Here is a 115343-nt window from a genome sequence, read left to right as displayed (position 1 = left end):
ACGCCACGGTGAACGGCTCGCGCGAACTGGTGGCGAAAGCGCGCGGCGTGCTGGTGTTCCCGTCAGTGCTTCAGGCCGGCTTCATCGTCGGCGCGCAATACGGCAAGGGTGCGCTGCGTGTCGGCGGCAGCAGCGTCGGCTATTACAGCACGACTTCCGGCTCTTTCGGACTGCAGGCGGGCGCGCAATCGAAGGCGCTGATCTTCCTGTTCATGACGCAGGACGCACTCGACAAATTCCGCAATTCCGACGGCTGGTCGGCGGGTGCGGATGCATCGGTGGCGCTGGTGAAGATGGGCGCGAACGGCGCGATCGACACGACCACGGCCACGAAGCCTGTCGAGGTGATCGTCCTGACCAACGCCGGCCTGATGGCCGATGTCTCGCTGCAAGGCACCAAGATTTCGCGCATCAAATACTGAGCGCGCGCCGCCTTCCTCGCGGCGAATGCAAAACCGCCCTCTGGCGCGACCTTCGGGTCGCACCACACGGCGGTTTTTTTTACGTCTTTTCGAACGATCAGGGGCTCGTCGCGCGGTCGATCACCTTGAAGCGCGCACGCTTTTGCGCGCGCACGACGGCCTGATATGCCTCGAGATACTGCCGGGCCATGCGATGCGACGTGAAGCGCTCCTCGAAGCGCGCGCGCACGCGCTCGCGCGACAAGGTGTGCAGGCGATTCACCGCAGCCACCGCGCCGATTTCATCCTCCACGATGAACCCCGACACGCCTTCATCCAGCACTTCCGGCACCGAGCCTCGATTGAACGCGATGACAGGCGTGCCGCACGCCATCGCTTCGATCATCACGAGCCCGAAGGGCTCCGGCCAGTCGATCGGGAACAGGAGCGCATGGGCGCCCGACAGAAATTCGGCCTTCTGACTGTCGTTGATCTCGCCGACGTACTCGACATACGGCAACTTGAGAAGCGGTGCGATTTCGCGCTCGAAATACTCGTGATCGGCGAAATCGACCTTGGCGGCGATCTTGATCGGCAAACCGCAGCGGCCCGCGATGCGAATGGCCGTATCGACACGCTTTTCCGGCGAGATGCGTCCGAGGAACGCCAGGTACTTCTGCTCCACCGGCTGCGGCGTATAGAGCGTCTCCGGCAGGCCGTGATAGACCGTGCTGATCCACTTCGCCTGCGGCAGCGGATGACGCTGCGCATCGGAAATGGAAATCACCGGCGCCGTATTGAACGTATCGAACACCGGCTGCTGCTCGGGAAGATCGAGACGGCCGTGCATGGTCGTCACGAACGGCGTGTCCTGGCGCTTGAAGAGCGAGAACGAGTAATAGTCCATGTGGAAGTGCAGGACGTCGAACTCTTCGGCGCGGCGGCGCACGAGCTCCATCAGCAGCATGTGAGGCGCGATGCGGTCGCGGATCGCCGGATCGAGCCGCAACGCACGCGGCCAGACGGGTTCCAGGTTGGCGCTGGTCTGCGAATCGCCGGTGGCGAAAAGCGTGACGTCATGACCGAGCTCGACGAGCGCCTCGGTGAGGTACGACACGACGCGCTCGGTTCCGCCATACAGTTTCGGCGGCACCGACTCGGTCAGCGGAGCAATCTGGGCAATTCTCATCGTTGTCGTCTCCATGCGGATATCGGCGTGCAGCACGGACGTCGTACCGGCCCGGCGCGCATCGAGTATGACAGCGCGCCGAAAGGTCGGCCAACAAGGTTTGCCCTTACGCGTAATTCCGTCTCGCGTTGTCCGCCCGTGCCTGTCACGCGCCGGCAGTCGCCTGCGCGATGCACACCATATTGAGCGCGATGCCGACCGCCCGTGGCGTCTCTTGCACTTTCATCGCTCTGTTACAGGGGCGAAACATCCGTTTCGCGCGACGGTTACGCTTTGGGGTCGCCGCGCAGATCCGCGAGAAAGTCGTCGCGCCACACGCCCAGATCGTGCTTGCGCAACGCGGTCATGTTGGTTTCGTAGCGCTGCTTGCGCTCGGCGAGCGGCATCGCGAGCGCGCGCCCGATCGCCTCGCTCATGCCGACGATGTCGTGTGGATTGACCATCACCGCGCCGGTCATTTCGTCAGCGGCGCCGGCGAACTGCGAGAGCACGAGCACGCCGGGATCGTCCGGATTTTGCGCGGCGATGTATTCCTTCGCGACGAGATTCATGCCGTCGCGCAGCGGCGTGACGAGCCCGATCTGCGATTCGCGAAAGAGCGACATCAGTTTCCATCGGTCGTAACGCTGGTTGAGATAGCGTATCGGCGTGTAGTCGAGGCCTGAATAGCGCCCGTTGATACGCCCCGCTTCGTACTCCAGGTTCTGCCGGATCTGCTGATACGTTTCGACGTCCGAGCGCGTCGGCGGCGCGATCTGCACGAGCGTGACGTTGCCGCGCCACTCGGGCGACTTCTCCAGAAAATGCTCGAACGCGCGGAAACGCTCGACGAGCCCTTTCGAGTAATCGAGCCGGTCGACGCTCATGATGAGCTTGCGGCCTTCGAGGCTCTGCTTCAGATCCATCACGTCCTGGCGCGCTTCGCCGCGTTCGGCCTGTTCGGCGATTTCGTCCGGAAAAACGCCGATGCGATACACGTTCGTCCTGAGCTTCCTGCCGAACGCTTCGACGTGGCCGTCGGGCGTCGCGGTGCCGTGCGCATGCCGGATGATGTAGTCGTGAAACGCGACGCGGTCCCGCTCGGTCTGAAAGCCGACCACGTCATAGCAGCACAGGGACTTGACCAGTTCCTCGTGCGGCGGAATGTTCAGGAAAATCTGCGGCGACGGAAACGGGATATGCAGGAAGAAGCCGGTGCGATTGGTGATGCCCGCCGAGCGCAGCGCCTCGGCGAACGGGATCAGGTGATAGTCGTGAACCCAGATGATGTCGTCGGGCTCGAGCAGCTTGATGAGCTTGTGCGCGAGCCACGCGTTCACGCGCCGGTAACCGGCGTATTCATCGCGGTCGTAGACGGCGAGATCGTTGCGATAGTGAAAGACCGGCCACAGCATCGCGTTGGAGAAGCCGCGGTAATACTGGTCGTAGTCCTTCTTCGGCAGGCCGACGGTCGCGAAGGTCACCGCGCCGTCCTGTTCGAGTTTCGGCCCCTGATTGGCGACGGTTTCGCTCACCACGTCCCCGCTCCAGCCGAACCAGACGCCGCCACTGTCCTTCAGCGCGCCGAAGACGCCGACGGCGAGGCCGCCTGCGGAGCCCTTGGTTTCGGTCGGCGTGGCGACCCGGTTGGATACGACGACGAGACGGCTCATATGCTTTCCTTGTCCTCTTCGAGATTTTCTTGTTCAGGATAAACCCGAAATTTTCGACTGGAAAATGCGGTGCGGGTTTCCTGTCGATGCCGTCAGTGCTTTCCGGCAGGCGCCGGCGCGGTGGACGCCGACGAATGCGCGCGAGGGTCCGGGCCGGTCGGCTCACCGCGGCTCGCGACCGGATCGGCGGGCGTGTTTGCCGTGCTGCCGACATGCGTCGTGGCCGCGCGATCGAGCGGCGGCGCGAAGTCGACGTGATGTTCCCGGTCTGTCGACAAATCCGCGCGCGCGCGCGGCAGATACTGCGGATACGCGGCCTGCACGAAGTTCACGAGCCCTTCGCGCACGCGGCAGCGCAAGTCCCAGTTGAGTGCCGAATCGAAGGAACTGACGAGCACGCGAAGCTGCATCGCGCGGTCCGTGGCGTCGGTGACTTGCAGCACCTGCACGCGGCCGTCCCATTCCGGCGCGTGTGCGAGGATGCGCTCCAGTTCCTCGCGCAGCGGCGCGATCGGCATCCGGTAATCGACGAACAAAAACACCGTGCCGATGATCTGCGAGCTGTTGCGCGTCCAGTTCGTGAACGGATTCTCGATGAACCACTGTAACGGCACGATGAGGCGTCGCTGGTCCCAGATGCGAATCGACACGTACGTGCCGGTGATCTCCTCGACGCGCCCCCATTCGCCCTGAATCACGACGACATCGTCGAGGCGAATCGGCTGCGACAGCGCGATCTGCAATCCCGCGATCAGGTTGCCGAGCACCGGCCGCGCCGCGATACCGGCGACGAGACCGGCAACGCCCGCCGACGCGAGCAGGCTCGCGCCGATCTGCCTTACGCTCGGAAACGCCATCAGCGCCGCGCCGAAGCCGATGATCACGATCACCACCATCACCGAGCGCGCGAGCACGCGCGCCTGCGTGTGGATGCGGCGGGCGTTGAGATTGTCGTCGGTGTCGAGCGGATGCGCCTGCACGATCGCCTCGCCCACCGCGCCTGCCGAGCGCGCCGCGAGGAACGTGAGCGCGCCGATCAGCGCGACGGTTTCGACATCGCGCAGCACGCCGATGAACGGCAGCGTATCGGGCGCCTCGAAGATCATGAAACCGATTCCGAGGATGATGAGCAGGACGAGCGCGGGCGTGTCGACGTAGCGCAGAACGACGCTCATCAGCGGATACGGCCGCGCGATGCGCGTGAGGATGCGCGCGCCGATCCGATGCACGCCCACCGCGACCGCCACCGCGATGGCGGCCACGACGAGGGCGCCGGGCCACGTGCCGAGCGGCCGTTCTGCGAGGTTCAGGAAGTGATCGAATGAGAGCATGAGCGTCGCGGGATCGGCCTCGTGAAAGTGGAAGCAGCGAGGTGGATACGGCGGTCGCATCGCACGGATGCGGGATGCCGCGAAATGCAGCCGCGGTGGCCGCCCGGGCGCGGCCGTGGCGCATGTCGCGCCGGCAAGCACGACGCCGGGACGCGCGCTGGCGTCCTGGCGTCAAAAGACGTTCAGCGCTCCGCTTTGCAAGGGAACGCCTTGCCGAGGCCGAGCGAGACCATCGTGGTCGCGTTGAAATCGGCCTTGTCGGGATTATTGGCGATGTACTTGCGCACCGCGTCCGTAAGCTGCTGCGGCTTCACGTCCGCCGGCAGGCAGAAGTACTGGCCGATCTGCGGCCCGGAGGTTCCGCCGATCGCCTCGATCGTGTTGTAGATGCCGTCCGCCGCGCCTTCGATATAGGCCGCGCAGGCAGTCCGCGAGTTGGGATCCGTTTTGGTGCAGAGCTTGTTCAGATCGTTGCCGGTAAACGCAAACGCGCAGACGGGCGTCGCGAGAGCACAGGCGAGGACGAATTCCCGCAGCATGGTCTTCCTTTTATGGTGAGCGGCGGCTTGAATGGGGCAACCGGTTCGGGGCGATGCGCGGCCGCGCCTGGCCGCGCCTGCCCCGGAGCTTGACTGTCGCGCTGCGTTATTTTGCACCGTTTGAGCCGCTTTGCGGAGCGCCGCCGCCTTGCGGCATCGAATCCAGACGCGCCTGCAGGCCTTCGGCGACGTCCTTCTCGTTGTACTTGCGGGCGAAGTCGACCGCCGTCAGGCCGAGCTGGTTCTTCACGCGCAGATCCGCGCCTTCGTCGAGCAGCAGCTTGCAGGTCGAAAGATGACCGCCGCGCGCGGCCATCATGAGCGGCGTCGTGCCATTCGGCGAACCGGCGTCAATATAGGCGGAATGGTCGACCAGTATCTTCACGATGTCGTCATGGCCGTTGGTCGCTGCGTAGTGCAAAGGCGTCCAGCCCTTCTTGTTCACTTCGGCATCCTTTGCGATCAGCAGGTTCACGAAGGTCGCGTCGCCGTTGAGCGCGGCGAGCATCATCGCGTTTTCGCCGGCCGGGTCGAGCTTTTCCAGATCCGTCTTCGGGTTGTCGGCGAGCAGCTGGCCGACCTTGTCGGACTTCTCGCGCGCGGCGATCACGATGATCGGCGTGCCCGTGTTGTCGACCGTATTCGGGTCCGCGCCCTGCGCGAGCTGCTTCTTGACGGCGGATACGTCGTCGAACTTGACCGCCTTGATGAGCGAGTCCACGGATGCGGCCCAGACCGGCTGCGCAATTGCGCACGCTGCGAGGAGCGCACCGGCGACGAGGCCGCGCACGGCCGCGCTTTTTCGCGGATTGCGTGCGTGATGTGAATCGGGTGCACGGGAAACGTTTGGCGCGCTCGCCACGGACTGGGTGGAAACCATCGGGGAATTGTTCATAAGTGACCTTCGGATTGCCTTGAAACAGGTTGTTCGCGCGGCCGCCCGGCCGCCCTCAGGCTGGCCGCGCGATCTTGAAGAGCCGGAAGAAGTTGTCGGTGGTTGCCTGCGCGATGGCTTCTTCCGGCTGCTCGCGCAACTGCGCGATGAAACGTCCGACATAACTCACGTACGCAGGTTCGTTCGGCTTGCCGCGATACGGCACCGGCGCGAGATATGGGGAATCGGTCTCGATGAGCAGGCGCTCGAGCGGCACGCGGCGCGCAACGTCCTGCACATCCTTCGCGTTCTTGAACGTGACGATGCCGGACAGCGAAATGTGGAAGTTCTGTGCGAGCGCCCGTTCCGCGATCTCCCACGGTTCCGTGAAGCAATGCATCACGCCGCCCGGCACGCCGGCGCGCTCTTCCTCCATGATCCGCAGCGTGTCATCCGACGACGAGCGCGTGTGGATGATGAGCGCCTTGCCCGTCTTGTGCGCGGCCCGGATATGCGTGCGAAAACGCTCGCGCTGCCATTCCATGTCGGCGATGCTGCGCCCTTCCAGACGATAGTAGTCGAGCCCGGTCTCGCCGATCGCGCAAACCTTCGGGTGCGCGGCCAGTTCGACGAGTTCCGCGACGCTCGGCTCCTTCGCCTCCTCGTGATCCGGATGCACGCCGACGGACGCGTACACGTTGTCGTGCTTTTCGGCGATTTCGAGGACCGAAGGCAGCGTTTCCAGATCGACCGATACGCACAGCGCATGCGTCACCGCGTGCGCGCGCATCTTGTCGAGCACGTCGGGCAGACGGTCGGCGAGTCCTTCGAAGTTGATGTGGCAATGTGAATCGACGAACATCCGGTGCTCCTTAATGCAGGTGCTGCGCTCAGGCCGTATAGATCGCGCGGTAGCCGATGAACAGCTCCTCGAACACGAGGCGCGCATTGAGCGGGTGATTTTCCACCGCGCGCTGCCGCGTGACGGTCTTCATGTAGCGCGCGAGCGCGGCGGGATCGGCGCTTTGCGCGCAACGCGCGAGCGCTTTCGCCGCGCCGGGAAAATAGCGCGGCCGGCGCGCCGTGCGCTCGGCAAGCAGATCGTACAGCCAGCGTTGCAGCCAGCCGAGCACGAGCGGCACCGGCAGCTTCTGGAGGTTTTCTCCGCAGGCGAAGGCGTCGCAATTCGGGCCGGCGGCAAGTTGTGCGAGTGTGAAATCGCGCAACGCGTGGTTTTCGTCGTTGGCCAGCGCGAGCGCGGCAAGCGGCGCGCCGCCTGCCTGCGCGAGCAGTTCCGCCGGGTTGTCCACGCCCTGCGACGCGAGCCACGCGCTCGCCTCGTTTTGCGGCGGCACGCTCATCGGCCATTGACGGCATCGGCTGATGATGGTCGGCAGCAGCCGGTCCACGCGCGCCGACACCATCAGAAACACCACGCCCGATGGCGGCTCTTCGAGCGTCTTCAGCAACGCATTCGCCGCCGCGACGTTGAGCGCTTCGGCCGGATACAGCACCACGACGCGCATGCCGCCCCGATGGGAGCCGACACCGCAAAAGTCCAGCAGCGCGCGCACCTGCTCGATCTTGATTTCCTTGCTCGGCGTGCGGGTCTTCTTGCCTTCGTCGCCATCGGCTTTGTCGGCGGATGCTTCCGCTGCGTCGCCGTTGCCGGCAGCGAGGCCTGCAAGCGCTTCAGGCAGCACCGCCCGGTAGTCGGGATGATTGCCTTGCGAAAACCACAGACATGCCGGGCAAGCGCCACACGGCTCGCCATTTGCCGCGGGCGTCTCGCAAAGCAGTCCCTGCGCGAGATGCTGCGCGAACCGGAGCTTGCCGATACCCGCTTCTCCGTGAAGCAACAGCGCATGCGGCCAGTGCGCGCGCAATTGCTGGAGACGCTGCCAGTCGTCGGTTTGCCAAGGGTAGATCATCAGTATGTTTCTATATCAAATCAGAGGCTTGCAAGCAATTCTTGAAGTTCTTTCCGAATATCGTCGATGGACCGGGTCGAATCGACGATGAAAAATCGCTGCGGCGATTCCTCCGCGCGGCGCAGATACTCGTTGCGCGTGCGCTCGAAAAACGCCTCCGATTCGCTCTCGAACTTGTCCGGCGCCCGGGCCGCCGAGCGGCGCTGGCTCGCGGTGTCGGTCGGCACATCGAAAAGCACGGTCAGGTCGGGCTGAAAACCACCCTGCACCCAGCGCTCCAGCGCTTCCAGCTTGTCCCGCGGCAGGCCGCGTCCGCCGCCCTGATACGCGAAAGTCGCGTCCGTGAAACGGTCCGACAACACCCAGTCGCCGCGCGAAAGTGCCGGCTCGATCACCTGCGCCAGATGTTCGCGGCGCGCGGCGAACATCAGCAGCGCTTCGGTTTCGAGATCCATCGGCTGATTCAGCAGGATGCCGCGCAGCGTTTCGCCGAGCGGCGTGCCGCCCGGTTCCCGCGTCATCGCCACACGATGTCCCCCCGGCTCCAGTTTCGCTTCGAGGCGCTGGCGGAACCAGTCCAGATGCGTGGTCTTGCCCGCGCCGTCGATGCCTTCGAACGTAATGAACTTGCCGCGCGCCATTCATTGACCCCGGATGTATTTGTCGACGGCCTTGTTGTGGTCGCCCAGATTGTCGGAAAAGATGCTGCTGCCGTCGCCGCGCGACACGAAATACAGCGCGTTGCTCGCGGCGGGATTGAGCGTGGCATTCAATGCGGCCACGCCGGGCAGCGCGATCGGCGTCGGCGGCAGGCCCATGCGCGTGTAGGTATTGTACGGAGTGTCCGTCTGCAGGTCTTTTTTCCTGAGTTTGCCGCCGTAGGCGGGGCCGAGGCCGTAGATCACGCTCGGGTCGGTCTGCAGCGGCATGCCGATACGCAACCGGTTCGCGAACACCGCCGCGACGAGCGGCCGGTCCGAGGCGCGTCCCGTCTCCTTTTCGACGATCGACGCCATGATGAGCGCCTCATAAGGCGTCTTGTAAGGCAGATTCTGCGCGCGCGTGTTCCACGCTTCGGTGAGGCGCGCCTGCATCAGCCGATACGCGCGCTTGTAGACGGCGAGATCGCTCGTGCCCTTGTCGAAGAGATAGGTGTCAGGGAAGAACAGACCTTCGGCCGATGCCTTGTCGACTTCGGTCGCGCCGATCGCCCGCAGCAGGTCGGTGTCGGTCATGCCCGCCGTGTCGTGCGTGAGCGCGGGGTTGCTGTCGAGCTCGCCGCGCATCTTTTGCAGCGTCCATCCTTCGATGACGGTGGCGACATATTCGTTCACGTCGCCGCGCGCGATCTTCTCCAGCACCTCGTAAGGCGTGATGCCGCTCTTGAACGCGTAATTGCCTGACTTCAACTGCGCGGACAGCCCGAGCACGCGCGTCATCAGCACGAACAATTCGGGTTCGACGGGCACGCCGCCACGGTTCAACTGGGCGCTCACGCTGCGCAGGCTGCTGTGGGGCTTGATGGTGACGTCGAGTTCGGGCGTCGGCAGGGTCAGGGGCCGGTTGGCCCACCAGTACAGGCCGCCCGCGACGGCCGCCGCGAGCATCGCGACGAACACCGCCGCCACGACGCATTTCTTGAAAAGGGACATGCGAAACACGCTTGAGATAAGACCAATATAATAACTTGCCGCCTGCGTCAGAGCCGCTTTCTGCGGCTTGCGCCCAAACGATAGGATTGACAGCCCGCCCGCTCATGAATTCCCAGACCATCGCCCTCGCCCCCTCAGACTTCGAAGCCGTCAGGACCGCCGGCGCGTACATGCCGCTCACCCAGTTCGGCGTGATCGACGTCAAGGGCGAGGACGCCGCCTCGTTCCTGCATAACCAGATCACGAACGATGTCCAGCATCTCGATGCGTCGACCGCGCGCCTCGCCGGCTACTGCTCGCCGAAGGGTCGCCTGCTCGGCTCGTTCCTGATGTGGCGCACGGCCGATGCGGTGCGCCTCCTGATCGCGCGGGACGTGCAGGCCGCCGTGCAGAAACGCCTGTCGATGTTCGTGCTGCGCTCGAAGGCGAAGCTCACCGACGCGACATCCGAAGTGGGGGCGATCGCCTTCGCGGGCGACGTGCGCGCGGCGCTCTCCGGCATTTTCGATGCGCTGCCCGACGGTGTGCACGTGAAGGTCGAAGGCCCGCACGGCTCGCTGATCCGGGTGCCGGATGCCGCGCATCGGCCGCGCTTTCTGTGGGTCGGAGCGAAGGCCGATGTCGAGGCGCAAGTCGCGAAGCTCGACGAAAAACTGACACGCGTGCCCGAGCAGATGTGGGACTGGCTCGACATCCACGCGGGCGAGCCGCGCATCACGCACGCGACGGTCGAGCAGTTCGTCCCGCAAATGGTGAACTTCGACGTGCTCGGCGCGGTGAACTTCAAGAAAGGCTGCTATCCGGGACAGGAGATCGTCGCGCGCAGCCAGTATCGCGGCACGATCAAGCGTCGCACGGCGCTCGCCCACGTCGACACGCGCACCGATGCCGTCCTGCCCGGCGCCGAACTCTTCCATTCCGACGATCCCGGCCAGCCGTGCGGGCTCGTCGTCAACGTGGCGCCTGGCGAAAAAGGCGGCGTGGATTGTCTCGTCGAGATCAAGCTCGCCGCGCTCGAAAACGGCTCGGTGCACGTCGGCGCGGCCGATGGCCCCACGCTCGGTTTCGTGCCGCTGCCCTACGCTTTTCCCGCCGACGCCTGAGGTTGCGCCCGCATGTGTCTGATCGTCTTCGACTGGCAGCCGGCGGCTTCGCAGGAAAACAGCCGCGCCTTGCTGACGCTCTCGGCCAACCGCGACGAATTCCTGCGCCGCGACGCCGAGCCGATGCACTGGTGGAACGATGCGCCCGGTGTCCTCGCGGGTCGCGATCTGACGGGCGGAGGAACGTGGCTCGGCGTCTCGCGCGACGGCCGTTTTGCGGCGCTGACGAACTATCGCGCGCCGGACGACATGAAGCCGAACGCGCCGACGCGCGGCACGCTCGTGAGCGCGTTTCTCACGGGCGAGCGTGTGGCGCCGCTCGACTATTTGCAGCACGTGGCGCGCGAAGGTCATCGATATAACGGCTTCAACCTGCTGTGCGGTGATTTCACGCGACGCGAGCTCGGCTGGTACGGCAATCGCGCCGATGCACCGCCTTCGTTGCTCGACGCAGGCGTGCACGGCTTGTCCAACAGTCTGTTGAACACGCCGTGGCCCAAGCTCGTCGCGCAGCGCGAGGCGCTGTGCGAGCTGATTCACGCCGATGAACGCCCGTCGCTCGACGTGCTCATCGGCACATTGCGCGATCCGCGCATCGCGAACGACGAGCATTTGCCGTCGACGGGCATTTCGATCGAGCGGGAGCGCGTGCTGTCGGCGGCGTTCATCGAAACGCCCGATTACGCGACGCGCAGCACGACGGCTTTGCGCGTGAACCTGTCGGCGCGCGGGTTATCGCTGGAAATCAAGGAACGGAGCGACGATGACGGCTCGCATCGGATCGTGCGGCCGGGGGCGTTCGAGCGGGCGTTTGCGTTCGAGATCGAAGGCTGAGCGCATCACTCGAACGCCGCCCGCAACGCCCTCACCGCGTGCGCGTGCGCCTCGGCGACTTCCGGCACGAATCCGCCCATCTTGAAGAACTCGTGAATCATGCCTTCATGGCGCGTGAGCGTGACCGGCACGCCAGCCTTTTCGAGCGTGGCGGCAAATGCGATGTCCTCGTCGTACAGCGGATCGTGATCCGCCGCCGCGATCCAGGCGGGCGCGACGCCCGTGAAGTCGGGCACGCCGCCCGCCGCATCGAGCGGCGCGAAGCGCCAGTCGTCGCGGTCGCGGTCGTCGCGCAGATATTGCGCAAAAAACCACTGGATCGTCTCGCCGGAAAGCAGATAGCCATCGGCGAACCGCGCATGCGAGGCGCTCTTTTGCCACGCACTCGTGCCCGGATAAATCAGCAATTGCAGCCGCAAATCAATGCCGGCATCGCGCGCGAGCACCGCGCACACGATTGCGAGCGTGCCGCCCGCGCTGTCGCCGCCGACGGCGAGCCGCGCGGGATCGATGCCGAGCGTCGGCGCTTCGCGGGCGAGCCATTGCAGCGCGTCGAAGGCGTCGTTCACCGCGACGGGAAACTTGTGCTCCGGCGCGAGCCGGTAATCGACCGATACCACCGCGCAGCCCGCGTCGTGCGCGAGCTTGCGGCACAGCGCGTCATGCGTCGACACGCTGCCGACCGTGAACCCGCCGCCATGCAGATACATGAGCCCCGCGACGGGCTCGGCCCAGCCCGGCTCGACCGGATGATAGATGCGCACACCGATCGTTTCGCCATCGCGCACGGGAATGAGCAGATCTTCGACGCTGAACATCGGCAGCGGCGCGATGTCGAGGATCTGCGCGCTCATCGCGTAGGCGGCGCGCGCCTGTTGCGGCGTGAGTGTGTGATAAGGCGGTCGATTCGCGCGCGCGACCATCTCCAGGATTTGCGCGATCTTCGGATTGAGCGGCATCGGCGGTATGAGCGTCAAAGGGGCACGATGATGCCACGAACCGCGCGGCATCAGCGCGGTCGTTTCAGCGACATCGGGTCGGTCGGGTTGCGCAGTTGCGCGATGTCGTCGAGGCGCAGTCGCACCGACGGCATGATGTTCGGATGCGTGATGACATAGAAGCGCCCTTCGCGCACCGCATCGAACGTCAGCCGGGCGACGTCGCGCGCGGACAGCTTGCCGCCTTCCACCGCCCTCGTGAGCTGCCGCGCCGCGAGCTTTTGCGATGCCGTAAGAGGCGTTTCGTTGGCGAGCGCCTCGGGCCGCGAGCGTTCGGCCCGGGCAATGCCGGTCGGCACGAACGCGGGACACAGGAGCGACACACCGATCAGCGACGCGCCCGCGAGCCGCAAGTCGTGATGCAGCGTCTCGGTCAGCGCGACGACCGCGTGCTTCGATGCGTTGTAGACGCCCATCGCGGGCGCGGCGAGCAGGCCCGCCACGGACGCCGTGTTGACGATATGCGCCGGCTCGTTCTGTTCGAGCATGATCGGCACGAACGCGCGCAGCCCGTTCGCGACGCCCATCACGTTCACGCCGAAGACCCACTGCCAGTCGTTCGGGCTGTTCTCCCACACGAAGCCGCCCGCGCCGACGCCCGCGTTGTTGAAGAGCAGATGCACGCCGCCGTACGCATCGAGCGATGCGCGCGCGAGCGCTTCGACCTGAGCGGCGTCCGATACGTCCGTCGTGACGCCGATCGCGTCGCCGCCTTGCGCGCGCACCGCGTCGACGGTCGCGGCGAGCGCGGCGGCGTCGAGATCGGCGAGCACGAGCTTCATGCCGAGCGCCGCGCCCTCCTTCGCGAACTCGCGCCCGAATCCGCTGCCCGCGCCGGTGATGACGGCGACCTTGCCTTCGAAACGATCCACGTGCGTTCCTTCGCGATCAGACGAGCTTCACGAGTTGCTTGCCGAAGTTCTTTCCGCGCAAGAGGCCGAGGAACGCCTCGGGCGCATTCTCCAGCCCTTCGGCGATGCTCTCGCGAAAATGCAGCTTTTTCGTCGCGACGCGCTCGGCGAGCTCCTTCAGCGCTTGCGGCCAGACATCCAGATGTTCGTAGACGATGAAGCCCTGCAGCTTGAGCCGCTGGGTGAGGATGAGTCTGGGCGCGTTCATCGGCATGGGCTTGCCGTCATAACCGGAGATCATTCCGCACACGGCGACGCGCCCGAACGCGTTCATGCGCGCGAGCACGGCGTTGAGCGTTTCGCCGCCGACGTTTTCGAAGTAGCCATCCACGCCATTCGGCGTCGCGGCCTTCAGATCCTCGTAGAGCCTGCCCGCCTTGTAGTCGACGCACGCATCGAAGCCGAGCGTCTCGACGACATAGCGACACTTTTCCGCGCCGCCCGCGATGCCCACCGCCCGGCATCCCGCCGCCTTCGCCAGTTGCCCGACGACGCTGCCCACCGCCCCGCTCGCCGCGGAGACGACGACCGTCTCGCCCGCCTTCGGCTCGATGATGCGATTGAGCCCGTACCACGCCGTGACGCCCGGCATGCCGACCGCGCCGAGATACGCGGACAGCGGCACACGCGACGCATCGACCTTGTTCAGGCCGCGGCCATCGGACGTGCCGTATTCCTGCCAGCCGAGCACGCCGACGACGCTATCGCCCACCGCGAACGCCGGATTGCGCGATTCGCTCACGACGCCTACGGTGCCGCCGATCATCACTTCGTTGAGCGGCTGCGGCGCGGCATACGATTTCGCATCGTCCATGCGGCCGCGCATGTACGGATCGAGCGACAGATAGTGATTGCGCACGCGCACCTCGCCGTCCTGCAGCGGCGCGAGCGGCGTTTCGACCAGCTTGAAGTTCGACACCGACGCCTCGCCTTGCGGACGCGACACGAGCAGGATCTGGCGGTTGATTTGTGCATCTGCCATGCGGATTCTCCTTCGTATTTTTTTGACGACTCAGGCGTCGCTCGGACCGGGCGTCGCCTTCGGATCGGATCGCATCTTCTGCCTGACGATGTCGCGTCCGACCGCGAGCCGCTTCATGTACTTGAACGTGCCGAGCGCCTTCGCGACGAAGTGGCCCTCGCTGTCGCGGATCTCGCCTTCGCAATAGGCCATCGTCGTCGAGCGATGCAGCACGCGGCCATAGCCGCGCAGTTCGCCGCGGCCGGGCTGCATGAAGTTGACTTTCATCTCGACGGTGACGACCCCGATGCCGTCGCCCGCGACGCTGCGCGCGGCTAGCGCAAGCGATGCGTCGAGCAGGGTCATCGTGACGCCGCCGTGCGCGATGCCCCAGGTGTTCATGTGCGCTTCCTGAAGCGGCATGCGCACTTCGCTCTCGCCGTCGGCGGCCTTGACGAGCTGCACGCCGAGGGCGTCGATGAAGGGGCTTTCGATCGAGACGTTGCCGGCGGATGGTTCGGAAGAGGACATCGCGCTCACACTTCGTAGTCGACGCACTGCCGGTCTTCGCGGATCGCCGCGACGAAGTCCTTCAACGCCTGATGCTTCGGATGAACCTGATAGGCTTCGACCGCGGCCTTGTCGTCGAAGTCCGAGACGAGCACGACGTCGTACGTGCAATCGAAACCCGGCTGCGCGGTGCCGACTTCGAAATGTCCTTGCCCCTTGACGATGCTGCGGCAGGTTTCGAGCTTCGCCTTCAGTTTTTCGGCGTTCTCGGCGCGGCTCGCGCCCTCGGCATTTTCCTTCAGCTTCCACATGACGATGTGACGTAGCACGGCGGCTCCTGTTGTCGAACGAGACCTGAAGCGTAGCAAAAATCGCCATGCGGCGAAGGACGCGCAACCGTCACACGATTTCGAACAGCCCCGCCGCGCCCTGTCCGCCGCCAATGCACATCGTGACCACGACGAACCTCGCGCCGCGCCGCTTGCCTTCGATGAGCGCGTGTCCCGTCAGACGCGCGCCCGAGACGCCATACGGATGCCCGAGCGCGATCGCGCCGCCGTTCACGTTCAGACGGTCGTCCGGAATGCCCAGCTTGTCGCGGCAATAGAGCACCTGCACGGCGAACGCTTCGTTCAACTCCCACAGGCCGATATCGTCGACGGACAAGCCCGCGCGTTTCAGCAGCTTCGGCACCGCGAAGACCGGACCGATACCCATCTCGTCCGGCTCGCAGCCCGCGACCGCGAAACCGCGGAAGATGCCGAGCGGGACAAGCCCCTCCTTCTCGGCGAGCGTCGCGTTCATCACGACGCACGCCGATGCGCCGTCCGAAAACTGGCTCGCGTTGCCCGCGGTGATGACGCCGCCCGGCAGCGCGGTCCGGATGTCAGACACGCCTTGGAGCGTCGTGCCGGCGCGGATGCCTTCGTCGGCGGCGAGCGTCACTTCCTTCGTGAACATGCGCCCCGTGGCCTTGTCGGCGATGCCGGCGAGCACGGTGATCGGCACGATTTCATCGTCGAATCTGCCAGCGGCTTGTGCCGCCGCCGCGCGCTGCTGCGAACGCACGCCGTATTCGTCCTGCCGCGCCTTCGATATCTCGTAGCGCTTCGCGACGTTCTCGGCGGTCTGCAGCATCGACCAGTAGATCTCGGGCTTGTTCTGGTTCAGCCAGCCATCGGTCAGCATGTGACGGTTCATTTCGTTTTGCACGCACGAGATCGATTCGACGCCGCCCGCGACGTAGACATCGCCCTCGCCCGCGATCACGCGCTGCGCGGCGAGCGCGATCGTCTGCAAGCCCGACGAGCAGAAACGGTTCACCGTCATGCCGGGCACGAAGACGGGCAGCCCCGCGCGCAGGGCGATCTGCCGCGCGATGTTCATGCCCGTCGCGCCTTCGGGATTCGCGCAGCCCATGATGACGTCTTCGACGCGCGCCGGATCGATGCCCGCCCGTTCGACGACGGCCTTCGTCACATGGCCGCCGAGCGTCGCGCCGTGAGTCATGTTGAGCGCGCCGCGCCATGATTTGGCGAGCGCGGTGCGCGCCGTCGATACGATGACTGCATCGGTCATGTCGTCTCCCTTGCTTTAATTGAGTATGTCTGCCGACTTCACACGTTGTACGCCGGCGTCGCGCATGTCCTGCCATGCCTTGTCGAGCGAGCCCTCGAGATCGATCGCGCGGCACGCGTCCTCGATCACGATCACCTCGAAGCCCGCCGCGCGCGCGTCGAGCGCGGACCACGCGACGCAATAGTCGGTCGCGAGTCCCGCGAGCCAGACGCGCTTCGCGCCGACGTTGCGCAGATAGCCTTCGAGGCCCGTCGGCGTCGCGCGGTCCGCTTCGAGAAACGCCGAGTAGCTGTCGACATGCTCGTGATGTCCCTTGCGAATCACGAGCCGGGCATGCGGCACGTGCAGATCGCGATGCAGCGCCGCGCCTTGCGTGTCCTGCACGCAATGGACCGGCCACAACACCTGTTCGCCGTAAGGCAGCGTCATCATCTCGAACGGTTGACGGCCCGCGTGATTCGCCGCGAACGACACATGCGCGCGCGGATGCCAGTCCTGCGTCAGCACAACGTGCGAGAACGCGGGGGCAAGCCGATTGACGATCGGCACGACTTCATCGCCGCGCGCGACGGCAAGCGCGCCGCCCGGCATGAAGTCGTACTGCACGTCGACGACGAGGAATACATCTTCAACGGGTTTCATCTCAGTCATTGAAGTGGCCATTCGATTGCGCGAGCGCCGTCACGAGCGCGGCGGGTTGCCACGCATCGCCGTTGGTCTGCTTCGCGTACTTGCGCATCGCGCGTTCGACGTTATAGAGGCCGATGGTGTCCGCATAGAGCATCGGCCCGCCGCGCCAGAGCGGAAAGCCGTAGCCCGTCAGATAGACCATATCGATATCCGACGCCTTGCCGGCGATGCCTTCCGCCAGAATCTTCGCGCCTTCGTTCACGAGCGACAGCACGAGCCGCTCGACGATCTCTTCATCGCCGAACTTGCGTCGCTCGACGCCACGTTCCTTCGAATACGCAACGATCATGTCGTCGACGAGCTTCGATGGCGCCGCGTCGCGCTTGCCCGGCTGATAGTCGTACCAGCCCGCGCCGGTCTTCTGCCCGAAGCGGCCCATTTCGCACAGTCGATCCGCGACGCGCGAATAGTGCAGATCCGGCTGCTCCCGATAGCGGCGCTTTCTGATCGCCCAGCCGATGTCGTTGCCCGCCAGATCGCTCATGCGAAACGGGCCCATCGCAAAGCCGAAATTTTCTATCGCACGATCGATCTGCGCGGGCAGCGCGCCTTCTTCCAGCATGAAAAGCGCTTGCCGGATGTACTGCTCGATCATCCGGTTGCCGATGAAGCCGTCGCACACGCCAGACACCACCGCCGTCTTTTTGATCTTCTTCGCGAGCTGCATGACGGTGGCGAGCACGTCCTTGTCCGTCTTCTCGCCGCGCACGACTTCGAGCAGCTTCATCACGTTCGCAGGGCTGAAGAAGTGCATCCCGATGACATCGCCGGGACGTTTGGTGAACGAGGCGATCTTGTTCAGATCGAGCGTCGATGTGTTCGATGCGAGGATCGCGCCGGGCTTGGCGACTTCATCGAGCTGGCGGAACACTTGCTCCTTCACGCTCAACTCCTCGAAGACGGCTTCGATGATCAGGTCTGCCTGCGCCAGATCGGAGAACGACAAAGTTGGCTGAATCAGCGCCATGCGCTCTTCGACTTTCTCCTGCGTGAGCTTGCCCTTTTTCACTTGGGCTTCGTAGTTGCGACGGATCGTGGCGAGCCCGCGATCGATCGCGTCCTGCTTCGTTTCGAGCAGCACGACGGGCAGGCCCGCATTGAGGAAGTTCATCGCGATGCCGCCGCCCATCGTGCCCGCGCCGATCACGCCGATTTGCGCGATTTCCCTGACAGGCGTATTCGACGGCACATCGGCGATCTTGGCGGCTGCGCGCTCGCCGAAGAACGCATGCCGCAGCGCGCGGCTCTCGGGCGTCTGAACGAGCGCGAGAAAGCATTCGCGTTCGAAGGCGAGGCCACGCTCGAAACCTTCCTTCACGCCCCTTTCGACCGCATCGATGCACTTGTGCGGCGCCGGGAAATGCTTCGCGGCCGCCGCAACGCCGTTCCTCGCGAACTGAATGAAACCTTCGGCGTTCGGATGCTCGATCTTGCGGTCGCGCACTTTCGGATGCGGACCGCCCCGGTCCGCCGCCTGACTCGCGAACGACAGCGCGCGCGCCAGCAGCTCGCCTTCGACGAGCTCGTCGAAGAGCGCGGTTCGCGCGAGTTGTTCCGACGGCACCGGTGTGCCCGACACGATCATGTTCAACGCCGTCTCCAGCCCGACCACGCGCGGCAGACGCTGCGTGCCGCCCGCGCCGGGCAGCAGGCCGAGCTTCACTTCCGGCAGCGCGATTTGCGCGCCGGGCGTGGCGATGCGGTAGTGCGCGCCGAGCGCGAGCTCGAGGCCGCCGCCCATCGCCACCGCGTGGATCGCCGCGACCACGGGCTTCGCGCTCGCTTCCAGCGCCTTGATCACGGTCATGAGTGTCGGCTCTTGCGTGGCTTTCGGCGTGTTGAATTCGGTGATGTCCGCGCCGCCTGAAAATGCCTTGCCCGCGCCGATGATGACGATGGCGCGCACGTCGTCGTCATCGTTCGCGCGCTCGATGCCTTCGACGATGCCAAGGCGCGTCGAATGTCCGAGGCCGTTCACCGGCGGATTGTCGAGCGTGATGACGGCGACGCCGCCGCGGATCGTGTAGTCCACTGCCATGAAGGTGACTCCTGTCGACGGATACCGGATGAATTGTGGTTGATGCCTGCAGAATACACAAAAAAGCACGATCGTCCAATTAAGGTGAACGTGTGCTTTGCGAGGCGCTAATGCAGAAAAGCCCCGGTACCGCGAGAGCGGACGGGGCTTTGATGCGCGCGGGCGGCCTAAACGGAGTTTTCTGCGGCGTTCGGCAGCACGTAATCGCGAAACTGCTCGCGCAGACGCACTTTCTGGAGCTTGCCCGTCGCGGTGTGCGGCAGATCCTCGGCGAACACGACATCGTCCGGAATCCACCACTTAGCAACCTTGCCCTCGAAATGCGCGAGCAGCTCCTCGCGCGTGACGGTGGCGCCGGGCTTGAGGACCGCCACGATCAGCGGCCGCTCGGTCCACTTCGGATGCGCGCACGCGATGCACGCGGCCTCCGCCACCTGCGGATGCGACACCGCGATGTTTTCCAGATCGATCGAGCTGATCCATTCGCCGCCGGACTTGATCACGTCCTTGCTGCGATCGGTGATCTGCATGAAGCCGTCCGGATCGATGGTCGCGACATCGCCTGTCGGGAACCAGCCGTCGACGAGCGGCGACTCGTCACGACGGAAATAGCGGTCGATGACCCACGGCCCGCGCACGTACAGATCGCCGAAGGACTTGCCGTCCCACGGCAGTTCGCGGCCGTCGTCGCCGACCACTTTCATGTCGACGCCGAAGAGCGTGTGTCCCTGTTTCTCCAGCGAACGCCGCTGCTCCTCCAGCGGGCGCTGCTTCTGCTTGAAACTCAGGCGTGACAAGGTGCCGAGCGGCGACATCTCCGTCATGCCCCACGCGTGGATCACCTGCACGCCGTACTCTTCCTCGAAGATGCGCAGCATCGCGGGCGGACACGCGGAGCCGCCGATCACCGTGCGCTTCAACGTCGAAAACCGCAGGTTTTGCTGCTTCATGTAGTTGAGCAGGCCCATCCAGACGGTCGGCACGCCCGCCGAATACGTGACGCCTTCGGCTTCCATCAGTTCGTAGAGCGATTTGCCGTCGAGGTCCTTGCCCGGGAACACGAGTTTTGCACCGACGAGCGGCCCCGCATGCGGAATGCCCCACGCGTTGACATGGAACATCGGCACCACGGGCAGAATCGAATCGCTCGATGACGCGCCCATCGCATCGGGCAACGCCGCGCCGTACGCATGCAACACTGTCGAGCGATGCGAGTAAAGCGCGCCCTTCGGATTGCCGGTCGTGCCCGACGTGTAGCAGAGAAACGAGGCCTGACGCTCGTCGAGCACCGGCCATTCGTAGTCGCCGTCATGCTCGCCGATGAGGCTCTCGTAGCTCATCACCGGCACGCTCATGTTCGATAGATGCTGGCCGATGCACGCGGCATCGCCGAGCGCGATCCAGCCTTTCACGTTCGGACATTGCGGCGCGATGAGCTCGACGAGCGGGCCGAAGGTCATGTCGAAGCAGACATATGAATCGTCGGCGTGATCGATGATGAACGCGATCTGATCGGGAAAGAGACGCGGATTGATCGTGTGGCACACGGCGCCCATGCCGCTCACGCCGTAGTAGCACTCCAGATGTCTGTAGCCGTTCCATGCGAGCGTGCCGATGCGCTCTCCCTGTTCGACGCCGAGCGCGGTCAGTGCCTGCGCAAGCTGCTTCGCGCGCTTCTCGCAATCGCGGTACGTGTAGCGGTGGATGTCGCCTTCGATGCGGCGCGACACGATTTCGTTGTCGCCGAAGTGACGCGAGGCATGGGACAGCAGGGACGACGCGAGCAGCGGTACTTCCATCATCTGGCCGTAAAGCGGCGACGTCATAGGCAGGGTCCTCGAATCTGTCGAATGCTGGTCGGATGGCCGGGCCGCGCTCGTGCAGGCCCGTGGGCGCGGAATTACAATATCGTTTAACTCAGAGGCGCTCAATATGTCGTTTTCCCCAAGCAATGCCGTGCGCGCGGCGCGCGACGAGACGCCCGCCGAGGCGCGTTCCATGAGCGAAATCGCCGGCGCGATTCGAGTCGGTGAACCCGGTTCGTTCGCTGCGCTCGGCAACGCGTTTCTCACGCGTCTTCCCGCCGCCCCGGTGCCCGATCCGTATCTCGTCGGGCTTTCGCGCGAGATGGCCGAATCGCTCGGTTTCGATCCGATCGTCGCCACCGGCGCCGAATCAAATGAATTCGCCGCATACTTCGCCGGCAATCCGACGCGCGACTGGCCGGGCGAATCGCTGCCCTATGCCGCCGTGTATTCGGGTCACCAGTTCGGCGTATGGGCGGGTCAACTGGGCGACGGCCGCGCGCTCACGCTAGGCGAAGTCAGCGCCGGCGAGCGCCTCGAAGTGCAGTTGAAGGGCGCGGGACGCACGCCCTACTCGCGCATGGGCGACGGCCGCGCAGTGCTGCGTTCCTCGATCCGCGAGTTTCTGTGCTCGGAAGCGATGCACCATCTCGGCATTCCGACGACGCGCGCGCTCACCGTCATCGGCTCGGATCTGCCGGTGCGCCGCGAGACCATCGAAACGGCGGCGATCGTCACGCGCGTGTCGCCGAGCTTCGTGCGCTTCGGCCATTTCGAGCACTTTTATGCGAACGATCGCATCGACGATCTGAGGACGCTCGCCGATCACGTGATCGACCGTTTCCATCCGCATTGCCGCGACGCCGACGATCCCTACCTCGCGCTGCTCGGCGAAGCCGTGCGCTCCACCGCCGATCTCATGGCGCAATGGCAAGGCGTCGGCTTCTGCCACGGCGTGATGAACACCGACAACATGTCGATTCTCGGCCTCACGATCGACTACGGCCCGTTCGGTTTCATGGACGCCTTCAACGCGCATCACATCTGCAATCACTCGGATACGCAGGGCCGCTATTCCTATGGCCGCCAGCCGCAAGTGGCGTACTGGAACCTCTTCTGTCTCGCGCAGGCGCTCGTCCCGCTCTTCGGCGAGAACCTGCCGGAGGAAGGACGCGCCGAGCGCGTGGTCGAAGAAGCGCAGAAAGTGATGGAGCGATACAAGGATCGTTTCGGGCCCGCGCTCGTCGCTAAGATGCGCGCGAAGCTCGGGCTCGCTATCGAGCGCGACGGCGACGACAAGCTCGCCAACGGCCTCTTCGAAATCATGCATGCGAACCGCACGGACTTCACGCTCACGTTCCGTAACTTGTCGAAGCTTTCGAAATCGGACGCGAGCCACGACGCACCCGTGCGCGATCTGTTCCTCGACCGCGCCGCGTTCGATGCGTGGGCCGCGCAGTATCGCGAGCGCCTGGCGCACGAGCCGCGCGACGACGCCGCACGCGCCGAGGCCATGAATCGCGTGAATCCGAAATACGTGCTGCGCAATCATCTGGCGGAACAGGCGATCCGCCGCGCGGCCGAGAAGGACTTTTCAGAAGTGGAGCGCCTGCTGGACGTACTGCGCCATCCGTACGACGAACAGCCCCACTATGAGGCCTATGCCGGCCTGCCGCCCAACTGGGCGAGCGACCTCGAAGTCAGTTGCTCTTCGTAGGATCGCCCTCATATACACGGCCTTCCCGGCCAGACCAAAGGAAAGACATGAGCCACGACGACACCCCGACGAGCTATCCGCTGCAAAAGGACGACGCCACCTATCGCCGCGAACTCGACGACATGCAGTATCAGGTCACGCGCCACGCCGTCACCGAGCGTCCGTTCACCGGCAAATACTGGGATCACGACGAGCGCGGCGTCTATGATTGCGTCTGCTGCGGTACGCCGCTTTTCGAATCCGCCACAAAGTTCGATGCCGGCTGCGGCTGGCCGAGCTATTTCAAGCCGATCAACGGCGAAGTGATCCAGGAGAAAACCGACCGCTCGCACGGCATGCTTCGCATCGAAGTGCTGTGCAAGAACTGCGGCGCGCACCTCGGCCACGTATTCGAGGACGGCCCCGCGCCGACCGGTCTGCGGTATTGCATCAACTCGGCTGCGCTACAATTCGAACCCAAGTAAGCGCGAGCCCGGCACGCGCGCTCCGGGGAGCGACCGTGCATCAAGCCGTACCGGCGCCCGCTCCCGTTCGAGCGGGCGTTCTTTCCTCATGCGCCTCGCATCCATCCGATGCCCATCACGTCCGGACGCCAATGAAATTTCTGTTCGATCTGTTTCCGATCATTCTTTTTTTCGTCGCATTCAAGGTCTGGGGAATTTACACCGCGACGGCGGTCGCGATCGCGGCGACGCTCGTTCAGATCGCCTGGGTCGCGTTCCGTCATCGCAAGGTCGATCCGATGCTGTGGGTCAGTCTCGGCGTCGTCGTCGTATTCGGCGGCGCGACGCTCGTGCTGCACAACGACACCTTCATCAAATGGAAGCCGACAGCGCTCTACTGGCTGTTCGCGTTCGCGCTGATCGTCGCGCAAATCGGCTTCAAAAAGAATCTGATCGAGGCGATGATGGGCAAGCAGATCGTGCTGCCGCATCGCGTGTGGGGACAACTGAATCTCGCGTGGGCGGTGTTCTTCGCGCTGCTCGGCATCGTGAACCTTTTCGTCGCGTACAACTTCACCACGGATCAGTGGGTGAATTTCAAGCTCTTCGGCGCGACGGGCTGTCTCGTCGTGTTCATCGTCTTGCAGAGCTTCTGGCTCGCGAAGTACATGAAGGAGGACGGACAATGAGCGCATCGTTCGATTTCATGAGCGCGTCGGCGAACGACAAGATCAGGCATCTCGAAGCGCGTCTGACCGAGGCATTGCAACCGCAGTCGGTGCATATCGACGACGACAGCGCCGCGCACGCGGGCCACGCCGGCGCGGCCGCCGGCAGCCACTACACGGTGACGATCGTCGCGGCGTGCTTCGCCGGCAAGGCGCGCGTGGCGCGGCATCGACTGGTGTATGATGCGCTGGCCGAGGAAATGCGGCGCGGCGTGCACGCGCTCGCGATCCGGGCTTACACGCCGCAGGAGTTCGCAGAACAATTCGAATAGACACGCGCGCGCGTCACCGCTTAAGCCTTGCTTCTTGAAACTCGCCTTTAAAGGCGTCTGTTTGTTCAGTTAGGAACCTCCGATGACTTTGAAAAAAACCCGCGTCTGGGTGTTGCTGGCTGCGTTCGCGGCTGCGCCCGCCTTTGCGCAAAACGTCGCCGTCGTCAACGGCACGCCGATTCCCACGTCGCGCGCCGATGCGCTCGTGAAGCAGCTCGTCGCGCAGGGTCAGCAGAATTCGCCGCAGCTTCAGCAAGCTGTGCGCGAGGAACTCATCAACCGCGAAATCCTGATGCAGGAAGCCGCGCGCGAAGGCGTCGCGACGCGCCCCGATGTCAAGGCGCAGGTCGCGGTGGCGCAGCAGACCGTCGTGCTGCGCGCGCTCATCGAAGACTTCGTGAAGAAGAACACGCCGACCGACGCCGAGATCAAGGCGCGCTATGACCAGCTCGTCAAGCAGAACGGCGGCGGCAAGGAACTGCATCTGCATCACATCCTCGTCGAAGACGAAGCGCAGGCGAAGGACCTGATCGCGAAGATCAAGGCGGGCGCGAGCTTCGAGGATCTCGCCAAGCAATATTCGAAAGACCCGGGATCGGGCAAGAATGGCGGCGATCTGGACTGGTCGTCGCCTTCGGCTTATGTGCCGGAATTCGGCGCGGCCGCGGAGAAGCTGAAGAAGGGAGAAGTGACGCCGGCGCCGGTGAAGACGCAGTTCGGCTGGCACGTCATCCGCCTGGACGATTCGCGCGAAGTCGCCCCGCCGCCGCTCGATCAGGTCAAGACGCAGATCGCGCAGCAGATCCAGCAGGAAAAACTGCAGGCGTTCGAAGAAGGTCTGCGCAGCAAAGCGGTGATCAAGTAAGCGCGCTTGCTCGATCCTTCCGTTCGCCATCTGCGAGCCATGACAAAGCCGCCCTCGGGCGGCTTTGTTGCTTCTGGCTAGCGCTAAAAAAACGAAACACCCCTCGGGGTGTTTCGTCCGACGCCTTCGCAATCAGCCGAGGAAGCGTCGCGCGTTCTGGAAGGCCCGCAGCCACGGGCTGCCGTCGGTGGTCCAGTCATCGGGCGTCCAGCTCATCTGCACGTTGCGATGCACGCGCTCCATGTGCGGCATCAGCACGGTGAAGCGGCCATCGGGCGTCGTCACGGACGTGATGCCCTGCGGCGAGCCGTTCGGATTGAACGGATATTGCTCCGTCGCATTGCCGCGATGATCGACGTAGCGCATCGCGACAAGCGCCTGCGCCTGATCGCCCTGCTGCGAGAAGTCGGCGAAACCTTCGCCGTGCGCGACCGCCACCGGAATGCGCGAGCCTTCCATGCCGGCGAAGAAGATCGACGGCGAACGCTCGACCTCGACGAGCGAGAAGCGCGCCTCGAACTGCTCCGACTTGTTGCGCGTGAACTTCGGCCAGTTTTCCGCGCCCGGAATGATCGACGCGAGACTCGACATCATCTGGCAGCCGTTGCAGATGCCGAGCGCGAAGGTGTCGCCGCGGCCGAAGAACGCGGCGAACATGTCGGCGAGGCGTTGATTGAAGCGGATCGTCTTCGCCCAGCCCTCGCCCGCGCCCAGCACATCGCCGTATGAGAAGCCGCCGCACGCGACCGCGCCCGCGAAGTCGGCGAGCGTCGCGCGGCCCTCGAGCAGATCGCTCATGTGGACGTCGTGCGCGTCGAAGCCGGCACGGTCGAATGCGTAAGCTGTTTCGAGGTGCGAGTTCACGCCCTGCTCGCGCAGAATCGCGACACGCGGACGTTTTCCCGTCGCGATGAACGGCGCGGCGACGTCTTCGGCCGGATCGAAGGTTAGCTGAGGCGAAAGGCCCGGATCGGCGGCATCGAGCAGCGCGTCGTATTCGGCATCCGCGCAGGCCGGGTTGTCGCGCAGACGCGCGATGCGCCAGCTCACTTCGCTCCACGCGCGGTGCAGCTCGACGCGCGGTGCATCGAAAATCTTCTTCGCGTCGCGATAGATCTCGATCGCGCCGCTCTCGTTCGGCTTGCCGATCACATGCGAGCACGCCGACAAGCCATGCTCGCGCAGCGCGGCGAGCACCGCGTCGCGGTCCGATGCGCGCACCTGCACCACCGCGCCGAGTTCTTCCGAGAACAGCGCGCGGATCGTGCGGTCGTCGCGTCGGCCGCTCGTCTGCTTCGCCCAGTCCTTCGCGTCGCCGTAATCGGATTCGTGTTCGGCGTCGAGCGTCAGCATGTCGACGTTCAGCGACACGCCAACATGACCCGCAAACGCCATTTCGCAGACCGTCGCCCACAGGCCGCCATCGGAGCGGTCATGGTAGGCGAGCAGCTTGCCTTCGGCGTTGAGCGCCTGGATCGCGGCGAAGAAACGCTTCAGATCCTCGGGGTCGTCGACGTCGGGCACCGCATCGCCGACCTGCTGCGTCACCTGCGCGAGGATGCTGCCACCCATGCGGTTGCGGCCGCGGCCCAGATCGATCGCGATCAGCACCGTGTTGGCGTCATTGACGAGCTGCGGCGTCAGATGACGGCGCACGTCTTCCACGGGCGCGAACGCCGAGATGATCAGCGACACCGGCGACACGACTTCGCGGGCACCGCCGCGCGCGTCCTGCCACTTGGTGCGCATGGACAGTGAATCCTTGCCGACCGGAATGCTGATGCCGAGCGCCGGACACAGCTCCATGCCGATCGCCTTCACCGTTTCATAGAGCGCGGCATCTTCACCCGCGCTGCCGCACGCGGCCATCCAGTTCGCCGACAGCTTCAGCTTGTTCAGCGATTCGATCGGCGCGGAGGCAATGTTCGTCACCGCTTCGCCCACCGCCATGCGTCCCGATGCGGGTGCGTCGATGACGGCGAGCGGCGTGCGCTCGGCCATCGTCATCGCTTCGCCGCGAAAGCCTGCGTAGTCCATCGTCGTGACGGCGCAATCGGCCACGGGCACCTGCCACGGGCCGACGAACTGATCACGCGCGGTCGTACCGCCGACCGAGCGGTCGCCGATGGTTATGAGGAACGACTTGCTCGCGACCGTGGGATGCTTAAGCACATCGACCGCCACCGCCGACAGCGGCAGACCGGTCACGTCGACCGGCGTGAACTGCGCGTGCTCGCGCTTCACGTCGCGATGCATCTTGGGCGGCTTGCCGAGCAGCACGTCCATCGGCATATCGACGGGTTCCTGACCTTCGTTCGCTTCGTCGATCAGCTTCAACTGCCGCTCTTCGGTCGCCACGCCAACGACTGCCACCGGGCAGCGTTCGCGTTCGCAGATCGCCTGAAACGCGGGCAGATCGGCGGGCGAGATCGCGAGGACATAACGTTCCTGCGCTTCGTTCGACCAGATTTCGCGCGGCGAGAGACCGCTTTCTTCGAGCTGGACCTTGCGCAGCTCGAAGCGCGCGCCTCTGCCCGCGCCATCGACGAGCTCCGGGAAGGCGTTCGAAATGCCGCCCGCGCCGACATCGTGAATCGACAGGATCGGATTGCCCTCGCCCATCTGCCAGCAGGTGTTGATGACTTCCTGCGCGCGGCGCTGGATTTCCGGATTGCCGCGCTGGACCGAATCGAAGTCGAGCTCGGCGGTGTTCGCGCCGGTCGCCATCGACGACGCCGCGCCGCCGCCCATGCCGATGCGCATGCCCGGACCGCCGATCTGGATCAGCAGCGTGCCGGCCGGCAGATCGTTCTTGTGCGTGTGCTGGTCCGAAATATTGCCGATGCCGCCCGCGATCATGATCGGCTTGTGATAGCCGCGCACGCGGCCCGCGACGTTCTGCTCGTAGGTGCGGAAATAGCCGCCGAGGTTCGGCCGGCCGAATTCGTTGTTGAAGGCCGCGGCGCCGATCGGCCCGTCGATCATGATCTGCAACGGCGAGGCGATGCGGTCGGGCCGGCCGTATGGCTCGTTCTGGTCGGCCGGATTGCGCGATGCGAGCGGCACCGCGGCATCGCGATCGTTTTCCCACATTTCGCGCGCGCCGGGCAAATCGAGGTTCGACACGGTGAAGCCGGCAAGACCGGCCTTCGGACGCGCGCCGCGGCCCGTCGCGCCTTCGTCGCGGATTTCGCCGCCGGAGCCCGTCGCCGCGCCCGCGAACGGGGAAATCGCGGTCGGGTGATTGTGCGTCTCGACCTTCATCAGCGTGTGGGTCAGTTCCACATGACGCTGATACTGCTCGTCGCGACCGCGCGGGAACCAGCGCTGCGCGATGCCGCCGCGCATGATCGCCGAGTTGTCCGAATACGCGACGATCGTGCCTTCGTGATTCAGCTTTTCGGTATTGCGGATCATCTGGAACAGCGACATGTCCTGCTTCTCGCCGTCGATGGTCCACTCGCCGTTGAAGATCTTGTGGCGGCAGTGTTCGCTGTTGGCCTGCGCGAACATCATCAGTTCGACGTCGGTCGGATTGCGCTTCAGCCCTTCGAATGCGTTCACCAGATAATCGATTTCGTCTTCCGCGAGCGCGAGGCCGAGTTCGGTGTTCGCGGCTTCGAGCGCCTTGCGTCCCGCGCCGATGATATCGACCGTCTGCAAGGGCTTGGCGGGCAGTTCATCGAAGAGATGCAGCGCCTGATCGCGCGATGCCGCGACGCTTTCCGTCATGCGGTCGTGCAACGCATCCGCGACGGCGGCGCGCGCTTCGTCCGACAGCGCCTTCTTGCCGCCGAGAAAGCCGCTTTTCATGATGACCGAGTACTCGACGCCGCGCTCGATGCGCCGCACCTTATCGAGCCCGCAGTGATGCGCGATGTCGGTCGCCTTGCTCGCCCACGGCGAAACCGTGCCGAAGCGCGGCACGACCAGGAAGGTCTCGACCTGGCCGCGCTCCTGCGATGCGTCGAAAGGCGCGCCGTAGTGCATCAGCGCATCGATGCGGCTGTTGTCATCGTCGGTGAGCGGCTCGGACGCGTTGACGAAATGCAGGAACTGACCGCGCACGCCGACGATATTCGCGTCGATGCGGGCGAGCGTTTCGAGAAGGCGGGTTTGACGAAAATCGGAGAGGGCCGAAGCGCCGGGGAAACACGAGAAGTGGGCCATTGTGACGGTGCGTCGATGACGTCTGTGTGCCGCTCGCGCGACGCTCGCTTTTTTGCGAATCGAAAAAATCGCAAATTCGGACTCGAGCGCGCAAAACGGCGTGAGGCGAAAGGAAGACCGCGATTATAACCCGGAAGCGTCTCGAAATCGGGCCGGGCGGTCCGTCCCGGCGCTGTGCGGCGGCGCGCGGCGAGGCGAACCCAATCGGTTCTCATCCCGAAATCACCTGGACGCACAAGGCCGGGGCAAACTTGATGAGTCGCGCACCGCATGACCGCGCGGCTTGCCGTCCCTCGCAAACGATTTTGGCGCTATCATGGCGCGCTCTTCGGGTCCGGCGCGCCGAGCCGCGCTTCAGGATCCGTCGTTTTACCGTCAAGGCGCGCGGCGTCGGGCGCTTCGCTCCCGCGCGTCACACCGCGCAGCACTGCAATCTCGCGCCTTCGGGCACAAAAAGTCATGGATGTCATCGTCATCGGCGGAGGAATCGCCGGCATCGCCACCGCCTGCCAGTTGCACGCGGCAGGTCATCGCGTTTGCGTGATCGAGCGCCACGCGACCGTCGCGCAAGGCGCCACCTACGGCCAGGGCGGCGCACTGCTGCCATCGCCGCTCGATGTCTGGTTCGGGCCGACCTTCATGGCATCGAGCCGCTCGAAGCAAAGCGGCATGGTGGTCAAGACCGGGTTCGACTCGGCCGCCCGCGATTTCATCAAGCAACTCGCGGCGCTTCGCGATCCCGAGGCGTTCGCTGCGCAGTACGCGCATCTGCAGCCGCTCGTCGATCTGTCGCGGCGCGTGCTGGCGGACATCGAAAGCCGCCTGGAACTCGATTTCGAACAACGCCGCGGCATGCTGCACGTGTTCCGGCAGCCGCGCGAGCTCGAAGACGCGCAACCGGCCATCGATCTGCTCAAGGGCTGCGGCGTGCCGTATCGGCTGCTGACGCCCGAGGAATGCGTCGCCGTCGAACCTTCCGTGCCGGACTACCCCGAGTTCGCGGGCGGCGTGCTGCTGCCCGAGGAGCGCACCGCGAACTGCCCGCTTTTCACCAAGCAACTGAAGCAGGTGCTCGAAGACGATGGCGTGCAGTTCCGCATGCACCGGAGCGTCGCGTCGGTGCGGCTCGACGGCGCGCGCGCCGCCGTCGAGCTCGCCGATCCGAGCGAGGGCAAGAAGCGCAGCGCCGAGGTCGAGCTGATCACCGCGGACGCGATCGTCGTCGCGGCGGGCACCGGCACGCCCGGGCTCATCGGCGGCATCCGGTCGGCGTCCTCGCTTTTTCCGCTGCGCGTGCACACGCTGACTGCGCCCGTCGCCTATGAGGAGCGCGTGCCGCATCTCACGGTCGTCGATACGATCAAGCGCATCACGATGACGCGCGTGAACCAGCGGCTGCGCGTGGGCGGCGCGGGCGTGTTTCAGAGCGCCTCCAAAGCCGACAAGCCGCTCGACGCCACGCTGGCCCGGCGCGCGCTCGATTTGCTCGGTCAGGGCACGCACGACTGGATTCCGGGCGCGGCGCGAGTGTCCGCCGCGCGCGCGTGGGATGGTTTGCGACTGATCACCGCCGACGGGCTGCCGGTCGTCGGCGCGACGCGCCATCCGCGGCTTTTCGTCAACGCGGCGCACGGCCCGGCCGGCTGGGGCCTCGCATGCGGGTCTGCTAAAGTGATCGCGGACCTCGTCTCCGGCGTTACGCCCGACATTCCCGCCAGCGCGCTCGCGGCGATGAGCATCGAGCGCTTCTAGCAAGCAGCAGTCACCGCGCGGCGCGCACCGCCGCGACGGGCACGATTGCTGCGGCGACGCCGGATTCCCGACCGACTCGATTCTCGAAGCGCCCTTCCGCCCGCCGCCATGACCGCTGCCCGCTCACCCTACTTCAGCCCCAAAGACGATCCCCTCGCGCTGCTGACGCTTACCGAGCTGCGCGCGCTCGAAGCGCGTGCGGCTGCGGCGCTGCCGCCGCACACGCTGATGGCGCGCGCGGGGGCGGCCGCCGCGCAATGCCTCATCGACGTGCTCGAGAACGATCCCGACTCCCGCGCACGGCCGGTGTGGCTCGTGGCCGGCCCCGGCAACAACGGCGGCGACGCGCTCGTGATGGCGGAGCAACTGCATCGCGCCGGCATTGCGGTACGTGTGTGCATGCCGGTCGAGGTCAAGCCCGACGACGCACGCTGGGCGCTCGAATCGGCGCGCGCTGCGGGCGTGCCGATCGACGGCCAGCCGCCCGCATCGTTCGACGGCTTCGGCTGGCTCGTCGACGGCATGTTCGGCATCGGCCTCACGCGCGCGCTCGACGGCGTATTCGCGGATATCGCCGCGCGCATGGCGCGCCGTTCCAGCGCTTCAGGCCGCGTGCTCGCGCTCGACATCGCAAGCGGCCTGAACAGCGACACCGGCACACCCGTGAACGGCGGCGAAGCCGTGCGCGCGACGGACACCATCACGTTCATCGGCGCGAAGCCGGGGCATTTCACGTCGCAAGGCCGCGATCTGACGGGACGGCTCTTCGTGTCGACGCTGGAGGTCGATTCGAGCACCGCGCCTTCGATCACGCTTAACGCGCCCGCACTCTTCGGCGCATGCATGCCGCCGCGCGACAACGCGACCAACAAGGGCACGTTCGGCTCGCTCGCGGTCATCGGCGGCGACACCGGCATGTGCGGCGCGCCGATTCTCGCCGCGCGCATGGCGCTCTACGGCGGCGCGGGAAAGGTTCACGTCGCGTTTCTGGGCGAAGGCTTTCCGCCCTATGATCCGCCGCATCCCGAGCTGATGCTGCATCGCGCCGCCGGCTTCGCGCCCGACACGATGGACGCGCTGTCCATCGGCTGCGGCATGGGCACGAGCGAGCGCGCGAAAAACGTGCTGGCGGACGCGCTCAAGCTCGACATCCCGAAGCTGCTCGATGCCGACGCGCTCAATCTCGTCGCCAAAGACGACGCGCTCGCCTCCGCCGTCGCGACACGCGGCGCCAAGGGCGATCCGTGCATCCTGACGCCGCATCCGCTCGAAGCGGCGCGTCTCTTGCAGACTGACGCGAAATCCGTTCAGGCCGACCGCATCGCCGCCGCGCGCCAGCTCGCCGCGCGCTATGCGGCGATCGCGGTGCTCAAGGGCTCGGGCACCGTAATCGCGTCGTCCGACGGACGTGTCTGCGTGAATCCAACCGGCAACGCCGGTCTCGCGACAGGCGGCACCGGCGACGTGCTCGGCGGATTGATCGGAGCATTGCTCGCGCAGAAACTGCCGGCCTACGAAGCCGCGCTCGCGGGCGTCTATCTGCATGGCCTTGCCGCGCAGACACTTACCGACGACGGCATGGGCCCGGCGGGATTGACCGCGGGCGAACTCGCGCCGGCCGTGCGCGGTCTCATCAACCGCCGCTTTTACGCGCAGCACGCGCGAAGCTGAAGGCTTGCGGGCGCACGCCCGCGAAGTCCCCGTGACGCTTTGCAAGCATCCGGTCATGCATCGTCGCTATACTCTTTTTTGATTCGGGCAACCGCGGCCGTTTAGTCGCGTTCACCAAACACGACACGCACAGGCAAGCCGAGCCGCAATCGCACGAACGTATTCCTCTGTCACTCTCAGACTATCGGACCGCTCATGACCCAAAACTCGATGCTCAATTCGCTTCCTGCCTGGTCGGCGCTCCAGTCGCATTACGATGCCATCTCCGGCGAGCGCCTGCGCGACTGGTTCGGGCCTCAGAACGACACCGCGCCGACGCGCGCCGAGCGCTTGACCTTCGAAGGCGGCGGCCTCGCAATCGACTTCTCCAAGAACCGCGTCAAGGACGAAACGCTCAAGCTGCTCGTCGAGGTCGCCCAGCAGGCCAAGGTCACCGAACGCCGCGACGCGATGTTCCGTGGCGATATCGTCAACATCACCGAACATCGCGCGGTGCTGCATACCGCGCTGCGCGCGCAGTCGCCCGACGCGCCTTTCTACGAGCAGGTGCAGAAGGAAAAGGCCAAAATGGCCGCCTTCTCCGATCGCGTGCGCGACGGCTCATGGAAAGGCTATAGCGGCAAGCGCATCCGTCACGTCGTAAACATCGGTATCGGCGGCTCGGACCTCGGACCGAAGATGGTCGTGCATGCGCTGCATCATCTCGCTTCGAAGGATCTCGACACGCACTTCGTATCGAACGTCGACGGCGCCGATCTCTGGAACGTCCTTCAGCAAGTCGACGCCGAGGAGACGCTGGCGATCGTCGTCTCCAAGACCTTCACGACGCTCGAGACGATGACCAACGCGCATTCGATGCGCGACTGGTTCCTGAAGTCCGGCTGTCCCGACGATCAGTTGTCGAAGCATTTCGTTGGCGTCTCGGCGAATCCGGCTGAAGTCGTCAAGTTCGGTATCGCGAAAGAAAACGTGTTCGAGATGTGGGACTGGGTCGGCGGCCGTTACTCGCTGTGGTCGGCGGTGGGTCTCTCGATCATGCTGTCGGTCGGCCCGAAAAATTTCGACGCGCTCCTGCAAGGCGCGGCTGCGATGGACGAGCACTTCCGCACCGCCCCGCTCGACAGGAACCTGCCCGTGCTGATGGGCATGATCGGCATCTGGTATCGCAACTTTTTTGGCTCGCAGAGCGATCTGGTGGCGCCGTATTCGCAGGCGCTGCACTATCTGCCTTCATACCTCCAGCAGCTCGAGATGGAGAGCAACGGCAAGTCCGCGCGGCTCGACGGCAAGATGGTCGACTATCCGACGGCGGCCGTCATCTGGGGCGAGCCGGGCACGAACGGCCAGCACGCGTTCTTCCAGATGCTGCATCAGGGCCCCACGCTCATCCCGATCGACTTCATCGCCGTGCTGACGCCGGAGCATCCGCTCGTCGATCATCACGCGAAGCTGCTCGCCAACTGCTTTGCGCAGAGCGAAGCGCTGATGCTCGGCCGCACGCTGGAAGAAGCAAAGAAGGTTGCCGGTCCTGGCAAGGAAGAACTGGCGACGCATCTGAGCTTCCCCGGCAACCGGCCAACCACGACCATCATGCTCGATGCCCTCACGCCGCAGACGCTCGGCGCGCTCATCGCGCTCTACGAGCACAAGGTGCTCGTGCAGGGCACGGTGTGGGACATCAACTCGTTCGATCAGTGGGGCGTTGAGCTCGGCAAGATTCTCGGCAAGGTCGTCGAGGCCGATATCACTGCCGCGAGCGTCGATCCGGCCAGGCACGACTCGTCGACATCGGCGTTGATCGCGCGTGCGCGCAAGGCGCTGAAGCGCTGACGCTCCCGTAGTCGTCGATGGCCCGCGACGCTTGCGCGTTGCGGGCTTTTTTACACGCCGAGACCGTTGACGAGGCGCCCCGCTTCGATCGTCACCGTGGCATCGCAACGCTCGGCGAGTTCCTGATCGTGCGTAACCAGCACGAGCGTCGCGCCGTTGCGCCGATTCATCTCGAACATCAGGTCGATGATTGCGCAGCCGGTTGCGGCGTCGAGGCTGCCGGTGGGTTCGTCGGCGAAGAGCACGACAGGATGCGTGACGAACGCGCGCGCGAGCGCGACGCGCTGCTGTTCGCCGCCGGAAAGCAGCTTCGGATAATGGCCGGTGCGTTGCGACAGCCCGACCTGATCGAGCAGCGAACGGGCGCGCGCGGCGATTTCGCTGTGCGGAGTCTGAGCGCGCAACTCGAGGGGCAGCATGACGTTCTCGAGCGCGGTCAGATGCGGCATCAACTGGAACGACTGGAACACGAAGCCGACCGCGCCGCTTCTGAGCGCGGCGCGTTCGTCTTCGTTCAACGTGGCCAACTCCTTGCCAAGCAGACGAACCGAGCCCTCGCTCGCGCTGTCCAATCCGGCGAGCAAGCCGAGCAATGTCGACTTGCCCGAGCCCGATGCTCCGACGATCGCGACGCTGCTACCCTTCGCAATCGACAGATCGACCTGATCGAGAATCGTGAGTTCGCCCGTTGCGTCCTTCACTCGCTTGCTTAATCCCCGAACTTCGATGACCGGCTCGATATTGTTTTGCATGGACACCTTGAAAAAGAACTTGCGCGGCTTTGCGACCGCCGCGCTGATGGCGGCATGTTGTGCGACCGCGCACGCGGCAGACGCGCGGGCGGCATCGCAACCGAAGCCCGCAATCGTCGTGCTGGGCGATAGTCTGTCGGCCGAATACGGTCTGCCGCGCGACACTGGCTGGGTGAATCTGCTGCGCGAGAAGCTGGCGAAGGAGCGTTTCGATTATAGCGTCGCCAATTCGAGCATCAGCGGCGACACCACGAGCGGCGGGCGCGCGCGTCTGACCGCGGTGCTGTCGCGCATCAAGCCGGCTGTCGTAATCGTCGAACTCGGCGCGAACGACGCGTTGCGTGGCGTGCCGCTCGCGACGACGGAGACGAATCTGCGCAGCATCGTCGAGGCATCGCAGGCCGCGCATGCGAAGGTTTTACTCATCGGCATGTACGTTCCACCCAATTACGGCCCCGACTACACGCAAAAGTTCCACGCGGTCTACGAGCGTATCGCGAAGGACAAGAACGTGCCGCTCGTGCCGTTTCTGCTTGCCGGCATCGCGGACAAGCCTGCCATGTTCCAGGCCGACCAGATTCATCCGACCGTGCAGGCCCAGCCTTTGCTGTTGGATAACGTCTGGCCAACCTTGAAACCCTTGCTGGGCGCCAGTGCGTCGCATTAACGAAGACGCCGGACGCGACAGCTTCAGCAACCGACGCGGAGCATGGCCAAGATTCAGATATCTGAGACTTTCGCGTAACTCTTATAACCCCGCTCGTCGTGAGCGACTCTACAAGGAGGTCACGTGAAATTTATTCCTCTTCTCGCCCTGACCGTTGCGATTTCGGCCTGTGCTGCTCAGCCGCCCGCCGGTGTGCAGCAAGTCGGCACGAGCCAGAAGGCGCCGAAGGTCGTCGCGCAATGCGTCGCCCAGAAATGGGCGGACTCGTCGCAGCAGCAGGTCGTGTCGCAGAACACGCTCGCGAACGATCAGGCCGTCGACGTGTACGTGCCCGGCCAGCAACCGCCGACCGGCGCGGCGGCCATTGTCCGCCCGGCATGGTCGGGTTCGGGCACGTGGGTCGGTTTCCGCGCCTCGGGCGCTGCCGGCAGTCAGGCAACCGGCGATATCCAGGCTTGCCTGTAACCGAAGCTCGGACGGCTGCTTGCTGCCTCATGGCGGCATGCCAAACAAAAAAGCCCCGCATTCTTTCGGAAGCGGGGCTTTTTTTATGAAGCCAGGATCGATCAGTTCGACGACGACGGCGGGGGCGCCTGGCTCAGCTTGACCTTCGAGCGCGCCTTCAACGCGTTGATGTACGCCTCCATGTCGGCCTGCGCGTAGACCTGCGCGACCTGCTGCTGCGCGCCCGCGAGGCGATCGGCTGCGACCGGCGTACCCTTTTCGATCCCGTTCACGCGATAAATCGCGTAGCCGTCCGCGCCGAGATCCACGCCGACATAAGCCGGAAGTTTCGATGCGTCCACCTTGAAGATCGCGCTCAGCGCGGCGGGCGGCAAGCCTTGCGCGTCGTTACGCGAGACCGTGACCGGCGACGTGAAGCCATCGGCCGACTTCGACTTCTGCAGGTCCGCCAGCTTCGCTTCGCCGTCCTTCTTTGCCATCGCAGCGGCCAGTTCCGCGACCACCTTCTTGCGGACGTCGTCCTTTACGACGTCGAACGCCGGGACGGAAGACGCCTTGTAGTCGGTCACGCGCGCGGCAATCAGCGTGTTGTTGCCGACGTCGATGGCCTGCGTGTTGTTGCGATCCTTCACCGCGTCCGGCGCGAAGACGGCCGTGAGGAACTTCGGATTGTTGAGCGGATTGTCCTGTGGCAATTGCGGATTCGGCTTCGGGCCGACCGTCGCCGTCTGGATCGTGAGCTTGTATTTGTCCGCGGCGGGTTGCAGCGACTTCGCCTTCTCGTAGACGAGGTCGGTGAAGCCCTGCGCGTCTTCCGCGAAGCCCTTCGTGCCTTGCTGGGCCGCATAGTCCTTCGCGAGCGAGTCCTTCACTTCGTCGAACGGTCTTGTGACCGATGGCTTAACGTCGGTCGCCTGGATGATGTGATAGCCGAAATCCGATTCGACGATATTGCTCACCTCGCCCTTCTTCAGGCCGAATGCGGCATCGTCGAATGCCTTGCCGCCCGCGATCTGCCCATGCGCGAAGTAGCCGAGATCGCCGCCCTTGCTCGCCGAGCCAGGATCGTCCGAGTTCTTCTGCGCGATCTGCGCGAACTGGTCGGGATGAGCCTTGACTTGCGCGAGCAGTTCTTCGGCTTTCTGCTTCGCCTTCGCCTTGTCGGCCGCGCTCGCGTCCTTCGGCGCGTTCACGAGAATGTGGCTCGCGCGCACTTCCGCTTCCGTCCGATAGCGCTGAATGTTCTCGTCGTAATACTTCTTGAGATCGGCGTCACTCGGCTTCGATGCCGCCGCGACCGTCGACGGCGACAGCAGGAGATACTGGATCGTGGCCGTCTCGGGCGTCGCGAAGTCGTTGCGATGCGCGTCGTAGTATGCCGTGAGCTGCGCGTCGGTCGGCTGGATCTTCGCGGTGTAATCGGCCGTGCGCAGCGACAGGCCTTGCACCGAGCGCTTCTGCTCTGCAAGTTCCGTCAGGCTCTGTGCGAGCGACTTCGACGTGAACGAAGTCGCCTGGATGCTGCCCGGAATCTGCTCGGTCGCGATCGTGTAGCGCATGCGCTCGTCGTACTGCGCGGGCGTCATGCCCTGCATCGCGAGCAGTTGCTTGTAGCGATCGAGGTCGATGCTGCCGTCGGGCTTCTTCAGCGACGAAATCACCGGATCGGAAAGCAGCGCGCGACGCACGGCGTCATCCGACGCGGTCAGATGCAGACGCTGCGTTTCGTCGGCCATCGCGCGTTGCTGCACGAGACTGTCGACCATCGCGGCGCGTGCCTCGGGCGTGTCGAACATCTTGGCGTCGAACTGTGCGCCGAGCATCGAGCGGGCGCGGTCCACTTGCTGACGGAAGGCGCTGTCGAACTCGGCGCGCGTGATCTTGTGGCCATTCACGCTGGCGACGTAGGAACTCTCGTCGAAATAGTTGCTGAAGCCCTGAATCCCGACCATGCCCAGACCGGGCACGACGATCAGGATTAGCAGAGCCATCATCAGGCGCTGGTGATTACGGAAGAAGTCGAGCATGCGTAACGCTGCGTGGTTATAACAAAACGCTCGATATTACAACAGTGGGCGGGGAAAAGGCGAAAGGCGGGTGGGATTTGCGTTGCCCAAGGCGAAATTGTCGTGCTGATCCTTGTAATTAAAGGTGTCGCGCCCCAGGATGCCGCCCTGGGCGGCGCATCCAAGTGCTCGGAACCGTGCTTCTTTGACGCAATCATTAGTATTCTTAACGACAGCGCGAGCGCACGTAAAACAAAAAAGTCCCGCAAGCAATGCAGCTTGCAGGACTTTTTTGTTTGATTCTGGCGGAGCGGACGGGACTCGAACCCGCGACCCCCGGCGTGACAGGCCGGTATTCTAACCAACTGAACTACCGCTCCTGGGTAGCGCGCAATGAACTGAGACCTGGTGGGTGCTGAGAGGCTCGAACTCCCGACCTACGCCTTGTAAGGGCGCCGCTCTACCAACTGAGCTAAGCACCCGGTCCGCAAATTCACTCGGTTTGCGCCTCGTTAAACTTAACGCTTCGTTTTGAGAAGCGCCGCATCCAGCGAGTCCGCTAGTTTAGCGCATCCTTCAGCGCTTTGCCAGGGCGAAATTTCGGAACCTTCGCGGCCTTGATCTTGATCGCGTCGCCCGTGCGCGGATTGCGGCCCGTGCGCGCAGTGCGCTTACCGACGGCGAACGTGCCGAAGCCGACGAGCGTCACGGTGCCGCCCTTCTTCAGCGTTGCGCTTACGCCGCCGATCACCGCTTCGAGCGCTCGGCCGGCGGCGGCCTTGGAGATATCGGCTTGCTGCGCGATATGGTCGATCAGTTCCGTCTTGTTCATTGTGATCCCCGAATCAGTATTGGCACGTTTTAATCGATCTGGTCCAGCATCGATGCGAATGGCATCTCGATATGATTGGATGCGGCGCTCATTTAACTTAGCCGAAAGCAGCGTGTCAACGAGGGTTGAGCCTTATTCGGTGCGGGTTCGAGGCGTTTTAGAAGAGCTCCTCGGTAAAGCCGCGCGCCCAAAGAAAAACCCGCGGGCATACACCCGCGGGTTTTAGCTTCGATCACACGACACGGCGATGAACCGTGTTGCAGGAAGCGCTCAGTGCTTCACGACCTCGCCCGGTGCAGGCGCGTCCTTCTGCTGTTCGGCCGCGACCGGCGTCGCCTTCGCTTCGTCTTCAGGCAACGACTCCGGCGTACGTTCGAGCGCCAGTTCCAGCACGCGATCGATCCAGCGAACCGGCACGATCTCGATGGCGTTCTTCACGTTGTCGGGAATCTCGGCCAGATCCTTCGTGTTCTCCTCGGGGATCAGCACGAGCTTGATGCCGCCGCGATGCGCCGCCAGCAGCTTTTCCTTCAACCCGCCGATCGGCAGCACTTCGCCGCGCAACGTGATTTCGCCCGTCATCGCAACATCGGCGCGAACCGGAATGCCCGTCAACACCGACACCAGGGCCGTGGTCATCGCGATACCGGCGGACGGACCGTCCTTCGGCGTCGCGCCTTCCGGCACGTGGATGTGAATGTCCTTCTTCTCGAACGACTCATCCGTGATGCCGAGACGACGCGAACGCGAGCGAACCACCGAACGCGCCGCTTCGACGGATTCCTTCATAACGTCGCCGAGCGAACCCGTGCGGATCACGCCGCCCTTGCCGGGCATCACCGCTGCTTCGATCGTCAGCAGATCGCCGCCGACTTCCGTCCATGCAAGGCCCGTTACCTGACCGATCTGGTTGTCCTTCGCGGCCAGACCGAAGTCGTACTTGCGCACGCCGAGGAAGGTGTCGAGGTTGGAGCCATCGACCTTCACGGCGCCTTCGGCCTTCTTCAGCAGCAACATCTTCACGACCTTGCGGCAAATCTTCGACACTTCACGCTCGAGCGAACGTACGCCCGCTTCACGCGTGTAGTAACGAATGATGTCGCGGATGGCTTGTTCCGTGACGTCGATTTCACCGTCCTTCAGCCCGTTGTTGCGCTTCTGCTTCGGCAGCAGGTAACGCGTCGCGATGCTGACCTTCTCGTCTTCCGTGTAACCCGACAGGCGGATGACTTCCATCCGGTCGAGCAGCGGCGGCGGAATGTTCAGCGAGTTCGACGTCGCCACGAACATTACGTCCGACAGGTCGAAGTCCACTTCGATGTAGTGGTCCGCGAACGTGTGGTTCTGTTCCGGGTCGAGCACTTCGAGCAACGCAGAGGCAGGATCGCCGCGGAAATCCATGCCCATCTTGTCGACTTCGTCGAGCAGGAAGAGCGGATTGCGTACGCCTACCTTCGCGAGGCTTTGCAGGATCTTGCCGGGCATCGAGCCGATATACGTACGACGGTGACCGCGAATCTCGGACTCGTCATGCACGCCGCCCAACGCCATGCGCACGAACTTGCGGTTCGTCGCACGCGCGATCGACTGGCCGAGCGAGGTCTTGCCGACGCCGGGAGGCCCGACGAGGCACAGGATCGGCGCCTTCACCTTCTCGACGCGTTGTTGAACCGCGAGGTACTCGAGAATGCGTTCCTTCACTTTCTCGAGGCCGAAGTGGTCTTCATCCAGCACGCGCTCGGCGTTCGAAAGGTCGTTGTTGACCTTGCTCTTCTTGCGCCACGGCAGGCCGATCAGCGTGTCGATGTAATTGCGCACGACGGTCGCTTCCGCGGACATCGGCGACATGAGCTTCAGCTTCTTCAGCTCGGCATCGGCCTTCTTCTTGGCTTCCTTCGGCATGCGCGCGGCGGTGATGCGTTTCTCGAGTTCTTCGAGGTCCGCGCCCTCTTCGCCTTCGCCCAGTTCCTTCTGGATGGCCTTGACCTGTTCGTTCAGGTAGTACTCGCGCTGGCTCTTTTCCATCTGGCGCTTCACACGCCCACGAATGCGCTTCTCGACCTGAAGGATGTCGATTTCGGCTTCGAGCTGGGCGAGCAAATGCTCCAGGCGCTCGATCACAGGGAACATCTCGAGGATGTGCTGCTTCTGATCGAGCTTGAGCGGCAGATGCGCGGCGATGGTGTCGGCAAGACGACCCGCTTCGTCGATACCCGACAGCGACGTCAGGATCTCCGGCGGAATCTTCTTGTTGAGCTTCACGTACTGATCGAACTGGGAAACAATCGCGCGGCGCAGCGCTTCGGTTTCAGCGCTGTCAGCGTGATCCGGCTCGAGCGGCATCACATCGCATGAAAACTGCGTTTCCTGCTCTTCGATCGAGAGCGTCTTCGCGCGCTGCAGCCCTTCGACGAGCACTTTTACGGTGCCGTCAGGCAGCTTCAGCATTTGCAGGATGTTGGCGACACACCCTACTTCGTACATGTCCTTTTCGGTCGGCTCATCTTTCGCCGCCGTTTTCTGGGCGACGAGCATGATGTGCTTGCCGCCTTCCATCGCGGCTTCGAGGGCCTTGATCGACTTGGGCCGCCCGACGAAGAGCGGAATCACCATATGCGGGAAAACGACTACGTCGCGCAGCGGGAGCAACGGCAGCGTAATGCGTTCCTGCGGGAGGAGTTGGGTTCCTGACATTTCATTTCCCCATTAATGGAATCAATTCAATCGTAAGTAAGGCCGTTCAGAGCTATTGCAAGCCTTTATCGGAAGGGAAAAGTCGTTAGTCAAAGATCGCGTCAGTAACGTCCACAAGATAAACCGAAAAAAATAAAAGGCCGTTCACGTCGCCATGAACGGCCTTTCGCCGACACACAGCCTGCTTCAGTTCGATCCTGCTACTTTCGGTGCGTCTTCGTAGATGAGGAGCGGCTTGCCGTCGCCGTCGATCGTGTTGTCGTCGACGATCACCTTCGAAACGCCCTTCATGGTCGGCAGTTCGTACATCACGTCGAGCAACGCCTGTTCCAGAATCGAACGCAGGCCGCGCGCGCCGGTCTTGCGGCGAATCGCCTTCTGCGCGATGGCCTGCAGCGCAGCCGGACGGATTTCCAGTTCCACGCGTTCCATCGCGAAGAGCTTGTGATACTGCTTCACGAGCGCGTTCTTGGGCTCGATCAGGATCTTCACGAGCGCGGCTTCGTCGAGCTTGCCGAGCGTCGCCACGACGGGCAGACGGCCGATCAGCTCCGGAATCAGACCGAACTTGATCAAATCCTCAGGCTCGACTTCACGCAGCACTTCGCCCGCATCGCGATCCTGCTTGCTCTTCACGCTTGCGCCGAAACCGATCCCAGTCTTCTCGGTGCGATCCGTGATGACCTTTTCGAGTCCGTCGAACGCGCCGCCGCAGATGAACAGGATGTTGGTTGTATCGACCTGGATGAAATCCTGATTCGGGTGCTTGCGTCCGCCTTGCGGCGGCACCGATGCCATCGTGCCTTCGACGAGCTTGAGCAAAGCCTGCTGCACGCCCTCGCCCGACACGTCGCGCGTGATGGACGGGTTGTCAGACTTGCGGCTGATCTTGTCGATCTCGTCGATGTAAACGATTCCGCGCTGCGCCTTGTCGACTTCGTAGTTGCAGTTTTGCAGCAGCTTCTGAATGATATTCTCGACGTCCTCGCCGACATAGCCGGCTTCGGTCAGCGTCGTTGCATCCGCGATCACGAACGGCACGTTCAGCATGCGCGCGAGCGTCTGCGCGAGCAGCGTCTTGCCCGAGCCGGTCGGCCCGATCAAGAGAATATTGCTCTTCGACAGCTCGATCTCGTCTTTCTTGTCGAGATGCTTGAGCCGCTTGTAATGGTTGTACACGGCCACCGCGAGAATTTTCTTCGCGCGTTCCTGGCCAATGACGTACTGATTGAGGATATCGCTGATTTCCTGCGGGCTCGGCAGGTCGGACCTGGTCAGCCCGGCCTCCTCTGCCGCACCCGCTGCCTCGTCGCGAATGATCTCGTTGCATAGATCGATACATTCATCACAGATGAACACCGACGGCCCAGCAATGAGCTTCTTCACCTCATGCTGGCTTTTTCCGCAGAACGAGCAATACAGCAGCTTTTCGCTGCTGGAACCTTTTTTGTCCGCCATAAATGTGTAAGCCTCCGGACACTCTTGTTACATGATACGCCCTTCGATTCGACGACGCAGATTCGCACCTGGAGGTCGAACGAAGCGCGTTTTGGCGTTGCGCCGCATGCGCGACTTCGCATTGCTGGCCGGTATCCGTCTCCGAGCACCGGCGCGGCGCCGCTCCGGACGCCTTCAGGGACGCTTGTGAAGCACCTGGTCGACGAGGCCGTAAGCTTGCGCGTCGTCGCCCGACATGAAGTTGTCGCGATCCGTGTCGCGCGCAATGCGCTCGACCGGCTGCCCCGTGTGATGCGACAGCAACTGATTCAACCGCTCCTTCAGGTACAGGATCTCCCGCGCCTGAATTTCGATGTCCGATGCCTGACCGCGCGCGCCACCGAGCGGCTGGTGAATCATCACGCGCGCGTTCGGCAGCGCGACGCGCTTGCCCTTCGCGCCCGCTGCCAGCAAGAACGCGCCCATGCTCGCGGCGAGACCCATGCACAGCGTGGAAACATCGGGCTTCACGAACTGCATGGTGTCGTAGATCGCCATGCCGGCCGAAACCGAACCGCCAGGGCTGTTGATGTACAGGCTGATGTCCTTGTCCGGGTTCTCGCTTTCGAGAAACAGCAGCTGCGCGACGACGAGGTTCGCCGACTGGTCATTCACCTCGCCGACGAGAAACACCACGCGCTCCTTGAGGAGACGCGAATAAATGTCATAGGCTCGCTCGCCGCGGCCGCTCGTTTCCACGACCATCGGAACGAGGCCGAGCGCCTGGGCTTCGAAGTCCCGCGGTGCGTGGGACGCCAACGTATCGAGCAATTCAGCGCGAAAGGTCATGCAATTTCCTTGTTCGGAATAGGGATACTGAACGACAAAGGAACATCCACTAGAACGGCATGCAAACGCCCAACTTTAATGCAAAAAAGGCGTGCGGGCCGTCAGTCCGACGACTCCGCACGCCCCTTGCTCAACGCGTCAGGCTTGCGCCGTTGCGCTGGCCAGTTCCTCGAAGCTGACTTCCTTGTCGGTCACCTTGGCCTTGCCCAGGACGAAATCGACGACGTTGCTTTCCACGACGTACGCTTCCATCTCGGCGAGGCGCTGCTGGTTCGAATAATACCAGCGGACGACTTCCTTCGGGTCTTCGTAGCTCTTGGCGAATTCGTCCACTTCAGCGCGGATCTGTTCGGGCTTCGCCTGCAGTTCGTTGGCCTTCACCAGCTCGGCCAGCACGAGGCCCAGCTTCACGCGGCGCTCGGCCTGCTCGGCGAACATTTCAGCCGGGATCGGCGCGTCGGCGGCGTTCGGCACGCCGCGTTGCTGCAGGTCCTGGCGCGCCATTTCGACGAGACGCTGCTGATCATGCTCGATCAGCGCCTTCGGCACGTCCAGTTCGGAGATCTTCAGGAGCGCGTCCATGACCTGGTTTTTCACGATCTGCTGCGTGCGGCGCTTCGCTTCACGCTCCAGGTTGTCCTTGATCTCGGTGCGCATCTTCGTGAGATCGCCGTCTTCGATGCCGAGCGATTTTGCGAAATCCGCGTTGATTTCCGGCAGATGCGGCCACTCGATTTTCTTGACCGTGATCGTGAACTGCGCCGTCTTGCCCGCGACGTCCTTGCCGTGGTAGTCCTCAGGGAACTTGAGATCGAACTCGCGCGTTTCACCGACCTTCAGGCCCGTCGCGGCTTGCTCGAATTCGGGGAGCATGCGGCCTTCGCCCAGCACGAATGCGAAGTCCTGTGCGCTGCCGCCTTCGAACGCGACGCCGTCGATCTTGCCGACGAAGTCGAGCGTCACGCGGTCGCCGTCGGCCGCTGCGGTGCTCGGGCCGCCGTCGCCGTGCTCGCCCGCTTCGCCGCGCGCGTGGAAGTGCACGCGCTGCTTGCGCAGGATGTCCAGCGTGCGATCGACTTCAGCTTCGGAGATGGTGGTGACCGTGCGTTCGATTTCAGCGTTCGCCACATCGCCCAGTTTCACTTCGGGGTAGACCTCGAAGGTCGCGTCAAACGCGTAGGCGTCAGCTGCGACTTCCGACTTCGGCGCGAAGCTCGGCTGGCCCGCAACACGCAGGTTTTCCGCGCGCGTGACGTCGAAGAATTCCTTGCCGACCTTGTCGCTCAGCACTTCTGCCTCGACCTGGCCGCCGTACTGCTGCGTCACCATCTTGAGCGGCACCTTGCCCGGGCGGAAGCCCGGCATGCGCACGTTCTTGGCCAACTGGCGGATGCGCGAATCCACTTCCTTCTGCACCGTGTCTTTCGGCAGGGAAATCGTCACGCGGCGTTCGAGCTTGCCGAGGTTCTCAACTACGTTAGCCATGGCTGAAATCGTCCTAGATTAAATCGTAAAATTCGGTGTTCGGTTCTTCCGCGGTTCTAAAGGCGCGGGTCCGGATGCGGGCTCTGCGTGAGCCGGCCGTAATCGACGCCTGGCGCCGAAAGACGCGCGCTAAAACGCGTCTCGCGGGAGTGCCGGAACGTCGCCCGACACAGTGTCAGTCAACAGAGCCGGGTATTTTAGCAAACTATTCCGGGCGGCCCCGCCGACTAATTTGGCAACACGCCGTTTCGGCGCGATTTGCCTCGAAAAGTGCCCGTTTCGCGGCCAGATTTTGGCGTAAGTCCGCGTTTTTCGGACGCGCTCGTACGCGCACAATTCCGGCTATCCGCGCACGGCTATTTTGCGGCGCACGGCGCGCTGATAAGCTTGCCGACGCATGATTCACGCGACGAACGCCCTCGCCGTGCAATCCATTGCTGCAAGGCATGGAGCGCATGCAACAAGCGAATAAATTGAGGCACGCCGCGGTTTTTCAACGGTCCTTTCACACCAGAACATTTGAGACACCATGCCTAACGCCATGTCTGCCGCTCCCGTAGTTGTCATCGCTCCCGATTCCTTCAAGGGCTCGCTTTCCGCGGAAGGTGTCGCGAACGCCATCGCGGAAGGCATCAGGCGCGCACGGCCCGATGCCGACGTCCGCATCCGCCCGATGGCCGATGGCGGCGAAGGCACGCTCGACGCGATGCTCTCGGCGGGCGGCGGGCGCCGCATGCTCAACGTGCGCGGCGCGGCCGCCGCGCGCCGCGATGCCGCGACCGGCCTGCTCGACGATGGCGGCGCGATCATCGAGACGGCGGAAGTCGTCGGCATCACCGATCCGGATGGCATGGCCGTGCCGGTCACCGAGCGCAGCACGCTCGGCATGGGCGAGGCGATTCGTGCGCTGCTCGATTCCGGCGCGCGCAAGTTCTACATCGCGCTCGGCGGCAGCAGCACGAACGACGGCGGCGCGGGCCTGCTCGTGGGCCTCGGGCTCAAACTCTTCGATGCGGCCGGCCAGGCACTCGATCCGGTGCCGTCGGCGCTCGCGCAGATCGCGCGCATCGATGCGTCGGGACTCGATCCGCGTGTGAAGGATGCGGAGTTCGTCGGCATGTCGGATGTCGATAATCCGCTCACCGGCGACCACGGCGCGACCGCGATTTTCGGTCCGCAGAAAGGCGTGACGCCCGAACAAGTGGCGACGATCGACACCGCCCTCGCCCATTTCGCCGATCTCCTCGAACCCGCGATGGGCGTCGTGAAGCGCAACGAACCCGGCGCGGGCGCGGCGGGCGGACTCGGCTTCGCGCTGCACATGCTCGGCGCGCGCTTCGAGACGGGCGCGGAAGTAGTCGCGCGCGAAATCGGCCTCGATGCCGCGCTCGAAGGCGCGAACTGGCTGATCACGGGCGAGGGCCGCTCGGACGTCCAGACGCTGCACGGCAAGGCGCCCTTCATCGCCTGCAAGCACGCACGCGATCAGGGCGTGCCGGCGTCGCTGCTCTCGGGCGCGGTCGATTCGGCCGCGCTGCCGCGGCTCTCCGAATTCTTCAGCGGCTGCTTCTCGCCCGCGCCGGGCCCGATCACGCTCGATACGGCGATCCGCGACGCCGCACGGCTGCTCGCAAACGAAGCCGAGCAACTCACGCGGCTCAAATTCGGCTCGATCTGAGCGTCGGAAACCGCTAGAAGGCCGCGCGGCTCCTGCCGAAAGCGAGGCGGTCGATGCACCAGACGGCGAGCATCGTCGCGCCCATCAGCGGGAAAATCACGCCCAGCAAGGTCAGGCCGCCGCGCCACGTGCGCATCGGCGGCCGCTTGACCGGCCGTGCCGGTGCGCCGAGCTCACGCGCGGGCCGACGCTTCCACCACATGACGAAGCCCGTCACGGCGAGCGCCGCCAGCCCGAGCGAGATCGTGGAGCAGACGACCTGGTTCGCGAGCCCGAAGTAACGTCCCATATGCAGCGACGTCCCGTACGAGATCCATTGCGCGACTCGTCCGTAGCTCGCGTAATCGATGTCGGACAGCACGCGGCCGCTGTATTGATCGATGTGAAGCGTGCGTTCGGCGCGCGGATCGGCGGGGAAATACGATACCGTGTAGACGCCCGTCGGCTTGTCGGGCAGCGCGATGCCGTAGTCGTCGGCAATACCGTTTTTCGCGGCGAGCGCGATCACGTCGTCGATCGACACCCGCGCGGCCGGCGACCGCGGGTCGCCGCTATCCGGCACGGTCGTCGCACCGACGGCCCACGGCGTCTGACGCAGCGGCAAATCGTCCATCTTCATGTGCATGCCGTGCAGCGCGTCTTCGTCCGTGTTCTTCGATGCGGCGCCCGGCGCGGCCGAATGCACATGCGCTTCGCCCCACGCGCCCTTCGGATAGCCGAGCGACGCGGAGGTCGCGAGCGCCTTGAACTCCTTGCCCCACGATCCCGACCACGGCAGTCCGGAAAGCACGAAGAACAGCGCGCCGATGGCGAGCCAGATGCCGCCCACCGCGTGTAGATCGCGCCACCACGCGCGTCCTTGCAGCGACAGACGCGGCAGCCACACGCCGCCCTGCCGCGCATTCGATCGGCTGGGCCACCACAGCGCGATGCCCGTGCCGATCATCACGAGCGTCCAGCAGCCCGCCAGCTCCATGACGAGCTCGCCGGTCTTTCCGAGCATCAGTCCGCGATGCAGAGTGCGCACCTGCTTCATCAATCGATGCTCGACGGAGAGTGTGCCGAGGACCGTGCCGTCATAGGGGTTCACATACACGCTTTCGCTCTCGCCCGATGGAAGGCGAAAGACGAACTCGGCGCTGCGCGTGCGATCGGCGTCGATCTGCGCAAGCGTCGGCACGGCGCCGCGCGGCTCGCGCGCGGCGGCCTTCGCGAGCAGGACGTCGCGGGAAAGCTGGGGGCCGTGCGTATCCGCGACGATCATCCGGTCGCGATACAGAAGCGGCTCGATCTGCGGCTGAAAGCAGTAGATCGTTCCGGTGATCGCGAGCACGATGAGCAGCGGCATCACGAAGAGTCCTGCGTAGAAATGCCAGCGCCAGAGCGTGCGACGATGCGCGATGACCTCCGCGTTCGACGCTGCTGCCGGAGCGTTCAGGTTGGATGCAAGCATGGCGATTTTGGTTGAATGTGTGCGGTTCAATTGATGAGCATCGGATGCCAATGCGAACTTCGAATGTGATCGAGCGCCTTGGTGGAGCGCATGCGCGTTGCGCGGGCGGCATGCGCCTGCAGCGGTATCGGCAGGCATGCGCACGAATGCGCGTCGGCTGCGCTCGTGCGCGCGGCGAACGCCAGACAATCGACGAAGGACAGCTTCAGGAGATTGCGGGAGGCGCGCGCGGGCTCGCGGCGTTGAAGGATTTCGAAGCGACGGGATCGGCGCTCGCAAACGCCGGAGCGCGCATGACGCGTTCGATCAATGCGACGCCATGCGCGACGCCCGTGCCGATGGGCAGGTTGTGCGCAAGCAGTCCGCAGTATGAGCAGGCGTCGAAGTGATTCGCCGCGTCGTGATGGCCCGTCTGCGCCGTATGGTCTTGCCCGGCCGCGTGATGCCCTTCGTGCGCATCCGTTGCGGATGAATCGACTGCGCACAGGGTCGCTTGCGGGTCGCTCGCGGCGTTGCGTGCGTCGAGCGTCTGGCTGATGACCGGCGCGACGATCGCGAGCCACATGGCGGCAATGCCGAGCCATGCGACGAAGCGATTGCGCGCGTTGCGAGTCATGAGAGGAAGGTCGGGTGTGGAGACGGACGAATGAACGAGATTGTAGGCAGCCGCTCGAGAAGCGGCAATCTCCCGGCGTGTATGTCCGGGATCGGCGCTTGCGCGCTTACAAGCCGATCCGCAAGCCGATCCGCAGCGCGAAAAGCGTTGACGCAATTTCGCAGACATCGCCAGATGAATCGGTTAGAATCTCGGGCTTGGCACAGTGGACCGGTGCCTGACACGGCGGCATCGCCGGGCGCGGGTCATCACCGAACAAGCCCAGAGCGCCTGCCGTGCTGCGAGGATGGCGAAATTGGTAGACGCACCAGGTTTAGGTCCTGACGCCCGCAAGGGTGTGGGGGTTCGAGTCCCCCTCCTCGCACCACAACGAAACCCCTTTCATCGGCAAAGGGGTTTTTCGTTTTGGAGCCGGGCTTTCGTCAATCAGATGCCGCTGTCGCCCAGCTCGATCGCCATCACCTCGCCTTTCGCCTGCGAGCGGCCCGCGAAGTCGATGCCCGCCCTGTGCATCACCCGCCTTATCTCATCCGGTATCTGCTCGCTCGCGCGGACAGCGGCGATCGGCCGATCGACGTGCGACAAGAACCGCCGCACGCACGTCGGCTGCCAGATCACGAAGACGTTGAGCGGACACGTGAGCTTGCGTCGGCACGGCGGTTGGCGGTGATATGCAGGGCTGTCGTCGGCGAGACGTGCATCTGGCTTGCACACACGCGAAAGTCGAAGCCGGAATCCCTCGCCACGCTTCTCATGCGGCCATGGATGCCTCTTGGCTGCGCGCGCAGATGGAGTCGATTGCCGCAGTCTTGCGCACGCGAAGCGCAGCGTCATTGGCTCGGCGCACAATCTTGCGGCGAACACCGGGCGGCAGCGAACCCGCGCCTTGCCGGATAAAATGAGCGTTCGTACGTCGGTCCGCCGCGTGACGAACCGCAAGACGACACCCCACGACGCCTTCCTTTCGAACTCCCACAAGCCCCGTTCGTGAATTTCGACGACTATTGCCAGCAAAAGGCCGCCCCTGAAGGGTCGGGCACGTACTACGCGCTGCGCCGCGCGCCGGCCGCGAGTCAGCCGCTTCTGACCGCGCTCTACGCGCTCTATCGCGAACTCGAAGAGACCGTGAAGGAAACCAGCGATCCGACCATCGGCCGTACGAAGCACGCCTGGTGGCAGAGCGAGCTCGGCCGGCTCAATGGCGGCGAGCCGACGCACCCGGTCACCAAAGCGTTGCAGGCGCATGCGGGCGATGCCGCGCATCCGGTTCTGGACGATGCCGGGCGCGCGTCGCTCGCCGCGGTCGTCGACGGTTTCGGCATGGACCTGGATCAGGCGCGCTATCTAGACTGGCCCGGTTTCAAGCGTTATCTCGATCAGACGGGCGGCGCGTTCGCGACGGCGCTTGCACGTGCGAGCGCGCGCGATCCGGACCAGGCCGACGCGTGGTCCGCCCCGCTCGGTTCGGCGCTGCTGCTCGCCGAGCGCGTTCAGGAGGTCGGCGGCGATGCGCGCAACGGCCGCATCTATATCCCGATCGACGAGTTGCAGCGCTTCAGCGTGACGGCCGCCGACGTCATCAATCGCAAGTACGGCGATGCCTTCACGGATCTCATGCGCTTTCAGACCGGCCGCGCCCGGCAAGCGCTCAACGATGCATTGGACGCCATTCCCGCTTCGGAACGCGCGACGCAGCGCGTGTTGCGCGCGCAGGCCGCGTTGTCGCTCGCGCTTTTCGACGAGATCGAACGCGAAAACTTTCAGGTGCTGCATCAACGCATCGCGCTCACGCCGATCCGCAAGTTGTGGATCACATGGCGCACGCGTTAGACGCGAAGAATCGGTAGCGGCTCGAAGCGGGCTCCAAGGATCGATGCGGAACCGCTTTGCCAACATGCGTCGAGGACCGTCGCATACAGTCTTCTGAAGTCGATGCCGACGGGCAAGCCGCCGTCCGCGTCGAGTCGATCGAGTCGTGGCGGCATGCCGAACAGGCCGCCGCGCACGCCTCCACCCATTAGGAAATGCGCCGCGGCCGCGCCGTGGTCCGTGCCGCCCGCGGCATTCTCACGCGCGGCGCGTCCGAATTCCGAACGCGTCATCACGAGCGTGCGGGCCCACGCGCCGGACGCGATCAACGACGCGCGCAGCGATGCGAGTCCTTCAGCCAGCCGGGCAAGACACGCCGCATGCCGACGCGCCTGATTCTCGTGCGTATCGAAGCCGTGCAGCGCGAGGCGGACGACGTTGACTTCGTGAGACGAGGCGCGCGCGACGGCGTCGCATGCGGCGTTGAACGTCGCTACCTCGGTGATGACGCTCACGCGATCGAGCCAGCCATCGGCACGATATTCATCCGCGTGCGACGCGGTATCCCAGATCTGGCGCGAGCGGTAATGCGACCGGTTGGGCGCGTCATAGCCAACCCCCTGCACGATCGCCAGATCGTTCGCGCGCCACGCGCTCATCAACGGCGACAGCGACGGATGTAAGGCCGTGCGGATATCGAGCGGCAATGCCTGATCTCTGGATATCGCGAGATTGGGCCTCACTGCGCGATACAGAGGATCGGCAAAAGGAATGACGGTGTTCAGCCCGTCGTTGCCGCCGTCGAGATCGACGAGCACGAGCGAGCGAATGAAAGAGGAAGAACCGGAATGTGCGATAGCGAACGCTTCCCCTGCGCTGCCCGCACAACCCGCGAAGGCGCCGGCAATCGAGAGGAATTGACGTCGGTTCATCGCGGGTCGCGCCGCTTACCGCTTGTAGAGATCGCGCACCGCTTCTTCGATGTGCTGCCTTAGGAGACGCCGCTCGTCAGCGGTCATTACCGTGTGACGCGGCGGGCGCGCGGGCGGTGTCTGATCGACCTGCTGGATAGGCTGCATGGCCGGCGCTTTCGGATCGCGATCGTGGCTCGAAGGAGCCGAGCTTTTACTCACGCGTTGCTGGGCGCGAATCATGCGGCCATCGAAACGATTCGTTGAACCGGTGATGCCGCGATCGAAGCCCGTCGACTGTGCATAGACGTGAGGTGTGCTCAGTACTGCGTAGAGCGCACTGGCAAGAAGTGTCTTTCTGAAGATGCGCTCGGTGCGCACGGGTCCGCGCTGCCGCGCTCCCTTCATGTTGTTCCCTTCGTTGCTCGACAACCGGACAGCCTCATTCTTTTCGCGCGCGTCGCGCCATGGCTTGGTCGGGCCGCATGACGCGCTGGTCTGATGGAGTATCTACCGAATGGCGGGCTTAGGTAAAGCAGTGTACGCACCAAACCCTTGGGCCGTGCCACAGGCTCCGTAAATTTTGTAACCAACTGTTACACTCGCTTTTGTTACAAACTCGGCGTTTGATCAAACGCGCTAAGATGCCGCCATGGAAACCAAGAACCCTTCAAAAATTCTCGTCGTCGACGACGATCCGCGCCTGCGCGATCTGCTGCGGCGCTACCTCGGTGAACAGGGCTTCAACGTGTACGTCGCAGAAAACGCACCGTCGATGAACAAGCTCTGGGTGCGCGAGCGTTTCGATCTGCTCGTGCTCGATCTGATGCTGCCCGGCGAAGACGGCCTTTCCATCTGCCGGCGTCTGCGCGGCAGCAACGATCGCACGCCGATCATCATGCTCACCGCGAAGGGTGAAGATGTAGATCGCATCGTCGGACTCGAAATGGGTGCGGACGACTATCTGCCGAAGCCATTCAATCCGCGCGAGCTCGTCGCGCGCATTCATGCGGTGCTGCGTCGCCAGACGCCGTCCGAATTGCCGGGCGCGCCGTCCGAAACCACTGAAGTGTTCGAGTTCGGCGAATTCGCCCTGAATCTCGCGACGCGCACGCTCACGAAAAATGGCCAGGAAATTCCGCTGACCACCGGCGAGTTTTCGGTGCTGAAGGTGTTTGCGCGTCATCCGCGTCAGCCGCTCTCGCGCGAAAAGCTGATGGAGCTTGCGCGCGGACGTGAATATGAAGTGTTCGACCGGAGTCTCGACGTGCAGATCTCGCGTCTGCGCAAACTGATCGAGCCCGACCCCAGCAGCCCGCGTTTCATTCAGACCGTATGGGGCCTGGGCTACGTCTTCATTCCCGACGGCGCAGCCTGATCGACACTGAGCGAGTTTCGCCACGCTTTCTCCCCTCTACCGAGCTGAACCCGACAGACCCATGCGCATCGACAGGCGGCTACTGGCGCTCGCGTTCGGCGGCCTGTTCTGGCGAACCTTCGCGCTGATCGCGCTGCTCATCGCCGTCAGTCTCACGGCGTGGTTTCAGAGCTTTCGCGTGATCGAGCGCGAACCGCGCGCGCAGCGCGTGGCGCTTCAGCTCGTCGCCGTGGTCAAGCTCACGCGCACCGCCCTGCTCTACTCCGACCCCGATCTGCGTCGCGCGCTGCTTCAGGATCTGGAGAGCAACGAGGGCGTGCGTGTGTATCCGCGCGAGACCACCGATAAATACAAGCTGCAACCCGACGAATCGCTCAACCGGCTGATCGAGCGCGACGTGCGCGGCCGGCTCGGCAACGAGACGATCATCGCGCAATCGGTGAACGACATTCCGGGCGTCTGGATCAGCTTCAAGATCGACGACGACGATTACTGGGTCGCGCTCGACCGCGATCAGCTCGACACCGTCACCGGCCTGCAATGGGCCGGCTGGGGCGTGTTCGCGCTGGCGCTGTCGCTGTTCGGCGCGGCGTTCATCACGAGTCTCGTGAACCGGCCATTCGCGCGCCTTGCGCTCGCAGCGCGCAAGGTCGGCTCGGGGCAGTCGCCGGAGCCCTTGCCCGAGCGCGGCATGGGCGTCGCAGCTGAAACGAATCGAAGCTTCAACCAGATGGTGCAGGATCTCGAGCAGCTCGAAGCGGATCGCGCCCTGATGCTCGCGGGCATTTCGCACGACTTGCGCACGCCGCTTGCACGCCTGCGTCTCGAGACGGAAATGAGCCCGTCGGACGAAGCGACCAAGCTCGCGATGATCGACGACATCGAGCAGATGGACATGATCATCGGCCGCTTCCTGGACTACGCGCGGCCGATGCAGCGCATGCCCGAAGCGGTGGATCTTTCGATGATCGCAAGCGAGCTTGCCGCGCGCTTTCAGGCCGACGACGGCGTCGTGATGCGCACCGATCTCGCGCAGGGCGCCGTGATCGAAGGCGATCCGACAGATGCCCGCCGCGTCGTCGGCAATTTGCTCGAGAACGCGCGCAAGTACGGACGTAGCGAGCAGGACGACATAGCACGCATCACGCTGCAGACGCGGGTCGCGCATGGCAAGGTGGAACTTTCCGTGATGGACGAAGGCCGCGGCATTCCCGACGATCAGGTCGCGCTCATCACACGCCCGTTCTATCGCGTCGATACTGCGCGCACGCAGGCGAACGGCACGGGTCTCGGCATGGCCATCGTTCAGCGCCTGGTCACGCGTCAACGCGGCACTTTGCGGCTGCGCAACCGCACCCCGCTTCCCGGCTTCGAAGTGACCATCGATTTCCCGCCGATGAAAGGCGGCGCGCGCTTCGACGGTTAGACTTGGCTCCCGTCGCGACGGCTTCGTCAGAATCTATCCGACTCGTTAGTTAAAAACTATTGAGTTGATTTTTTAAATAAAGTTAAGATGAACCGGGTTAACGCTCGAGGTCTGGCATGAAAGTGTCACGCGAGCGTTATGGCGATCCAGTAATTTGGCTGAGCTTGTCCTTTCAACGATTTCACAGGAGTTACTGCATGAAGACCGTTGGCGATAAAGTCGAAGCATTCACCGTCACCGCTGCGAAGCCGGGTTTCAATCATCACGAAGAAAACGGCCAGTCCGCTTTCGAGGAAATCACCGAACAGTCATTCCCTGGCAAGTGGAAGATCATCTACTTCTATCCGAAGGACTTTACGTTCGTGTGCCCAACGGAAATCGTCGAGTTCGCGAAGCTGGCGAAGGACTTCGAGGACCGCGACGCGGTGCTGCTCGGCGGCAGCGTCGATAACGAGTTCGTCAAGCTGGCATGGCGCCGCGAGCACAAGGATTTGAACAGGCTGAACCACTACGCTTTCGGCGACGTGAAAGGCGAACTGATCGACCAGCTCGGCGTGCGCGACAAGGAAGCCGGCGTTGCGCTGCGCGCGACCTTCATCGTCGATCCGGACAACGTCATCCAGCATGTGTCCGTCAACAACCTGAACGTGGGCCGCAGCCCGGAAGAAGTCCTGCGTATTCTCGACGGCTTGCAAACGGACGAACTGTGCCCGTGCAACCGCGCGGTCGGCGGCTCGACGCTGTAAGCGTTCCTCATGCCGCAAAGCCCGCTCTCGGCCGAGTCCTCGGCTGCGGCGGGCTTTTTTAACGCCATCGAACTGGAGAAAACAATGGAATTCCTGTCTGCGATCAAGGAACTCGTGCCCGACTACGCGAAGGATATTCGCCTGAACGTGGACGGTACGATTGCCCGCTCGTCGCTCGAAGGCAATGATGCGGTCGGCGCCGCGCTTGCCGCCGCCTATGCCGCGAAGGCGACGAAGCTCACCAGCATCATCCGCAACGCGGGCGTACTGTCGCCGGAGGAGACCAACGCCGCGCTGACCGCCGCCGCGCTGATGGGCATGAACAACGTCTGGTATCCGTATCTGGAAATGGCCGACAACGCGGATCTCAGGACGCAGCCCGCCGGCCTGCGCATGAATGCCTATGCATCGCACGGCGGCGTCGACAAGCGGCGCTTCGAGATGTACGCGCTGGCGGCATCGATCATCGGCAAGTGCCACTTCTGCGTGAAGTCGCACTACGAGAATCTCGTGGCAGAGGGCATGTCGACGACGCAACTGCGCGATGTCGGCCGCATCGCGGCGGTGATCAACGCCGTGGCGCTGACGATCGAAGCGGAAAAGAGTTGAATCTTCGAAGACGCCACGGCTCGACAGCGTGGCGTCGTTTTATCCGTCGATCGACGTCCGGCGCAGCAGCACCGCCGCTTGCGCCTCGATGCCCTCCTTGCGGCCGAGATAGCCCAGCTTCTCGTTCGTTTTGGCCTTGACGTTCACGCGGTCGATCGAGAGATCGAGGTCCGCGGCGATGTTCGCGCGCATCGCATCGATATGCGGTGATAGCTTCGGCGCCTGCGCGATGACCGTGCTGTCCACGTTCGCGATGGCGAATCCGGCTTCCGACACGCGCTTGAACGCCTCGCGCAGCAGCACGCGGCTGTCCGCGCCGGCGAATTCGGTTGCCGTATCCGGAAAATGCCGGCCGATATCGCCGAGCGAAGCCGCACCGAACAGCGCATCGGTGATCGCGTGCAGAAGCACGTCGGCGTCGGAATGGCCGAGCAGGCCGCGCTCATAGGGAATCGTCACGCCGCCGATGATGAGCGGGCGGCCCTCGACGAGCTGGTGGACGTCGTACCCTTGTCCGATTCTGAAATCCATCGATTCAAACCTTGGTTGAGTGTGAGTCAGGCGTTCGCGGAAAGGAACGCGCCCGCGAGCGCGAAATCTTCCGGATAAGTCACCTTGAAGTTGCGCAGGCTGCCCTGAACCAGCTTCGGCGAATGCCCGAGCCATTCGACGGCACTCGCTTCGTCCGTCAGGTCGTGCCCGTCGTGGCGCGCACGTTCGATCGCTTCGCGCAACATGCCGAGCCGGAACATCTGCGGCGTCTGCGCCTGCCACAGTCCGTCGCGCGATTCCGTGCGCGCGATGCGCGCTTCGCTTTCGCCGGCAGCGGACGGCACATCGGGCATGTTCGGTGCGACGCGCTTCAACGTATCCGCGAGCGGCAGGGCGAGAATACCGCCGACCGTATCATCGCGCAGTTCCGCGACAAGTTTGCGAATCAGCTCCGGCGTGATGCCGGGGCGCGCAGCGTCGTGCACGAGAACCCAGTCGTCCTCGCGCGCGCCGAATTTGGCGAGCGCGATGAGCCCGTTGTACACCGACGCCTGCCGCGAGGCGCCGCCGCAGCGCTCCACCGCGAAACGCAGTCCGGCGAAGCGGCGGGCGTCGAAATGGTTGTCGTCCGGTGCGAGCACGACGAGTGTCTGCGAGAATTCGGAGCACGCGTCGAACGCTGCGAGCGAATACGCGAGCATCGGGCGGCCCGCGACAGTCTGGTATTGCTTCGGCATCGGCGCGCCGGATCGGCTGCCGGTTCCGGCGCAGGGAATCAGTGAGAACAGGCGCGAAGTCACGGGCGAATAATGTGGGCAAGTCAAAGTTGAAGCCCGGATTTTATAATAGGTCCTTCGCGACCACGTCCCGCACACGTCGGTTCGACTCCCGAACCCGCGTTCGCCGGACGGCTCCACGCACACTCTATGCCTTCCAAAGCCGTCAACGCGCAGTCCAGTTCTCCCATCGCGCTCGTAAAGCCGGGCCAGCGCTTCGTCTTCGACGGCGCCTCCGGCTCCGCCGATGCGCTCGCCATCGCTCGCTATCACGCCGCGTATCGCGAGAAGGTGCCGCTTTTGACGGTCGTGACCGCAGGCGCCGTCGATGCGCAGCGTCTCGCCGCTGAAATTCCCTTCTTCGCGCCGGACGCGCGCGTGCGGCTGCTGCCCGACTGGGAAACGCTGCCGTACGACACCTTCTCGCCGCACCAGGATCTCGTGTCCGAGCGTCTCGCGACGCTGCACGATCTGGGCGAAGGCCGCTGCGACATCCTCATCGTGCCCGCGACGACGGCGCTCTATCGCATGCCGCCCGCGTCGTTTCTCGCGGCCTACACGTTTTCGTTCACACAGGGCGAGCGCCTGAACGAGGCGAAGCTCAAGGCGCAATTGACGCTCGCCGGCTACGAGCACGTGAGCCAGGTCGTGCGGCCGGGCGAATACTGCGTGCGCGGCTCGCTCATCGATCTGTATCCGATGGGCTCGGCGCTGCCCTATCGCATCGACTTGTTCGACGATCAGGTCGACTCCATCCGCGCGTTCGATCCCGACACGCAGCGCAGCCTCTACCCCGTGCGCGACGTGCGCCTGCTGCCGGGCCGCGAGTTTCCGTTCGACGAAGCCGCGCGCACCGCGTTTCGCAGCCGCTGGCGCGAAGTCTTCGAGGGCGATCCGAGCCGCTCGCAGATCTACAAGGACATCGGCAACGGCGTGCCGTCGGCGGGCATCGAATACTATCTGCCGCTCTTCTTCGACGAAACCGCGACGCTCTTCCACTATCTGCCGGAAGGGTCGCAGCTCGCGTTCGTCGGCGACATGGACGCGGCGATCAAACGCTTCACGAACGACACGAAGCAGCGCTACGACTTTCTCCGGCACGACCGCGAACGGCCTTTGCTCGAACCGCGCCGGCTCTTTCTGACCGACGACGATTTCTTCACGTTCGCAAAACCGTTCGCGCAGCTGAAATTCCCGAGCACGCCGGAAGGCGGCTGGGCGGTGCCGCTGCCGGGGCTCGCCATCGATCGTCACGCCGACGAACCCCTGCTCGCGCTGCGCCATTATCTGGAGCAAACCGAGAACCGCGTGATGCTCGTCGCGGAATCGGCGGGACGGCGCGAAACGATGCAGCAATTGCTCGCGGATAACGGCCTGCGCGGCGAGTCGCGCGACACGTTCCAGGAATGGCTCACGAGCGACGGCAAGTTCACGCTCGGCATCGCGCCTCTGTCGAACGGTTTCGCGCTGCCGCTCGAGAAGCTCTCGATCATCACCGAGACGGAGCTGTACGGGCCGCTCGCACGCCGCGCGGGACGACGTCGCCAGGAGCAGGCGAGCAACGTCGATTCGATGGTCCGCGATCTGGCCGAGCTGAAGGTCGGCGATCCCGTCGTCCATGCGCAGCACGGCATCGGCCGCTACATGGGCCTCGTGTCGATGGATCTGGGCGAAGGCGAAACCGAATTCCTGCATCTCGAGTATCAGAACGACTCGAAGCTGTACGTGCCGGTTGCGCAGTTGCACGTGATCTCGCGCTATAGCGGCGCGGACCCGGAAAGCGCGCCGCTGCACACGCTCGGCTCGGGCCAGTGGGAAAAGGCCAAGCGAAAGGCTGCACAGCAGATCCGCGATACTGCCGCGGAACTCCTCAACCTCTACGCGCGCCGCGCCGCGCGCGAGGGCTACGCGTTCAAGCTCGAACCGCGCGATTACACCAAGTTCGCGGAAAGCTTCGGCTTCGAGGAAACGCCGGATCAGGCGGCGGCGATCGCGGCGGTGATCGGCGACATGACGAGCGGCAAACCGATGGACCGCCTCGTATGCGGCGACGTCGGCTTCGGCAAGACGGAAGTCGCGCTGCGCGCCGCGTTCATCGCCGTCATGGCGGGCAAGCAGGTCGCGATTCTTTCGCCCACTACCCTGCTCGCCGAACAGCACACACAGACCTTCACCGACCGCTTCGCCGACTGGCCCGTGCGCATCGCGGAGCTGTCGCGCTTCAAGAGCGGCAAGGAAGTGTCGACGGCTGTGCAGCAGATCAATGAAGGCTCGGTCGATATCGTCATCGGCACGCACAAGCTCTTGTCGGGCGATGTGAAGTTCAAGCGCCTCGGGCTTGTGATCATCGACGAGGAACACCGGTTCGGCGTGCGGCAGAAGGAAGCGTTGAAGGCGCTGCGCGCCGAAGTCGACGTGCTCACACTCACCGCGACGCCGATTCCCCGCACGCTCGGCATGGCGCTCGAAGGCCTGCGCGATTTCTCCGTGATCGCGACCGCGCCGCAGAAGCGCCTTGCGATCAAGACCTTCGTGCGGCGCGAGGAAGACGGCGTGATTCGCGAAGCGATGTTGCGCGAGCTCAAGCGCGGCGGCCAGGTGTACTTCCTGCACAACGAAGTCGAAACGATCGAGAATCGCCGCACGATGCTCGAAGCGCTGGTGCCCGAAGCGCGCATCGCGGTGGCGCACGGCCAGATGCACGAACGCGAGCTCGAACGCGTCATGCGCGATTTCGTCGGCCAGCGCGCGAACGTGCTGTTGTGCACGACGATTATCGAAACGGGCATCGACGTGCCTAGCGCGAACACGATCCTCATGCATCGCGCGGACAAGTTCGGGCTCGCGCAGTTGCATCAGTTGCGCGGCCGCGTCGGGCGCTCGCATCACCAGGCGTATGCGTATCTGCTCGTCCACGATACGCAGTCGCTGACGAAGCAGGCGCAACGCCGGCTCGAAGCGATCCAGCAGATGGAGGAACTGGGCTCAGGCTTCTATCTCGCGATGCACGACCTCGAAATCCGGGGCACCGGCGAGGTGCTCGGCGACAAGCAATCCGGCGAGATTCACGAGATCGGATTCCAGCTTTACACCGACATGCTGAACGACGCCGTGCGCGCGCTGAAGGAAGGCCGCGAGCCGGATCTGAACGCGCCGCTTGCCGCGACGACCGAAATCAATCTGCACGCGCCCGCTATCCTGCCCGCCGACTACTGCGGCGACGTGCAGGAGCGTCTGTCGCTGTACAAGCGGCTCGCGAACTGCGAATCGAGCGATGCCATCGACGGCATTCTCGAAGAGCTCGTCGACCGTTTCGGCAAGCTGCCGCCGCAAGCGCATGCGCTCGTCGAGACGCATCGGCTGCGACTGGCCGCAAAGCCGCTCGGCATCACGAAGATCGATGCGGCCGAGCAGTCCATCTCGCTGCAGTTCGTCCCGAACCCGCCCGTCGATGGCATGAAGATCATCGAGATGGTTCAGAAGCACAAGCACATCAAGCTCGCGGGGCAGGACAAGCTGCGCATCGAGTCGCGCAGCCCCGATCTCGCGGTGCGGATTTCGACGGTGAAAGAGACGTTGCGGGCGTTGGGCGGCCCGGTGAGGCAGCCGGTTGCCGCGCGGTGATGAGTGCTCGAAACCAAGACCCAAAAGCCTTAGGTGCAGGCCAACACCTAAATTTGGGCTATGATCAAACTCTCCTCGCTGGAGTCAAAAAATGTCACAAACCGCCGATGCGGCGCATCCCAAAGTTCAGTCCGAAAACGAAACGCCGATTTCCCTGGCGTGGATCGAACGCCTAGTCTCGATCGATACCGTCAGCCGCAATCCGAATCTCGGCCTGATCGAAACCGTGCGCGACGCGTTGCGCCACGCGGGCATCGAAGCGACCGTCACCAACGATCCGCGCGGTCAGTGGGCGAACCTGTTCGCCACGGTCCCGGCGCACGATGGCGAGACCAACGGCGGGATCGTGCTGTCGGGTCACACCGATGTCGTGCCGGTCGATGGCCAGGACTGGCAGAGCGACCCGTTCAAGCCCGAAGTCCGCGATGGCCTGCTCTACGGCCGTGGCTCGTGCGACATGAAGGGCTTCATCGGCGCGGCGCTCGCTATGCTGCCGAAGATGCAGGCGACGAAGCTCGCGAAACCCATCCACTTCGCGCTGTCGTACGACGAAGAAGTCGGCTGCGCCGGCGCGCCGCTGATGATCGCGGACCTGCAAAAACGCGGCGTGAAGCCGGATGGCTGCATCGTCGGCGAGCCGACATCGATGCGCCCGATCATCGCGCATAAGGGCATCAACACGTATCACTGCTGCGTGCGCGGGTTTGCGGCGCACTCGTCGCTCACGCCGAAGGGGCTGAACGCGATCGAATATGCGGCGCGGCTCATCTGTCACATCCGCGATCTCGTCGACGAGTTCCGCGCGAAAGGTCCGTTCGACGAGCTTTACGACGTGCCCTTCACCACCGGCCAGACGAGTACGATCAAGGGCGGCAACGCGATCAACACCGTGCCCGCCGAATGCAACTTCGAGTTCGAGTTCCGCAATCTGCCGACTATCGATCCGGACGCGATTTTCAGGCGCATCGAGTCGTACGCGCACGAGACGCTGCTGCCGAAGATGCTGAAGGAGCACGGCAACGCGGCCATCGAATTCACGAAGCTCGCGTCCGCACCGGGGCTCGACGCCACCGAACAGGCCGCGATCACGCAGCTCGTGCGCGCGCTCACGCAAAATCAGGAGAAGCACAAGGTTGCCTACGGCACCGAAGCGGGCCTGTTCGCCAACGCGGGCGTGCCTAGCATCGTGTGCGGCCCGGGCAATATCGAGCAGGCGCACAAGGCAAACGAGTATGTGTCGCTCGAACAGCTCGTCCAGTGCGAAGCGTTCCTGGGCAAGTTCATTCACAGCATGTCCGTCGAAGCGCAGGCTCGCTGACCTTTTCATAACAAAAAGCCATGTCCACTGCCACGCAGCATTCCGACAACACGATCGACGGCACGCCGATTCCGACGCTCGACGAAATCGCCGAGCAGCACATGGCGCTCACGCCCTGGGTCGCGCGCACGCCGACTTTCGAGCGTCACGATTTTCCGACGCTCGAAGGCACGCCGATCACGTTCAAGTTCGAACTGCTGCAGGCGAGCGGTACGTTCAAGGCGCGCGGCGCGTTCTCGAACATCCTCGCGCTCTCGGACAGCGAACGCTCGGCGGGCGTCACCTGCGTGTCGGCGGGCAATCACGCGGTGGCGGTGGCTTACGCGGCGCAGCGCATGGACGTGGGCGCGAAGGTCGTCATCATCAAGAGCGCGAGTCCGGCGCGTGTCGCGCTGTGCCGGCGCTTCGGCGCGGAGGTCGTGTTCGCGGAAAACGTCGCCGAAGCATTCGATGTCGTGCGGCGAGTGGAAGCGGAAGAAGGACGTGTCTTCATCCATCCGTTCAACGGCTACCGTACGGTGCTCGGCACGGCGACGCTCGGCTATGAGTGGACCTCGCAAGCACCCGATCTCGACGCGGTGATCCTGCCGATCGGCGGGGGCGGCCTGGCTGCGGGCGTATCCACGGCGATGCGTCTCGCGAATCCGTCGTTACACGTGTACGGCGTGGAGCCGGAAGGATCGGACGCAATGAAGCGCAGTTTCGAAGCCAATCACACGATCAAGATGGGCGCGATGCACGGCATCGCCGACTCTCTGATGGCCCCGCACACCGAGCAGTACAGCTATGAGTTGTGCCGGCGGCATATCGATGACATCGTGACCGTGTCGGACAACGAGTTGCGGCATGGCATGCTGCAGCTTTTCAGCGAGCTCAAGCTCGCGGTCGAACCGGCGTGCGCGGCTGCCACGGCCGCCCTGCTCGGCCCGTTGCGCGAACGTCTGCAAGGCAAGCGCGTCGGTGTGCTGTTGTGTGGCACCAATACCGATCCGGCGACCTTCGCGAAGCATCTGGCGAACGCCTGAAAATGCACGCGGCCCCATGCAGGGGCCGCGATTCCATTCGTGGGCGTCCGGCGCTACAGAACGCCCGCGAGCCTTCTGCGCTCACTGCGCTGCATGAAGGCATTCGCCCCGATCACACCGATCGTCACGAGCGCGATGAACAAGGTCGCGAGCGCGTTCATTTCGGGATTCAGGCCCAGGCGCACACGCGAAAACACGACGAGCGGCAGCGTAGTCGATCCTGGCCCGGAGAGAAACGCCGACAGCACGAGATCGTCGATCGACAGCGTGAACGAGAGGAGCCAGCCTGCGACGAGCGCCTGAGAAATCAGCGGCAGCGTGATCGCGAAGAATACGCGCAGCGGCGTCGCGCCGAGATCGAGCGCGGCCTCCTCCAGCGACGGATTCAACTCCCGCACGCGCGATTCCACGATGATCGCGACATACGAGATGCACAGCATCACGTGCCCGATCCAGATCGTGAAGAAGCCTCGATCGGGCCAGCCAATGAGCTTCGCCATTTCGACGAACAGCAGCAGCAGCGAAATGCCCTGAATGACTTCGGGGATCACGAGCGGCGCGTTGATCATGCCCGCGTAGAGCGTGAAGCCCTTGAAGCGTCCCATGCGCGCCAGCACGAAACCCGCCCACGTTCCGATCACGACCGACGCGCACGCCGTCAGGAACGCGATGCGCAACGACAGCCACGCGGCGTTGATCAGTTCGTCATCCGTGATGAGCGCGCGATACCACTTGAGCGACGGCTCCGTCCACACCGTGACGAGCGGTGAGTCGTTGAACGAATAGACGATGAGACTCAGGATCGGGATATACAGAAACGCAAACCCGAGGCCGAGCGCGGTGATTTGCAACGGACGGCTGGGCTTGATCATCGCTTCTGCTCCAGTTGTTTCGCCTGGAAGTGCTGGAAGAGCGCCATCGGCACGAGCAGCAGCAGGACCATCGCGCAGGTGACGGCGGACGCCATCGGCCAGTCGGCGTTGTTGAAGAACTCGTTCCACATGACGCGGCCGATCATCAGCGTGTCAGCGCCGCCGAGCAATTCAGGAATCACGTACTCGCCCACCGCCGGAATGAACACGAGCAGACAGCCCGCGATGATGCCGTTCTTCGACAACGGCAATGTGATCTGCACGAACGCCTTCCACGGCTTCGCGCCGAGATCGTAGGCCGCTTCGAGCAAGGTCAGGTCCATCTTCACGAGATGCGCGTAGAGCGGCATCACGAGAAACGGCAGATACGAATACACCATGCCGATATACACCGCGATATTCGTGTGATACAGCTCGATCGGCGAATGCAGCAGGCCGATCGACATCAGGAAATTGTTGAGCAGGCCGTTGTTCTTGAGGATGCCGATCCATGCATAGACGCGGATCAGAAACGACGTCCAGAACGGCAGCATGACCGCCATCATCAGAATGTTGCGCGTGGACGGATTCGAACGCGCGATGTAATACGCCATCGGATAGCCGATCAGGAGGCACAGCAGCGTCGACACCGCCGCGACCAGCAGCGAGTTCATGTAGGTCGCGAAGTACAGGCTGTCCTTGATCAGAAATGCGTAGTGCGCGAAGTCGAGCGCGATATGCATCACGCCTTCTTCCATCGACACGAGATCCGTGTACGGCGGAATGCCGAGCTGGCTGTCCGCGAAGCTGATCTTCACGACGAGCAGGAACGGCACGAAGAACAGCAGCAGGAGCCACAGGTACGGCCCGCCGATGACGAGCGTGCGCCCTGACACGCCCAAGCGGTTGAGCAGCTTCATCATGAGGTCAGCACCACGCCCGCGGACGCGCTCCAGCGCACGTAGACTTCGTCGTCGAAGGTCGGCGATTCGATCTCGCCGATCGCGAGACTCGACAGGTTCGCAACCACGACCTTGCCCGAATCGAGCGTCACGTGATACAGCGTGTAGCCGCCCATGTACGCGATGTTCGTCACCCTGCCGCGGCCCCAGTTGTACGCGCCTTCGGGCGGCTTGCGCGTGAGCGCGATGCGCTCCGGGCGCACGGAGATCGTCACCGGCATGCCGAGCGGGCCGGTGATGCCGTGGCTCACATAAAGTCGCACGGGCAAGTCTTGCGATTCGACGAAGACGTGATCCGGCTCGTCTTCCACGACATTGCCATCGAAGAGATTGGTCGAGCCGATGAACTGCGCCGAGAAGCGCGTGTTCGGGTATTCGTAGACCTCGTGCGGCGTGCCGAGCTGAACGATCTGCCCTTCGCTCATCACGGCGAGGCGATTGGCCATCGTCATCGCCTCTTCCTGATCGTGCGTCACCATGATGCAGGTGACGCCGACCTGATCGAGAATGTTGACGAGCTCGATCTGCGTGCGCTGGCGGATCTGCTTGTCGAGCGCGGACATCGGCTCGTCGAGTAACAGAAGCTTCGGGCGCTTCACGAGGCTGCGCGCGAGCGCGACACGCTGCTGCTGACCGCCCGACAACTGATGCGGCTTGCGTTTGGCGAACTTCGCCATCTGCACGAGCTCCAGCGCGTTGTTCACGCGATCCTTCAGCTCGCCGCCCTTGACGCCTTCCTGCTTCAGCCCGAACGCGACATTCGACTCCACGCTCATGTGCGGAAAGAGCGCGTAGGACTGGAACATCATGTTCACCGGCCGGTTGTACGGCGGCATCTTCGCGAGGTCTTCGCCGTCGATCAGGATCTGCCCTTCCGTTACGGATTCGAGCCCGGCGAGCATGCGCAAAAGCGTCGACTTGCCGCAGCCGGAACTGCCGAGCAGCGCGAACAGCTCGCCCTTCCTCACCGACAGGTTGACGCCCCGCACGGCCGTCGTCTCGCCGAATTTCTTCACGACGTTGACGATCTGCACGAAGTTGTCGTCCATGTTCCGGGCCGATGGAGATATGCCCGGCTCGCGCCGGCCGGCATTAGGCGCTGCCTTCAACGCGCTCGACTGCTCACTCATGATTGCCTGTTCGACTCCTTGCTTCCATGCGTCTTTTCGTGACTCGCCCGACGTGCGATGCGATCACGAACAAAGCCCCCGGAGGTCCAGGGGCTTCGTCGTTTCAGAAGAATAACCGGCTTTTGGGATTCATCGGCCGGACTTGAATTCCGTCCAGAGCCGCGTCTGCAGGCGCTGGATTTCAGGCGGCAGCGGCTTCAGCAGGAACAGCGTCTTGATGACGTCCTGCGGCGGATACACGGCGGGATCGTTCGCAACGTCCTTGTCCACATACTTGCGCGCTTCCAGATTCGCGCTCGGGTAGTAGACCGCGTTCGTGATCGCCGCATGAACCTGCGGCGTCTCGATGTAGTTGATCCACTCGTGCGCGGCGTCCTTGTTCTTCGCGTCCTTCGGGATCGCCATCACGTCGAACCACACGGGCGCGCCGCCCTTCGGAATGTAGTACTCGATCTTGAACGGCTTCTTCGCCTCGACCGCGCGATGCTTCGCGATTACGACGTCGCCCGACCAGCCGTAGGTGAAGCAGATGTCGCCGCCGACCATGTCGTTGATGTAGCCCGACGAGTTGAACTGCGTGATGTACGGGCGGATCTTCTTCATCATCGCGAGCGCTTCGCGATAATCAGCCGGATTCGTGCTCATCGGGTCCTTGCCGATGTAATGCAGCGCGGCCGCGAACATCTGATCCGGCGCGTCGAGCACCGAGACGCCGCACGCCTTCAGCTTCGAGATGTTCTCGGGCTTGAAGAGGATGTCCCAATTGTTCAGTTCGACGCTCGGGCCGAGGATCTGTTTGGCCTTGTCGACGTTGTAGCCGAGGCCGGTCGTGCCGTAGGCCCAGGGCACCACGTACTTGTTGCCCGGATCCGCGCCCTCGACGAGCTTCATCAGCTCGGGATCGAGATACTTGAGGTTGGGCAGCTTCGACTTGTCGAGCGGCATGAAGATATTCGCGGCGATCTGCTTGCCCGCGTAATTGCTCGTCGGCACGACGATGTCATAGCCGGAACGGCCGGTGAGAAGCTTTGCCTGCAGCGTGTCGTCGCTGTCGTAGTTGTCGTACTTCACCTTGATGCCGGTCTGCTTGGTGAAGTTGGGAATCGTGTCCTTCGCGATATAGTCCGACCAGTTGTACACATTCAACTGCGTGTCCTTCGCAAGAGCTGCGAGCGGAGTCAGCATCGCGGCGCATGCCAGTGCGCCCGCCAGCTTGGCCGTGCGGCCCGCCAGTTTCTGGTTCATTTCGATTCTCCCTTGTTCCGACTTGTCACGGTGTCGCGCCGCGCCGACCCGGCGCATGGTTGCATCGCCCGAACTGGTCCGCGACTCCCTTAAAACCCCGAAAACTACCATTAAACGCATGTCCGACAAAAAATAAAAAGTCGCGTGTCGCGCAAAATGTACACGCCCTTGCGCGGCGGGGCCACAGTCTTGCCAGGCGGGCTTCTCGACGGCCTCGCGCCACGCGCGGCCGGCAGGAAAGAGCGCGCATTTTAGCCCCTATTCGGCCCCCGGGGGCACCCGATAAGACCACGCTCGTCAAAAGGGGACGCGTGAGCGTAAGCCCGATGCAATGTCATTATTCGTGCTCGGCCTTCGGCGTCCGCCGAATGGGCGCCCGCGCCTGACGAACAGCCAGCGGAACAGTTGTTGCGAGCCAGTTCGACGTGCGCCGCGAAATGCGGCGTCTTCTGAACCGGCAACGCGTGCGCACGACTGAGTTGGCGCCACGTTGCCTCGCAATTCGAGGCAAGTTCCCGCATGAACACGAATCCCCCCGCGCTCGCCGAGCTTTCAGCCGCGCAATCCGACGCGCAGTCGCCCGCGGCAAGCCGCGAGCGCCGGCAGCGTGCCGCGCGCCCGCGCGGCCGCTGGTATTCGTTCGCGGGCGCGGGCGCACTCGTCGCCGTAGGGTATATGGATCCCGGCAACTGGGCGACGGCGCTCGCGAGCGGTGCGCGCTACGGTTACTCGCTGCTCTTCGTCGTGCTGCTCGCGAGCCTGATGGGCATGCTGCTGCAATGGATCGCGTCGCGCGTGGGTGTCGTGACCGGGCGCGATCTCGCGCAACTCTGCCGCGAGCGCTTCGGCCGGCGCACGACGCTCGTGCTGTGGATTGCGTGCGAAATTGCGATCATCGCGTGCGACGTCGCGGAGGTCGTCGGCAGCGCGGTGGCCCTGCAGATGCTCTTCGGCCTCTCGCTCACGGTGGGCGTGCTGATCTCGGCAGTCGCGACTTTTACGATGCTCGCGCTGCAAAGCCGCGGCAGGCGTCCGCTGCAGCGCGCCGTGGCGGTGCTCATCTTCTTCGTGAGCTTCTGCTTCGTGGTGGAACTCGCCCTCGCGCATCCGGTCTGGGGCGACGCAATGCGCGGGCTGGCGCCGTCGCCCGCGTTGCTGCGCGATGCCGGCATGCTCTGGCTCGCGGCGGGCGTGCTCGGCGCGACGGTCATGCCGCACAACCTTTATCTGCACTCGGCGCTCGTCAAGGAACACGCGGGCGCCCGCGACGACGCGACGATCGGGCGCGCGCTTCGCGGCGTGAATATCGACACGTTCGGCTCGCTCGGGCTCGCGTTCGTCGTCAACGCATCGCTGCTGGTAGTCGCGGCCGCGGTGTTCCATGCGACCGGCCATACGAACGTCGACGATCTCGCCGATGCGCACCGGCTCATCGAGCCGCTCGTCGGCAGTCATTGGGCGGGCGTCGTGTTCGCCGCCGCGCTGCTCGCCTGCGGCCTGAACGCGACCGTGACCGGCACGCTCGCCGGCCAGGTGGTGATGGAGGGCTTCCTGCGGCTGAAGATGGCGCCCTGGGCCCGGGCGCTCCTGACGCGCGGCCTTGCGATCGGCCCGGCGCTCGTCGCGGTCGCGAGCTTCGGGCAGCACGGCTCGAACGCGCTGCTCGTCGCGACGCAGGTCGTGCTGAGCCTGCAGTTGCCGCTTGCGGTGATTCCGCTCGTGCGCTTCGCCTCCGACGCCGGCCTGATGGGTCGCTGGCGCGTCGCGCGCGTGCCGCTCGCGCTCGCGTGGGCGTGCGCGGGCGTGATCGTCGCGTTGAACGGCGCGATGCTTTGGCAGGCGGTGTCGGTGGGCTGAGTCGCTGATGTCGTGCCGAATTTTCGGGATCGCGACGCGCCCCGCGTTGTCAGACCGTTCGGACGCCCGCCTCCGCCCCAGACAGGACACGAACCATATGGCTCAAGGCCCTCGATCGATTTCGCTGCAACATTTCCATCGCTTTGCCGGCCACGCGCGCACGCTCGCGCTTGTTTTCGCGACCCTCGGTGCAAACGAGGCGGCTCACGCGACCGTCGCGGTCCTTCAGCCTGCGCGCGAAGCGGCCGCCTCACAGCCGCTCGAATTGACCCTTCTCTACACCGACGATGACGCGAAGCCGCTCACCGTCGACGTGCCCAGGCAATTGACCGTGAGCCTGACGAACGGCGATCTGCCGCCCGCGCCGCTCACGCTCGAGCGCGATTCCGCAGTGCCGGATCGTCTGCGTCTCGCGCCCGGCCAATATCGCCGGGTGCGCTTTTCCGCGCCCTGGCCGGATTCGGCGCGCGGCACGGTGACGATCGATCCGGTAGGCTTCGATGCGTCGCCGATGCTCGTCACGATCAATCGGAGCGAGACGCAGACGCAGGTCGCGGCCGCCGAGCGCCGCGAAACGCAGGCGACGACGCCCGAGCAGCTCGCGAGCGCAAGCGCCGCCGCGAACACCGCAGCCGTGCCGACGAGCACCGGCGACACGATGCTCTCCGGCCGCTTCTCGACCTTCGAACCGGTTTACTTCGCGGACGGCAAGAACGGCGACAACCTCGCGAAATTCCAGTTCAGCTTCAAATATCGCCTGCATCTCCCCGACGATCCGCGCTCACGAGGCTTGCTGGACAACCTCTACTTCGGCTACACGCAGACGGCGATATGGAATCTCTCGGCCGAGTCCGTGCCGTTCCGCGACATCAGTTTTCAGCCGCAATTGTTCTACTACGTGCAGGACACCGGCTGGAAGAGTCCGCTCTTCACGCGTATGGGCATGGAAGCGGGCTTCGGACATGAATCGAATGGAAGGAGCGGCGACGATTCGCGCTCGATCAACATTGCCTTCGTGCGTCCCACCTGGGATTTCGGCGACCTGAACGGCAATCACCTGACGCTTTCGCCGAAGTTCTATTACTACCTGTCGAAGTCGGGCAACGAGGACATCGCGGATTACCGCGGCTATGTGGATTTTCTCGTGAAATACGGCAGCCCCGACGGCTGGCAGCTCGCGACGACACTGCGCAAAGGCACGAAGCACTGGTACGGCAGCATCGACTCCCAGCTCACGTACCCGCTCGCGAAGCTGATCGGCAGCGCATGGGGCGGCTATCTGTTCGTGAGCTACTTCAACGGATACGGCGAGGACATCCTCGATTACAACCAGCGACATCACTGGATCGCGCGGATAGGCTACAGTATCGCGCGCTGAGTTTTTTTACGAATCTGAACGCCGCGTTGCCGCCCTCTTTTCCCGGCGATAGCGCGCTCACGAGTTAGCCCAATGTCTTCGAATCTTCACGACCTGCCCGACAGCCCCTGTATCGGCGTGTGCTCCACGCTTTTCGACGACGTCTGCAAAGGCTGCGGCCGCACCGCGGGCGAGGTGTCCAACTGGGTCTTCCTCACCGACGAGGAGAAACGCGCGATCTGGACGCGCATTACGCGCGAGGGCACGGCGATGCGGTTCCGCAATGACAGGCTCTGAGCGCAACGAAAAACGGCCCGCTCTTTCGAGACGGGCCGCTTCGACGCGTATGTGAACAGGGAGATTACTGAATCCCCTGGCTCGACAGGAAATCCTCGTAATTCCCGCCGAAATCGCGCAGCGTGCCGTCGGTCTTGACTTCAATGATCCGGTCCGCCAGTCCGCTCACGAACTCGCGGTCGTGCGACACGAAGATCAGCGTGCCTTCGAATTTCTCCAGCGCGATCTGCAGCGACTCGATCGACTCCATGTCCATATGGTTGGTCGGTTCGTCCATCAGCAGCACGTTGTGGCGGCCGAGCATCAGCTTGCCCCAGATCATGCGGCCCTTCTCGCCGCCCGACAGCACCTTCACGTTTTTCTTGATGTCGTCCGCATTGAACAGCAGGCGGCCGAGCGTGCCGCGCATCATCTGCTCGTCGTCGCCTTCCTTGCGATACTGGTCGATCCACTCGGTCAGCGTTTCGTCCTTCGGAAACTCTTCGTACGTATCCTGCGGCATGTAGCCGACGTTCGCGTTTTCCGCCCACTTCACGGTGCCGTGATCGAGCTCGATCGCGCCCTTGAGCGACTTGAGCAGCGTGGTCTTGCCCGCGCCGTTCTCGCCGATGATCGCGATACGCTCGCCCGGCTGCACGCTGATGCTGAAGTTCTGGAAGATGGTCCGGTCGTACTTCTTGGTCAGATCCTCGGCCACGACAGCGATGTTATGCAGCTTCTTCTCGAACTCGAAGCGGATGAACGGATTCTGGCGCGACGACGGCTTGAATTCCTCGATCTTGATCTTGTCGATCATCTTCAGGCGGCTGGTCGCCTGGCGCGCCTTCGACTTGTTGGCCGAGAAGCGGCGCACGAAGTCCTGCAGGTCGGCCACGCGCTCCTTCGCCTTCTGGTTCGCTGCCTGCTGGCGCTCGCGCGCCTGCGTCGACGCGAGCATGTAGTCGTCATAGTTGCCCGGCCAGACTTTCAGCGTGCCGTAGTCCATGTCCGCCATGTGGGTGCAGACCTGGTTCAGAAAGTGACGATCGTGCGAGATGATGATCATCGTCGAGTTGTACTGGTTGAGGACGTCTTCCAGCCAACGGATCGAATTGATGTCGAGGTTGTTGGTCGGCTCGTCGAGCAGCAGCACGTCGGGTTTCGAGAACAGCGCCTGGGCGAGTAGCACACGCAGCTTCCAGCCCGGTGCGACGTTGCTCATCGGGCCGTTGTGATCGTTGATGTTAATGCCGATGCCGAGCAGCAATTCGCCCGCGCGCGCTTCGGCCGTGTAGCCGTCGTATTCGGCGAATTTGGCTTCGAGGTCGGCGGCGCGCATGTAGTCGTCGTCGGTGGCGTCCGGGTTCGCGTAGATCGCATCGCGCTCGGTCATTGCGGCCCACATTTCGGTGTGGCCCATCATCACGACATCGAGCACGCGCATGTCTTCATACGCGAACTGATCCTGACGCAGCTTGCCGAGCCGGACGTTCGGTTCGAGGATGACATTGCCGGAGCTCGGCTCGAGGTCGCCGCCGAGGATCTTCATGAAGGTCGACTTTCCGCAGCCGTTGGCGCCGATCAAGCCATAGCGGTTTCCTTCGCCGAACTTGACCGAGATGTTCTCGAAGAGGGGCTTGGGCCCGAATTGCATGGTGATATTGGCGGTAGACAGCACGGCGCGTCCTTTTGAATGGGGTACGACGAAAAACCTAAGATTTTAGCAGCTTTTGACGGTGTTTTGCCGGATAGCGGCGTTTTCGCGGCTAGCGGGCGGCGCGCTCACGCATTGCCGCATCGTGAAAAAGGGGCGCGGCCAATGTAGCCGCGCCCCTTGAACTCCGTGAAGACCGCGCGATGCGCAGACGCGTATCGCGTTATGTGCGCTCGGCGATGAAAGCCTTGACCACGCCTGCATCCGCCGGAACGATATCGAACCTTTGTGGCAGTTTTTCAAGTCCCACGAAAGCCGCCGGCCGCTCCGGCTCGCGATTCAGCGCTTCGCGGATGGTCTCGCCGAACTTGATCGGCTGGGCGGTTTCCAGAACGATCATCGGCACGCCCGGCTTCAGGTTTTCGCGCGCGACCTTCACGCCATCGGCGGTGTGGGTGTCGATCATCGTCTGATAACGCTCGTACACGTCGCGGATGGTCTTCACGCGATCGTCGTGATCGCTCTTGCCCGACACGAAGCCGAATTCCTGCACGCGCGCGAAATCGCCGCTCGCCGCGAGATCGAAACCGCCCTTCTCCTCGACGTCGCGGAACAGTTGCAGCACGCGCGCCGGATCGCGCCCGAGCAGATCGTAGACGAAGCGCTCGAAGTTCGAAGCCTTCGAGATATCCATGCTCGGCGATGTCGTGTGATACGTCTCCGCCGCGCCCCGCACGCGATACACGCCCGTCTTGAAGAACTCGTCGAGCACGTCGTTCTCATTGGTCGCGACGACGAGCTGCTCGATCGGCAAGCCCATCATGCGCGCGATGTGACCCGCGCACACGTTGCCGAAATTGCCCGACGGCACCGTGAACGAGACGCGCTCGTCGTTGCTCGCCGTCGCGGCGAAATAGCCCTTGAAGTAGTAGACGACCTGCGCGACGACGCGTGCCCAGTTGATCGAGTTGACCGTGCCGATCTTGTGCTTCGCCTTGTACGCGTGATCGTTCGATACGGCCTTGACGATGTCCTGACAGTTGTCGAAGTTGCCCTCGACGGCCAGATTGAAGATGTTCGGGTCCTGCAGCGAGAACATCTGCGCGGTCTGGAACGCGCTCATCTTCTTGTGCGGCGACAGCATGAAGACGCGCACGCCGGTCTTGCCGCGCATCGCGTATTCAGCGGCGCTGCCGGTGTCGCCCGAGGTCGCGCCGAGGATGTTCAGCGTCTCGCCGTGCTTTGCCAGCGCGTATTCGAAGAGGTTGCCGAGCAGTTGCATCGCCATGTCCTTGAAGGCGAGCGTCGGGCCGTTCGAGAGTTCCAGCAGCGACAGCGTCGTGCCGTTTTCCACGCCGAGCGTCTTGAGCGGCGTGATCTGCACCGCGCTCTCTTCGTGGCGCACGTTGCTGTACACCTGCCCGGTGTAGGTCTTGCGCGTGAGCGAGCGCAGGTCTTCGGCGGGGATGTCGTCGCTGAACTTCGACAGCACTTCGAATGCGAGATCCGCATACGACAGCGAGCGCCAGCGCGCGAGCTCGTCGGCCGATACGCGCGGATACTCCGCCGGCAAATACAGCCCGCCGTCTTTTGCGAGCCCGCCGAGAAGAATGTCCGAGAACGTGTGGCGCTCGTTGCTGCCGGCGCCGCGCGTCGAAATGTAGTTCATCGTGCGTCCCTGCCCTTAGTTGAGCGCTTCCATGCGCAGCTTCGTCACCTTCGAAACGACCGTGGACAGCGCTTCGATCTGCGCAATCGCCGCGTTCACGTTCTTCTCCAGCGTCTCGTGCGTGATGAGGATGATGTCGGTTTCGCCCTTGTTCGCGCCGTCGACTTCTTCCGATTCCTTCTGCAGCAACGCGTCGATGGAAATGGCCTTGTCAGCGAGGATGCGCGTGATGTTCGCGAGCACGCCCGTCACGTCCGCGACGCGCAGGCGCAGGTAATAGCCGCTCGTCACTTCGTCGATCGGCAGAATCGGCGTGTTCGACAAGCTATCCGGCTGGAACGCCAGGTGCGGTACGCGATGTTCCGGATCGGCCGTGTGCAGGCGCGTCACGTCGACGAGATCGGCGACCACGGCGGAAGCCGTCGGCTCGGCGCCCGCGCCCTTGCCGTAGTAGAGCGTGGTGCCGACCGCATCGCCGTGCACGACGACCGCGTTCATCGCACCTTCGACATTCGCGAGCAAACGCTTGGCCGGAATCAGCGTCGGATGCGTGCGCAACTCGATGCCCTTCTCCGTGCGCCGCGCGATGCCGAGCAGCTTGATGCGATAGCCGAGGTCTTCCGCGTAGCGAATGTCGATGGCGGCCAGCTTGCTGATGCCTTCCACATACGCGCGGTCGAACTGCACCGGCACGCCGAAGGCGATCGCGCTCATGATCGTGACCTTGTGCGCGGCGTCGACGCCTTCGATATCGAAGGTCGGATCGGCTTCGGCGTAACCGAGCTCCTGCGCGGCTTTCAGTGCGGTCGCGAAGTCGAGCCCTCGGTCGCGCATCTCCGAGAGAATGTAGTTAGTCGTGCCGTTGATGATGCCCGCGATGTACTCGATGCGGTTTGCCGTCAGCCCTTCACGCAGCGCCTTGATGATCGGGATGCCGCCCGCCACTGCCGCTTCGAACGCGACCATCACGCCCTTCGCGCGAGCGGCTTCGAAAATCTCCGTGCCATGCACCGCGAGCAGCGCCTTGTTGGCCGTCACGACATGCTTGCCGTTCGCGATCGCGCGCAGCACCAGCTCGCGCGCGAAACCCGTGCCGCCGATCATTTCGCACACGATATCGATGGAAGGATCGTCGACGACCGCGTTGAAGTCGTCCGTCACCGCGATGCCTTCCCGCTTCGCGGCTTCGGCCTTCGCCGGCGTGCGCACCGCGACGCGCGCGATGTCGATGCCGCGCCCCGCGCGTCGTTTGATTTCTTCCTGGTTACGGCGCAGCACCGTGAAGGTGCCGCTGCCGACCGTGCCGAAGCCCAAGAGTCCTACTTTGATCGATTCCATGCAGCGCGAGTCTTTAAAAGAGAGATTAAGCGGAATGTCGTTTGCGATAGCCGTCGAGGAAGCGCGCGATACGGTTGATCGAATCCGCGAGATCGTCGACATTCGGCAGGAAGACCACGCGGAAGTGATCCGGTGTCGGCCAGTTGAAGCCCGTGCCCTGCACCAGCAGCACCCGCTCCTCGAGCAGCAGGTCCGTGATGAACTGCTGGTCGTCCTGGATGGGGTACATCTTCGGATCGAGCTTCGGGAACATGTAGAGCGCCGCCTGCGGCTTCACGCAGGTCACGCCCGGGATGGCCGTGAGCATGTCGTAGGCGAGCTCGCGCTGCTTGTAGAGGCGTCCGCCCGGCAAGATCAGGTCGTTGATGCTCTGATAGCCGCCAAGCGCGGTCTGGATCGCGTACTGGCCGGGCACGTTCGGGCACAGGCGCATCGACGCGAGAATGCCGAGGCCCTCCAGATAGTCCTTCGCGCGGCGGCGGTTCTCTTCGATCAGCCCGGAAATCGCCATCCAGCCCGCGCGATAGCCGCACGAACGGTAGCTCTTCGACAGGCTGTTGAAGGTGACCGTGACCACGTCTTCGGACAGCGCGGCCATCGACGTGTGGGTCTGGCCGTCGTAGACGATCTTGTCGTACACCTCGTCCGCGAAAATGATGAGGCCGTGCTCGCGCGCGATCGCGATCAGCTCGCGCAGCAACTCGTCCGAGTACAGCGCGCCCGTCGGGTTGTTCGGGTTGATGACGACGAGCGCCTTGGTGTTCGGCGTGATCTTCGCGCGGATGTCGTCGAGATCGGGCATCCAGCCGTTGCCTTCGTCGCACATATAGTGGCGCGGCGTACCCGACGACAGGCTCACTGCGGCCGTCCACAACGGATAATCCGGCGCCGGAAGCAGCACTTCGTCGCCGTCGTTCAGTAGCGCCTGCATCGCCATCACGATGAGCTCGGACGCGCCATTGCCGATGTAGATATCGTCCAGTTCGACGCCGGTCACGCCCTTTTGCTGCGTGTAATGCATGATCGCCTTGCGCGCGGCGAACACACCCTTCGAATCCGAATAGCCCGACGATCCCGGCAGATTGCGGATCATGTCCTGAATGATCTCGTCCGGCGCCTCGAAACCGAACGGCGCCAGATTGCCGATATTGAGCTTGATGATGCGATGGCCTTCCTCTTCGAGGCGCTTCGCGTGTTCGAGCACGGGCCCGCGAATGTCGTAGCAGACGTTTTGCAGCTTGTTGGATTTGAGAATCGGTTTCACGGCTGGCGCTCTGGGTCTGGGTGTTGATGCGGACTGGTTTTTCTGAATCGATCAGGTGCGGCTCGGCATTCGGGCGGACAGCCCCGCGCGCCGGCAGCGCACGGGCGTTGCGATGAAAACCGGGTTTGAAGCCTGAAGGCGGCTCGTCCGGACGACTCGCGCGTTCCCGAGCGCCGAACGATGCATTTTAGACGTCGCGCCAGGTAGGGCGTGAGCGATGCGGACCGGTTGCGTGTCGGAGGCGGCTTGTGGCGGCACGCGAGTGCAACGGACGGCGCTCGAGCGAGCCCGGCAGCCGAAAAGTTATAATTTACTGATTATGGCTCAGTTCCGCAATGCACCAAAGGAACGCGCAGGCCGATGCGCCAAAAGGCGCGCGCGGGCAGCTTCCAACGTTGCGGCACACGCTGGGCCGTCAACCTTTCTCTTGCCGGATCATCGTTTTGAAACTGCACCAGGAATCCAACAACGCGCTCAACACCATCACGAGCTACGGAGACGGTTTCGTGGCGATCAATCTCGAAAGGCACGAAGGCAGCGTGATCGTCATGCCCGAGACGCCCGTCGCGGCGTGGCCGGTGTCGTCATTTGAAGCGCTCACGCCCGGCGATTTCGATGCACTCGTCGAAGCGGCGCCCGAAGTCGTCATCTTCGGCAGCGGGTCGCGGCTACGCTTTTTGCATCCGCGGCTTACGGCGCAACTGGCGAAGCACCGCATCGGCGTCGAAACCATGGACTTCGGCGCGGCGTGCCGCACCTACAACATTCTGATGTCCGAAGGCCGGCGCGTGGCCGCGGCGCTCCTGATCGAAGCCTGAGGAAGGCCTAAGGAAACGCTAAGGAAGTAGTGCCAGACTTCCGCCGCCCGTCCGACATCGGGGTGCGCCCGTGGCTGACACGTATCGAATTTGACGAATGCCGGCCGGCCGTGCGCTACACTCCCGCCCGGCGTTTGTCTTTGCCGACGCGCGGGCGGGGCTCGAAATCAATCGGTGGGCATTCGGCGGAGTCGCTTCGGCACGGCTATCGGGGCGCGCACCGGACGGCGCGTGCCGGAACTCGCGAACTCACAGCGAAAATGCGTGCCTGAGCATGCGCGTACTGCATTCTCGCGCAGCTCCATTCATCGCCCATTTTCGTTTCACTAGCGCCGCTCATTGCGGCATCGGACAGGTCGACTTCATGAACGATACGCCTTCCCGGCTACCGCTCACGCGTCTTTCGCTCATCCTTCTCGTACTCGCGCTTGCGTTCATCTGGTTCGCGCCGCTTGGTTATCGTCACCTCGTGCCGAGCGATGAAGGCCGCTACGCCGAAATGGCACGCGAGATGTTCGTGACCGGCGACTGGATCACGCCGCGCTACAACGGCTACAAATACTTCGAGAAGCCGCCGCTGCAGACCTGGGCGAACGCGCTCTCCTTCGCCTGGTTCGGCATCGGTGAATGGCAGGCGCGGCTCTACACGGCCCTCACGGGATTCGCGGGCGTGCTGCTCATCGGTTACACGGGCACGCGCGTGTTCAACGCGATGACGGGCTTCGCCGCCGCGGTCATCCTGGCGACTTGTCCGTACTGGAACCTGATGGGCCACTTCAACACGCTCGACATGGGCCTGTCGTTCTGGATGCAGCTGACGCTCTGCGCGTTGCTGCTCGCCCAGCGCCCCGGCCTGCCGACGCGCGAAGTGCGCCTGTGGATGTGGCTCTGCTGGGCCGCAATGGGCGCGGCCGTGCTGTCGAAAGGACTGGTCGGGCTGATCCTGCCGGGCGCGGTTCTCGTCCTCTACTCCCTCGTCTCGCGGGACTGGGCGCTCTGGAGGAGGCTCTATATCGGCAGCGGGTTGATCGTGTTCTTGATTGTGACCGGACCCTGGTTCGCGCTCGTCCAGATGAACAATCCGGAATTCTTCAATTTCTTTTTCATCGTCCAGCAGTTCAAGCGCTATCTGACGCCCGAGCAGAACCGCCCGGGCGCGTTCTACTATTTCGTGCCCGTACTGCTCGTTGGGTTTCTGCCGTGGCTGTCGATCACCTTTCAGAGTGTGCGCCACGGCGTGAAGACGCCGCGCCAGCCGAACGGCTTCGCGCCGGTCACGATGCTGCTCGTCTGGACGGCGTTCATCTTCCTGTTTTTCAGCGCGTCGCACTCCAAGCTCGTTTCTTACGTGTTGCCGGTCGCGCCCGCCATCGCGCTTGTGATCGGGCTCTATTTGCCGTCGCTGACGAAGGCTCGGTACCGCATGCACCTTATCGGCTACGCGGTGTTTCTCATCGCGGCGGCGTTCGGCGCGATCTTCATCGGCCGCGCGGGCAGCGCCAACACGCCGAACCCGCTCTATCGCGCGTTCCAGATCTGGGTCTACGCGGGAATCGCCGTCGCGTTCGTCGTGACGGTGTTCGCGATCTGGCTGAACCGGCGCAGCGTGCTCGCGGGCGCGGCGGGACTGGGTGCGGCGTGGCTGCTGCTCGGCACGATCGCAGGCTCCGGACACGACGTCTTCGGCACGCAGAGTTCGGGTGTAACACTGGTGCCCGCCGTGAAGGCCGCGATGGCGAAGTTGCCGCCCGACACGCCGTTCTATTCGATCGCGAAGCTCGATCACACGATGCCCTTCTACCTCGGCCACACGATGATCATGGTCGCAGAGGCCGACGAGTTGACCTTCGGCACGCAGACCGAGCCGCAGAAATGGGTGCCGAGCATCGACGAGTGGATCAAAGTGTGGGATTCGAAGCGCTACGCGCTCGCGCTGATGCCGCCGTCCCGTTACGAAGAACTCACGGCGCGCCACGTACCGATGCAGTTGATCGCGAGCGACCAGCGCCGTGTGATCGTCGAAAAGCCGCAGCCGTGAGCCGCGTCTTCCATTTGAGCGGCGATGTTGCGCCGCACGATCGTTCGGCATTGGCCGACGAACCGAGTATCCTTGTTCCGGATTTGAAAAACGCGCGATGAACCCGATTTCCTTTATTTGCATCGTCATCGGCGTATCGTTGAACGCGTGCGCCCAGCTTCTGCTCAAAGCCGGCGTGAATGCGGTGGGCCATTTCGACATGACGCCCGCCAACATTTTGCCGGTCGGCTTAAAGATTGCGACGCAGTGGCCCATCATCGGCGGGCTCGCGTGCTATGTGCTGAGCGTCGTCGTGTGGATCGTCGGCCTGTCGCGCGTGGACGTATCGATCGCCTACCCGATGCTTTCGCTCGGCTATGTCGTCAATGCGTTCGCCGCGTGGTACCTGTTCGGCGAAGTGCTGTCGATGCAGCGGCTCCTCGGCATCGGCATCATTCTGATTGGCGTCGTGGTGCTGGCGCGCGGCTAGTTCGCCGAATCTCGTCGGCTAGTTCGCCGAATCGAAGCGTCGGCCGGATCAATTCATTTTTTAAACGCATAGTCCAATGACTCAAACAACGCGGCCGTTTTTGCCTTTCGTGAAACCGGAGATCGACGAGGAAACCATTCAGGGCGTGATCGACGTGCTGCGCTCGGGCTGGATCACGACCGGACCGCAAAACCAGCAGTTCGAAGCCGAACTGTCGGCGTACGTCGGCGGCCGCCCGGTGCGGGCGTTCAACTCGGGCACCTGCACGATGGAGATCGGCTTGCGCATCGCCGGCGTCGGCCCGGGCGACGAAGTCATCACCACGCCGATGACCTGGGTGTCGACCGCGAACGTGATCCTCGAAGTGGGCGCGACGCCGGTGTTCGTCGATATCGATCCGGTCACGCGCAACATCGACCTGAACCTGCTGGAGCGCGCGATCACGCCGCGCACGAAGGCGATCATGCCGGTCTATCTGGCGGGCCTGCCCGTCGACATGGACAGGCTTTACGACATCGCGCGCGCCCACAAGCTGCGCGTCATCGAGGACGCCGCCCAGGCGTTCGGCTCGAGCTGGCGCGGCAAGCGCATCGGCGCGATCGGCGACATCGTGTCGTTCAGCTTCCACGCGAACAAGAACGTGACGTCGATCGAAGGCGGCGCGCTCGTGCTCAACAATGAGGACGAAGCAGAACTGGCGCGCAAATATCGCCTGCAGGGCATCACGCGCACGGGATTCGACGGCATGGACTGCGACGTGCTCGGCGGCAAGTACAACCTGACGGATGTGGCCGCGCGCGTCGGACTCGGCCAGTTGCGGCAGATCGAGCGGTTCACCGAAAAGCGTCGCGAACTCGCGCGCGCGTACTTCGACGCATTCGAAGGCGGGGCAGCGGTCAGGCTCGGCGCCGGCTTGCCCACGCCGAATTTCACCGACAGCAACTGGCACATGTTTCAGATCGCGCTGCCGCTCGAGAGGCTCAGGCTCACGCGCGCGGAGTTCATGAGTGAAATGAAGGATCGCGGCATCGGCACGGGGCTGCACTACCCGGCGCTGCATCTTTTCACGCTGTATCGCGCGCGCGGCTTCAAGGAAGGCATGTTTCCTCATGCGGAGCGCTACGGCGCGTCGACGGTCACGCTGCCGCTCTTCACGCTGATGAGCACGGACGATGTCGAACACGTCGTGAAATCGGTCGACGAGATTTTCGAGCAGTTCGGCGGCGACCAGAAAGAGAATGGATAACTTACAGCGGGCAACCAAGGACAATCAGCGCAACATGAGTCATCTGGATTTTCCGGCGACGTCCCCCGAACTTTCGGTGATCATCCCGGTGTACAACGAGGAAGACGGCCTCGCCGCCCTCTTTCAGCGCCTGTATCCGGCGCTCGACGCGCTCGGCACGTCGTACGAGGTGATCTTCATCAACGACGGCAGCCGCGACAAATCGGCTGCGTTGCTCGCGCAGCAGTTCCGCGAGCGGCCCGACACCACGCGCGTCATTCTGCTCAACGGCAATTACGGCCAGCACATGGCGATTCTCGCGGGCTTCGAACAGTCGCGTGGCGAGATCGTCGTCACGCTCGATGCCGACCTGCAGAATCCGCCCGAGGAAATCGCCAAGCTCGTCGAGAAAATGCGCGAGGGTTACGACTACGTCGGCACCATTCGTCAGCAGCGGCAAGACAGCCTGTGGCGCAAGAAGGCGTCGCGCGCGATGAACCGCCTGCGGGAGCGCATCACGAAGATTCGCATGACCGACCAGGGCTGCATGCTGCGCGCGTACAGCCGCCATATCATCGATACGATCAACCGCTGCGGCGAGATCAACACGTTCATTCCCGCGCTCGCGTACACGTTCGCGCAGAATCCCATCGAAGTCGATGTCGCGCATGAAGAGCGCTTCGCGGGCGAGTCGAAGTATTCGCTCTACAGTCTCATCCGCCTGAACTTCGATCTCGTCACCGGATTTTCGGTGGTGCCGCTGCAATGGCTGTCGTTCATCGGCGTGATTCTGTCGGTGGGCTCGGCGGGCCTCTTCCTGCTGCTGTTGATTCGCCGCTTCATGTTCGGCGCGGAAGTCCAGGGTGTGTTCACCCTCTTCGCCATCACGTTCTTCATGCTCGGCGTGATCATCTTCGCGCTCGGACTTCTCGGGGAGTACATCGGGCGCATCTATCAGCAGGTGCGCGCGCGGCCTCGCTATCTCGTCCAGACGATCCTCGAAGAGCGCGACGGCCTGCCTTCCGCGATCAAGCCGCTTCAGGAATCCGTACAGCACGTGGCCGTCGTCACGCGTGAGGAAGACGGTCGATGAAGCCGCGCGCAGTCGTCTTCGCCTATCACAACGTCGGCGTGCGCTGTCTGCAGGTGCTGCTCGCGCGCGGCGTCGATGTCGCGCTCGTCGTCACGCACGAGGACAGCGCGAGTGAAAACATCTGGTTCGGCAGCGTCGCGCAAGTTGCGGCCGAACACAGCATCGACACGATCACACCCGCAGATCCGAAGGCGCCCGAACTCTACGACGCGCTGCAAAAGATCGCGCCGGACTTCATCTTCTCGTTCTACTACCGCCATATGCTGCCGGTCTCGCTGCTCTCGCTCGCGCGGCGCGGCGCGTACAACATGCATGGCTCGCTTTTGCCCAAGTATCGCGGCCGGGTGCCGACGAACTGGGCGGTGCTCAACGGCGAGACCGAGACCGGCGCGACGCTGCACGAAATGGCGGAGAAGCCCGACGCGGGCGCGATCCTCGGGCAGACGCCGGTGCCGATTCTCCCCGACGACACCGCGGCGCTCGTCTTCGACAAGACCGTCGTCGCCGCCGAGCAGACGCTCTGGCGCGTGCTGCCCGCGCTCCTGGCGGGCGAAGCTGCGCATCTGCCGAACGATCTCGCGGCGGGCAGCTATTACGGCGGGCGCAAGCCGGAAGATGGCCGCATCGACTGGTCGCTGCCCGCCCAGCGTGTCTACAACCTGATCCGCGCGGTTGCACCGCCCTATCCGGGCGCATTCACGGATATCGGCGCGGACCGTTTCATCGTCGCGCGGGCGCGGCTCGTGCCTGAAACCGGCGCGCCCGGATTTTCCTCCGAAAGACTCGGTGAGTTGCGGGGTTTGCCCCCGGGCCTAAGGGTGGCGGATAATGCGCTGTTCGGCGTCTGCGGCGATGGCCGCGTCATCGCCATCCACGAATTGCGCCATCGGACGCTCGACGCCGATTCGCAACCCGTGGACGAAGAGCGCCCCGTCGATCCCGCCGAATTCGGCCGCATCATTCAATCCTCTCGTCATTCATGAAAAAAGTTCTGATCCTGGGTGTCAATGGCTTCATCGGCCACCACCTGTCCAAGCGCATCCTCGAAACCACCGACTGGGAAGTCTTCGGGATGGACATGCAAACCGATCGCCTGGGCGAGCTCGCGAATCACGAGCGGATGCATTTCTTCGAAGGCGACATCACGATCAACAAGGAGTGGGTCGAGTATCACGTGAAGAAGTGCGACGTGATCCTGCCGCTCGTCGCGATCGCAACGCCCGCGACTTACGTGAAGCAGCCGCTGCGCGTGTTCGAGCTCGACTTCGAAGCGAATCTGCCGATCGTCCGTTCGGCCGTGAAGTACGGCAAGCATCTCGTGTTTCCGTCGACCTCCGAGGTCTACGGCATGTGCGCGGACGAGCAGTTCGATCCGGAAAACTCGATGCTCTCCTACGGCCCCATCAACAAGCCGCGCTGGATCTATGCGTGCTCGAAGCAGTTGATGGACCGCGTGATCTGGGGCTACGGCATGGAAGGGCTGAACTTCACCCTCTTCCGTCCGTTCAACTGGATCGGCCCGGGTCTCGACTCGATCTACACGCCGAAGGAAGGTTCGTCGCGCGTCGTGACGCAGTTCCTCGGCCATATCGTGCGCGGCGAGAACATCAGCCTCGTCGACGGCGGCGCACAGAAGCGCGCGTTCACCGACATCGACGACGGCATCGGCGCGCTGATGAAGATCATCGAGAACAAGGACGGCGTGGCCTCGGGCAAGATCTATAACATCGGCAATCCGACGAACAACTTCTCGGTGCGCGAACTGGCGCACAAGATGCTCACGCTCGCAAACGAGTTCCCCGAATACTCGGAGACCGCGAAGAAGGTGCAGCTCGTCGAGACCTCGTCGGGTGCGTACTACGGCAACGGCTATCAGGACGTGCAGAACCGCGTGCCCAAGATCGACAACACGATGCAGGAGCTCGATTGGGCGCCGCAAGCCACCATGGACGACGCGTTGCGCAAGATCTTCGAAGCGTATCGCGGTCACGTGGGCGAGGCCCGCAAGCTCGTCGAGCAGTCGTAAGGAAGAAGCGTGGCGCGCATCGTTCTCAAGATCGACGTCGATACGCTGCGCGGCACGCGCGAAGGCGTACCCAACCTCGGGCGCCTGCTCGACAAGTACAGCGCTCGCGCGACGTTCCTGTTCAGCCTCGGCCCCGATCATACGGGCTGGGCGCTGCGCCGGGTCTTCCGGCCGGGCTTCCTCAAGAAGGTTTCGCGCACTTCGGTGGTCGAGCATTACGGCGTGAAGACGCTCATGTACGGCGTGCTGTTGCCGGGGCCGGACATCGGCCGCGAAGCGGTATCGGAGATGCGCGCGATTCACGAGGCCGGCTTCGAATGCGGCATCCATACGTGGGATCACGTGTACTGGCAGGACAACGTGCGTGGACGCGACCGCGAATGGACCGTCGCGCAGATGCAGCAGAGCCATGCGCGCTTCATCGAGATCTTCGGCGGCCCGCCCGTCACCCACGGCGCGGCCGGCTGGCAAATGAACGGCTATGCGTTCGAGCAGATCGACGCGTGGGGCATGCGCTATGCGTCCGACGGGCGCGGCCACTCGCCGTACATTCCCGTGCTGGAAGGCCGCACGCTGAATCACATCCAGATGCCCACCACGCTTCCGACGCTCGACGAAGTGCTCGGTGTCGACGGCGTCGACGAAAGCAACGTTGCGTCGCGCGTCTTGCGCCATACGGCCGATAATCCGCACGATCAGGTATTCACCCTGCACGCCGAGCTCGAAGGCCAGAAGCTCGCGCCCGTGTTCGAGCAACTGCTCGCCGGCTGGCGCGCGCAGGGACACAGCTTCGCCACGATGGGTGATTACCATGCGGCGCTGGACCGTGCGTCGCTGCCCACGTACCCTGTGACGTGGGGCGAGATTCCGGGCCGCGCGGGCGAGCTGATCGTTCAGCCGGGCTGACGCGGCGCGTGGCCGATTACGGCCTGCCTCGCGAGCTTCGTCCTATTTCTCACCTTCAAACCAGAACTACCGGAGAAACCTACGTGTCAGTCGCAGTCGACCAGCCCGTTCCCGACTTCACCGCCCCCGCGACGGGTGGCGAGTTCACCCTGTCGTCCCTGCGTGGGAAGAAGGTCGTGCTCTTCTTTTACCCGAAGGACAACACCCCGGGCTGCACGACCGAAAGCCTGCAGTTTCGCGACCACTACGACCAGTTCAAGGCGGCAGGTGCGGAAGTGATCGGCATCTCGCGCGACAGCGTGAAATCGCACGACAACTTCAAGGCCAAGCTGGAGCTGCCTTACACGCTGGTTTCCGACGGCGACGAAGCCATCTGCTCGGCCTTCGATGTCATCAAAATGAAGAAAATGTATGGCAAGGAAGTGCGCGGCGTCGAGCGTTCGACCTTCCTCATCGACGCGAATGGCGTACTCCGCCGCGAGTTCCGCGGCGTCAAGGTGCCAGGCCACGTAGAGGCGATTGTGGAGGCTGTACAAGCGATTTGAGGCACGTTATATTGGTTCGCAATGAGCGCCTGTCCTCCCCATTCCCTCTGCCTTAGCGCGAGCCGCCGTGTGCCTGCCGGTACGGTCGGCATGGACCCGGGCTACGTGGAGTCGGCAAGGCAAAGGCGCTCTGAAGCAGAAGTCAGCCGCTGGTTCCGGTAGTCGGAACGGCGGCTTTTTCATTTGGCGCCGCACAAAAGCCAGGTTCATCGGCTCATGCGCGACGCCTTGCACGCGACCTCCAAGGAGCAGATCGAAACTTAGGCGAACCGGCGATTTCGACAACGAAGCGCGCCACCGGGCGCAAACTGCTGGATGCGTATCGCTTCGAGGGCGTACGAGCAGGATGCGACAGGCGGCGCACGATACACGACCCGATTCCTTTCGAGGGAACACTATGCCTTTGCCTACCGCCCCGGCCAAGCTCGGCCACCTCCTTCCGGCTGAAGAATACAAGGCCAAAGCCCGGCCTTCGAAGCAGTCGAAGAAACAAGCCGCGGCGAGCGATGACGACGCCTACGGCGCGGTCGAAACCGTCGCGGCTGAGCGTCCCGCCGCTACGAACGCCGCGCACACGCTGCGCTCGATCGCAAGCGACGTGCTGACCCAGATTCCGGCCGAACCGCATATGGAAGCGGTCGTGCCGCCGCCCGCGCCGGGCACCGTGCCGACGCGCGGCCGAAAATCGAAACAGACCGCGGCGCTCCTGCAGGCGGCGCCGGGCGCGCGCGCCACGCCGGAACCCGTCGAAGCCCGCACCGGGCGCGCCGAAACCCCTGTGGCGCCCGAGGCATCGGCCCCGGCCGTGGCAAGAGACACGCGCACGCAGAACAAGCGCCGCAAGGGCACGGCAACCGAAGACGAGTTGCGCAAGCTATTCGTGCTCGACACCAACGTGCTGATGCACGATCCGAGCTCGCTCTTCCGCTTCGAGGAACACGACGTCTATCTGCCGATGATGACGTTGGAAGAACTCGACAATCACAAGAAGGGCATGTCGGAAGTCGCGCGCAACGCCCGTCAGGTGAGCCGCACGCTCGATGCGCTCGTCGCGCACGCGGGCGACGCCGGCAAGATGGCGGAAGGTTTGCCGTTGGCCGCGCAAGGCAACCGCGACGCGCTCGGCCGCCTTTACTTCCAGACGACGCTCACTGACATCGAGCCGGTGGAAGGCTTGCCTGTCGGCAAGGCGGACAATCAGATTCTCGGCGTCGTGCGCGCGCTGCAAAAAGAGCGGCCGGATCGTCAGGTCGTGCTGGTGTCGAAAGACATCAACATGCGCATCAAGGCGCACGCGCTCGGGCTGCCCGCCGAGGACTATTTCAACGACCAGGTTCTCGAGGACAAGGACCTGCTCTACTCGGGCGTGCGCGCGCTGCCGCAGGACTTCTGGACCAAACACGCCAAGGGCATGGAAAGCTGGCAGGACACCAAGACCGGCACGACCTATTACCGCGTGACCGGGCCGCTGTGCCCGTCGATGCTCGTCAACGAGTTCGTCTATCTGGAGCCGCAGAACGGCGAGCCGTCGTTTCACGCGGTCGTGCGCGAGTTGAACGGCAAGACCGCGCTCCTGCAGACGCTGCGCGATTACGGTCATCACAAGAACAACGTGTGGGGCATCACGGCGCGCAATCGCGAGCAAAACTTCGCGCTCAACCTGTTGATGAACCCGGAAGTCGATTTCGTCACGCTGCTTGGCCAGGCGGGCACCGGCAAGACGCTGATGGCGCTCGCCGCGGGCCTCGCTCAAGTGCTCGACGACAAGCGCTACAACGAGATCATCGTGACGCGCGCGACGGTTCCGGTCGGCGAGGATATAGGCTTCCTGCCGGGGACCGAGGAAGAGAAGATGCAGCCGTGGATGGGCGCATTCGACGACAACCTCGAAGTCCTGCAGAAGACCGACGACGCCGCTGGCGAATGGGGCCGCGCCGCAACGCAGGAACTCATCCGTTCGCGACTGAAGGTGAAGAGCATGAACTTCATGCGCGGGCGCACGTTCGTCGACAAGTACGTGATCATCGACGAGGCGCAGAACCTGACGCCTAAGCAGATGAAAACACTCGTCACGCGTGCGGGCCCTGGCACGAAGATCATCTGCCTCGGCAACATCGCGCAGATCGACACGCCGTACCTGACCGAAGGCAGTTCAGGGCTTACGTATGTCGTCGATCGCTTCAAGGGCTGGACGCACAGCGGGCACGTGACGCTCGCGCGCGGCGAGCGTTCGCGTCTTGCGGATTACGCCTCCGATATTCTCTAAGCAGCGCGTGCGCGTACCCGGCGGCCCGGTGGAGGAATCCCCCGGGCCGTTTCCTTTTATCAGAACGTTCCCCGGCTGCAACACTTACGGCACGAACTTCATGTAAATCCTGAAGACATCTTGTCGCAGCTCCGTTCGGCGGGCTAGTATCGGCACAGTGCCCTTCCTGGCGAGATTTCGCTCGCCTATAGCAATGCGTCGAATCTGGTTCCTGCTTTCCGTCTCCGTACTGCTTGCCGCGTGTGGAACCGCGCCGCAGCAGACCTCACGCAGGCCCGCCGCCGGCACGACCGCCAACCGCACCTTCCAGACGCCGCCCGGCTTTCCGAACTTCGTCGATCACAGCGTCGGGCGCGAGGAAATTTCCATTCAGGCGATGTCGCTCGTCGGCGTGCCGTACCGTTGGGGCGGCAATACACCCGACGCCGGTTTCGATTGCAGCGGACTCGTGCGTTATGTCGTCGACCGTGCGGCGTCGGTCAATCTGCCGCGTACGACCGCCGACATGAGTTCGCGAGGCGAATCGGTCGAACCGGACGAGATCGCGCCGGGCGATCTGATCTTCTTCAACACGACCGGGCGGCCGCATTCGCACGTGGGCATATACGTCGGCAAGCTGCGCTTCGTGAATGCGCCATCGACGGGCGGCACCGTGCGGCTCGACTATCTGACGAACCCCTATTGGGCGAAGCGCTTTGACGGCATCCGGCGCGTCGCGCCGCCGAAGGCCGCACCCACGCCGTTCGACGCGCCGACTTATCTGGCTTCGCCCGCGCCGGCTCCTGCCTATCCGCGGCAAACGCCACCTCCTCCGACAAACGCCGACGCCTTCGAACCGCCGCCCTCCACGCTCACCGCCGCGCAACGACAATCGCAGGCCGCGGGCGCGATCGCGCCTCAGACCGCCGCCGTCGTCAACGCGCCGCCCGATCCGATCCAGGCAGCCGCCGATGCCTTCGAGCCGCCGCCCCCCAGCTCGCGCGCCGCAGTTCAACAGGCGCGCGCCGCTCAGACCGCCGCCAAGTCCGACGATGCCGCCGAACCGCCCGTACGCGTGATGCGCGCCTCGACTGGTTCGATCGCCGCGCCCCGGCCCGCGCAAAGCGACGATCCCATCGCCCGTTTCGCCACCGGCACGAACTGACGCCCGCCACGCGTCTCTGCTATCGTGTTCCGATCATTCGTCGACGGAGCGCAACACCATGGACCTGGGACTCGCGGGCAAGGTCGTCCTGATCACGGGCGGCAGCAAGGGAATCGGATTTGCATGCGCTAAAGCGTTCGCGAGCGAAGGCGCGAAAGTCGCGATCGTCTCGCGCGATGCCGCGAATCTCGCCCGCGCCCGCGAGCAACTGGCGAGCGCGGGTTATCACGTCCATCTCGCGCGCGCCGATCTGCACGAAGCACACAGCGCCGAGGATGTGGTCGAGGAAGCGAGCGCCGCGCTCGGGCCGATCGATATTCTTATCAACAGCGCCGGCGCCGCCCGGCGCTACGATCCCGACACCCTCGATGCCGCGGCTTACAAAGCGGCCATGGACGCCAAGTACTTCTCCTACGTCTATCCGCAGCAGGTCGTGCTGAAGCGCATGGCCGAACGCCTGCGCAACGATCCCGGCGCCGAGCCTGGCGCGATCGTCAATATCGTCGGGATGGGCGGGAAGATCGCAACGGACATCCACATCGCGGGCGGCGCGGCCAATGCGGCGCTGATGCTCAATACCGTCGGCCTCGCTCATCATTATGCGAAGCTCGGCATTCGCATCAACGCGATCAATCCGGGCGCGACGCTCACCGAGCGCGTCGAGGAAGCCCTGGATCTGGAAGCGAAACGGCAAGGCGTCACGCGCGATCAGGTGCTCGCCGAAAGCCAGGCGAAAGTGCCCCTCGGGCGCTACGCGAAACCGGAGGAAATCGCCGACGTCGCGCTCTTTCTGGCGAGCCGCCGCGCGAGTTACGTGTCGGGCGCGATCATTCCGATGGACGGAGTGTCGTCGCCGATCATTTGATGCGCTCGGGCCGCGCGACGGTTCGGGGACCCGAGACGGGACACGACGCTTACAAGAAGCGGTGGCCGACCCACCAGCCCGCTGCGGCGAGCGCGGCGGAGGCGGGAATCGTCAGAATCCAGGCCCACACGATGTTGCCCGCGACGCCCCAGCGCACCGCGCTGAACTTCTGCGTCGCGCCCACGCCGACGATCGCGCCGGTGATCGTATGCGTCGTCGAAACTGGAATGCCGAGGAACGACGCGACGAAAAGCGTGATCGCCCCGCCCGTCTCCGCGCAGAATCCGCCGACCGGCTTCAACTTCGTGATTTTCTGGCCCATCGTGCGCACGATCCGCCAGCCGCCGAAGAGCGTCCCGAGACCCATCGACAGATAGCACAGGCCGATCACCCAGACCGGCGGCGCATCGGAGGCCGCCGACGCGTAGCCGGTCGCGATCAGCAGCATCCAGATGATGCCGATCGTCTTTTGCGCGTCGTTGCCGCCGTGGCCGAGCGAATACAGGCCTGCCGAGACAAGCTGCATGCGCCGGAAACGCCGGTCGACCTTCGAAGGCGGTGTGCGGAAATACAGCCACGACACGAGCAGCATGAAGAACGAGCCGAGCACGAAGCCGAGCAGCGGCGAGATGAAAATGAACGCGACCGTTTTCAGCAGCCCGTCCCAGTTGAGCGATCCCCAGCCCGACTTCGCGAGCGCGGCGCCGACGAGACCGCCGATGAGCGCGTGCGACGAGCTCGACGGAATGCCGTAGTGCCACGTGACGATATTCCAGCCGATCGCGCCGACGAGCGCGCCAAAGATCACGTAGTGATCGACGATCTCGGGATCGATGGTGCCTTTGCCGACGGTCGCCGCGACCTTCAGGTGAAAGATGAAATATGCAATGACGTTGAACGCAGCGGCGAATGCGACCGCCTGCTGTGGCTTGAGCACGCCGGTCGAAACGACCGTCGCAATGGAATTGGCGGCGTCGTGAAAGCCGTTCATGAAGTCGAACGCGAGCGCGACTATGACGAGCAAGGCGACTGCCCAGATGGCGAGTTGAATCGAATGCATCAGTTGGTGTTGTTTTGACCGGTCTTGAAATGCGCTGCCGGTTTGTCGTCCCGGTTTTTTCGTGTCCCGCCGCGCGCCGGGGGCTTGGACGGCTTGGTCAGGCGTTTTCCAGCACGATGCCTTCGATGATGTTCGCGACGTCTTCGCACTTGTCGGTAATCGTCTCGAGCAGCTCGTAAATCGCCTTCAGCTTGATGAGCGTCTTCACGTCGTCTTCCTCGCGGAAGAGCTTCGACATCGCCGAGCGCAGCACGCGGTCGGCATCGGACTCCAGACGGTCGATTTCCTCGCAGATCTTCAGGATTTCGCTCGCGCGCTTCATGTCGGCCAGCAATTCGACGGCCTGCTGCACGCGTATCACCGTGCCGGTGCAGATATGCGCGAGCTGGCTGGCTTCCGACGTCACGGCGCGCACGTCGTACAGCGAAATGGCCGTCGCGACGTCCTCCATCAGATCGAGGATGTCGTCCATCGTCGTGATGAGCTTGTGGATTTCGTCGCGGTCGAGCGGCGTGATGAACGTCTTGTGCAGCAGGTCGATGGTCTCGTGCGTGAGCTTGTCGGCACGCTTTTCGTTCGCCTGGACGTTCTGCTTGTGGACCTCGGCATCGTCGAGGTTATCGATCAGCAGTTCGAGCTCGCGGCTCGCATCGACCATGCACTTCGCGTGCGCATTGAAGATCTCGAAGAATTTGCCCTCGGTGGGCATGAAACGACCAAACATGAAATTCCCGCTAAATGGGTCAGTGTTGACACAACATCAAACTGTCATATTGTACCTGTGCGTGTTATCCGACGCACCGCGCGTTCATGACGCGCGGCGGTGGTTGTCGGCAGGGATTGACAGTGATGCGATTCGGGGCTTATTCCCCGCCGTAGAAATTCTGCGCACCAGCGAAGTTGTCGAACTTCGTGTATTGGCCGTGGAACGTCAGGCGTACCGGCCCGATCGGACCGTTACGCTGCTTGCCGATGATGATCTCGGCGGTGCCCTTGTCAGGGCTGTCGGGGTTGTAGACTTCGTCGCGATAAATGAAGAGGATCACGTCCGCGTCCTGTTCGATAGCGCCGGATTCGCGCAAATCCGACATGATCGGGCGTTTGTTCGGACGTTGTTCGAGGCCGCGATTCAACTGCGACAGCGCGATCACCGGCACGTCGAGTTCCTTCGCGAGACTCTTGAGCGAGCGCGAGATTTCGGAGATTTCAGTCGCGCGGTTTTCGCCGCCGCCCGAGCCCGACATCAGTTGAAGGTAGTCGACGATGATCAGGCCGAGCTTGCCGCATTGGCGGGACAGACGCCGCGCGCGCGAGCGCAGTTCCATCGGATTGAGGCCGCCGGTTTCGTCGATGAAAAGCTGCGCCTCGCTCATTTTCTGCACCGCGTGCGTGAGCTTCGGCCAATCCTCATCCGTGAGACGGCCCGTGCGCATGCGGTGCTGATCCAGCCGGCCGACCGAACCCAGCATACGCATCGTCAGTTGCGTGCCCGGCATTTCCATCGAGAACACTGCGACGGGCAAGCCGTACTCCACCGCTACGTATTCGCCGATGTTCATGGAGAACGCCGTCTTGCCCATCGACGGGCGTCCCGCCACGATGATCAGCTCGCCGCCATGCATGCCAGAGGTCATGCGGTCGAGATCGACGAAGCCGGTCGGCGTGCCGGTCACATCACTCGGATTGGCCGTGTGGTACAGCGTGTCGATGCGCTCGACGACCTGCGTGAGCAGCGGCCCGATTTCCAGGAAGCCCTGCGTGCCGCGCGCCCCTTCTTCGGCGATCGAGAACACGCGCGCTTCGGCTTCATCGAGAATCTGACGAACTTCCTTGCCTTGCGGATTGAAGGCGTCGGCGGAGATTTCATCCGCGACCGACACGAGACGGCGCAGCACGGCACGGTCGCGCACGATCTCCGCGTAGCGGCGGATATTCGCGGCGCTGGGCGTGTTCTGCGCGAGCGCGTTCAGATACGCGAGCCCGCCTACTTCCTCGGCCTTGCCGGCCATCGTGAGCGCTTCGTAGACGGTGATCACGTCCGCCGGGCGCGTCGACGCGATCAGCTTGCCGATGTGCTCATAAATGATGCGATGGTCGTAGCGATAAAAATCGCCCTGGTGCATGACATCGGCGATGCGGTCCCATGCGGCGTTGTCCAGCAGCAGGCCGCCAATCACGGATTGCTCGGCTTCGATCGAATGCGGCGGGACCTTCAGCGCGTCGAGTTGCGAGTCTTTGGACGGAGCGTTCATGGGGTGGAATTATCGATTAATGTCGCGCGCTAGGCTACGTTCAGACGAAAAAAAGCGGAGCCATGAAAGGCTCCGCTTTTTCGTACCGCACGCGAGACCGGAGTCTCGCGAAAAACTTACGCGTGCTCGCCGAGCACCGACACGGTGACGTCGACCAGCACGTCCGTGTGCAGCGCCACTTGAACCGAATGGTCGCCGACCATCTTGAGCGGGCCTTGCGGCAGACGCACTTGCGCCTTTTCCACTTCGGCGAAGCCTTGCGACTTGAGTGCTTCAGCGATGTCCGCGTTCGTGACCGAACCGAACAGACGGCCGTCCACGCCCGCCTTTTGCGAGATCTGAACCGTGAAACCGTTCAGCTTTTCGCCTTGCTTTTGCGCGGCAGTCAGCTTCTCGGCGGCGACCTTTTCGAGCTCGGCGCGGCGAACTTCGAATTCGGCGATCGCGTCCTTCGTTGCGCGGCGTGCCTTCTTGCCGGGGATCAGGAAGTTACGTGCGTAGCCGTCCTTGACCTTGACGATATCGCCCAGGTTGCCCAGGTTGACGACCTTTTCCAAAAGAATGATTTGCATTTTTGGCTTTCCTTAGTGCGTCGTCTGATTAGGCCTTGTGCAGGTCGGTGTACGGCAGGAGCGCGAGGAAACGCGCGCGCTTGATCGCCGTGTCGAGCTGGCGCTGGTAGTGCGCCTTCGTGCCAGTCAGACGAGCCGGCGTGATCTTGCCGTTTTCGCCGATGAAGTCCTTCAGCGTTTCCGTGTCCTTGTAGTCGATGTACTCGACACCGGCTGCCGTGAAACGGCAAAACTTCTTGCGCTTGAAGAGCGGGTTTTGTTGCTGACGACGCTTGTCGAATTTCTTACCAGTCGGGCGGGGCATGATTAGTCCTTTCCAATGTCCTGCAATTCTGTGATGTGAAACACCAGGGTTCGCGCGTTACGGCTCTTTTTGGCCAGGAATCCGGTGAAGCGTGCTTCGACGCCCATCGGATAGTTTTCCAGCCTGCCGCTCGCCTCTCCAGCCGCAACCGCCTGCAGTGTCAGCTCGATCTTTCGGGCGATGCCCGCTTCGACGACTTCTGCCGCGTGTTGCAACGTGCAGCTTGCGATCGGGATGCCGGCGGGCGTGTACCGCACCGGTTCGCGCTCCACGACGCTTGCTGTCAGTTGCAGCCGGTTCACGAGATAGCTTCCCCTGGTGGCTTGACAGTTCGAAACTGTCCTTAAGCCTGCGCTTCGGACGGCTGGCTGGCCGCCTTCTTGGCTTCTTCGCGCTGCACTTCCTTCATCATCGGCGACGGGCCGGTTTCGGCCTTCTTCATCTTGACGATGAGGTGACGCAGAACGGCGTCGTTGAACTTGAACGCGTGTTCCAGTTCTTCGAGCGTAGCCTGGTCGCATTCGATGTTCATGCAGACGTAGTGAGCCTTCGCGAGTTTCTCGATCATGTAGGCCAGTTGGCGACGGCCCCAGTCCTCGATGCGGTGGATCTGGCCACCGTGCGACGTGATCGTGCTCTTGTAACGCTCGATCATCGCGGGCACTTGCTCGCTCTGATCGGGATGCACGATAAAGACGATTTCGTAATGACGCATGTTCACTCCTTGTAGCTACTTGTGGATTGAAGCCACCCGGGCGTCGGACCAGTGTGGCAAGTGAGAAGCCCGAAACTATAGCGCGAATCGGCTGGGCCGGCAAGTCAAATCGTCGGCTTTTCAAGCAGTTAGCGGCTGTGCTCGTGCGGCGGATGCGATTCGCCGGGAAGCGTCAGCGGACGGCTCCAGTAACCGGGCTGCGCATAGATTTCCTTAAGATAATCAATGAAATACCGCACGCGCGCCGGTACGTAGCGCTGTTGCGGATAGACCGCGAGGATGTCGTAGTCGGGCAGTTCGAATTCGTCGAGGACGGTTTCGAGTTCGCCCGACTCCAGTTGCCGCTGGATCTCCCAAGTCGAGCGCCAGCCGAGCCCCAGCCCTTCCGACGCCCAGCGGTGCAGCAACTCGCCGTCGTTGCAATCGAGGTTTCCGGTGACGCGAACCGTCACGACCTTGCCGCTACGCCGGAAATACCAGCCGCGGTTCTGTCCCCCCTGCAGATTGAACGCAAGGCAATTGTGATTCGGCAGGTCTTCGAGCGCTTTCGGCCGGCCGTGCTTCCTGAAGTAGGCAGGCGTGCCGCACACGACGCGCCGGTTGCTTGCGAGCTTGACGGCGACGAAATTCGGGTCGACCGCCCCGCCGATGCGAATCGACAGGTCATAGCCCTCGCGCACCAGATCGACGACGCGGTCGGTCAGATTGAACGACATCTGCAATTCGGGCTTGTCAGCGACGAACGCGGGCGCGTGCGGCGCGACGTGCATGCGCCCGAACGCCGCCGGCGCCGACACGATCAGATGTCCGCCCACCGCGCGCCGTCCCGCCGCGAGTTCGTTCTCTGCCTGATCCCATTCCGACAGCAGATTTTTGCAGCGGTCCAGAAACGCCGCGCCCTCTTCGCTCACGACGAGCCGCCTCGTCGAGCGATACATCAGCTTCACGCCGAGGCGCTTTTCGAGCGCGTCGATGCGCCTTCCGAGAATCACCGGCGACACGCCCTCCTCCAGCGCCGCCGCGGCCAGGCTGCCGGCTTCGGCCACGCGCACGAAGGTTTCTATCTGCTTGAAGCGGTCCATCTCTCGTCTCCAGCCGCCATATCGAGCGGAACGGACATTCGATACTTTTTGTTTGGGAAAAAGCGACTCCGGCTGATCTTATCAAACCTTTTTCACAGACTTAAAGTGCAACGGAACCCTGCTTGAATGCAGACAGCCATTTCGGATAGAGACCCCAGGAAGGAGACAACCATGCCCAAGATGAGAGCCGTCGACGCAGCCGTCCTCGTGCTGGAAAAAGAAGGAATCGACACCGCGTTCGGCGTGCCGGGCGCCGCCATCAACCCCTTCTACTCGGCGATGAAGAAGTCGGGCAGCATCAGCCACGTGCTCGCGCGCCACGTCGAGGGCGCCTCGCACATGGCCGAAGGTTATACCCGGGCCGCGCCCGGCAACATCGGCGTTTGCATCGGCACGTCGGGTCCGGCGGGCACGGACATGATCACGGGCCTCTACTCGGCCCAGGCGGATTCGATCCCCATTCTCGCCATCACCGGCCAGGCGCCGCGTGCGCGTCTGTACAAGGAAGACTTCCAGGCCGTCGACATCGAATCGATCGCCAAGCCGGTCACGAAGTGGGCCGTCACCGTGCGCGAGCCGGCGCTCGTGCCGCGCGTGTTCCAGCAGGCCTTCCATCTGATGCGCTCGGGCCGTCCGGGTCCGGTGCTGGTCGACCTGCCGATCGACGTGCAGCTCGCCGAGATCGAATTCGACATCGACACGTATGAGCCGCTGCCGGTCTACAAGCCGAAGGCAACGCGCGCGCAGATCGAAAAAGCGCTGACGATGCTCAACGACGCCGAAAAGCCGTTGATCGTCTCCGGCGGCGGCGTGCTGAATGCAGCGGCCGAAGATCTGCTCGTGCAGTTCGCCGAAACGCTCGGCGTGCCCGTCATTCCGACGCTCATGTCCTGGGGCGCGATTCCGGACGATCACCCGCTGATGGCCGGCATGGTCGGCCTGCAGACGTCGCACCGCTACGGTAACGCGACGATGCTCGCCTCCGACTTCGTGCTCGGCATCGGCAACCGCTGGGCGAACCGCCATACCGGCAGCGTCGAGGTTTACACCAAGGGCCGTAAGTTCGTGCACGTGGATATCGAGCCGACGCAGATCGGCCGCGTGTTCGGACCGGACCTCGGCATCGTGTCGGATGCGAAGGCCGCGCTCGAACTGTTCGTCGAAGTGGCGAAGGAATGGAAGGCCGCCGGCAAGCTGAAGGACCGCCGCGCGTGGGTCGCCGACTGCCAGCAGCGCAAGCGCACGATGCTGCGCAAGACGCACTTCGACAACGTCCCGATGAAGCCGCAGCGCGTCTACGAAGAGATGAATCTCGCGTTCGACCGCGACACCTGCTTCGTCACGACGATCGGTCTGTCGCAGATCGCGGGCGCGCAGTTCCTGCACGTCTTCAAGGCGCGTAACTGGATCAACTGCGGCCAGGCCGGCCCGCTCGGCTGGACGATTCCCGCTGCGCTCGGCGTGCGTGCCGCGGACCCGCAACGCAAGATCGTCGCGCTCTCGGGCGACTACGACTTCCAGTTCATGATCGAAGAGCTCGCGGTCGGCGCGCAATTCAAGCTGCCGTACGTGCACGTGGTCGTGAACAACTCGTACCTCGGCCTGATCCGTCAGGCGCAGCGCGGCTTCGACATGGACTATTGCGTGCAGCTCGCGTTCGACAATATCAATGCGCCTGAGCTCGAAGGCTATGGCGTGGATCACGTCGCGGTCGCCGAAGGTCTCGGCTGCAAGGCGCTGCGCGTGCACAAGCCGGAAGACATCGCACCGGCGCTCAAGCAGGCGCAGGCGCTGGCTGCCGAACATCAGGTGCCGGTCGTCGTCGAGATGATTCTCGAGCGCGTGACGAACATCGCGATGGGCACCGAGATCGACGCGATCAACGAATTCGAGGAGCTCGCCGCGAGCAAGGTCGATGCACCGACCGCAATCACGCCGCTCGACTGAGTATCGCCGCCGCGTGTCGAACGACCGGACCGCGCGGCGCACATCCACTGACCGACCATCAGGACAAAATAATGCCGAAATTTGCTGCGAACCTGACCATGCTGTTCAACGAAGTCCCGTTCCTCGACCGCTTTGCCGCGGCGGCGAACGCGGGCTTCAAGGCGGTCGAGTTCCTGTTCCCTTACGCGTTCTCGATCAGCGACATCCAGAGGCGCCTGAAGGACAACGACCTGCAGATCGTGCTGCATAACCTGCCCGCGGGCAACTGGGAAGCGGGCGAGCGCGGTATCGCCTGCCTGCCGGATCGCGTCGCGGAGTTCCGCGAAGGCGTGCCGCGCGCGATCGAATATGCCAAGGCGCTGAACGTGCCGCAACTGAATTGCCTCGTCGGCATTCCGACGGCGGGCGTCTCGGCGGAACAGGCGCGCACGACGATCATCGAGAATCTGCGTTTTGCGGCAGACGCCCTGAAGAAGGAAGGCATCAGGCTGCTAGTCGAGCCGTGCAACGCGTACGACATTCCGGGCTTCGCGCTCAACCGTTCGAAAGAAGGACTGGATGTGATCCGCGCGGTCGGCTCGGACAATCTGTTCCTGCAGTACGACATCTATCACATGCAGCGCATGGAAGGCGAACTCGCGGCGACGATCAGGAAGAACCTGCCGCAGATCGCGCATATCCAGCTCGCCGACAACCCCGGCCGCAACGAGCCGGGCACGGGCGAAATCAACTACGCGTATCTGTTCGGCCTGCTCGACGAGATTGGTTATCAAGGCTGGATCGGCTGCGAGTACAAGCCGCTCAATGGCACCGAAGCGGGCCTCGGCTGGCTGCAAAGCATCGGCGGCGTGAAAGCCACCGCTGCCGCTTAAATCTGACACACAGGAGGAGCTGGAAGCATGGCAACCATCGGTTTCATCGGTCTCGGCATCATGGGCGCGCACATGGCGCGCAATCTCATCAAGGGCGGTCACAAGCTCGTCGTGAACGGCAAGTATCCGGTGCCGGACGATATCCGCGCGCAGACGCAGGTCGTCGCGGATTCCACCGCGGTCGCGCAGGAAAGCGAGATCGTCATCACGATGGTGCCCGACACGCCCGATGTCGCCAATGTGCTGTTCGCCGATGACGGCGTCGCGAAGGGTCTCACGAAGGGCAAGCTCGTGATCGACATGAGCTCGATCGCCCCGCTCGACACGCAGGAGTTCGCGAAGAAGATCAACGCGCTCGGCTGCGACTATCTCGACGCGCCGGTGTCCGGCGGCGAAGTCGGCGCGCGTGAAGCGACGCTCACGATCATGGTCGGCGGTCCCGAGAAGTCGTTCGAGATCGCAAAGCCTTTGTTCGAACTGATGGGCAAGAACATCTCGCTCATCGGCGACAACGGTGCGGGTCAGACGTGCAAGGTCGCGAACCAGATCATCGTCGCGCTGAACATCGAGGCGGTCGCGGAAGCGCTGCTGTTCGCGGCACGTTCGGGCGCCGATCCGGAGCGCGTGCGTAAAGCACTGATGGGCGGTTTCGCATCGTCGCGCATCCTCGAAGTGCATGGCGAGCGCATGACGAAACGCACGTTCAATCCGGGCTTTCGTATCGAGCTGCATCAAAAGGATTTGAACCTCGCGCTCGACGGCGCGCGCAAGATGGGCCTCGCCCTGCCCCACACGGCGAGCGCGCAGCAATTGTTCAGCGTATGCGCCGCGAACGGCGGAAAGGCGTGGGATCACTCGGCGCTCGTGCGTGCGCTCGAAATCATGTCGAACTTCCAGGTGGCCGAAGAGCCGCAGCAGGCCAAGGCTGCTGCGTGATTCGTATCGCCTGAACCGTGGGGCGTCCCGCGTATGGGCACGCGGGACAAATGTCGCTCTGGGCTGAGGGCGGCAAAGTGGGGTCCGAGAGCGGCACCCGGCGGTGCGCCGGGTAAGCCTTGGTCGGTCAGACGGTTTGTCGTCGGGTGTCCGCGTCGGATTGTTGCAGTTTGTGTCTTACTGCTGAAGCATGAGCGGTGTACAAATCCTTTTGTGAAAACTCAGAACTATCTGGTGGTCATCGCGACTAATCTGCCTAGACTTCGCGAGCCGTAACACCACTGCTAATCAAGGAGTTGAACAATGGGAATCCTCAGCTTTATCAAGGAAGCAGGTGAGAAACTCTTCGGCGCAGTCTCGTCGAAGGCTGAAGCGGCGCCGGCCGCGGCGCCTGTCGATGTCGCGGCGCTGAATCAGAAAGCGGGCGAAGCCATCGCGACGTACATCCGTTCGCAGGGTCTCAATGCGGACAATCTGGATGTGAAGTATGACGGCGCGTCGCATACCGTGACCGTGTCGGGCCAGGCGCCGGATCAGGCGACGAAGGAAAAGATTCTCGTCGCGGCGGGCAATGTGCAGCACGTCGACAAGGTCGATGACCAGTTGACCGTGCCCAGTAGCGAGCCCGAGTCGCAGTATTACACCGTCGTGTCGGGCGACAATCTTTGGAAGATCGCCGAGAAATACTATGGCAACGGCTCGAAGAACGATGTGATCTTCGAAGCGAATAAGCCGATGTTGAAGAGTCCGGACAAGATTTATCCAGGGCAGGTGCTGCGTATTCCGGCGGCGAACTGATTTTTCTTGGTTTCGACGATTCGAACGCGGACTTCGGTTCGCGTTTTTTTGTCTTGCAATCAATCAAACAAAACAAAAACTAGTAAGCATCGAAAACGCGCTGCAGGTCTCCGACCCCCGAAGCCAGAGCAAGCATCAACAACACCCGCGCCTTATAGGCATTAAGCGTCCCCGCACTGACGCTCCCGAGCGCGTCATCATTCGCGGCGCCGTTGCGCATCACATGCCCCGACCCCACGCGCGACGCGCGCACCACCGCGACGCCCTGCCTTACCGCATCGGCGAGCGCCTGCGTGAGCGTCGCATGCATCGAGCCGTTGCCCGTGCCCGCGACGACGATCCCGCGCACACCCGCCGCCACGAGGGCATCGACCATCACGCGCGATGCATCCGCGTAACTCGCGACGATCTCGACCATCGGCCATTCATCGGTCACGGAAAACTCGCTGGCAGTGGTATGCGGCCGCACGACCGTACGCTGAAACTCGACGCGCCCGTCCTGCACGAAGCCGAGCACGCCGGTCTCGGGCGAACGGAACGCATCGACCGCGTAGGTGCTCGTCTTGGTGACATCGCGTGCGCAGTGGATCTGATTATTGAATGCGACGAGCACGCCCTTGCCCGCCGCGTCCTTCGAGGCCGCGACCGTCACCGCGTTCAGCAGATTGAGCGGGCCATCGGCGGACAGCGCGGTCGATGGACGCATCGCCGCCGTCAGCACGACAGGCTTCGCGTGCTTCACGGTGAGATGCAGCAGATACGCGGTTTCTTCGAGCGTATCGGTGCCATGCGTGACGACGACGCCATCGATATCGTCCTGCGCGAGCAGTTCATTGACGCGCGAGGCGAGCGCGGTCCACAGCGCAACGCTCATGTCCTTGCTGTCGATGCTCGCGATCTGCTCGGCGTGAATGCGCGCGACTGTACCTAGCGCGGGCACGGCATCGAGCAATTTGTCGACGCCGACGACGCCCGCCTTGTAGCCCGCCGTCTTCGATGCATCACCGGCGGACCCGGCGATGGTGCCGCCCGTTGCCAGCACGGCAATGCGAGGGAGAGAGGAAGTATTCATGCCGGCGATTGTAAATCAGCCGGCATGTGAATCACGCCGTTTCGCGAAGCTGGGCCGCGATCTGCGCTTCTTCGAGTTGCGGCGCGAACATCTCGATCAATCGATACGCGTACGCCCGCAGGAACGCGCCCTTTCTCAGCCCGACGCGCGTCGTGCTGGCCTCGAAAAGATGCTGCGTGTCGAGCGCGACAAGCTCGGTGTCCCGCTTCGCGTCGTAGGCCATCGCCGCGACAATGCCGATGCCCATGCCCAGCTCGACATACGTCTTGATGACGTCGGCATCGATCGCGGTCAGCACGATATCGGGAATCGCGCCCGCGCTCGCGAACGCCTGATCGACGTGCGAGCGGCCGGTGAAGTCCTGGTCGTAGGTGACGATCGGATATTCGGCGATCTGCTCGAGCGTGATGTTCTCGCGGCCGACGAGCGGATGATCCTTCGGCACGACGACCGTGTGATGCCACGAATAGCACGGAAACGTGACGATGTCCGGGTAACGGTCGAGCGCTTCGGTCGAGATGCCGATATCCGCCTCGCCATTGATGATCATCTGCGCGATCTGCTGCGGGCTGCCCTGGCGCAACGCGAGATGCACCTTGGGGAACACTTCCGTGAACTGGCGGATGACCTTCGGCAGCGCGTAACGCGCCTGCGTGTGGGTCGTCGCGACGACCAGGTGGCCGTTGTCCTGATCCGCGAACTGGCGCGCGACGCGCCGCAGGTTCTCGGCGTCGAGCAGCATGCGCTCGATCAGCTGATGCACCTCCTTGCCCGGCTCGGTGAGTCCCGTGAGACGTTTGCCGCGTCGAATGAAGATATCGACGCCGAGCTCGTCCTCGAGATCCTTGATCTGTTTCGACACGCCGGATTGCGACGTGTAGAGCACGTTGGCGACCTCCGTCAGATTCATGTTCTGACGCACGGCCTCGCGCACGAAGCGCAGTTGCTGAAAATTCATGTGAACCTCTCCGCGATCCTTTTATGTCGTTATGTCATTGCGCCGGCGATGGCGCCGGAAAGACCCGCAGCGCGCGTGGCACGGCCGTCACGCCATCGCCGATATCGAGCTTGAGCGCGCGCCATGCCTCCCGATCCAGCTCCGCCTCGATCACGCTGCCCGCGCTGCCTTCGAGCTCGACGCGCACCGAGCCGCCCAGCGTCACGACGCGCCGCACGCCGACCACGATGCCATCGCGATGCGCGCCGTCGGCGGGATACAGTGCGAGATCATGCGGGCGCACATACGCAAGCGCCCGGCCGCTGAAATGCGCCTGTGTGGCGATCGGGCTCGCGGCGCCATCGGCGACGAAGCCGTTCGCATCGACATTGCCCTGCAGCCGGTTCGCCGCGCCGAGAAACTCGTACACGAACGACGTCTGCGGATGATCGTACACGTCCTGCGGGCTACCTACCTGCTCCACCCGCCCATGATTCATCACGACGATGCGGTCCGCCACTTCGAGCGCCTCTTCCTGGTCATGCGTGACGAAGAGTGTCGAGATATGCAGATCGTCGTGCAGGCGGCGCAACCAGCTGCGCAGTTCCTTGCGCACTTTCGCGTCGAGCGCCCCGAACGGCTCGTCGAGCAGGAGCACTTTCGGCTCGACGGCGAGCGCGCGTGCGAGCGCGATGCGCTGCCGCTGTCCGCCCGACAGCTCGGACGGAAAACGTTCGGCGAGCCAGTCGAGCTGCACGAGCTTCAGCAGTTCATGCACTTTCTCGCGGATCGCGGCTTCGCTCGGACGCTCGCGGCGCGGCTTCACACGCAGGCCGAACGCGACGTTCTCGAACACCGTCATGTGCCTGAAGAGCGCGTAATGCTGGAACACGAAGCCGACTTGCCGCTCGCGCGCGCCGACTGCCGCGACGTCCTCTCCATGCAGCACGACTTGTCCCGCATCGGCGAACTCGAGGCCTGCGATGACCCGCAGCAGCGTGGTCTTGCCGCAGCCGGAAGGCCCGAGCAGCGCGACCAGTTCGCCTGCAGGAAAATCCAGCGTGACGTTGTCGAGCGCGGTGAAATCGCCGAAGCGTTTTTGCAGATTGCGAACGATGATGCTCATGATGTTGTCGGCCTCTTCAATGCTGTGCGGGTTTCCGGGCTTCGCTGACGGCTTGCGACATGCGCCGCTCCGCGAGGAGCTTGAGCGCGAGCGTGACGAGCGCGAGCAGCGCGAGCAGCGACGCCACCGCGAACGCGGCCGAGAAGTTGTATTCGTTATAGAGAATTTCGACGTGCAGCGGCATCGTGTCGGTCTGGCCGCGGATGTGGCCCGACACGACCGATACCGCGCCGAACTCGCCCATCGCGCGGGCGTTGCAGAGGATCACGCCGTAGAGCAGGCCCCACTTCACGTTGGGCAGCGTCACGCGCCTGAAGATCTGCCAGCCCGATGCACCGAGCACGTGCGCCGCTTCCTCTTCGTCGTTGCCCTGCGCCTGCATCAGCGGAATCAGCTCGCGGGCGACGAACGGGAACGTCACGAAGATGGTCGCGAGCACGATGCCCGGCACCGCGAAGATGATCTGCACGTCATGCGCGGCGAGCCACGGGCCGAACCAGCCCTGCGCGCCGAAGATCAGTACGTAAATGAGACCCGAGATCACCGGCGAGACCGAGAACGGCAAATCGATGAGCGTGGTCAAGAGCGCCTTGCCGCGGAAGTCGAACTTCGCGATCGCCCACGACGCCGCCAGTCCGAACACGACATTCAGCGGCACGGCGATCGCGGCGGTGACCAGCGTGAGCTTGATCGCGGACCACGCATCCGGATCCTTCAGCGACTCGAAGTAATAGTCGATGCCTTTCGCGAATGCCTGCACGAACACCGCGACGAGCGGGACCACGAGAAAGAGCGCAAGAAACACGAGCGCGATGCCCGTGAGCAGCCAGCGCACGGCACGCGGCTCGGTGACGGGGTTGAGGCTGTGCTTGCGCACGCGCACGGGTGCGTGCACCGGAAGCGCCTTGCTATCGGGCGTGCTCATGCGTGACCTCCGCCCGGATGTCCGACGTGCAGCGAAGGGCCGGCCGCGACGGCAGGCGCCGCGCCCGTCCTGCTCGTGCGCCGCTGCAGGAACCACTGCAGCGTATTGATGAAGAGCAGCATCAGGAACGACACGCACAGCATCACGACGGCGAGCGCGGTCGCGCCGGCATAGTCGTACTGTTCGAGCTTCGTGATGATGAGCAGCGACGTGATCTCGGATTTCATCGGCACATTGCCCGCGATGAAGATCACCGAGCCGTACTCGCCGAGTGCGCGCGCGAACGCGAGCGCGAAACCCGTCAGTAGCGCGGGAAAGACCGAAGGCAGCACGACGCGGCGAAACGTCAGCCAGCGCGTCGCGCCAAGGCACGCGGCGGCCTCTTCCTGCTCCCGTTCGAATTCTTCCAGCACGGGCTGAACCGTGCGCACGACGAAAGGCAAGCCGATGAACGTCAGCGCGACGAGCACGCCCAGCGGCGTGAAGGCGACCTTGATGCCGAGCGGCGCGAGATATTGCCCGATCCAGCCGTTGCCCGCATAGACCGCGGCGAGCGAGATGCCCGCGACGGAAGTCGGCAGCGCAAACGGCAGATCGACGATCGCATCGACGATGCGCTTGAACGGAAACGTGTAGCGCACAAGCACCCACGCGACGAGAAAGCCGAACACCGCGTTGATGAGTGCGCCGCCGAGCGCCGCGCTGAACGTGAGCCGATACGACGCGAGCACGCGCGGCGAGGTCACTGCGCGTACGAACTGCGCCCAGTCGAGCGTCGCCGTCTTCGCGAAGGTGGCGGCGAGCGGAATCAGCACCACGAGGCTCAAGTACGCCACCGTGATGCCGAGCGTCAGGCCGAACCCGGGAAGCGCGCTCGGCTTCTTGAATGTGAGGGTCGTCATCCTTGATTGATCCTTTTTTGCGCCGGGGTGAGGCGCGTTGCTGCTTCGGGCGCGCGGCGTCATGGATGCGCCGCGTCGCCCGCTTCTTCTGTTACTGCGGTTGATAGATCGAATCGAACACGCCGCCGTCCGCGAAATGCGTCTTCTGCGCCTTGGTCCAGCCGCCGAACGTGTCGTCGATGGTGTAGAGCTTCAGCTTCGGAAACTGCTTGGTGAGTTCGGCGGGCACCTTGTCCGAGCGCGGCCGATAAAAGTTGCGTGCGGCGATCTGCTGTCCTTCGTCGCTATACAGGTACTTGAGATAGGCATCGGCGAGCTTGCGCGTGCCGTGCTTGTCGACGACCTTGTCGACCACCGCGACCGGCGGTTCCGCGAGGATGCTCACCGTCGGCACGACGATCTCGAACTTGTCGGTGCCGAACTCTTTCACCGAAAGGAACGCTTCGTTTTCCCACGCGATCAGCACGTCGCCCTGGCCGCGCTGCACGAAGCTCGTCGTGGCGCCGCGCGCGCCGGAATCGAGCACGCCGGCATTCTTATAGAGCTTCGTCACGAAATCTTTCGCGGTCTGCTCGTTGCCGCCCGGCTTGTGCTGCGCATACGCCCACGCCGCGAGGTAATTCCAGCGCGCGCCGCCCGAGGTCTTGGGGTTCGGCGTGACGATCGACACGCCGGGCTTCGTCAGATCGTCCCAGTCCTTGATGTGCTTCGGATTGCCTTTGCGCACGAGGAACACGATCGTCGACGTGTACGGCGACGCGTTGTCCGGCAGGCGCTTTTGCCAATCCGCGCCGACGAGTCCCTTGGAGGCGAGCGCATCGATGTCGTAAGCGAGCGCGAGCGTGACGACGTCGGCCTGCAGACCGTCGAGCACCGCGCGAGCCTGTCCGCCCGAGCCGCCGTGCGATTGCTTGAAGGTCACCGTCTCGCCGGTATCGGCCTTCCACTTTTTCGCGAACGCCTGATTGAAGTCCTGATACAGCTCGCGGGTCGGGTCGTATGAGACGTTCAGAAACGACGTCTGCGCGAAGGCCGACGCGGCCATCCCAACGCCCGCCGCCGTCAGCGCCGCCGCCGCGACCAGGCGCCGCGCGCCTTTGCCCAATCCCAGTCTGATGCTTTGCATTCCCCGTTCTCCGTCTTATCGAATTGACGGAATCAGTCTATCGAGGCGTCTATATGATTAGAAATAATCGTTATTCACTTTTTTATACGTAAAACTGCTAAGAACGATATTCCTGGATGGAAAAAGCGATCGCGGCCGCTAAGCGTGCGCGCGGCAGCCGCAGACGGGCGAACTTAAAGTAAAGCTTGAAAAGCGCGAAATACTGTATAAAAATACAGTCATCTGTCCATCCATACAGTGCACCAAGGGCCCGAGCCAGTGACCAAGACATCAAAACTTACCGCGCGGCAGCAGCAGGTGTTCGAACTGATCCAGCGCGCGATCGACCGCACGGGCTTTCCGCCGACGCGCGCCGAGATTGCGGCGGAACTCGGCTTCAGCTCGGCGAATTCCGCGGAGGAGCACTTGCGGGCGCTGGCGCGCAAGGGCGTGATCGAACTCGCGGCGGGCTCGTCGCGCGGCATCAGGCTGCTCGGCGATGCCTCGCGCTCCGATCGTTCGGAGGACATGCCCCATCAATTCACGCTGCCGCATCAGAGCATCATGCAGCTGTCGCTGCCGCTCGTCGGGCGTGTCGCGGCCGGGAGTCCGATCCTCGCGCAGGAACACATCTCGCAGCATTACGCCTGCGACCCCGCGCTCTTTTCCAGCCGGCCGGACTATCTGCTGAAAGTGCGCGGCCTCTCGATGCGCGACGCCGGCATCCTCGACGGCGACTTGCTGGCCGTGCAGAAGCGCACCGAAGCGAAAGACGGACAGATCGTGGTCGCGCGTCTCGGCGACGACGTGACGGTCAAACGCTGGAAACGCCGTCCGGACGGCGTCGAGCTCATCGCCGAAAACCCGGACTACGAGAATATTTTCGTGCGCTCCGGCAGCAGCGATTTCGCGCTGGAAGGCATCGCGGTCGGGCTGATTCGTTCAGGCGAGTTCTGAGGTCTCCGCGCGACATGGGCGGGAAGCGAAAGTCGGAGGCAAATCATTCGCTCACTTTCGCAACGGGACAAGAAATGTCTCATTGACATCGCAAGATAGCCTCACCAACCGCTTTCGACGTTCAGTCGAGCCGGTTCAAACATAACAAGCATGACGGCCGCCGTGCGCGGTGCGCCGCGGTGCGTCCTATCGTCTGGAGAGTCATCATGGAACGTTTTGCCCGGCTGCTGCCCTTCCGTCAATTCGGCCGCCTGCGCCATCTGCGCGCGCTGATCGCCTGCGGCATGCCGCGCGCCGAAACTACGTCGGATCTCTTCGACGAAATGCCCGCGCTGCCGTCCCAGCAGCCGGCTTTCGCGCGCGTGTCGTTGAACAGCACAGTGCATGCGGAGCCGGAACAGCGCGCGCCGGTGCGTGTCTATCGCGGCCAGTCACGCGTGATTCTGGTAGGCAAGATCGACGAAGTGTCGCGCATGATCGACCGTTGCATCGCGGAGGAAAACGCGGGGCTCACCGGCGGCATCCTCGCCTGAAACGAGGCGCACCGCCCGCAGAATGTGAATTAACGGGATTTATCACGCGCCTGCGAGGTCAATTTCAGATTCACGTTTTGCAGAGAGGCTTCGCCGTCGCATGTCCCGCACTAGCCGCTCCGTCGCCGCCGCAGTCGTCGTCCTGATTCTCGCCGCGGCGCTCGCTTTTATCTATGCGTCGCCTTACATCGCGCTGAACCGCGTAAAACGCGCAGCCGATGCGCGCGATGCGCAGACCGTCAACGAGTACGTCGATTTTCCCGCGCTGCGCGCGAGCCTCAAGGAGCAGGTCGGCGCGCTGCTCACGCGCCGCGTCGATATACAAAAGAGCGGCAATCCGCTCGCGATCATCGGGGCGATGATCGGCGCAGCGCTCGTCGGTCCTCTGGTGGACTCCTATGCGACACCGGACGGCGTCGCGGCGATTCTGAACGGCATTCCGCCGCGCGGCGATCCGGGCGAGCAGCCGCCGCCGGCCGGGAGCGGCTCATCGGCGGCGCACCCGGACGCGCCGGCCCCCGGCGTCACGACCGCGCAGCAGACACCGAAGGTGCCGCCCCAGACCACGGCCGGTTATCGAAGCCTGAACACGTTCGTCGTCACGTATCAGCACGGCGCCGGAGATGCGCGTTACTCGGCGATCTTCCATCGCTACGGCCTCATGACATGGAAGCTCGTCGCGGTCGATCTCAACGGGTGACGCGTCGAACGTCCTCTTCAGGCGCCGGCTTCGGCCTTGACCGGTTTCGCGGCGTAGGCCGCTTCATCTTCGGCCTCCGCCGATTCACCGGCCTGACAGACGGCTACAAGAATGCTGCACTTCACGCGGTCGAGCAACGGAGTGTTGCCCGCGCCCATCCACCAGCGCGCGAGACCGTTGCGGCAGCGATGCCCCACCACGACGAGATCGACCTGAAGGCTTTCCGCAAGCGCCGCGATTTCGTCGATCGGGTGCCCGAACGCGAAGTGTCCCTGCGCCTGAAGACCCCGCTCGCGCAGCCAGTCGACGCCTTCCTGCAAAATATCGCGCGCGGCCTCCTCGAAGCGTCCGCAGGCCATATCGGTTAGCAGTCCGGCGCTCTGCGCAATGCTCGATCGCATGTCCACCACCGCGAGGACGTGCGTCTCGGCATTCAGGTCCAGCGCGAGATTCGCGCCTTGCCGCAATGCCTTGCGACCCTCTCTGGAACCGTCATAGCAGAGCAGGATTTTTCGGTAGCTTTCCATCATGACCTCCCTGGCCAACTTGCCCTTCGCGCCCGCTCGATGCGACCACAGCGCGATTTACCCGCGGCGTTGCTTCATCATCGTGTGTCGCCACATGCGTGGCAACGCTGGAAAACGCTTACCGGCGCGAACATGCTAGCTCGCACCGTGCCAGAACTCTGAACACGCCAACGGACAAGCCTCTGGCACTTTCGGCCGGAACCGGTTCAACGCTCGCCGCACAGGTTTGAAACGCGCCCGCCGCACGCGGTTGCACGCCAGGCATCGCCTTGGTGCAATGGATTACACTAGCCCGCTGGATTTCCCCACGCGGTTTTCCCGGCACGAATGCATGACTGATCAAACATTGCAACAGCGCACTGCACGCGGGTCCGATGAAAGCGGCGCGCCCGCCATCGAGTTCAGCGAAGTAAGGAAGCACTACGGTGAACGCACCGTCGTCGATGGTCTCTCGTTCGATGTGCGGCCCGGCGAATGTTTCGGACTGCTCGGCCCGAACGGCGCGGGCAAGACGACGACGCTCAAGATGCTGCTCGGCATCACCTCGCCCGATAGCGGCGCGATTCGTCTCGTCGGCGAGCCGGTCCCCGCGCGCGCCCGGTTCGCGAGAGAACGCGTGGGCGTCGTGCCGCAGTTCGACAACCTCGATCCCGATTTCACGGTGCGCGAAAACCTGACTGTCTTCGGCCGCTACTTTGGTCTGACCGGCGCGCGCATGGATGCGCTCGTGCCTTCGCTGCTCGAATTCGCGCGTCTGGAGAGCAAGGCGAATGCGCGCGTCGGCGAATTGTCGGGCGGCATGAAGCGGCGTCTCACGCTCGCGCGCGCGCTCGTCAACGATCCCGATGTCCTCGTGATGGATGAACCAACGACCGGACTCGATCCGCAAGCGCGGCATCTCATCTGGGAGCGCCTGCGCTCGCTGCTCACGCGCGGCAAGACCATCCTTCTGACGACGCATTTCATGGAAGAAGCCGAACGTCTGTGCGACCGCGTCTGCGTGATCGAGGAAGGCCGCAAGATTGCCGAAGGACGTCCGCACGATCTCATCGAATCGGTGATCGGCTCGGATGTCATCGAGATTTACGGGCCCGATCCGCAGGCGCTCGCGACGGAACTCGAGCCGTTCGTCGAGCGCATGGAAGTGAGCGGCGAAACGCTCTTTTGCTACGTGGACGATCCGCAGCCCGTGCATGCGCGCGTGAAAGGCCGCGCGGACGTGCGCTATCTGCATCGTCCGGCGAATCTCGAAGATGTTTTCCTGCGTCTCACGGGACGGGAAATGGTGGACTGACTCAATGGATACGCTCGAACCATCCCGCATCGACAAGAACAAGAAACGCGAGCGGGCGCAGCCGAAACACGCGCAAAGCGTGACGCCGCTAGCCAGCGCGCTGCCCGCCAATGCAACGCACTGGATGTCGGTCTGGCGGCGCAACTATCTCGTCTGGAAGAAGCTCGCGATTGCCTCGATGATCGGCAATCTCGCCGACCCCATGATCTATCTCTTCGGCCTGGGACTGGGTCTCGGGCTGATGGTCGGGCATGTCGACGGTGTGTCGTACATCGCGTTTCTCGCGGCGGGCACGGCGGCATCGAGCGTGATGATGTCCGCGAGCTTCGAGGCGATGTACTCGGGCTTCTCGCGCATGCACGTTCAGCGCACGTGGGAAGCCATCATGCATACGCCGCTCACGCTCGGCGACATCGTGCTCGGTGAGATCGTATGGGCCGCGAGCAAGTCGGTGCTCTCTGGCGTGGCGATCATGATCGTCGCGGGCGTGCTCGGCTATGCGAGCTTTCCGTCGATGCTGATCGCGCTGCCCGTCATCGCGCTGACGGGACTCGCGTTCGCCAGCACCGCGATGGTCATCACCGCGCTCGCGCCGAGCTACGACTTCTTCATGTTCTATCAGACGCTCGCGCTCACGCCGATGCTCTTGCTCTCCGGCGTGTTCTTTCCGATCGCGCAACTGCCCGCGCTCGCTCAGCGCGTCACGCAGGTACTGCCGCTCTTTCACGCGGTCGAACTGATCCGCCCCGCGATGCTCGGCCGCCCGTTCGACGGCGCAGCCCTCCATGTGCTCGTGCTGTTCGCGTATGCGCTCGTGCCGTTCTTCCTGTGCGCATGGCTCTTCCGGCGGCGCATGATGAAATGAAAAACGGCGATGGACCGCTCAAGTCCATCGCCGTATTTACACCGTCGACGAAGCAACGCTACTTCGCGGGAAACTCGTGATGTCCGCCGAAGCCGAAGCGCATTGCCGAAAGCATGCGTTCGGGGAACGATTCGGCATCGCGCGAACGGAAGCGCGTGTAAAGCGCCGCCGACAGCACCTGCGCGGGCACCGCTTCCTCGATCGCCGCCTCGATCGTCCAGCGCCCTTCGCCGCTGTCCGCGACTTCCGCCGAGAAGCGCTCGAGCGTGCCGTCGCTGGCGAGCGCGCCCGCGGTCAGATCGAGCAGCCATGACGACACCACGCTGCCGCGCCGCCATACTTCGGCGATATCCGCAAGATCGAGCGTATAGCGTTCGCCTTCCGCGAGGTCCTTCGACTCCTTGTGCCTCAGGATGTGAAAGCCTTCGGCATACGCCTGCATCAGACCGTACTCGATGCCGTTGTGGACCATCTTCACGAAGTGCCCCGAACCGACCGGTCCGCAATGCATGTAGCCATTCTCGACGCGCGGATCGCGCCCTTCGCGGCCGGGGGTCTCGGGAATGTCGCCGCGTCCCGGCGCGAGTGTCGCGAGAATCGGATCCATCCGGCGCACGACCGCCTCATCGCCGCCGATCATCATGCAGTAGCCGCGCTCCAGTCCCCAGATGCCGCCCGACGTGCCGACATCGACGTAATGGATGCCCTGCTCGCGCAACTGCGCGGCGCGGCGGATATCGTCTTTATAGAAGCTGTTGCCGCCGTCGATGATCACGTCGTCCGCGCCGAGAATCTTGTGCAGATCGTTGAGCGTGTCTTCGGTGATCTTCCCCGCGGGCAGCATCAGCCAGACGACGCGCGGCGCGGCCAGCTTCGCGACGAGATCGCCCAGGTCCTTCGCGCCCGTCGCGCCGTCGCTTGCGAGCGCTTCGGTCGCTTGCGGATTGTGATCGTACGCGACGCAGGCATGCCCGCCGCGCATCAGCCGCCGCCCGATGTTGCCGCCCATGCGCCCCAGTCCCACGATGCCGATCTGCATGATGATTCACTCCTTGCCGTTGGATTTCACGCGTTCGATCTGCTTCTTCGCGGCTTCGTAGACCGCTTCCGGCGTGAAGCCGAACTTGCTCTTCAACGCCTTCAACGGCGCCGATGCGCCGAATGTGTGCATCACGATCTGGGTTCCCAGTCGGCCGACATAGCGATCCCAGCCGAGCGTCGCGGCCTGCTCGACGCAGACGCGCGCATTCACGTCCGGCGGCAGCACCGAGTCCTTGTACGCCGTATCCTGCTTCTCGAAGATGTCCCACGACGGCATGGACACGACGCGCGCCGCGATGCCTTCGGCCTTCAGTTTTTCGTAGGCCTCGACGCACAGCGACACTTCACTGCCGGTCGCGAGCAGGAGAACCTCGGGCTTCTTGCCGCCTTCGGCATCGGCGAGCACATACGCGCCATGCTTCACGCCATCAGCCGATGCGTACTTCTTGCGATCGAAAGTCGGCAGCGCCTGGCGCGTGAGCACGATGCAGGACGGCTCCTTCGAATGCGACAGCGCGACGCGCCACACTTCGCTCACCTCGTTCGCATCGGCGGGGCGCAGCGTGCAGAGGCCCGGCACGCCGCGCAGGGAGGCCAACTGCTCGATCGGCTGGTGCGTCGGACCATCTTCGCCGACGCCGATCGAATCGTGCGTGAACACGTAGATCACCGGCACTTCCATGATCGCCGAGAGGCGGATCGGCGGCTTCATGTAGTCGCTGAAGATCAGGAACGTCGATCCATACGGACGCAATCCGGAGAGCGCCAGGCCATTGCAGACCGCGCCCATGCCGTGCTCGCGAATGCCGAAGTGCAGATTGCGTCCGCCGTAGCTGTCGTGCTCGAAGCTGCCCGCGCCCTCGAACTTGAGATTCGTCTTCGTCGATGGCGAGAGATCCGCCGCGCCGCCGATGAGCCAGGGAAGACGCGGCGCGATGGCGTTCAGCACCTTGCCCGACGAATCGCGCGTGGCGATGCCTTTTGCGTCGGGCTCGAAGGTCGGAATATCGGCGTCCCAGTTGTCGGGAAGCTTCGATCCGAGCATCAGCCACGCTTCTTTCGCGAGCTCGGGATTGGCCTTCTCGTAGGCGTCGAAACGCTGCTTCCACTCGGCATGCAGCTTCTTGCCGCGCGCGCCCATGCCGTCGGCGATGTGCTGCATCACACCATCGGGTACATAGAACTGCTTGTCCTCCGGCCAGCCGTAGAACTTCTTCGCGAGCTTCACCTCTTCCTCGCCGAGCGCCTCGCCGTGCGCGCTCGCCGTGTCCTGCTTGTTAGGCGCGCCCCAGCCGATGATGCTCTTCACGACGATCAGCGTCGGCTTGTCCGTGTGCGACTTCGCCTTGTTGATGGCATCTTCGAGCGCCTGCGCGTCGTTGGCGTCGTCGACGTGCAGCGTGTGCCAGTTGTAGCCGTGAAAGCGCGCTTCGACGTCGTCGCTATACGCGAGATCCGTATGGCCTTCGATGGTGATGCGGTTGCTGTCGTAGATCCAGATGAGGTTCGAAAGCCGCAGATGCCCCGCGAGCGACGCGGCTTCGTGCGACACGCCTTCCATCATGTCGCCGTCGCCGCACAGCGCGTAGACGCGGTAGTCGAAGATCGTGTCCTCGCCCTTGTTGAAGTGGGCTTCCTTCCAGCGCGCGGCCATCGCCATGCCGACGCTGTTGCCGAGACCCTGTCCGAGCGGGCCGGTCGTGGTTTCGACGCCGGTCGTCATGCGGTATTCCGGGTGACCCGGCGTCTTGCTGTCGAGCTGGCGGAAATGCTCGATGTCGTCGAGCGACACGGCGGGTTTGCCGGTCGGCTTGCCCTCATCGTCGACTTCCTTCACGCCCGCCAGATGCAGCAGTGAGTAAAGCAGCATCGACGCATGGCCGACCGACAGCACGAAGCGGTCGCGATTCGGCCAGAGCGGCGCGTCGGGGTCGTAACGAAGATGGTTCTGCCAGAGATGGAACGCGACGGGCGCGAGCGCCATCGGCGTGCCGGGGTGGCCGGAATTGGCCTTTTGCACGGCGTCCATCGAGAGGGTACGGATGGTGTCGATCGCGAGGCGATCGAGATCTTTGGCCTGAGGTGTTGCTTGAGACATGAGCGACGACTCCTTTGCGAAGAGCGCGCTGTGGCGAAAGGCGCCGCAGCGGGCAACCAGGACCATCGAGCAAGTGTAGTGCCTTGAAACCGGCACCGCACCGCGAATGTTGCGAGGGGTGCGCCGGGGGGGGGGGGGGGGGGGGGGGGGGGGGGGGGGGGGGGGGGGGGGGGGGGGGGGGGGGGGGGGGGGGGGGGGGGGGGGGGGGGGGGGGGGGGGGGGGGGGGGGGGG

At 63.7% G+C, this 115343-nt stretch carries 104 protein-coding genes and 3 tRNA genes (1 of these 107 running past the window's edge); 47 read left to right on the top strand and 60 right to left on the bottom strand.

Features of this window, described 5'->3' with window-relative positions; all coding sequences use genetic code 11:
- Positions 1-422: the 3' portion of a YSC84-related protein gene (locus tag NCR38_RS06625; RefSeq protein WP_061117611.1), read on the top strand. The gene continues 169 nt to the left of window position 1, outside the view; the window shows 422 of its 591 coding nt (coding positions 170-591); its start codon lies beyond the left edge, outside the window; its stop codon occupies positions 420-422.
- A gap of 97 nt (positions 423-519) precedes the next feature.
- Here NCR38_RS06625 and NCR38_RS06620 read toward each other — a convergent pair whose 3' ends face one another.
- From NCR38_RS06620 to mltG, 9 genes are all read right to left on the bottom strand, one after another.
- Positions 520-1590: a glycosyltransferase family 4 protein gene (locus tag NCR38_RS06620; protein ID WP_061117612.1), complete on the bottom strand. Its 1071-nt coding sequence runs from the start codon at positions 1588-1590 to the stop codon at positions 520-522.
- Between the two features lie 266 nt (positions 1591-1856).
- Complete coding sequence (gene otsA / locus NCR38_RS06615; RefSeq protein WP_250476633.1) at positions 1857-3242, bottom strand: alpha,alpha-trehalose-phosphate synthase (UDP-forming); 1386 nt, start codon at positions 3240-3242, stop codon at positions 1857-1859.
- Between the two features lie 92 nt (positions 3243-3334).
- Complete coding sequence (locus NCR38_RS06610; protein WP_061117344.1) at positions 3335-4573, bottom strand: mechanosensitive ion channel family protein; 1239 nt, start codon at positions 4571-4573, stop codon at positions 3335-3337.
- A gap of 182 nt (positions 4574-4755) precedes the next feature.
- Positions 4756-5112 carry a Rap1a/Tai family immunity protein gene (locus NCR38_RS06605; protein ID WP_061117345.1) on the bottom strand — a complete coding sequence of 119 codons (357 nt, stop codon included), beginning with the start codon at positions 5110-5112 and terminating at the stop codon, positions 4756-4758.
- A gap of 106 nt (positions 5113-5218) precedes the next feature.
- Positions 5219-6007 (bottom strand): ankyrin repeat domain-containing protein, encoded by a 789-nt coding sequence (locus NCR38_RS06600; RefSeq protein ID WP_086960872.1) that lies wholly within the window; start codon positions 6005-6007, stop codon positions 5219-5221.
- A gap of 55 nt (positions 6008-6062) precedes the next feature.
- Positions 6063-6848: a TatD family hydrolase gene (locus tag NCR38_RS06595; RefSeq protein ID WP_250476632.1), complete on the bottom strand. Its 786-nt coding sequence runs from the start codon at positions 6846-6848 to the stop codon at positions 6063-6065.
- 28 nt (positions 6849-6876) lie between these two features.
- The gene (locus NCR38_RS06590) at positions 6877-7917 is read right to left on the bottom strand and encodes a DNA polymerase III subunit delta' (RefSeq protein ID WP_250476631.1); all 1041 of its coding nucleotides are present in this window, start codon (positions 7915-7917) and stop codon (positions 6877-6879) included.
- 20 nt (positions 7918-7937) lie between these two features.
- Entirely contained in the window at positions 7938-8558 is a 621-nt protein-coding gene (gene tmk, locus NCR38_RS06585) for a dTMP kinase (protein WP_250476630.1), read from the bottom strand.
- Entirely contained in the window at positions 8559-9569 is a 1011-nt protein-coding gene (gene mltG / locus NCR38_RS06580; protein WP_061117349.1) for an endolytic transglycosylase MltG, read from the bottom strand.
- Between the two features lie 104 nt (positions 9570-9673).
- Between mltG and NCR38_RS06575 the strand changes: the two genes are divergently transcribed.
- The gene (locus NCR38_RS06575; RefSeq protein WP_250476629.1) at positions 9674-10672 is read left to right on the top strand and encodes a folate-binding protein YgfZ; all 999 of its coding nucleotides are present in this window, start codon (positions 9674-9676) and stop codon (positions 10670-10672) included.
- A 12-nt stretch (positions 10673-10684) separates the two neighbouring features.
- Positions 10685-11506: an NRDE family protein gene (locus tag NCR38_RS06570; protein WP_061117351.1), complete on the top strand. Its 822-nt coding sequence runs from the start codon at positions 10685-10687 to the stop codon at positions 11504-11506.
- Positions 11507-11511: 5 nt separating this feature from the next.
- On the opposite strand, the gene NCR38_RS06565 is transcribed toward NCR38_RS06570, so the two are convergent.
- The 9 genes from NCR38_RS06565 to NCR38_RS06525 all read right to left on the bottom strand — a co-directional run bounded on the left by NCR38_RS06565 (position 11512) and on the right by NCR38_RS06525 (position 21018).
- Positions 11512-12465: an alpha/beta hydrolase gene (locus NCR38_RS06565; RefSeq protein ID WP_250476650.1), complete on the bottom strand. Its 954-nt coding sequence runs from the start codon at positions 12463-12465 to the stop codon at positions 11512-11514.
- A 50-nt stretch (positions 12466-12515) separates the two neighbouring features.
- A complete protein-coding gene (locus NCR38_RS06560) occupies positions 12516-13376 on the bottom strand; it encodes an SDR family oxidoreductase (protein WP_250476628.1) in 861 nt (286 codons plus the stop codon).
- A 16-nt stretch (positions 13377-13392) separates the two neighbouring features.
- Positions 13393-14397, bottom strand: coding sequence for an NADP-dependent oxidoreductase (locus NCR38_RS06555; protein WP_061117354.1), 1005 nt, complete (start codon positions 14395-14397; stop codon positions 13393-13395).
- Positions 14398-14427: 30 nt separating this feature from the next.
- The gene (locus NCR38_RS06550; protein WP_061117355.1) at positions 14428-14907 is read right to left on the bottom strand and encodes a PaaI family thioesterase; all 480 of its coding nucleotides are present in this window, start codon (positions 14905-14907) and stop codon (positions 14428-14430) included.
- 5 nt (positions 14908-14912) lie between these two features.
- Entirely contained in the window at positions 14913-15215 is a 303-nt protein-coding gene (locus tag NCR38_RS06545) for a Dabb family protein (RefSeq protein ID WP_250476627.1), read from the bottom strand.
- Positions 15216-15285: 70 nt separating this feature from the next.
- Positions 15286-16464, bottom strand: a complete 1179-nt coding sequence (locus NCR38_RS06540; RefSeq protein WP_250476626.1) for an acetyl-CoA C-acyltransferase — start codon at positions 16462-16464, stop codon at positions 15286-15288.
- 15 nt (positions 16465-16479) lie between these two features.
- Positions 16480-17115, bottom strand: a complete 636-nt coding sequence (pncA, locus tag NCR38_RS06535) for a bifunctional nicotinamidase/pyrazinamidase (RefSeq protein WP_409219260.1) — start codon at positions 17113-17115, stop codon at positions 16480-16482.
- Positions 17108-19192 (bottom strand): 3-hydroxyacyl-CoA dehydrogenase NAD-binding domain-containing protein, encoded by a 2085-nt coding sequence (locus NCR38_RS06530; protein WP_250476624.1) that lies wholly within the window; start codon positions 19190-19192, stop codon positions 17108-17110. Before NCR38_RS06530 ends, pncA begins: the two co-directional genes overlap by 8 nt.
- 167 nt (positions 19193-19359) lie before the next feature.
- Positions 19360-21018 (bottom strand): 3-(methylthio)propionyl-CoA ligase, encoded by a 1659-nt coding sequence (locus NCR38_RS06525; protein ID WP_061117360.1) that lies wholly within the window; start codon positions 21016-21018, stop codon positions 19360-19362.
- A 172-nt stretch (positions 21019-21190) separates the two neighbouring features.
- Here NCR38_RS06525 and NCR38_RS06520 point away from each other — a divergent pair, with 172 nt between their 5' ends.
- The 5 genes from NCR38_RS06520 (at position 21191) to NCR38_RS06500 (ending at position 25022) form a co-directional block, all read left to right on the top strand.
- On the top strand, positions 21191-22714 hold the full coding sequence (locus NCR38_RS06520) for a YdiU family protein (RefSeq protein WP_250476649.1): 1524 nt from the start codon (positions 21191-21193) through the stop codon (positions 22712-22714).
- Positions 22715-22761: 47 nt separating this feature from the next.
- Complete coding sequence (gene msrB, locus NCR38_RS06515) at positions 22762-23178, top strand: peptide-methionine (R)-S-oxide reductase MsrB (protein ID WP_061117362.1); 417 nt, start codon at positions 22762-22764, stop codon at positions 23176-23178.
- A 131-nt stretch (positions 23179-23309) separates the two neighbouring features.
- Positions 23310-23846 carry a septation protein A gene (locus NCR38_RS06510; protein WP_250476623.1) on the top strand — a complete coding sequence of 179 codons (537 nt, stop codon included), beginning with the start codon at positions 23310-23312 and terminating at the stop codon, positions 23844-23846.
- Positions 23843-24157 (top strand): BolA family transcriptional regulator, encoded by a 315-nt coding sequence (locus NCR38_RS06505; RefSeq protein ID WP_250476622.1) that lies wholly within the window; start codon positions 23843-23845, stop codon positions 24155-24157. The genes NCR38_RS06510 and NCR38_RS06505 overlap by 4 nt, the downstream gene beginning before the upstream one ends.
- 82 nt (positions 24158-24239) lie before the next feature.
- On the top strand, positions 24240-25022 hold the full coding sequence (locus NCR38_RS06500; RefSeq protein ID WP_061117365.1) for a peptidylprolyl isomerase: 783 nt from the start codon (positions 24240-24242) through the stop codon (positions 25020-25022).
- Between the two features lie 132 nt (positions 25023-25154).
- On the opposite strand, the gene purL is transcribed toward NCR38_RS06500, so the two are convergent.
- Positions 25155-29192 (bottom strand): phosphoribosylformylglycinamidine synthase, encoded by a 4038-nt coding sequence (purL, locus tag NCR38_RS06495; protein ID WP_250476621.1) that lies wholly within the window; start codon positions 29190-29192, stop codon positions 25155-25157.
- Between the two features lie 459 nt (positions 29193-29651).
- Here purL and NCR38_RS06490 point away from each other — a divergent pair, with 459 nt between their 5' ends.
- The 3 genes from NCR38_RS06490 (at position 29652) to pgi (ending at position 34445) form a co-directional block, all read left to right on the top strand.
- Positions 29652-30944: an FAD-dependent oxidoreductase gene (locus tag NCR38_RS06490; protein ID WP_250476620.1), complete on the top strand. Its 1293-nt coding sequence runs from the start codon at positions 29652-29654 to the stop codon at positions 30942-30944.
- 108 nt (positions 30945-31052) lie between these two features.
- Complete coding sequence (locus tag NCR38_RS06485) at positions 31053-32615, top strand: NAD(P)H-hydrate dehydratase (protein ID WP_250476619.1); 1563 nt, start codon at positions 31053-31055, stop codon at positions 32613-32615.
- A gap of 195 nt (positions 32616-32810) precedes the next feature.
- Complete coding sequence (pgi, locus tag NCR38_RS06480; RefSeq protein WP_250476618.1) at positions 32811-34445, top strand: glucose-6-phosphate isomerase; 1635 nt, start codon at positions 32811-32813, stop codon at positions 34443-34445.
- A gap of 50 nt (positions 34446-34495) precedes the next feature.
- Here pgi and NCR38_RS06475 read toward each other — a convergent pair whose 3' ends face one another.
- A complete protein-coding gene (locus NCR38_RS06475) occupies positions 34496-35311 on the bottom strand; it encodes an ABC transporter ATP-binding protein (RefSeq protein ID WP_409219263.1) in 816 nt (271 codons plus the stop codon).
- On the opposite strand from NCR38_RS06475, the gene NCR38_RS06470 reads away from it, so the two are divergent.
- Positions 35196-35864 carry an arylesterase gene (locus NCR38_RS06470; RefSeq protein WP_284502160.1) on the top strand — a complete coding sequence of 223 codons (669 nt, stop codon included), beginning with the start codon at positions 35196-35198 and terminating at the stop codon, positions 35862-35864. The two genes, NCR38_RS06475 and NCR38_RS06470, sit on opposite strands and share 116 nt — an antisense overlap.
- A 123-nt stretch (positions 35865-35987) precedes the next feature.
- Positions 35988-36329 carry a hypothetical protein gene (locus tag NCR38_RS06465; RefSeq protein ID WP_061117372.1) on the top strand — a complete coding sequence of 114 codons (342 nt, stop codon included), beginning with the start codon at positions 35988-35990 and terminating at the stop codon, positions 36327-36329.
- Between the two features lie 101 nt (positions 36330-36430).
- On the opposite strand, the gene NCR38_RS06460 is transcribed toward NCR38_RS06465, so the two are convergent.
- From NCR38_RS06460 to tig, 8 genes are all read right to left on the bottom strand, one after another.
- Positions 36431-38356: a SurA N-terminal domain-containing protein gene (locus NCR38_RS06460; protein WP_250476617.1), complete on the bottom strand. Its 1926-nt coding sequence runs from the start codon at positions 38354-38356 to the stop codon at positions 36431-36433.
- 282 nt (positions 38357-38638) lie between these two features.
- Positions 38639-38715: transfer RNA gene (locus tag NCR38_RS06455), tRNA-Asp, on the bottom strand.
- 26 nt (positions 38716-38741) lie between these two features.
- Positions 38742-38817, bottom strand: a tRNA-Val gene (locus NCR38_RS06450).
- Positions 38818-38894: 77 nt separating this feature from the next.
- Positions 38895-39221, bottom strand: a complete 327-nt coding sequence (locus tag NCR38_RS06445) for an HU family DNA-binding protein (protein WP_311394663.1) — start codon at positions 39219-39221, stop codon at positions 38895-38897.
- 216 nt (positions 39222-39437) lie between these two features.
- Complete coding sequence (gene lon, locus NCR38_RS06440; protein ID WP_061117374.1) at positions 39438-41861, bottom strand: endopeptidase La; 2424 nt, start codon at positions 41859-41861, stop codon at positions 39438-39440.
- A 186-nt stretch (positions 41862-42047) separates the two neighbouring features.
- Positions 42048-43319 (bottom strand): ATP-dependent Clp protease ATP-binding subunit ClpX, encoded by a 1272-nt coding sequence (gene clpX / locus NCR38_RS06435; RefSeq protein ID WP_035498697.1) that lies wholly within the window; start codon positions 43317-43319, stop codon positions 42048-42050.
- 174 nt (positions 43320-43493) lie between these two features.
- Positions 43494-44147, bottom strand: coding sequence for an ATP-dependent Clp endopeptidase proteolytic subunit ClpP (gene clpP, locus NCR38_RS06430; RefSeq protein WP_008349755.1), 654 nt, complete (start codon positions 44145-44147; stop codon positions 43494-43496).
- A gap of 138 nt (positions 44148-44285) precedes the next feature.
- On the bottom strand, positions 44286-45632 hold the full coding sequence (gene tig / locus NCR38_RS06425; protein ID WP_250476616.1) for a trigger factor: 1347 nt from the start codon (positions 45630-45632) through the stop codon (positions 44286-44288).
- Positions 45633-46161: 529 nt separating this feature from the next.
- Here tig and NCR38_RS06420 point away from each other — a divergent pair.
- Positions 46162-47310 carry a glycerate kinase gene (locus tag NCR38_RS06420; RefSeq protein WP_250476615.1) on the top strand — a complete coding sequence of 383 codons (1149 nt, stop codon included), beginning with the start codon at positions 46162-46164 and terminating at the stop codon, positions 47308-47310.
- A gap of 13 nt (positions 47311-47323) precedes the next feature.
- Here the strand turns inward: NCR38_RS06420 and NCR38_RS06415 are convergent, their stop codons facing one another.
- Both NCR38_RS06415 and NCR38_RS06410 read right to left on the bottom strand, forming a co-directional pair.
- The gene (locus NCR38_RS06415) at positions 47324-48763 is read right to left on the bottom strand and encodes a PepSY domain-containing protein (RefSeq protein WP_250476614.1); all 1440 of its coding nucleotides are present in this window, start codon (positions 48761-48763) and stop codon (positions 47324-47326) included.
- A gap of 205 nt (positions 48764-48968) precedes the next feature.
- Complete coding sequence (locus NCR38_RS06410; RefSeq protein ID WP_250476613.1) at positions 48969-49379, bottom strand: DUF2946 domain-containing protein; 411 nt, start codon at positions 49377-49379, stop codon at positions 48969-48971.
- Between the two features lie 280 nt (positions 49380-49659).
- Here NCR38_RS06410 and NCR38_RS06405 point away from each other — a divergent pair.
- Positions 49660-49746, top strand: a tRNA-Leu gene (locus tag NCR38_RS06405).
- A 59-nt stretch (positions 49747-49805) separates the two neighbouring features.
- On the opposite strand, the gene NCR38_RS06400 is transcribed toward NCR38_RS06405, so the two are convergent.
- Complete coding sequence (locus NCR38_RS06400) at positions 49806-50357, bottom strand: hypothetical protein (RefSeq protein ID WP_250476612.1); 552 nt, start codon at positions 50355-50357, stop codon at positions 49806-49808.
- Positions 50358-50366: 9 nt separating this feature from the next.
- Here NCR38_RS06400 and NCR38_RS06395 point away from each other — a divergent pair, with 9 nt between their 5' ends.
- Positions 50367-51209 (top strand): squalene/phytoene synthase family protein, encoded by an 843-nt coding sequence (locus tag NCR38_RS06395; protein ID WP_250476611.1) that lies wholly within the window; start codon positions 50367-50369, stop codon positions 51207-51209.
- Here NCR38_RS06395 and NCR38_RS06390 read toward each other — a convergent pair.
- Together NCR38_RS06390 and NCR38_RS06385 are read right to left on the bottom strand one after the other, a co-directional pair.
- On the bottom strand, positions 51206-52120 hold the full coding sequence (locus NCR38_RS06390; protein WP_250476610.1) for a DUF1501 domain-containing protein: 915 nt from the start codon (positions 52118-52120) through the stop codon (positions 51206-51208). The two genes, NCR38_RS06395 and NCR38_RS06390, sit on opposite strands and share 4 nt — an antisense overlap.
- A 15-nt stretch (positions 52121-52135) precedes the next feature.
- Positions 52136-52507, bottom strand: coding sequence for a hypothetical protein (locus NCR38_RS06385; protein ID WP_250476609.1), 372 nt, complete (start codon positions 52505-52507; stop codon positions 52136-52138).
- Between the two features lie 244 nt (positions 52508-52751).
- Here NCR38_RS06385 and ompR point away from each other — a divergent pair, with 244 nt between their 5' ends.
- From ompR to NCR38_RS06365, 4 genes are all read left to right on the top strand, one after another.
- Positions 52752-53477 carry a two-component system response regulator OmpR gene (gene ompR / locus NCR38_RS06380; protein ID WP_008349770.1) on the top strand — a complete coding sequence of 242 codons (726 nt, stop codon included), beginning with the start codon at positions 52752-52754 and terminating at the stop codon, positions 53475-53477.
- 61 nt (positions 53478-53538) lie between these two features.
- Positions 53539-54903 (top strand): ATP-binding protein, encoded by a 1365-nt coding sequence (locus tag NCR38_RS06375; protein ID WP_061117381.1) that lies wholly within the window; start codon positions 53539-53541, stop codon positions 54901-54903.
- A 197-nt stretch (positions 54904-55100) separates the two neighbouring features.
- Entirely contained in the window at positions 55101-55649 is a 549-nt protein-coding gene (locus NCR38_RS06370) for a peroxiredoxin (RefSeq protein ID WP_061117382.1), read from the top strand.
- 84 nt (positions 55650-55733) lie between these two features.
- Positions 55734-56258, top strand: coding sequence for a carboxymuconolactone decarboxylase family protein (locus tag NCR38_RS06365; RefSeq protein WP_250476608.1), 525 nt, complete (start codon positions 55734-55736; stop codon positions 56256-56258).
- Positions 56259-56297: 39 nt separating this feature from the next.
- Here NCR38_RS06365 and ispF read toward each other — a convergent pair whose 3' ends face one another.
- Together ispF and ispD are read right to left on the bottom strand one after the other, a co-directional pair.
- Positions 56298-56789 carry a 2-C-methyl-D-erythritol 2,4-cyclodiphosphate synthase gene (ispF, locus tag NCR38_RS06360; RefSeq protein ID WP_061117384.1) on the bottom strand — a complete coding sequence of 164 codons (492 nt, stop codon included), beginning with the start codon at positions 56787-56789 and terminating at the stop codon, positions 56298-56300.
- A 26-nt stretch (positions 56790-56815) separates the two neighbouring features.
- A complete protein-coding gene (gene ispD / locus NCR38_RS06355) occupies positions 56816-57550 on the bottom strand; it encodes a 2-C-methyl-D-erythritol 4-phosphate cytidylyltransferase (protein WP_061117385.1) in 735 nt (244 codons plus the stop codon).
- Between the two features lie 126 nt (positions 57551-57676).
- On the opposite strand from ispD, the gene mfd reads away from it, so the two are divergent.
- The 3 genes from mfd to NCR38_RS06340 all read left to right on the top strand — a co-directional run bounded on the left by mfd (position 57677) and on the right by NCR38_RS06340 (position 63493).
- Positions 57677-61150 carry a transcription-repair coupling factor gene (mfd, locus tag NCR38_RS06350; RefSeq protein WP_061117386.1) on the top strand — a complete coding sequence of 1158 codons (3474 nt, stop codon included), beginning with the start codon at positions 57677-57679 and terminating at the stop codon, positions 61148-61150.
- A 91-nt stretch (positions 61151-61241) separates the two neighbouring features.
- Positions 61242-62468, top strand: coding sequence for an acetylornithine deacetylase (argE, locus tag NCR38_RS06345; protein ID WP_250476607.1), 1227 nt, complete (start codon positions 61242-61244; stop codon positions 62466-62468).
- A gap of 20 nt (positions 62469-62488) precedes the next feature.
- On the top strand, positions 62489-63493 hold the full coding sequence (locus NCR38_RS06340) for a threonine/serine dehydratase (RefSeq protein WP_061117388.1): 1005 nt from the start codon (positions 62489-62491) through the stop codon (positions 63491-63493).
- A gap of 53 nt (positions 63494-63546) precedes the next feature.
- Here NCR38_RS06340 and NCR38_RS06335 read toward each other — a convergent pair whose 3' ends face one another.
- From NCR38_RS06335 to NCR38_RS06320, 4 genes are all read right to left on the bottom strand, one after another.
- A complete protein-coding gene (locus NCR38_RS06335) occupies positions 63547-64362 on the bottom strand; it encodes an ABC transporter permease subunit (protein ID WP_061117615.1) in 816 nt (271 codons plus the stop codon).
- Positions 64362-65267, bottom strand: a complete 906-nt coding sequence (locus NCR38_RS06330; RefSeq protein ID WP_061117389.1) for an ABC transporter permease subunit — start codon at positions 65265-65267, stop codon at positions 64362-64364. The genes NCR38_RS06335 and NCR38_RS06330 overlap by 1 nt, the downstream gene beginning before the upstream one ends.
- Positions 65264-66436: an ABC transporter ATP-binding protein gene (locus tag NCR38_RS06325; protein WP_061117390.1), complete on the bottom strand. Its 1173-nt coding sequence runs from the start codon at positions 66434-66436 to the stop codon at positions 65264-65266. The genes NCR38_RS06330 and NCR38_RS06325 overlap by 4 nt, the downstream gene beginning before the upstream one ends.
- A gap of 129 nt (positions 66437-66565) precedes the next feature.
- Positions 66566-67681 (bottom strand): polyamine ABC transporter substrate-binding protein, encoded by a 1116-nt coding sequence (locus tag NCR38_RS06320; protein ID WP_061117391.1) that lies wholly within the window; start codon positions 67679-67681, stop codon positions 66566-66568.
- 519 nt (positions 67682-68200) lie between these two features.
- Between NCR38_RS06320 and NCR38_RS06315 the strand changes: the two genes are divergently transcribed.
- The 3 genes from NCR38_RS06315 (at position 68201) to NCR38_RS06305 (ending at position 71192) form a co-directional block, all read left to right on the top strand.
- The gene (locus NCR38_RS06315) at positions 68201-69538 is read left to right on the top strand and encodes an Nramp family divalent metal transporter (RefSeq protein ID WP_250476606.1); all 1338 of its coding nucleotides are present in this window, start codon (positions 68201-68203) and stop codon (positions 69536-69538) included.
- 97 nt (positions 69539-69635) lie between these two features.
- Positions 69636-70916, top strand: a complete 1281-nt coding sequence (locus NCR38_RS06310; RefSeq protein ID WP_250476605.1) for a phospholipase A — start codon at positions 69636-69638, stop codon at positions 70914-70916.
- 72 nt (positions 70917-70988) lie between these two features.
- Positions 70989-71192, top strand: coding sequence for a DUF1289 domain-containing protein (locus tag NCR38_RS06305; protein WP_061117394.1), 204 nt, complete (start codon positions 70989-70991; stop codon positions 71190-71192).
- A 64-nt stretch (positions 71193-71256) separates the two neighbouring features.
- Here the strand turns inward: NCR38_RS06305 and NCR38_RS06300 are convergent, their stop codons facing one another.
- The 4 genes from NCR38_RS06300 to NCR38_RS06285 all read right to left on the bottom strand — a co-directional run bounded on the left by NCR38_RS06300 (position 71257) and on the right by NCR38_RS06285 (position 77096).
- Positions 71257-72849, bottom strand: a complete 1593-nt coding sequence (locus NCR38_RS06300) for an ABC-F family ATPase (RefSeq protein WP_061117395.1) — start codon at positions 72847-72849, stop codon at positions 71257-71259.
- A 199-nt stretch (positions 72850-73048) separates the two neighbouring features.
- The gene (thrC, locus tag NCR38_RS06295; RefSeq protein ID WP_250476604.1) at positions 73049-74494 is read right to left on the bottom strand and encodes a threonine synthase; all 1446 of its coding nucleotides are present in this window, start codon (positions 74492-74494) and stop codon (positions 73049-73051) included.
- A gap of 15 nt (positions 74495-74509) precedes the next feature.
- Positions 74510-75832, bottom strand: coding sequence for a homoserine dehydrogenase (locus tag NCR38_RS06290; protein WP_250476603.1), 1323 nt, complete (start codon positions 75830-75832; stop codon positions 74510-74512).
- 25 nt (positions 75833-75857) lie between these two features.
- Entirely contained in the window at positions 75858-77096 is a 1239-nt protein-coding gene (locus tag NCR38_RS06285; protein ID WP_061117398.1) for a pyridoxal phosphate-dependent aminotransferase, read from the bottom strand.
- A 443-nt stretch (positions 77097-77539) separates the two neighbouring features.
- Here NCR38_RS06285 and NCR38_RS06280 point away from each other — a divergent pair, with 443 nt between their 5' ends.
- From NCR38_RS06280 to NCR38_RS06225, 12 genes are all read left to right on the top strand, one after another.
- Positions 77540-77914 carry an Mth938-like domain-containing protein gene (locus NCR38_RS06280; protein ID WP_061117616.1) on the top strand — a complete coding sequence of 125 codons (375 nt, stop codon included), beginning with the start codon at positions 77540-77542 and terminating at the stop codon, positions 77912-77914.
- A 364-nt stretch (positions 77915-78278) separates the two neighbouring features.
- Positions 78279-79952 carry a glycosyltransferase family 39 protein gene (locus tag NCR38_RS06275; protein ID WP_250476602.1) on the top strand — a complete coding sequence of 558 codons (1674 nt, stop codon included), beginning with the start codon at positions 78279-78281 and terminating at the stop codon, positions 79950-79952.
- 97 nt (positions 79953-80049) lie between these two features.
- Positions 80050-80421 carry an SMR family transporter gene (locus NCR38_RS06270; RefSeq protein WP_061117400.1) on the top strand — a complete coding sequence of 124 codons (372 nt, stop codon included), beginning with the start codon at positions 80050-80052 and terminating at the stop codon, positions 80419-80421.
- Positions 80422-80497: 76 nt separating this feature from the next.
- The gene (locus NCR38_RS06265; protein ID WP_250476601.1) at positions 80498-81667 is read left to right on the top strand and encodes a DegT/DnrJ/EryC1/StrS aminotransferase family protein; all 1170 of its coding nucleotides are present in this window, start codon (positions 80498-80500) and stop codon (positions 81665-81667) included.
- A 34-nt stretch (positions 81668-81701) separates the two neighbouring features.
- Positions 81702-82739 carry a glycosyltransferase gene (locus NCR38_RS06260; RefSeq protein ID WP_061117617.1) on the top strand — a complete coding sequence of 346 codons (1038 nt, stop codon included), beginning with the start codon at positions 81702-81704 and terminating at the stop codon, positions 82737-82739.
- Entirely contained in the window at positions 82736-83722 is a 987-nt protein-coding gene (locus NCR38_RS06255; RefSeq protein WP_250476600.1) for a formyltransferase, read from the top strand. Before NCR38_RS06260 ends, NCR38_RS06255 begins: the two co-directional genes overlap by 4 nt.
- Positions 83719-84765 (top strand): bifunctional UDP-4-keto-pentose/UDP-xylose synthase, encoded by a 1047-nt coding sequence (locus tag NCR38_RS06250; protein ID WP_061117403.1) that lies wholly within the window; start codon positions 83719-83721, stop codon positions 84763-84765. The genes NCR38_RS06255 and NCR38_RS06250 overlap by 4 nt, the downstream gene beginning before the upstream one ends.
- A gap of 9 nt (positions 84766-84774) precedes the next feature.
- Positions 84775-85671, top strand: a complete 897-nt coding sequence (locus NCR38_RS06245) for a polysaccharide deacetylase family protein (RefSeq protein WP_250476599.1) — start codon at positions 84775-84777, stop codon at positions 85669-85671.
- An 83-nt stretch (positions 85672-85754) separates the two neighbouring features.
- Positions 85755-86216 (top strand): peroxiredoxin, encoded by a 462-nt coding sequence (locus NCR38_RS06240; RefSeq protein ID WP_250476598.1) that lies wholly within the window; start codon positions 85755-85757, stop codon positions 86214-86216.
- A gap of 397 nt (positions 86217-86613) precedes the next feature.
- Positions 86614-88482, top strand: a complete 1869-nt coding sequence (locus NCR38_RS06235) for a PhoH family protein (RefSeq protein ID WP_061117406.1) — start codon at positions 86614-86616, stop codon at positions 88480-88482.
- A gap of 193 nt (positions 88483-88675) precedes the next feature.
- Complete coding sequence (locus NCR38_RS06230) at positions 88676-89626, top strand: C40 family peptidase (protein WP_250476597.1); 951 nt, start codon at positions 88676-88678, stop codon at positions 89624-89626.
- A gap of 58 nt (positions 89627-89684) precedes the next feature.
- Positions 89685-90491, top strand: coding sequence for an SDR family oxidoreductase (locus tag NCR38_RS06225; RefSeq protein ID WP_061117408.1), 807 nt, complete (start codon positions 89685-89687; stop codon positions 90489-90491).
- 49 nt (positions 90492-90540) lie between these two features.
- On the opposite strand, the gene NCR38_RS06220 is transcribed toward NCR38_RS06225, so the two are convergent.
- From NCR38_RS06220 to NCR38_RS06185, 8 genes are all read right to left on the bottom strand, one after another.
- Positions 90541-91551 (bottom strand): inorganic phosphate transporter, encoded by a 1011-nt coding sequence (locus NCR38_RS06220; RefSeq protein WP_061117409.1) that lies wholly within the window; start codon positions 91549-91551, stop codon positions 90541-90543.
- 97 nt (positions 91552-91648) lie between these two features.
- Complete coding sequence (locus tag NCR38_RS06215) at positions 91649-92275, bottom strand: DUF47 domain-containing protein (protein ID WP_061117410.1); 627 nt, start codon at positions 92273-92275, stop codon at positions 91649-91651.
- A 139-nt stretch (positions 92276-92414) separates the two neighbouring features.
- Positions 92415-93803 carry a replicative DNA helicase gene (locus NCR38_RS06210; protein WP_250476596.1) on the bottom strand — a complete coding sequence of 463 codons (1389 nt, stop codon included), beginning with the start codon at positions 93801-93803 and terminating at the stop codon, positions 92415-92417.
- A gap of 116 nt (positions 93804-93919) precedes the next feature.
- Positions 93920-94375, bottom strand: a complete 456-nt coding sequence (rplI, locus tag NCR38_RS06205; protein ID WP_061117411.1) for a 50S ribosomal protein L9 — start codon at positions 94373-94375, stop codon at positions 93920-93922.
- Between the two features lie 28 nt (positions 94376-94403).
- Positions 94404-94679 (bottom strand): 30S ribosomal protein S18, encoded by a 276-nt coding sequence (gene rpsR, locus NCR38_RS06200; RefSeq protein ID WP_007000150.1) that lies wholly within the window; start codon positions 94677-94679, stop codon positions 94404-94406.
- 2 nt (positions 94680-94681) lie between these two features.
- A complete protein-coding gene (gene priB, locus NCR38_RS06195) occupies positions 94682-94981 on the bottom strand; it encodes a primosomal replication protein N (protein WP_061117412.1) in 300 nt (99 codons plus the stop codon).
- A 41-nt stretch (positions 94982-95022) separates the two neighbouring features.
- Positions 95023-95394, bottom strand: coding sequence for a 30S ribosomal protein S6 (rpsF, locus tag NCR38_RS06190; protein ID WP_061117413.1), 372 nt, complete (start codon positions 95392-95394; stop codon positions 95023-95025).
- 128 nt (positions 95395-95522) lie between these two features.
- On the bottom strand, positions 95523-96476 hold the full coding sequence (locus NCR38_RS06185; RefSeq protein ID WP_061117414.1) for a LysR family transcriptional regulator: 954 nt from the start codon (positions 96474-96476) through the stop codon (positions 95523-95525).
- 171 nt (positions 96477-96647) lie between these two features.
- Here NCR38_RS06185 and gcl point away from each other — a divergent pair, with 171 nt between their 5' ends.
- The 4 genes from gcl to lysM all read left to right on the top strand — a co-directional run bounded on the left by gcl (position 96648) and on the right by lysM (position 101029).
- Positions 96648-98423: a glyoxylate carboligase gene (gene gcl / locus NCR38_RS06180; RefSeq protein WP_061117415.1), complete on the top strand. Its 1776-nt coding sequence runs from the start codon at positions 96648-96650 to the stop codon at positions 98421-98423.
- Between the two features lie 71 nt (positions 98424-98494).
- Complete coding sequence (hyi, locus tag NCR38_RS06175) at positions 98495-99295, top strand: hydroxypyruvate isomerase (protein ID WP_250476595.1); 801 nt, start codon at positions 98495-98497, stop codon at positions 99293-99295.
- Between the two features lie 27 nt (positions 99296-99322).
- On the top strand, positions 99323-100231 hold the full coding sequence (locus NCR38_RS06170) for a 2-hydroxy-3-oxopropionate reductase (RefSeq protein ID WP_061117417.1): 909 nt from the start codon (positions 99323-99325) through the stop codon (positions 100229-100231).
- A gap of 303 nt (positions 100232-100534) precedes the next feature.
- Complete coding sequence (gene lysM / locus NCR38_RS06165; RefSeq protein WP_061117418.1) at positions 100535-101029, top strand: peptidoglycan-binding protein LysM; 495 nt, start codon at positions 100535-100537, stop codon at positions 101027-101029.
- Between the two features lie 79 nt (positions 101030-101108).
- Here the strand turns inward: lysM and NCR38_RS06160 are convergent, their stop codons facing one another.
- The 6 genes from NCR38_RS06160 to NCR38_RS06135 all read right to left on the bottom strand — a co-directional run bounded on the left by NCR38_RS06160 (position 101109) and on the right by NCR38_RS06135 (position 107117).
- Positions 101109-102101 (bottom strand): asparaginase, encoded by a 993-nt coding sequence (locus NCR38_RS06160; RefSeq protein WP_250476594.1) that lies wholly within the window; start codon positions 102099-102101, stop codon positions 101109-101111.
- 31 nt (positions 102102-102132) lie between these two features.
- The gene (locus tag NCR38_RS06155) at positions 102133-103059 is read right to left on the bottom strand and encodes a CysB family HTH-type transcriptional regulator (protein ID WP_061117420.1); all 927 of its coding nucleotides are present in this window, start codon (positions 103057-103059) and stop codon (positions 102133-102135) included.
- Positions 103060-103093: 34 nt separating this feature from the next.
- A complete protein-coding gene (locus tag NCR38_RS06150) occupies positions 103094-104164 on the bottom strand; it encodes a sulfate/molybdate ABC transporter ATP-binding protein (protein WP_061117421.1) in 1071 nt (356 codons plus the stop codon).
- 16 nt (positions 104165-104180) lie between these two features.
- A complete protein-coding gene (gene cysW / locus NCR38_RS06145) occupies positions 104181-105089 on the bottom strand; it encodes a sulfate ABC transporter permease subunit CysW (RefSeq protein ID WP_061117422.1) in 909 nt (302 codons plus the stop codon).
- Positions 105086-105991, bottom strand: coding sequence for a sulfate ABC transporter permease subunit CysT (gene cysT, locus NCR38_RS06140; protein WP_061117423.1), 906 nt, complete (start codon positions 105989-105991; stop codon positions 105086-105088). Before cysT ends, cysW begins: the two co-directional genes overlap by 4 nt.
- A 91-nt stretch (positions 105992-106082) precedes the next feature.
- Positions 106083-107117, bottom strand: a complete 1035-nt coding sequence (locus tag NCR38_RS06135) for a sulfate ABC transporter substrate-binding protein (RefSeq protein WP_250476593.1) — start codon at positions 107115-107117, stop codon at positions 106083-106085.
- 258 nt (positions 107118-107375) lie between these two features.
- On the opposite strand from NCR38_RS06135, the gene lexA reads away from it, so the two are divergent.
- The 3 genes from lexA (at position 107376) to NCR38_RS06120 (ending at position 109286) form a co-directional block, all read left to right on the top strand.
- A complete protein-coding gene (lexA, locus tag NCR38_RS06130; protein WP_061117425.1) occupies positions 107376-108053 on the top strand; it encodes a transcriptional repressor LexA in 678 nt (225 codons plus the stop codon).
- 206 nt (positions 108054-108259) lie between these two features.
- Positions 108260-108586 (top strand): hypothetical protein, encoded by a 327-nt coding sequence (locus NCR38_RS06125; protein ID WP_061117426.1) that lies wholly within the window; start codon positions 108260-108262, stop codon positions 108584-108586.
- Positions 108587-108686: 100 nt separating this feature from the next.
- Positions 108687-109286, top strand: a complete 600-nt coding sequence (locus NCR38_RS06120; protein WP_250476592.1) for a DUF2939 domain-containing protein — start codon at positions 108687-108689, stop codon at positions 109284-109286.
- Positions 109287-109303: 17 nt separating this feature from the next.
- Here NCR38_RS06120 and NCR38_RS06115 read toward each other — a convergent pair whose 3' ends face one another.
- A complete protein-coding gene (locus NCR38_RS06115; protein WP_061117618.1) occupies positions 109304-109813 on the bottom strand; it encodes a universal stress protein in 510 nt (169 codons plus the stop codon).
- Positions 109814-110144: 331 nt separating this feature from the next.
- On the opposite strand from NCR38_RS06115, the gene nodI reads away from it, so the two are divergent.
- Together nodI and NCR38_RS06105 are read left to right on the top strand one after the other, a co-directional pair.
- Positions 110145-111107, top strand: coding sequence for a nodulation factor ABC transporter ATP-binding protein NodI (gene nodI, locus NCR38_RS06110; RefSeq protein WP_250476591.1), 963 nt, complete (start codon positions 110145-110147; stop codon positions 111105-111107).
- 4 nt (positions 111108-111111) lie between these two features.
- A complete protein-coding gene (locus NCR38_RS06105; RefSeq protein ID WP_284502157.1) occupies positions 111112-111972 on the top strand; it encodes an ABC transporter permease in 861 nt (286 codons plus the stop codon).
- 58 nt (positions 111973-112030) lie between these two features.
- Here NCR38_RS06105 and gnd read toward each other — a convergent pair whose 3' ends face one another.
- Entirely contained in the window at positions 112031-113011 is a 981-nt protein-coding gene (gene gnd / locus NCR38_RS06100; RefSeq protein WP_250476590.1) for a phosphogluconate dehydrogenase (NAD(+)-dependent, decarboxylating), read from the bottom strand.
- A gap of 6 nt (positions 113012-113017) precedes the next feature.
- On the bottom strand, positions 113018-115111 hold the full coding sequence (gene tkt / locus NCR38_RS06095; protein WP_250476645.1) for a transketolase: 2094 nt from the start codon (positions 115109-115111) through the stop codon (positions 113018-113020).
- Positions 115112-115343: the final 232 nt, after the last annotated feature.

Origin of the sequence: Caballeronia sp. INML1, from assembly GCF_023631085.1 — a bacterium.
Taxonomy (GTDB): domain Bacteria; phylum Pseudomonadota; class Gammaproteobacteria; order Burkholderiales; family Burkholderiaceae; genus Caballeronia; species Caballeronia turbans.
This window is presented reverse-complemented; position numbering and strand designations above follow the sequence as displayed.

Coding starts and splice junctions, on each gene's coding strand:
- NCR38_RS06620 (WP_061117612.1), bottom strand. CDS start 1,590: ATGAGAATTGCCCAGATTGCTCCGCTGACCGAGTCGGTGCCGCCGAAA.
- otsA (WP_250476633.1), bottom strand. CDS start 3,242: ATGAGCCGTCTCGTCGTCGTATCCAACCGGGTCGCCACGCCGACCGAA.
- NCR38_RS06610 (WP_061117344.1), bottom strand. CDS start 4,573: ATGCTCTCATTCGATCACTTCCTGAACCTCGCAGAACGGCCGCTCGGC.
- NCR38_RS06605 (WP_061117345.1), bottom strand. CDS start 5,112: ATGCTGCGGGAATTCGTCCTCGCCTGTGCTCTCGCGACGCCCGTCTGC.
- NCR38_RS06600 (WP_086960872.1), bottom strand. CDS start 6,007: ATGAACAATTCCCCGATGGTTTCCACCCAGTCCGTGGCGAGCGCGCCA.
- NCR38_RS06595 (WP_250476632.1), bottom strand. CDS start 6,848: ATGTTCGTCGATTCACATTGCCACATCAACTTCGAAGGACTCGCCGAC.
- NCR38_RS06590 (WP_250476631.1), bottom strand. CDS start 7,917: ATGATCTACCCTTGGCAAACCGACGACTGGCAGCGTCTCCAGCAATTG.
- tmk (WP_250476630.1), bottom strand. CDS start 8,558: ATGGCGCGCGGCAAGTTCATTACGTTCGAAGGCATCGACGGCGCGGGC.
- mltG (WP_061117349.1), bottom strand. CDS start 9,569: ATGTCCCTTTTCAAGAAATGCGTCGTGGCGGCGGTGTTCGTCGCGATG.
- NCR38_RS06575 (WP_250476629.1), top strand. CDS start 9,674: ATGAATTCCCAGACCATCGCCCTCGCCCCCTCAGACTTCGAAGCCGTC.
- NCR38_RS06570 (WP_061117351.1), top strand. CDS start 10,685: ATGTGTCTGATCGTCTTCGACTGGCAGCCGGCGGCTTCGCAGGAAAAC.
- NCR38_RS06565 (WP_250476650.1), bottom strand. CDS start 12,465: ATGCCGCTCAATCCGAAGATCGCGCAAATCCTGGAGATGGTCGCGCGC.
- NCR38_RS06555 (WP_061117354.1), bottom strand. CDS start 14,397: ATGGCAGATGCACAAATCAACCGCCAGATCCTGCTCGTGTCGCGTCCG.
- NCR38_RS06550 (WP_061117355.1), bottom strand. CDS start 14,907: ATGTCCTCTTCCGAACCATCCGCCGGCAACGTCTCGATCGAAAGCCCC.
- NCR38_RS06540 (WP_250476626.1), bottom strand. CDS start 16,464: ATGACCGATGCAGTCATCGTATCGACGGCGCGCACCGCGCTCGCCAAA.
- pncA (WP_409219260.1), bottom strand. CDS start 17,115: ATGACTGAGATGAAACCCGTTGAAGATGTATTCCTCGTCGTCGACGTG.
- NCR38_RS06530 (WP_250476624.1), bottom strand. CDS start 19,192: ATGGCAGTGGACTACACGATCCGCGGCGGCGTCGCCGTCATCACGCTC.
- NCR38_RS06525 (WP_061117360.1), bottom strand. CDS start 21,018: ATGACGTCGCCGCTTTACGGCCAGATGATGGAAGTACCGCTGCTCGCG.
- NCR38_RS06520 (WP_250476649.1), top strand. CDS start 21,191: ATGAGCGAAATCGCCGGCGCGATTCGAGTCGGTGAACCCGGTTCGTTC.
- msrB (WP_061117362.1), top strand. CDS start 22,762: ATGAGCCACGACGACACCCCGACGAGCTATCCGCTGCAAAAGGACGAC.
- NCR38_RS06510 (WP_250476623.1), top strand. CDS start 23,310: ATGAAATTTCTGTTCGATCTGTTTCCGATCATTCTTTTTTTCGTCGCA.
- NCR38_RS06505 (WP_250476622.1), top strand. CDS start 23,843: ATGAGCGCATCGTTCGATTTCATGAGCGCGTCGGCGAACGACAAGATC.
- NCR38_RS06500 (WP_061117365.1), top strand. CDS start 24,240: ATGACTTTGAAAAAAACCCGCGTCTGGGTGTTGCTGGCTGCGTTCGCG.
- purL (WP_250476621.1), bottom strand. CDS start 29,192: ATGGCCCACTTCTCGTGTTTCCCCGGCGCTTCGGCCCTCTCCGATTTT.
- NCR38_RS06490 (WP_250476620.1), top strand. CDS start 29,652: ATGGATGTCATCGTCATCGGCGGAGGAATCGCCGGCATCGCCACCGCC.
- NCR38_RS06485 (WP_250476619.1), top strand. CDS start 31,053: ATGACCGCTGCCCGCTCACCCTACTTCAGCCCCAAAGACGATCCCCTC.
- pgi (WP_250476618.1), top strand. CDS start 32,811: ATGACCCAAAACTCGATGCTCAATTCGCTTCCTGCCTGGTCGGCGCTC.
- NCR38_RS06470 (WP_284502160.1), top strand. CDS start 35,196: ATGGACACCTTGAAAAAGAACTTGCGCGGCTTTGCGACCGCCGCGCTG.
- NCR38_RS06460 (WP_250476617.1), bottom strand. CDS start 38,356: ATGCTCGACTTCTTCCGTAATCACCAGCGCCTGATGATGGCTCTGCTA.
- lon (WP_061117374.1), bottom strand. CDS start 41,861: ATGTCAGGAACCCAACTCCTCCCGCAGGAACGCATTACGCTGCCGTTG.
- clpX (WP_035498697.1), bottom strand. CDS start 43,319: ATGGCGGACAAAAAAGGTTCCAGCAGCGAAAAGCTGCTGTATTGCTCG.
- clpP (WP_008349755.1), bottom strand. CDS start 44,147: ATGACCTTTCGCGCTGAATTGCTCGATACGTTGGCGTCCCACGCACCG.
- tig (WP_250476616.1), bottom strand. CDS start 45,632: ATGGCTAACGTAGTTGAGAACCTCGGCAAGCTCGAACGCCGCGTGACG.
- NCR38_RS06420 (WP_250476615.1), top strand. CDS start 46,162: ATGCCTAACGCCATGTCTGCCGCTCCCGTAGTTGTCATCGCTCCCGAT.
- NCR38_RS06415 (WP_250476614.1), bottom strand. CDS start 48,763: ATGCTTGCATCCAACCTGAACGCTCCGGCAGCAGCGTCGAACGCGGAG.
- NCR38_RS06410 (WP_250476613.1), bottom strand. CDS start 49,379: ATGACTCGCAACGCGCGCAATCGCTTCGTCGCATGGCTCGGCATTGCC.
- NCR38_RS06390 (WP_250476610.1), bottom strand. CDS start 52,120: ATGAACCGACGTCAATTCCTCTCGATTGCCGGCGCCTTCGCGGGTTGT.
- NCR38_RS06385 (WP_250476609.1), bottom strand. CDS start 52,507: ATGAAGGGAGCGCGGCAGCGCGGACCCGTGCGCACCGAGCGCATCTTC.
- ompR (WP_008349770.1), top strand. CDS start 52,752: ATGGAAACCAAGAACCCTTCAAAAATTCTCGTCGTCGACGACGATCCG.
- NCR38_RS06375 (WP_061117381.1), top strand. CDS start 53,539: ATGCGCATCGACAGGCGGCTACTGGCGCTCGCGTTCGGCGGCCTGTTC.
- NCR38_RS06370 (WP_061117382.1), top strand. CDS start 55,101: ATGAAGACCGTTGGCGATAAAGTCGAAGCATTCACCGTCACCGCTGCG.
- NCR38_RS06365 (WP_250476608.1), top strand. CDS start 55,734: ATGGAATTCCTGTCTGCGATCAAGGAACTCGTGCCCGACTACGCGAAG.
- ispF (WP_061117384.1), bottom strand. CDS start 56,789: ATGGATTTCAGAATCGGACAAGGGTACGACGTCCACCAGCTCGTCGAG.
- mfd (WP_061117386.1), top strand. CDS start 57,677: ATGCCTTCCAAAGCCGTCAACGCGCAGTCCAGTTCTCCCATCGCGCTC.
- argE (WP_250476607.1), top strand. CDS start 61,242: ATGTCACAAACCGCCGATGCGGCGCATCCCAAAGTTCAGTCCGAAAAC.
- NCR38_RS06340 (WP_061117388.1), top strand. CDS start 62,489: ATGTCCACTGCCACGCAGCATTCCGACAACACGATCGACGGCACGCCG.
- NCR38_RS06330 (WP_061117389.1), bottom strand. CDS start 65,267: ATGATGAAGCTGCTCAACCGCTTGGGCGTGTCAGGGCGCACGCTCGTC.
- NCR38_RS06325 (WP_061117390.1), bottom strand. CDS start 66,436: ATGAGTGAGCAGTCGAGCGCGTTGAAGGCAGCGCCTAATGCCGGCCGG.
- NCR38_RS06320 (WP_061117391.1), bottom strand. CDS start 67,681: ATGAACCAGAAACTGGCGGGCCGCACGGCCAAGCTGGCGGGCGCACTG.
- NCR38_RS06315 (WP_250476606.1), top strand. CDS start 68,201: ATGAACACGAATCCCCCCGCGCTCGCCGAGCTTTCAGCCGCGCAATCC.
- NCR38_RS06310 (WP_250476605.1), top strand. CDS start 69,636: ATGGCTCAAGGCCCTCGATCGATTTCGCTGCAACATTTCCATCGCTTT.
- NCR38_RS06305 (WP_061117394.1), top strand. CDS start 70,989: ATGTCTTCGAATCTTCACGACCTGCCCGACAGCCCCTGTATCGGCGTG.
- thrC (WP_250476604.1), bottom strand. CDS start 74,494: ATGAACTACATTTCGACGCGCGGCGCCGGCAGCAACGAGCGCCACACG.
- NCR38_RS06290 (WP_250476603.1), bottom strand. CDS start 75,832: ATGGAATCGATCAAAGTAGGACTCTTGGGCTTCGGCACGGTCGGCAGC.
- NCR38_RS06275 (WP_250476602.1), top strand. CDS start 78,279: ATGAACGATACGCCTTCCCGGCTACCGCTCACGCGTCTTTCGCTCATC.
- NCR38_RS06270 (WP_061117400.1), top strand. CDS start 80,050: ATGAACCCGATTTCCTTTATTTGCATCGTCATCGGCGTATCGTTGAAC.
- NCR38_RS06265 (WP_250476601.1), top strand. CDS start 80,498: ATGACTCAAACAACGCGGCCGTTTTTGCCTTTCGTGAAACCGGAGATC.
- NCR38_RS06260 (WP_061117617.1), top strand. CDS start 81,702: ATGAGTCATCTGGATTTTCCGGCGACGTCCCCCGAACTTTCGGTGATC.
- NCR38_RS06255 (WP_250476600.1), top strand. CDS start 82,736: ATGAAGCCGCGCGCAGTCGTCTTCGCCTATCACAACGTCGGCGTGCGC.
- NCR38_RS06250 (WP_061117403.1), top strand. CDS start 83,719: ATGAAAAAAGTTCTGATCCTGGGTGTCAATGGCTTCATCGGCCACCAC.
- NCR38_RS06235 (WP_061117406.1), top strand. CDS start 86,614: ATGCCTTTGCCTACCGCCCCGGCCAAGCTCGGCCACCTCCTTCCGGCT.
- NCR38_RS06230 (WP_250476597.1), top strand. CDS start 88,676: ATGCGTCGAATCTGGTTCCTGCTTTCCGTCTCCGTACTGCTTGCCGCG.
- NCR38_RS06225 (WP_061117408.1), top strand. CDS start 89,685: ATGGACCTGGGACTCGCGGGCAAGGTCGTCCTGATCACGGGCGGCAGC.
- NCR38_RS06220 (WP_061117409.1), bottom strand. CDS start 91,551: ATGCATTCGATTCAACTCGCCATCTGGGCAGTCGCCTTGCTCGTCATA.
- NCR38_RS06215 (WP_061117410.1), bottom strand. CDS start 92,275: ATGTTTGGTCGTTTCATGCCCACCGAGGGCAAATTCTTCGAGATCTTC.
- NCR38_RS06210 (WP_250476596.1), bottom strand. CDS start 93,803: ATGAACGCTCCGTCCAAAGACTCGCAACTCGACGCGCTGAAGGTCCCG.
- rplI (WP_061117411.1), bottom strand. CDS start 94,375: ATGCAAATCATTCTTTTGGAAAAGGTCGTCAACCTGGGCAACCTGGGC.
- rpsR (WP_007000150.1), bottom strand. CDS start 94,679: ATGCCCCGCCCGACTGGTAAGAAATTCGACAAGCGTCGTCAGCAACAA.
- rpsF (WP_061117413.1), bottom strand. CDS start 95,394: ATGCGTCATTACGAAATCGTCTTTATCGTGCATCCCGATCAGAGCGAG.
- NCR38_RS06185 (WP_061117414.1), bottom strand. CDS start 96,476: ATGGACCGCTTCAAGCAGATAGAAACCTTCGTGCGCGTGGCCGAAGCC.
- gcl (WP_061117415.1), top strand. CDS start 96,648: ATGCCCAAGATGAGAGCCGTCGACGCAGCCGTCCTCGTGCTGGAAAAA.
- hyi (WP_250476595.1), top strand. CDS start 98,495: ATGCCGAAATTTGCTGCGAACCTGACCATGCTGTTCAACGAAGTCCCG.
- NCR38_RS06170 (WP_061117417.1), top strand. CDS start 99,323: ATGGCAACCATCGGTTTCATCGGTCTCGGCATCATGGGCGCGCACATG.
- lysM (WP_061117418.1), top strand. CDS start 100,535: ATGGGAATCCTCAGCTTTATCAAGGAAGCAGGTGAGAAACTCTTCGGC.
- NCR38_RS06160 (WP_250476594.1), bottom strand. CDS start 102,101: ATGAATACTTCCTCTCTCCCTCGCATTGCCGTGCTGGCAACGGGCGGC.
- NCR38_RS06155 (WP_061117420.1), bottom strand. CDS start 103,059: ATGAATTTTCAGCAACTGCGCTTCGTGCGCGAGGCCGTGCGTCAGAAC.
- NCR38_RS06150 (WP_061117421.1), bottom strand. CDS start 104,164: ATGAGCATCATCGTTCGCAATCTGCAAAAACGCTTCGGCGATTTCACC.
- cysW (WP_061117422.1), bottom strand. CDS start 105,089: ATGAGCACGCCCGATAGCAAGGCGCTTCCGGTGCACGCACCCGTGCGC.
- cysT (WP_061117423.1), bottom strand. CDS start 105,991: ATGACGACCCTCACATTCAAGAAGCCGAGCGCGCTTCCCGGGTTCGGC.
- NCR38_RS06135 (WP_250476593.1), bottom strand. CDS start 107,117: ATGCAAAGCATCAGACTGGGATTGGGCAAAGGCGCGCGGCGCCTGGTC.
- NCR38_RS06125 (WP_061117426.1), top strand. CDS start 108,260: ATGGAACGTTTTGCCCGGCTGCTGCCCTTCCGTCAATTCGGCCGCCTG.
- NCR38_RS06120 (WP_250476592.1), top strand. CDS start 108,687: ATGTCCCGCACTAGCCGCTCCGTCGCCGCCGCAGTCGTCGTCCTGATT.
- NCR38_RS06115 (WP_061117618.1), bottom strand. CDS start 109,813: ATGGAAAGCTACCGAAAAATCCTGCTCTGCTATGACGGTTCCAGAGAG.
- nodI (WP_250476591.1), top strand. CDS start 110,145: ATGACTGATCAAACATTGCAACAGCGCACTGCACGCGGGTCCGATGAA.
- NCR38_RS06105 (WP_284502157.1), top strand. CDS start 111,112: ATGGATACGCTCGAACCATCCCGCATCGACAAGAACAAGAAACGCGAG.
- gnd (WP_250476590.1), bottom strand. CDS start 113,011: ATGCAGATCGGCATCGTGGGACTGGGGCGCATGGGCGGCAACATCGGG.
- tkt (WP_250476645.1), bottom strand. CDS start 115,111: ATGTCTCAAGCAACACCTCAGGCCAAAGATCTCGATCGCCTCGCGATC.